Source organism: Alteromonas sp. McT4-15, from assembly GCF_020515205.1.
Taxonomy (GTDB): Bacteria; Pseudomonadota; Gammaproteobacteria; order Enterobacterales; family Alteromonadaceae; genus Alteromonas.
This window is the reverse complement of sequence record NZ_JAJALG010000010.1, coordinates 1-114,770: the sequence shown is the minus strand read 5'-3', so window position 1 is coordinate 114,770 and position 114,770 is coordinate 1. Positions and strand designations below refer to the sequence as shown.

General features: G+C 44.6%; 104 protein-coding genes, 4 tRNA genes and 1 pseudogene. 62 read left to right on the top strand and 47 right to left on the bottom strand.

What is annotated here, in order from left to right:
* Positions 1-1,307, bottom strand: a pseudogene (locus tag LHL20_RS10055) (transcription-repair coupling factor); the annotation flags it as partial.
* Positions 1,308-1,374: 67 nt separating this feature from the next.
* Positions 1,375-1,974: a PilZ domain-containing protein gene (locus tag LHL20_RS10050; RefSeq protein ID WP_159625097.1), complete on the bottom strand. Its 600-nt coding sequence runs from the start codon at positions 1,972-1,974 to the stop codon at positions 1,375-1,377.
* A 136-nt stretch (positions 1,975-2,110) separates the two neighbouring features.
* Between LHL20_RS10050 and LHL20_RS10045 the strand changes: the two genes are divergently transcribed.
* The gene (locus LHL20_RS10045) at positions 2,111-3,373 is read left to right on the top strand and encodes a lipoprotein-releasing ABC transporter permease subunit (protein ID WP_226433210.1); all 1,263 of its coding nucleotides are present in this window, start codon (positions 2,111-2,113) and stop codon (positions 3,371-3,373) included.
* Between the two features lie 77 nt (positions 3,374-3,450).
* Positions 3,451-4,014: a phosphoribosyltransferase gene (locus tag LHL20_RS10040; RefSeq protein ID WP_202265170.1), complete on the top strand. Its 564-nt coding sequence runs from the start codon at positions 3,451-3,453 to the stop codon at positions 4,012-4,014.
* 124 nt (positions 4,015-4,138) lie between these two features.
* Here LHL20_RS10040 and LHL20_RS10035 read toward each other — a convergent pair whose 3' ends face one another.
* From LHL20_RS10035 to LHL20_RS10015, 5 genes are all read right to left on the bottom strand, one after another.
* Positions 4,139-5,539, bottom strand: coding sequence for an ATP-binding protein (locus LHL20_RS10035; protein ID WP_226433209.1), 1,401 nt, complete (start codon positions 5,537-5,539; stop codon positions 4,139-4,141).
* Positions 5,536-6,726 (bottom strand): FIST signal transduction protein, encoded by a 1,191-nt coding sequence (locus LHL20_RS10030; RefSeq protein WP_226433208.1) that lies wholly within the window; start codon positions 6,724-6,726, stop codon positions 5,536-5,538. Before LHL20_RS10030 ends, LHL20_RS10035 begins: the two co-directional genes overlap by 4 nt.
* A gap of 126 nt (positions 6,727-6,852) precedes the next feature.
* Complete coding sequence (locus LHL20_RS10025; protein WP_226433207.1) at positions 6,853-7,494, bottom strand: energy-coupling factor ABC transporter permease; 642 nt, start codon at positions 7,492-7,494, stop codon at positions 6,853-6,855.
* A 28-nt stretch (positions 7,495-7,522) separates the two neighbouring features.
* A complete protein-coding gene (gene xthA / locus LHL20_RS10020) occupies positions 7,523-8,332 on the bottom strand; it encodes an exodeoxyribonuclease III (RefSeq protein WP_226433206.1) in 810 nt (269 codons plus the stop codon).
* 120 nt (positions 8,333-8,452) lie between these two features.
* On the bottom strand, positions 8,453-9,121 hold the full coding sequence (locus LHL20_RS10015) for a biliverdin-producing heme oxygenase (protein ID WP_226433205.1): 669 nt from the start codon (positions 9,119-9,121) through the stop codon (positions 8,453-8,455).
* 157 nt (positions 9,122-9,278) lie between these two features.
* On the opposite strand from LHL20_RS10015, the gene LHL20_RS10010 reads away from it, so the two are divergent.
* Entirely contained in the window at positions 9,279-9,671 is a 393-nt protein-coding gene (locus LHL20_RS10010; protein WP_226433204.1) for a DUF2750 domain-containing protein, read from the top strand.
* Positions 9,672-9,711: 40 nt separating this feature from the next.
* Positions 9,712-10,101, top strand: coding sequence for a SufE family protein (locus LHL20_RS10005; protein ID WP_226433203.1), 390 nt, complete (start codon positions 9,712-9,714; stop codon positions 10,099-10,101).
* 65 nt (positions 10,102-10,166) lie between these two features.
* On the opposite strand, the gene LHL20_RS10000 is transcribed toward LHL20_RS10005, so the two are convergent.
* The 5 genes from LHL20_RS10000 to LHL20_RS09980 all read right to left on the bottom strand — a co-directional run bounded on the left by LHL20_RS10000 (position 10,167) and on the right by LHL20_RS09980 (position 13,009).
* Positions 10,167-10,391, bottom strand: a complete 225-nt coding sequence (locus tag LHL20_RS10000) for a hypothetical protein (protein WP_226433202.1) — start codon at positions 10,389-10,391, stop codon at positions 10,167-10,169.
* 127 nt (positions 10,392-10,518) lie between these two features.
* A complete protein-coding gene (locus LHL20_RS09995; RefSeq protein ID WP_226433201.1) occupies positions 10,519-11,112 on the bottom strand; it encodes a rod shape-determining protein in 594 nt (197 codons plus the stop codon).
* 10 nt (positions 11,113-11,122) lie between these two features.
* On the bottom strand, positions 11,123-11,239 hold the full coding sequence (locus tag LHL20_RS21230) for a zinc ribbon domain-containing protein (RefSeq protein ID WP_413228889.1): 117 nt from the start codon (positions 11,237-11,239) through the stop codon (positions 11,123-11,125).
* 174 nt (positions 11,240-11,413) lie between these two features.
* A complete protein-coding gene (locus tag LHL20_RS09985) occupies positions 11,414-11,737 on the bottom strand; it encodes a hypothetical protein (RefSeq protein WP_226433199.1) in 324 nt (107 codons plus the stop codon).
* 96 nt (positions 11,738-11,833) lie between these two features.
* A complete protein-coding gene (locus tag LHL20_RS09980; RefSeq protein ID WP_413228888.1) occupies positions 11,834-13,009 on the bottom strand; it encodes a glycosyltransferase in 1,176 nt (391 codons plus the stop codon).
* A gap of 415 nt (positions 13,010-13,424) precedes the next feature.
* Between LHL20_RS09980 and LHL20_RS09975 the strand changes: the two genes are divergently transcribed.
* The gene (locus tag LHL20_RS09975) at positions 13,425-14,264 is read left to right on the top strand and encodes an HDOD domain-containing protein (protein ID WP_226433197.1); all 840 of its coding nucleotides are present in this window, start codon (positions 13,425-13,427) and stop codon (positions 14,262-14,264) included.
* Between the two features lie 66 nt (positions 14,265-14,330).
* On the opposite strand, the gene LHL20_RS09970 is transcribed toward LHL20_RS09975, so the two are convergent.
* Entirely contained in the window at positions 14,331-15,146 is an 816-nt protein-coding gene (locus LHL20_RS09970) for an acyl-CoA thioesterase (RefSeq protein WP_226433196.1), read from the bottom strand.
* Between the two features lie 169 nt (positions 15,147-15,315).
* Here LHL20_RS09970 and LHL20_RS09965 point away from each other — a divergent pair, with 169 nt between their 5' ends.
* Together LHL20_RS09965 and LHL20_RS09960 are read left to right on the top strand one after the other, a co-directional pair.
* Positions 15,316-16,641 (top strand): spinster family MFS transporter, encoded by a 1,326-nt coding sequence (locus LHL20_RS09965; RefSeq protein WP_226433195.1) that lies wholly within the window; start codon positions 15,316-15,318, stop codon positions 16,639-16,641.
* Between the two features lie 66 nt (positions 16,642-16,707).
* Positions 16,708-17,517: an alpha/beta fold hydrolase gene (locus LHL20_RS09960; RefSeq protein ID WP_202265199.1), complete on the top strand. Its 810-nt coding sequence runs from the start codon at positions 16,708-16,710 to the stop codon at positions 17,515-17,517.
* Between the two features lie 10 nt (positions 17,518-17,527).
* Here LHL20_RS09960 and glgC read toward each other — a convergent pair whose 3' ends face one another.
* Positions 17,528-18,814 (bottom strand): glucose-1-phosphate adenylyltransferase, encoded by a 1,287-nt coding sequence (glgC, locus tag LHL20_RS09955; protein WP_226433194.1) that lies wholly within the window; start codon positions 18,812-18,814, stop codon positions 17,528-17,530.
* 270 nt (positions 18,815-19,084) lie between these two features.
* On the opposite strand from glgC, the gene LHL20_RS09950 reads away from it, so the two are divergent.
* From LHL20_RS09950 to LHL20_RS09940, 3 genes are all read left to right on the top strand, one after another.
* Positions 19,085-20,062: a nucleoside hydrolase gene (locus LHL20_RS09950; protein WP_226433193.1), complete on the top strand. Its 978-nt coding sequence runs from the start codon at positions 19,085-19,087 to the stop codon at positions 20,060-20,062.
* 43 nt (positions 20,063-20,105) lie between these two features.
* On the top strand, positions 20,106-20,639 hold the full coding sequence (locus tag LHL20_RS09945) for an SRPBCC family protein (RefSeq protein WP_159625059.1): 534 nt from the start codon (positions 20,106-20,108) through the stop codon (positions 20,637-20,639).
* Between the two features lie 75 nt (positions 20,640-20,714).
* Positions 20,715-21,965 (top strand): MFS transporter, encoded by a 1,251-nt coding sequence (locus LHL20_RS09940; RefSeq protein WP_226433192.1) that lies wholly within the window; start codon positions 20,715-20,717, stop codon positions 21,963-21,965.
* 72 nt (positions 21,966-22,037) lie between these two features.
* On the opposite strand, the gene LHL20_RS09935 is transcribed toward LHL20_RS09940, so the two are convergent.
* The 6 genes from LHL20_RS09935 to LHL20_RS09910 all read right to left on the bottom strand — a co-directional run bounded on the left by LHL20_RS09935 (position 22,038) and on the right by LHL20_RS09910 (position 29,078).
* Entirely contained in the window at positions 22,038-22,937 is a 900-nt protein-coding gene (locus LHL20_RS09935; RefSeq protein ID WP_226433191.1) for a hydroxymethylglutaryl-CoA lyase, read from the bottom strand.
* A gap of 5 nt (positions 22,938-22,942) precedes the next feature.
* The gene (locus LHL20_RS09930) at positions 22,943-24,985 is read right to left on the bottom strand and encodes an acetyl/propionyl/methylcrotonyl-CoA carboxylase subunit alpha (RefSeq protein ID WP_226433190.1); all 2,043 of its coding nucleotides are present in this window, start codon (positions 24,983-24,985) and stop codon (positions 22,943-22,945) included.
* Between the two features lie 2 nt (positions 24,986-24,987).
* Positions 24,988-25,806: an enoyl-CoA hydratase/isomerase family protein gene (locus LHL20_RS09925; RefSeq protein WP_226433189.1), complete on the bottom strand. Its 819-nt coding sequence runs from the start codon at positions 25,804-25,806 to the stop codon at positions 24,988-24,990.
* 11 nt (positions 25,807-25,817) lie between these two features.
* Positions 25,818-27,425: a carboxyl transferase domain-containing protein gene (locus LHL20_RS09920; protein ID WP_226433188.1), complete on the bottom strand. Its 1,608-nt coding sequence runs from the start codon at positions 27,423-27,425 to the stop codon at positions 25,818-25,820.
* 79 nt (positions 27,426-27,504) lie between these two features.
* Entirely contained in the window at positions 27,505-28,674 is a 1,170-nt protein-coding gene (locus LHL20_RS09915) for an isovaleryl-CoA dehydrogenase (protein WP_159625048.1), read from the bottom strand.
* Positions 28,671-29,078, bottom strand: coding sequence for a MerR family transcriptional regulator (locus LHL20_RS09910; protein WP_159625046.1), 408 nt, complete (start codon positions 29,076-29,078; stop codon positions 28,671-28,673). The genes LHL20_RS09915 and LHL20_RS09910 overlap by 4 nt, the downstream gene beginning before the upstream one ends.
* A gap of 319 nt (positions 29,079-29,397) precedes the next feature.
* On the opposite strand from LHL20_RS09910, the gene LHL20_RS09905 reads away from it, so the two are divergent.
* From LHL20_RS09905 to LHL20_RS09890, 4 genes are all read left to right on the top strand, one after another.
* Positions 29,398-30,573 (top strand): thiolase family protein, encoded by a 1,176-nt coding sequence (locus LHL20_RS09905; RefSeq protein ID WP_226433187.1) that lies wholly within the window; start codon positions 29,398-29,400, stop codon positions 30,571-30,573.
* A gap of 108 nt (positions 30,574-30,681) precedes the next feature.
* The gene (locus LHL20_RS09900) at positions 30,682-31,677 is read left to right on the top strand and encodes an alpha/beta hydrolase (protein ID WP_226433186.1); all 996 of its coding nucleotides are present in this window, start codon (positions 30,682-30,684) and stop codon (positions 31,675-31,677) included.
* Positions 31,667-32,902 carry a kynureninase gene (kynU, locus tag LHL20_RS09895; RefSeq protein ID WP_226433185.1) on the top strand — a complete coding sequence of 412 codons (1,236 nt, stop codon included), beginning with the start codon at positions 31,667-31,669 and terminating at the stop codon, positions 32,900-32,902. The genes LHL20_RS09900 and kynU overlap by 11 nt, the downstream gene beginning before the upstream one ends.
* Positions 32,903-33,045: 143 nt before the next feature.
* Positions 33,046-34,479, top strand: coding sequence for a diguanylate cyclase (locus tag LHL20_RS09890; protein ID WP_226433184.1), 1,434 nt, complete (start codon positions 33,046-33,048; stop codon positions 34,477-34,479).
* On the opposite strand, the gene LHL20_RS09885 is transcribed toward LHL20_RS09890, so the two are convergent.
* Together LHL20_RS09885 and sbcB are read right to left on the bottom strand one after the other, a co-directional pair.
* Positions 34,476-36,131, bottom strand: coding sequence for a DUF342 domain-containing protein (locus LHL20_RS09885; protein WP_226433212.1), 1,656 nt, complete (start codon positions 36,129-36,131; stop codon positions 34,476-34,478). The genes LHL20_RS09890 and LHL20_RS09885 overlap by 4 nt on opposite strands.
* Before the next feature lie 94 nt (positions 36,132-36,225).
* Positions 36,226-37,656 carry an exodeoxyribonuclease I gene (sbcB, locus tag LHL20_RS09880; RefSeq protein WP_226433183.1) on the bottom strand — a complete coding sequence of 477 codons (1,431 nt, stop codon included), beginning with the start codon at positions 37,654-37,656 and terminating at the stop codon, positions 36,226-36,228.
* A 185-nt stretch (positions 37,657-37,841) separates the two neighbouring features.
* Between sbcB and LHL20_RS09875 the strand changes: the two genes are divergently transcribed.
* From LHL20_RS09875 to LHL20_RS09845, 7 genes are all read left to right on the top strand, one after another.
* On the top strand, positions 37,842-41,432 hold the full coding sequence (locus tag LHL20_RS09875) for an ATP-binding protein (RefSeq protein WP_226433182.1): 3,591 nt from the start codon (positions 37,842-37,844) through the stop codon (positions 41,430-41,432).
* Between the two features lie 243 nt (positions 41,433-41,675).
* A complete protein-coding gene (locus LHL20_RS09870) occupies positions 41,676-42,662 on the top strand; it encodes an isoaspartyl peptidase/L-asparaginase family protein (RefSeq protein WP_226433211.1) in 987 nt (328 codons plus the stop codon).
* A gap of 222 nt (positions 42,663-42,884) precedes the next feature.
* A complete protein-coding gene (locus tag LHL20_RS09865) occupies positions 42,885-43,304 on the top strand; it encodes a CBS domain-containing protein (RefSeq protein ID WP_159625033.1) in 420 nt (139 codons plus the stop codon).
* 224 nt (positions 43,305-43,528) lie between these two features.
* On the top strand, positions 43,529-44,860 hold the full coding sequence (locus tag LHL20_RS09860) for a Na+/H+ antiporter NhaC family protein (RefSeq protein ID WP_226433181.1): 1,332 nt from the start codon (positions 43,529-43,531) through the stop codon (positions 44,858-44,860).
* Positions 44,861-45,125: 265 nt separating this feature from the next.
* Positions 45,126-49,085, top strand: coding sequence for an ATP-dependent RNA helicase HrpA (hrpA, locus tag LHL20_RS09855; RefSeq protein ID WP_226433180.1), 3,960 nt, complete (start codon positions 45,126-45,128; stop codon positions 49,083-49,085).
* 192 nt (positions 49,086-49,277) lie between these two features.
* Complete coding sequence (locus tag LHL20_RS09850) at positions 49,278-49,580, top strand: PilZ domain-containing protein (RefSeq protein ID WP_159625017.1); 303 nt, start codon at positions 49,278-49,280, stop codon at positions 49,578-49,580.
* A 178-nt stretch (positions 49,581-49,758) separates the two neighbouring features.
* The gene (locus tag LHL20_RS09845; protein ID WP_226433179.1) at positions 49,759-49,992 is read left to right on the top strand and encodes a DUF2061 domain-containing protein; all 234 of its coding nucleotides are present in this window, start codon (positions 49,759-49,761) and stop codon (positions 49,990-49,992) included.
* A gap of 59 nt (positions 49,993-50,051) precedes the next feature.
* Here LHL20_RS09845 and LHL20_RS09840 read toward each other — a convergent pair whose 3' ends face one another.
* Entirely contained in the window at positions 50,052-51,245 is a 1,194-nt protein-coding gene (locus LHL20_RS09840) for a class I SAM-dependent rRNA methyltransferase (protein WP_226433178.1), read from the bottom strand.
* 193 nt (positions 51,246-51,438) lie between these two features.
* Between LHL20_RS09840 and LHL20_RS09835 the strand changes: the two genes are divergently transcribed.
* Entirely contained in the window at positions 51,439-52,416 is a 978-nt protein-coding gene (locus tag LHL20_RS09835; RefSeq protein ID WP_226433177.1) for an NAD(P)H-quinone oxidoreductase, read from the top strand.
* Between the two features lie 20 nt (positions 52,417-52,436).
* Here LHL20_RS09835 and rnhA read toward each other — a convergent pair whose 3' ends face one another.
* Positions 52,437-52,904 carry a ribonuclease HI gene (gene rnhA / locus LHL20_RS09830; RefSeq protein WP_226433176.1) on the bottom strand — a complete coding sequence of 156 codons (468 nt, stop codon included), beginning with the start codon at positions 52,902-52,904 and terminating at the stop codon, positions 52,437-52,439.
* Between the two features lie 146 nt (positions 52,905-53,050).
* On the opposite strand from rnhA, the gene dnaQ reads away from it, so the two are divergent.
* The 8 genes from dnaQ (at position 53,051) to LHL20_RS09790 (ending at position 58,154) form a co-directional block, all read left to right on the top strand.
* Entirely contained in the window at positions 53,051-53,770 is a 720-nt protein-coding gene (gene dnaQ, locus LHL20_RS09825) for a DNA polymerase III subunit epsilon (RefSeq protein ID WP_202265233.1), read from the top strand.
* A 106-nt stretch (positions 53,771-53,876) separates the two neighbouring features.
* Positions 53,877-55,361 (top strand): TIGR03503 family protein, encoded by a 1,485-nt coding sequence (locus tag LHL20_RS09820; protein WP_226433175.1) that lies wholly within the window; start codon positions 53,877-53,879, stop codon positions 55,359-55,361.
* 226 nt (positions 55,362-55,587) lie between these two features.
* A tRNA-Asp gene (locus LHL20_RS09815) sits at positions 55,588-55,664 on the top strand.
* Positions 55,665-55,694: 30 nt separating this feature from the next.
* Positions 55,695-55,771: transfer RNA gene (locus LHL20_RS09810), tRNA-Asp, on the top strand.
* Positions 55,772-55,801: 30 nt separating this feature from the next.
* A tRNA-Asp gene (locus LHL20_RS09805) sits at positions 55,802-55,878 on the top strand.
* Between the two features lie 31 nt (positions 55,879-55,909).
* Positions 55,910-55,986 (top strand) — tRNA-Asp (locus LHL20_RS09800).
* A gap of 243 nt (positions 55,987-56,229) precedes the next feature.
* Positions 56,230-56,928 carry a lipoprotein-releasing ABC transporter ATP-binding protein LolD gene (gene lolD / locus LHL20_RS09795; RefSeq protein WP_226433174.1) on the top strand — a complete coding sequence of 233 codons (699 nt, stop codon included), beginning with the start codon at positions 56,230-56,232 and terminating at the stop codon, positions 56,926-56,928.
* Positions 56,928-58,154, top strand: a complete 1,227-nt coding sequence (locus LHL20_RS09790) for a lipoprotein-releasing ABC transporter permease subunit (RefSeq protein ID WP_226433173.1) — start codon at positions 56,928-56,930, stop codon at positions 58,152-58,154. Before lolD ends, LHL20_RS09790 begins: the two co-directional genes overlap by 1 nt.
* A 143-nt stretch (positions 58,155-58,297) precedes the next feature.
* Here LHL20_RS09790 and LHL20_RS09785 read toward each other — a convergent pair whose 3' ends face one another.
* Positions 58,298-59,644: a dicarboxylate/amino acid:cation symporter gene (locus tag LHL20_RS09785; RefSeq protein ID WP_226433172.1), complete on the bottom strand. Its 1,347-nt coding sequence runs from the start codon at positions 59,642-59,644 to the stop codon at positions 58,298-58,300.
* 115 nt (positions 59,645-59,759) lie between these two features.
* On the opposite strand from LHL20_RS09785, the gene LHL20_RS09780 reads away from it, so the two are divergent.
* Positions 59,760-62,306 carry a beta strand repeat-containing protein gene (locus LHL20_RS09780; RefSeq protein ID WP_226433171.1) on the top strand — a complete coding sequence of 849 codons (2,547 nt, stop codon included), beginning with the start codon at positions 59,760-59,762 and terminating at the stop codon, positions 62,304-62,306.
* Positions 62,307-62,392: 86 nt separating this feature from the next.
* Here the strand turns inward: LHL20_RS09780 and astB are convergent, their stop codons facing one another.
* The gene (astB, locus tag LHL20_RS09775; RefSeq protein WP_159624984.1) at positions 62,393-63,733 is read right to left on the bottom strand and encodes an N-succinylarginine dihydrolase; all 1,341 of its coding nucleotides are present in this window, start codon (positions 63,731-63,733) and stop codon (positions 62,393-62,395) included.
* Between the two features lie 395 nt (positions 63,734-64,128).
* Between astB and topA the strand changes: the two genes are divergently transcribed.
* The 4 genes from topA to LHL20_RS09755 all read left to right on the top strand — a co-directional run bounded on the left by topA (position 64,129) and on the right by LHL20_RS09755 (position 68,956).
* Complete coding sequence (gene topA / locus LHL20_RS09770; RefSeq protein ID WP_226433170.1) at positions 64,129-66,789, top strand: type I DNA topoisomerase; 2,661 nt, start codon at positions 64,129-64,131, stop codon at positions 66,787-66,789.
* Between the two features lie 110 nt (positions 66,790-66,899).
* Positions 66,900-67,451 carry a DUF2058 domain-containing protein gene (locus LHL20_RS09765; protein WP_226433169.1) on the top strand — a complete coding sequence of 184 codons (552 nt, stop codon included), beginning with the start codon at positions 66,900-66,902 and terminating at the stop codon, positions 67,449-67,451.
* A gap of 12 nt (positions 67,452-67,463) precedes the next feature.
* Complete coding sequence (locus LHL20_RS09760; protein WP_226433168.1) at positions 67,464-68,027, top strand: GNAT family N-acetyltransferase; 564 nt, start codon at positions 67,464-67,466, stop codon at positions 68,025-68,027.
* 89 nt (positions 68,028-68,116) lie between these two features.
* On the top strand, positions 68,117-68,956 hold the full coding sequence (locus LHL20_RS09755; RefSeq protein WP_226433167.1) for a leishmanolysin-related zinc metalloendopeptidase: 840 nt from the start codon (positions 68,117-68,119) through the stop codon (positions 68,954-68,956).
* Positions 68,957-68,966: 10 nt separating this feature from the next.
* Here LHL20_RS09755 and LHL20_RS09750 read toward each other — a convergent pair whose 3' ends face one another.
* On the bottom strand, positions 68,967-69,953 hold the full coding sequence (locus tag LHL20_RS09750; RefSeq protein WP_226433166.1) for a pyridoxamine 5'-phosphate oxidase family protein: 987 nt from the start codon (positions 69,951-69,953) through the stop codon (positions 68,967-68,969).
* A gap of 3 nt (positions 69,954-69,956) precedes the next feature.
* Positions 69,957-70,607 carry a glutathione S-transferase family protein gene (locus LHL20_RS09745; RefSeq protein WP_226433165.1) on the bottom strand — a complete coding sequence of 217 codons (651 nt, stop codon included), beginning with the start codon at positions 70,605-70,607 and terminating at the stop codon, positions 69,957-69,959.
* Positions 70,608-70,825: 218 nt separating this feature from the next.
* Between LHL20_RS09745 and LHL20_RS09740 the strand changes: the two genes are divergently transcribed.
* The 4 genes from LHL20_RS09740 (at position 70,826) to LHL20_RS09725 (ending at position 74,206) form a co-directional block, all read left to right on the top strand.
* On the top strand, positions 70,826-71,734 hold the full coding sequence (locus LHL20_RS09740) for a LysR family transcriptional regulator (protein WP_226433164.1): 909 nt from the start codon (positions 70,826-70,828) through the stop codon (positions 71,732-71,734).
* A 116-nt stretch (positions 71,735-71,850) separates the two neighbouring features.
* The gene (gene trhP / locus LHL20_RS09735) at positions 71,851-73,293 is read left to right on the top strand and encodes a prephenate-dependent tRNA uridine(34) hydroxylase TrhP (protein WP_226433163.1); all 1,443 of its coding nucleotides are present in this window, start codon (positions 71,851-71,853) and stop codon (positions 73,291-73,293) included.
* A 3-nt stretch (positions 73,294-73,296) separates the two neighbouring features.
* Positions 73,297-73,548 carry a YfhL family 4Fe-4S dicluster ferredoxin gene (locus LHL20_RS09730; protein WP_226433162.1) on the top strand — a complete coding sequence of 84 codons (252 nt, stop codon included), beginning with the start codon at positions 73,297-73,299 and terminating at the stop codon, positions 73,546-73,548.
* A 142-nt stretch (positions 73,549-73,690) separates the two neighbouring features.
* Positions 73,691-74,206, top strand: a complete 516-nt coding sequence (locus LHL20_RS09725; RefSeq protein WP_226433161.1) for a GNAT family N-acetyltransferase — start codon at positions 73,691-73,693, stop codon at positions 74,204-74,206.
* Positions 74,207-74,257: 51 nt separating this feature from the next.
* On the opposite strand, the gene LHL20_RS09720 is transcribed toward LHL20_RS09725, so the two are convergent.
* The 8 genes from LHL20_RS09720 to rne all read right to left on the bottom strand — a co-directional run bounded on the left by LHL20_RS09720 (position 74,258) and on the right by rne (position 85,805).
* Entirely contained in the window at positions 74,258-74,887 is a 630-nt protein-coding gene (locus LHL20_RS09720) for an Isoquinoline 1-oxidoreductase subunit (protein WP_226433160.1), read from the bottom strand.
* Complete coding sequence (locus tag LHL20_RS09715; RefSeq protein WP_226433159.1) at positions 74,884-77,067, bottom strand: xanthine dehydrogenase family protein molybdopterin-binding subunit; 2,184 nt, start codon at positions 77,065-77,067, stop codon at positions 74,884-74,886. The genes LHL20_RS09720 and LHL20_RS09715 overlap by 4 nt, the downstream gene beginning before the upstream one ends.
* 8 nt (positions 77,068-77,075) lie before the next feature.
* A complete protein-coding gene (locus LHL20_RS09710; protein WP_226433158.1) occupies positions 77,076-77,537 on the bottom strand; it encodes a (2Fe-2S)-binding protein in 462 nt (153 codons plus the stop codon).
* Positions 77,538-77,970: 433 nt separating this feature from the next.
* Complete coding sequence (locus LHL20_RS09705) at positions 77,971-78,777, bottom strand: RDD family protein (RefSeq protein ID WP_226433157.1); 807 nt, start codon at positions 78,775-78,777, stop codon at positions 77,971-77,973.
* Between the two features lie 85 nt (positions 78,778-78,862).
* Positions 78,863-79,537 carry a response regulator transcription factor gene (locus tag LHL20_RS09700; protein ID WP_226433156.1) on the bottom strand — a complete coding sequence of 225 codons (675 nt, stop codon included), beginning with the start codon at positions 79,535-79,537 and terminating at the stop codon, positions 78,863-78,865.
* 49 nt (positions 79,538-79,586) lie between these two features.
* Positions 79,587-81,149, bottom strand: coding sequence for a sensor histidine kinase (locus LHL20_RS09695; RefSeq protein ID WP_226433155.1), 1,563 nt, complete (start codon positions 81,147-81,149; stop codon positions 79,587-79,589).
* An 89-nt stretch (positions 81,150-81,238) separates the two neighbouring features.
* Positions 81,239-82,309, bottom strand: a complete 1,071-nt coding sequence (locus LHL20_RS09690) for an ecdysteroid 22-kinase family protein (RefSeq protein WP_226433154.1) — start codon at positions 82,307-82,309, stop codon at positions 81,239-81,241.
* Between the two features lie 109 nt (positions 82,310-82,418).
* Positions 82,419-85,805, bottom strand: a complete 3,387-nt coding sequence (gene rne, locus LHL20_RS09685) for a ribonuclease E (protein WP_226433153.1) — start codon at positions 85,803-85,805, stop codon at positions 82,419-82,421.
* Between the two features lie 786 nt (positions 85,806-86,591).
* Between rne and rluC the strand changes: the two genes are divergently transcribed.
* Both rluC and LHL20_RS09675 read left to right on the top strand, forming a co-directional pair.
* Positions 86,592-87,539 (top strand): 23S rRNA pseudouridine(955/2504/2580) synthase RluC, encoded by a 948-nt coding sequence (gene rluC / locus LHL20_RS09680; RefSeq protein ID WP_226433152.1) that lies wholly within the window; start codon positions 86,592-86,594, stop codon positions 87,537-87,539.
* Entirely contained in the window at positions 87,536-88,228 is a 693-nt protein-coding gene (locus LHL20_RS09675) for an HAD family hydrolase (protein WP_226433151.1), read from the top strand. Before rluC ends, LHL20_RS09675 begins: the two co-directional genes overlap by 4 nt.
* Here LHL20_RS09675 and LHL20_RS09670 read toward each other — a convergent pair.
* Positions 88,225-88,845 carry a Maf family protein gene (locus LHL20_RS09670; protein WP_226433150.1) on the bottom strand — a complete coding sequence of 207 codons (621 nt, stop codon included), beginning with the start codon at positions 88,843-88,845 and terminating at the stop codon, positions 88,225-88,227. The genes LHL20_RS09675 and LHL20_RS09670 overlap by 4 nt on opposite strands.
* 166 nt (positions 88,846-89,011) lie before the next feature.
* On the opposite strand from LHL20_RS09670, the gene yceD reads away from it, so the two are divergent.
* The 14 genes from yceD to LHL20_RS09600 all read left to right on the top strand — a co-directional run bounded on the left by yceD (position 89,012) and on the right by LHL20_RS09600 (position 100,331).
* Positions 89,012-89,545 (top strand): 23S rRNA accumulation protein YceD, encoded by a 534-nt coding sequence (gene yceD / locus LHL20_RS09665; RefSeq protein ID WP_159625001.1) that lies wholly within the window; start codon positions 89,012-89,014, stop codon positions 89,543-89,545.
* Positions 89,546-89,548: 3 nt separating this feature from the next.
* Positions 89,549-89,719 (top strand): 50S ribosomal protein L32, encoded by a 171-nt coding sequence (rpmF, locus tag LHL20_RS09660; protein ID WP_012518206.1) that lies wholly within the window; start codon positions 89,549-89,551, stop codon positions 89,717-89,719.
* A gap of 15 nt (positions 89,720-89,734) precedes the next feature.
* Complete coding sequence (gene plsX / locus LHL20_RS09655; RefSeq protein ID WP_226433149.1) at positions 89,735-90,760, top strand: phosphate acyltransferase PlsX; 1,026 nt, start codon at positions 89,735-89,737, stop codon at positions 90,758-90,760.
* Positions 90,757-91,722: a beta-ketoacyl-ACP synthase III gene (locus LHL20_RS09650; RefSeq protein WP_159624942.1), complete on the top strand. Its 966-nt coding sequence runs from the start codon at positions 90,757-90,759 to the stop codon at positions 91,720-91,722. Before plsX ends, LHL20_RS09650 begins: the two co-directional genes overlap by 4 nt.
* 66 nt (positions 91,723-91,788) lie before the next feature.
* Positions 91,789-92,718 carry an ACP S-malonyltransferase gene (gene fabD / locus LHL20_RS09645; protein WP_226433148.1) on the top strand — a complete coding sequence of 310 codons (930 nt, stop codon included), beginning with the start codon at positions 91,789-91,791 and terminating at the stop codon, positions 92,716-92,718.
* Between the two features lie 9 nt (positions 92,719-92,727).
* Positions 92,728-93,468 (top strand): 3-oxoacyl-ACP reductase FabG, encoded by a 741-nt coding sequence (fabG, locus tag LHL20_RS09640; RefSeq protein ID WP_159624938.1) that lies wholly within the window; start codon positions 92,728-92,730, stop codon positions 93,466-93,468.
* Positions 93,469-93,667: 199 nt separating this feature from the next.
* A complete protein-coding gene (gene acpP, locus LHL20_RS09635; RefSeq protein ID WP_012518211.1) occupies positions 93,668-93,907 on the top strand; it encodes an acyl carrier protein in 240 nt (79 codons plus the stop codon).
* A gap of 84 nt (positions 93,908-93,991) precedes the next feature.
* Positions 93,992-95,230, top strand: a complete 1,239-nt coding sequence (gene fabF / locus LHL20_RS09630) for a beta-ketoacyl-ACP synthase II (protein WP_226433147.1) — start codon at positions 93,992-93,994, stop codon at positions 95,228-95,230.
* A 128-nt stretch (positions 95,231-95,358) separates the two neighbouring features.
* On the top strand, positions 95,359-96,210 hold the full coding sequence (gene pabC, locus LHL20_RS09625) for an aminodeoxychorismate lyase (RefSeq protein WP_226433146.1): 852 nt from the start codon (positions 95,359-95,361) through the stop codon (positions 96,208-96,210).
* Positions 96,211-96,260: 50 nt separating this feature from the next.
* Complete coding sequence (gene mltG, locus LHL20_RS09620; RefSeq protein ID WP_226433145.1) at positions 96,261-97,280, top strand: endolytic transglycosylase MltG; 1,020 nt, start codon at positions 96,261-96,263, stop codon at positions 97,278-97,280.
* 88 nt (positions 97,281-97,368) lie between these two features.
* On the top strand, positions 97,369-98,025 hold the full coding sequence (gene tmk, locus LHL20_RS09615; RefSeq protein ID WP_159624930.1) for a dTMP kinase: 657 nt from the start codon (positions 97,369-97,371) through the stop codon (positions 98,023-98,025).
* Positions 98,025-98,906 (top strand): DNA polymerase III subunit delta', encoded by an 882-nt coding sequence (gene holB, locus LHL20_RS09610; protein WP_226433144.1) that lies wholly within the window; start codon positions 98,025-98,027, stop codon positions 98,904-98,906. Before tmk ends, holB begins: the two co-directional genes overlap by 1 nt.
* Positions 98,907-98,968: 62 nt before the next feature.
* A complete protein-coding gene (locus LHL20_RS09605) occupies positions 98,969-99,748 on the top strand; it encodes a TatD family hydrolase (RefSeq protein WP_226433143.1) in 780 nt (259 codons plus the stop codon).
* A 25-nt stretch (positions 99,749-99,773) separates the two neighbouring features.
* A complete protein-coding gene (locus LHL20_RS09600) occupies positions 99,774-100,331 on the top strand; it encodes a pyridoxamine 5'-phosphate oxidase family protein (RefSeq protein ID WP_226433142.1) in 558 nt (185 codons plus the stop codon).
* A 65-nt stretch (positions 100,332-100,396) separates the two neighbouring features.
* On the opposite strand, the gene LHL20_RS09595 is transcribed toward LHL20_RS09600, so the two are convergent.
* Positions 100,397-101,032, bottom strand: coding sequence for an SDR family oxidoreductase (locus LHL20_RS09595; protein ID WP_226433141.1), 636 nt, complete (start codon positions 101,030-101,032; stop codon positions 100,397-100,399).
* Between the two features lie 202 nt (positions 101,033-101,234).
* Entirely contained in the window at positions 101,235-103,055 is a 1,821-nt protein-coding gene (locus LHL20_RS09590; protein ID WP_226433140.1) for a M2 family metallopeptidase, read from the bottom strand.
* A 249-nt stretch (positions 103,056-103,304) separates the two neighbouring features.
* On the opposite strand from LHL20_RS09590, the gene LHL20_RS09585 reads away from it, so the two are divergent.
* The 4 genes from LHL20_RS09585 (at position 103,305) to LHL20_RS09570 (ending at position 105,048) form a co-directional block, all read left to right on the top strand.
* Complete coding sequence (locus tag LHL20_RS09585) at positions 103,305-103,478, top strand: hypothetical protein (protein WP_226433139.1); 174 nt, start codon at positions 103,305-103,307, stop codon at positions 103,476-103,478.
* Between the two features lie 38 nt (positions 103,479-103,516).
* On the top strand, positions 103,517-103,852 hold the full coding sequence (locus LHL20_RS09580; protein WP_226433138.1) for an iron chaperone: 336 nt from the start codon (positions 103,517-103,519) through the stop codon (positions 103,850-103,852).
* Positions 103,853-104,028: 176 nt separating this feature from the next.
* On the top strand, positions 104,029-104,388 hold the full coding sequence (locus LHL20_RS09575) for a DUF4870 domain-containing protein (RefSeq protein ID WP_201283835.1): 360 nt from the start codon (positions 104,029-104,031) through the stop codon (positions 104,386-104,388).
* A gap of 78 nt (positions 104,389-104,466) precedes the next feature.
* On the top strand, positions 104,467-105,048 hold the full coding sequence (locus tag LHL20_RS09570) for a DJ-1/PfpI family protein (protein WP_226433137.1): 582 nt from the start codon (positions 104,467-104,469) through the stop codon (positions 105,046-105,048).
* On the opposite strand, the gene LHL20_RS09565 is transcribed toward LHL20_RS09570, so the two are convergent.
* From LHL20_RS09565 to LHL20_RS09555, 3 genes are all read right to left on the bottom strand, one after another.
* Complete coding sequence (locus LHL20_RS09565) at positions 105,033-105,794, bottom strand: transporter substrate-binding domain-containing protein (protein ID WP_226433136.1); 762 nt, start codon at positions 105,792-105,794, stop codon at positions 105,033-105,035. The two genes, LHL20_RS09570 and LHL20_RS09565, sit on opposite strands and share 16 nt — an antisense overlap.
* A 224-nt stretch (positions 105,795-106,018) precedes the next feature.
* The gene (locus LHL20_RS09560; protein WP_201283834.1) at positions 106,019-106,423 is read right to left on the bottom strand and encodes a YchJ family protein; all 405 of its coding nucleotides are present in this window, start codon (positions 106,421-106,423) and stop codon (positions 106,019-106,021) included.
* A 239-nt stretch (positions 106,424-106,662) separates the two neighbouring features.
* Entirely contained in the window at positions 106,663-107,061 is a 399-nt protein-coding gene (locus tag LHL20_RS09555) for a deoxyguanosinetriphosphate triphosphohydrolase (protein WP_202265401.1), read from the bottom strand.
* A 224-nt stretch (positions 107,062-107,285) separates the two neighbouring features.
* Here LHL20_RS09555 and LHL20_RS09550 point away from each other — a divergent pair, with 224 nt between their 5' ends.
* Positions 107,286-107,717, top strand: coding sequence for a YqaA family protein (locus LHL20_RS09550; RefSeq protein WP_226433135.1), 432 nt, complete (start codon positions 107,286-107,288; stop codon positions 107,715-107,717).
* Here the strand turns inward: LHL20_RS09550 and LHL20_RS09545 are convergent.
* Both LHL20_RS09545 and msrP read right to left on the bottom strand, forming a co-directional pair.
* Positions 107,709-108,374, bottom strand: a complete 666-nt coding sequence (locus LHL20_RS09545) for a sulfite oxidase heme-binding subunit YedZ (RefSeq protein ID WP_226433134.1) — start codon at positions 108,372-108,374, stop codon at positions 107,709-107,711. The two genes, LHL20_RS09550 and LHL20_RS09545, sit on opposite strands and share 9 nt — an antisense overlap.
* Before the next feature lie 15 nt (positions 108,375-108,389).
* Complete coding sequence (msrP, locus tag LHL20_RS09540) at positions 108,390-109,397, bottom strand: protein-methionine-sulfoxide reductase catalytic subunit MsrP (RefSeq protein ID WP_226433133.1); 1,008 nt, start codon at positions 109,395-109,397, stop codon at positions 108,390-108,392.
* Between the two features lie 267 nt (positions 109,398-109,664).
* Here msrP and LHL20_RS09535 point away from each other — a divergent pair, with 267 nt between their 5' ends.
* A complete protein-coding gene (locus LHL20_RS09535; RefSeq protein ID WP_226433132.1) occupies positions 109,665-110,489 on the top strand; it encodes a hypothetical protein in 825 nt (274 codons plus the stop codon).
* A gap of 29 nt (positions 110,490-110,518) precedes the next feature.
* Here the strand turns inward: LHL20_RS09535 and LHL20_RS09530 are convergent, their stop codons facing one another.
* The 3 genes from LHL20_RS09530 to LHL20_RS09520 are packed head-to-tail and all read right to left on the bottom strand — an operon-like array spanning position 110,519 to position 113,702.
* Positions 110,519-111,862 (bottom strand): anti-phage deoxyguanosine triphosphatase, encoded by a 1,344-nt coding sequence (locus LHL20_RS09530; protein WP_226433131.1) that lies wholly within the window; start codon positions 111,860-111,862, stop codon positions 110,519-110,521.
* Positions 111,863-111,880: 18 nt separating this feature from the next.
* Positions 111,881-112,480: a 5'-deoxynucleotidase gene (yfbR, locus tag LHL20_RS09525; RefSeq protein WP_159624900.1), complete on the bottom strand. Its 600-nt coding sequence runs from the start codon at positions 112,478-112,480 to the stop codon at positions 111,881-111,883.
* Between the two features lies 1 nt (position 112,481).
* Positions 112,482-113,702, bottom strand: coding sequence for a pyridoxal phosphate-dependent aminotransferase (locus LHL20_RS09520; protein ID WP_159624898.1), 1,221 nt, complete (start codon positions 113,700-113,702; stop codon positions 112,482-112,484).
* Positions 113,703-113,967: 265 nt separating this feature from the next.
* Between LHL20_RS09520 and LHL20_RS09515 the strand changes: the two genes are divergently transcribed.
* Positions 113,968-114,762 carry a DUF2189 domain-containing protein gene (locus LHL20_RS09515; RefSeq protein ID WP_226433130.1) on the top strand — a complete coding sequence of 265 codons (795 nt, stop codon included), beginning with the start codon at positions 113,968-113,970 and terminating at the stop codon, positions 114,760-114,762.
* Positions 114,763-114,770 lie beyond the last annotated feature (8 nt).

The following is a 114,770-nucleotide window of genomic DNA, read 5'->3' as shown; positions in this document are numbered from 1 at the left end:
GTATTAAAGTCATCCACGAGCGTAGGTTTAATACCCGCTTTCGCTAACACCGTAAGTAGACCTTCCCGACGGCCTTGGGTTTCAGCGCAAAATAGCACTTTAGCGCCACTTGCGGTGGCGCTTTGTACGGTTGCCATCAAGCGTTCCGCAGGTATTTTTTTCTGTGCGTTGATGGCGATATCGTCAAGCAATTCACATCGAAGGTTAGTGGTGCCGACTTTTTCATCTAATACTCTGCTTGAAAGCGATGCCCGAGGCCATTGCTTAATGGCACCAAATAACTCATTTATTGGTAAAAATAGCTCGTCAGGGGCGAGTAGGGGACGTGCTAAATTATAGCGATACTGCTCGTAACGCTCTTGCACATCGGCCCAAAAAAACTCGCTGGCATCTTGCACGTCACCATGTAGCAATAACAAACTTTTAGGGTGCAAATAGTCAAATAAGGTGGCGGTTTTCTCAAAAAACAGTGGGAGGTAATATTCAATGCCACTTGGCATGGTGCCTTTACTAACTTGAGCAAACACGCTTTCAGACGCGTTGTTAGCATCAAATTTCGCCAGAAAATTTTGTCGAAATAACGTAATAGCGTCTTTGTCTGTGGGAAACTCTCGGGCCGGCAACAAGCGAATTTCATTAACCGCTTCACCTGAACGTTGTGTCTCGGTATCAAAATAGCGAATTGAGTCAATTTCGTCGTCAAATAAATCTATGCGAAACGGTTGGTCGCTCCCCATTGGGAACAAATCAATAATACTGCCACGAACAGAGAATTCGCTATGACTCATTACCTGGCTAACATGCAAATAACCAGCTTGCTCTAAGTTGCGCCTAAATTGATCCCTATCTAGCGTATCTCCTTTATTTAGCATTAGCAGATATTTGGCAAGGTAATCGGTAGGCGCCAAACGCTGCATCAGCGTATTAACCGGCACAATGAAAATACCGTCTACCTGTTGGGTAAATCGAAATAGGGTTTCAAGACGCTGCGAAACAATATCTTGGTGTGGTGAGAATGAATCGTAGGGCAGTGTTTCCCAATCAGGAAACAACGTAATCGGTGTATTAGCCAGTCGCTTGTTATCGCCTACGCCACCTTTTAGGAAAAATGCTATTTCCTTTTCCAGCTTCATGGCAGAAGGCGTATCTGCAGTAATAAGTACAATAGGACCACTATACTGATTTAGCGCCTGGCTGATACACAGCGCGGCGCTACTACCTTGTAGTTGACCCCACTGTTTATGATCTTGTGATGATGCGTCTTTTTTCGGCGCTGGTAAAGGCAGCGATAATAAGCTAGCTGTCATGACTTCCTATTTTTAAAATTCACGTAATACCAATTAATACGGCGATATATACTGCTAAAAGTACCTTTTAGGATCCCGAACGTTTTTCTTGTGCCCGTTTTCTAAGCTGCAATGTTTGAATGTGCAAACTTGCCCGTACAAGTAATTCCTGATCGGGTTCGCGAATAGTCGTAAATATAAACGCAGTATGATAACCCGTGTCAGTTTGCTCGCAACTAATGACTTCGCCATAACAAAAAATTGCGGCAGCTTCGGCATCAAGAAATAATTTAAGTTCAGCGTGCTGTCCTACGTTTAGTGGCGATTGCATGTCAACAATAACGCCACCGCCACCAAACTTGACCGACTTAAAGCGATATTCAGGTTCGTCCTGTTGGTGAAGCACAAACGACATCATAAGGTCGATTTTTCGCGATTGATGATTGAGGTAATCGGCTAAGGTTTCTGCGTGTTCGCTTAAATTCCGCAACGGGCGCAGCGCTTGAGCTTCAATTGCCGCCATTTCGCTGGCAATGCGAAACGCATAGGGCATTGCTTCCTCTATTCCCTCTTCATCGGGTACGGGTTCGCCTTTTTCAAGCGCACGTACATTGACATTAATACCATGCGTGATTGAAAAATATTCGTCGAATTGGGCTTGTTTTTGTTCTAGGCTTTGCTCGCTCACTTCATTCCTCTGCCACTAATTCTTGTGCAGCCAGTAGCTTACACGTAGTATAACCACTTTACTATTTCGGGTTTACTGCTTTGCAACATAAACCTACTCTCGCCAGCTTTTTGCGTCATGGTTAATAGCATAGTGAATGGCGAGGCATATTACCGTATTACTTTCAAAACAAGGCGCTATGTTTTCTTCTTTCTATCCGCTTTCTGCATTTATTGCTTATCGCTACGCTAAATCGAATAAAGCTAGCCAGAACAGCTTTGTCTCATTCATTAACCGTTTCTCAGTAGCAGGCATTGCGCTTGGTCTTATGGCGTTAATCATTGTCGTGTCAGTGATGAATGGGCTCGAAGGCCAATTGAAGCAACGTATTTTGGGCATTGTTCCCCATATTGAGTTAGCCACGCCGTTAAACACGCAGTCCCAAGTAGTGGGTGTAACAGCTTCAATGGCATTTCGCGAAGCAGAAGCCGTGGTGCAAAGCCGTACGGATTTGCGTGGCGTACAGATACACGGTGTTGAACCAAACGCAATGCTGATGCATACCATGGTAGCGAACAAACTGGAGCAAGGAAGATTCGAAGATATTACACCCAACAGCTTTCATGTTGTTATTGGACGAGCACTTGCGGTCAAACTTGATGCCCGGGTAGGAGATCGCATACGCGTAATGGTAGCAGGTGCCAGCGTATATACGCCTTTTGGTCGAATGCCAAGCCAGCGCCTTGTCACGGTGGCGGGTATTTTTGATATGGGGTCTAAAATGGACGATAAAGTCATCTATATGCATCTTGATGATGTAAATAGGTTGCTTCGTGACCCTAAAGGAGAAGGTATTTCACAGCGTCTGTTTTTAGATGATGCATTTAACTACCTCGCTGTGGTTGAACAGCTAACCGAATCATTTCACATAGACGCCGCGCAAATTAAAACGTGGCGAGAGCGTCAAGGGCCATTATTTGATGCCGTGAAAATGGAAAAGAATATGATGATGCTGATGTTGCTGCTAATTATCGCAGTGGCTGCATTTAATATAGTGTCAGCATTGGTAATGGTTGTAACTGAAAAGCAAGGTGACATAGCGGTTTTGCAGACACAGGGCATGCTACCAAGCACCATTATGTGGATTTTCGTTTTAAATGGATTGTTTAACGGCGTAAAAGGTGCTGCGATTGGGCTGTTGTTAGGTGTAGTGGTAACTCTTCAACTAAACAATTTTTTGGCACTTATTGGTTCGCCCCTGGCGTTATCGGCAGATGGCAGTGGTTTGCCAATTGAGATGAATATGGTCCAGATAGTCAGCATAACAGGGCTGTCACTATTACTTTGTGTCAGCGCCAGTATCTATCCGGCAAGAAAAGCGATGAAAATTCAGCCGTCCCAGGCACTGCAAAACGAATAATTCATTGAATTTGCCGTGCAAAATAGGTTGAAATTCACTATACTCGCGGTCTTTTAAATTTTGCCCAGTGAGACGTCATGAACAAGAATTTTATCACCTCGCAATCGCTTTTACAGGATTCCTTTCGCTTAGCGTCAAAGGTGTATGAAGATGGCTTCCGTCCAGACTTTATTATTGGTATCTGGCGTGGTGGTGCTCCAATTGGTATCGCGGTTCAGGAGTTCTTCGAGTTCAAGAACACGTCAACAGACCACATCGCGGTGCGTACATCGTCGTACTATGGTATCAATAAGCAGTCTAAAGAGATCCGTGTTCACGGTTTGCACTATCTGGTAGAGAACGCAAACGCAGATGATAAGTTGCTTATTGTTGATGATGTATTCGACTCAGGTCGCAGTGTAGAAGCACTTATTAAGCAAATTAATAAACTTATGCGTCTTAACATGCCAAAAGACATCCGTATTGCGTGTCCTTGGTATAAGCCGCAAAACAATACCACTGACTTAGTACCAGACTACTACGTGAACGAAAGTGACGAGTGGTTAGTGTTTCCACATGAAATTGCAGGCCTTTCTGAAGAAGAAATTCGCGAAGGTAAAGGCGAACTTGCTGACGTAATGGATATCCTGTTTCAAAAGTAAGCTGCACGCACTCTACCTATAAAATCAAAGCCTCAGACATTCGTTTGGGGCTTTTTTATATCTAACATGTTAGTGGTTTTCGGGCTATTTGTGCCGTCACCCTCACGGTCAATCTACGGTGCTGTTACATTAAGTCAGGTGTTGGAAAGGTGAGGGTGAACGTAGTGCCAACGTTAACTTCGCTGTCCACCGAAATTGTGCCGCCCATGGCTTCGACGATAGAAAAAGAGATATAAAGTCCCAACCCAGTCCCTTTACCTGTTGGTTTTGTGGTGTAGAAGGGTTCAAATAGCTTCTGTAACGCATGTTTTTCTATTCCACATCCAGTATCTGCGACTTGCAAAACCGTTGTATTATTTTGTTTGTCGTGCCAAGAACGAATAGTAAGTGTGCCACCGTCTTCCATTGCTTGTGCTGCGTTTACAAATAGGTTTACCAATATTTGATTTAACTTGCCGGTTTTACCCTTAATCGCTGGTGGTTCATTAAGGTACTGACAAATCTCAATTCTGTGTTTCAGTTCGCTGTTCACCAAGCGCAGTGCGTGTGCTACACAGTCATCGACATTAACTGTTTCATCATCTGCAATATCAGCGTCGTGAGAAAATGATCGCAAACTGGTTATGATTTCGGTTACGCGCATTAGGCCTTCTTCTGACTCTTCACAAATATCTGCAATTTCGTCACTTAACGAGTCGAGCTTATTTTGTTGCGCCCAAGTTGTAGCGCGGTCAGCTAGCTGTGCTCGCTCTTGTTCTGATGAACTTTTGGCTAGCGATACAACAATATCTTGCATTGTCGATAAGCTAGGTAAAGTGTCTTTTAAAAAATGTATATTGCTATTAATAAACGCAATGGGGTTATTTATTTCATGCGCAACACCCGCCGCGAGCAACCCCAGTGACGCCATTTTTTCAGAATCAATAAGGCTTTTTTCAACTTGCGCTTTCTCTTCTTTTAACCGAACCGTTTCAAGCGCCATGAGTTTGGCTTGAACACTCATGGCCATTTGCTCAGTGAACGTACGATAGCGGTTAGCCATTTCTACATATTCCTGTGTGTAATAGCCCAAAGTATTGTGACAAAACACAATAACCGCATGTTGGGAGTGCACTTTAAAAGGACAGTACAACACCGAGGTTACAGAGATATCGAATGTATCAAGGTGCGCCTGCCACGTTGGCTGCATTTTGATATTGAACAGGGCGACGGGGGTGCTCTTTATGGCTTTTGATAATGTTTCATCGATGTCCCACAGTGAGTCTAACAACGGCGAAAAAGTACTGTTAGTGCATCGCATTTTTCCCTTACTATCGTTTTCAAGCACAAAACATACTTCATAGTTATAGAGGCTTTTAAAAATTCCAAACATCTTCTTATAAAGCTCTTGTTCGCTGGTAGCGGTCAGCAAAGCTCGCGTACCCGCTAACAAGGCATCACTTTCTTTCTTATGGGCTTCAGCTTGCTCTTTTAGTCGATAAACGAGGGCAAGATCTTCTAAAACGTTTTCGTAATCTTTATTCATTTTGAAAACACAACAGCTGAAATCATCAAATTGCCATGCCTGTTTTTGCCATCAAGGAATCGTCCTTGTTCGCCAAAAGTGAATGGGCCGCATATGGGCAAACCGTCAAACTTTACTTGCAGGTTTTCAATCATAGGTACAATGGCATCTCCCACCATAAGCCTACAACCTGCGCAGTAAATCATAAGCACACCCACAGGTGTTTTATTTTGCGGAAGAAGCATAATTGCGTTAGTAATCACCCGTTCTGCACGAGATGTGAGGCTATCAATATTGCCTTCCATGAGGGTTAATACGTCACCTTCGTGTACTTCTGAAAAAACGTTGAGGCTACCATCAAGGCAAACTTCATCAGGATGGCAAAGCAAATAATTAAACGCGCCGTTTTCCAGCTCGACGGGTTTACCCAAAGGTGCTGATGACGTGAGCCCTAAAATTTGCCCGCCACTGAGCTCGTTTTCAATGAGGTTGTTGGTAGCACTGTTATAAATCTGACTTGCGGATTGGCCGTTTAATGCTGCTAAATTTCTTCCACGAGCTGATGTTACCGTAAACACTGTTTCAGTAGGTTTGTAACCAGAACTGTAACTTAAACCCAGTGGAGTAGAGGGGTACAACACACAGACCGCTATTGTATTAGCCCCACAAGTATTTGCAGTTGCAGTGCACCAATTGCCCTCCACGGTATTGTCTGCTGTTGAACCACCAAAAATGGGCACCTGTTCTCCTACGACGCTGGCAAAACCTTCCAGAATACGTTCCTCTTCGCCAGGCGGTAACGCACACCATATCAATGCTGGACTTTCATAAGGCCTAGCGGCATTCGCAAGGGCTTGTTCAAGTGCCCGAGCGCCTGCGTTGAAAGGCTCACTTTGATTAGTCATTTCGTTGTACAAAGCGGCACTACCCACGCCGTAAGCACCTTGGCTGTCATCAATACAAAATAAAGAGATGTCGGCATTCGCTTTTGCCGTTTCAGCATTACAATGCAGAGCGCCAAGACATGATGTGGCCAGCATAAAGGAAGTGGTATGAGCACAGAAAACTTGCTGTATTTGCTCTGAATTATGTATGCAGTTGCTATAGGCGATAACTACAGAGTAATTGTGAGTGCTCAACAGCTGGTTTAATTCCATATTGAGCGCTTCTGTTGAATGATGTTTTAAAGAGTGGGTGATTATCTGCATACAGACCTACTAGTATTCCAATGCCCCTAAAAGCATAGAAAATTTCTATCACTTTCTTATTAAACATTAGTTCAAAGTTGCAGTAGTTGCGTTGAAAGATGCAGTTGTTTATTAAAAGATAAGACGTTACTTGTCTAAATAGAATTTATCGTGAAAAGTGTATACCCATGTTGGCTGATAAATGACGAGTAATGTAATCGCCATTCCATTCAAAAGTGCCTCTGGGAATACCAATAGGGGAATCAGCAAAACGTAGTTGTCGAAAATGACGTCCCATGGGTAAGTACCTTCGGTGTAGTAAAACAAACCCAGGGTAAGTGTTTTTAGCGCTATGGAAAGTGCCGCAGGGAAAAACGCACATAAAAAAATATACACGAACAATTGTCTGGTAATACGATGAAACGACAACATGTAAAACAGGTAAGTAACACCTATTGGGAGGATAGTGCCGACTAAGCCGTTTACACCAATATTTTCCCAAGCGTTAAACCCAACGCTTGTTGAACCCAGTAATGTAATAAAAGCAGTAATTATAGCGAGGCGAAACCCTAGCATAAGGGTTACAACAGACAGACCTAGAAAATGAACATCTAAGCCGTCGTAAATGCCAGCCTTGAAAAGCCACAGCACAAACAAACTTGCAGCACTGCCAAATACTAAGTGCTGCTGATGTTTATTTTTAAGGAAGTGAGCCACATCAAGGTGTTTTAGTGCACCAACTAAAAAGCCGCTGTATACCAAAAGGGCAATGGTTTGAAGTGTGCTCACTACAATTCCTGTTAAATTTAAACGTTAGCTAGTCGCTGTACACTGCCCAAATTGGCGCGTGGTCTGAAGGCTTTTCAATGCCTCGAAGTACGTAATCGATACCCGCATCGGTCAACTTAGTGTGCAATGGCTTTGTCGCCAAAATAAGGTCAATACGTAGGCCTCTATTGTCATTGAACCCCTTTGAACGGTAATCAAACCATGAAAACTTATCATCTGTTTTCGGATTCAAGGCACGAAAACTGTCTTCAAAGCCCCAATCGATAACGGTATTTAGCCACTCGCGCTCTTCAGGCAAAAAGCTACACTTACCTGTACGCAACCAGCGTTTACGGTTTTCTTCGCCAATACCAATGTCTAAGTCAGTGTGTGAGATATTAACATCACCCATTACAATGACTTGATCATCTGGCGTATGATTACCATTGAGGTAAGCCATCAAATCTTGATAGAACTTGCGCTTAGCAGGGTACTTAGTTTCGTGCTTTTCATTTTCACCCTGCGGGAAATAGCCATTTAAAATTGTAACTGGCTTGCCGCTGTCATCTGTTGTCTTCAACATGATCATGCGGCGTTGTGCATCTTCATCGTCACTTGGAAAGCCCATGGTTACTGACTCTGGCTCTTTTTTAGCGAGAAAGGCCACGCCGTAATGACTTTTTTGGCCGTGAAAATATACGTGATAACCCATAGCCTCTACGTCTTTCACAGGAAACTGTTCGTTATGCACTTTAATTTCTTGCAAGCCAATAATATCTGGCTGGTGGGCATCAATTAACGCTTGAAGCTGATGTAAGCGAGCGCGGATACCATTAATGTTAAATGAGATTACTTTCATGCGTTCTTTTGTATTAATAAGTTTGGCGCAAGTTTACCAGAAACAACGCAATTACCAATTCGCTATTCATGCAATTGCGTAAGTTTAAAGCAATTTTAGGGAGTCGAAGATTAAGTATATTTATGCTTTTTGAGCTTGCATAGTCAGAGAAGTTGATTGTTTAGCCTCACCCAATGCAATGAGATAGGCGAACCAGCTGTTTGCATCTTCAACAATATGCTGTGTTAATTGTGGGTTTCCTGTCGAAAGTGAAGGGGTGAGGGTTTCAACGTGTTGTTTGAAGGTAACCCATGCACGAGCACACTGACTCATTGCTGCATAATAATGAGTTGGTGGAGCAGGAGATATCGTCGCTAATCGTCTAACGATGATATTCGCGCCCATGGATGATCCTAACCATACATAAAGGGCAGAAATAGTACGACTGCTATCACTATAAAATGAGGGTAAGTCTACAAGACTTGGACTCTCATCACTTAATGTACTTAACGTAACACCGTTGGATACGCTGTTGGCTCTGAGCTGCGCTAAATCGCTGTTAAGGGCATCAAGCACACTATCAATATTAATGTGTGTTAGCAGTGGTAAAAGATCGCTATTTCGCTTTGCGCTCTCCTTCAGTGCACCTGCAACCGCGCTATGAAACCAATACATTACCGAAAGTACCTCTTCATAAACAGTCACATTAAATGAAGATGTTTGGTGGTATAACGAAAAGGGATACGTATTTTCTAATATCGTGTGATTGGCTTGCGTGCCTTGCTTTAGCGCGGAGAAAATGTTGTGCATGATAATTATTCTTGTACGTTTTCTATGGCTGATTATTTAAATAACAAGCCGTAATGCTATCAGGTTTTAATACGTAATACGCATTTTATCGCGAAGTAGATTGCGCCACTCGATAGTGCGGGTATACTTGCCGCAAAATCAAATACAGGTATGAATTGTGTTTCCAGAAACAATATCAGAAAAGTTGAGCGATACCGTTGTAGAGCAAGCAATGAAGCTTTCGGCCGAAGACCGACAAGAGCTAGTGGTAACTTATGTGCTAAAAGCAAAAGAAATTTGGATGGTGCAAGGCGCTGAAGGCTTTGTCATGTTTGAAGACGGTGAAAGTGTACAACTACCCGTTTTCCCACATCGCGATTTAGCCAACGCATTTGTACTTACCAATGGAGTAGATGGTCAATGCGTGAATGTATCACTTGATGAATTTAACCAGACTTGGCTACCGGGCCTAGAGAAAAACGGTGTAGAGTTGGTGATGTTCCCCACAACCAGTGATGTTGAGAACCTTGTAATGACCGCACAAGATTTAAGTGCAGCCCTAAGTGAATAAGGCTTGCCTTATCCGTGATAAGTGATCGATACATTAATAAATGACAGAAAGTAATAACTTTCCCCCCATAGCAAATGAACTTGCAAAAGCGAAAGGGTGGGATGAATTCACCCGCACGCTAATGCTAGCAGGGAAAAAACTTACGCCGCTTGATGAGTCTCTGCGTGATGAGCACTCAGCTGTTCCAGGCTGTGAAAGCCCTGTGTGGCTGTTTAATAAAGATGGCCATTTCGAAGGTTACTCTCCAAGTAAGATAATACGCGGTGTGTTGGCTGTACTGTTGGAGAAAGCGAATAGCCTTGCTCCACAGGAGAGAATACAGTTTGATTTCGAGCAGTATTTGCAAGCTTGTCAACTCGACCGTTACCTAAGCCAGTCTAGGGGTAACGGTATAAAAGCAGTGATCAAACGTCTACAAACCGACGACTAACGGTAGGTTAAGAGTATTGCCTTCGTTTTTAGGTCTGGGTTAGCAGGCCATATTGGCGTTGTATATCAGTTGCTGCTAGAAACTGCCTTTGTATCTACACGGTCTTTTTTAAGCGCCATCACCATAATAAATACGGCGCCGAATGGTGGAACTATGCCACAAAGGAAGCCAGTTATTGCAAGCAGTATAGGGTGATTGGTTTTTCGTTTTCCTAAAAAATAACCAACAAGTGCACACACAATTGCAAACGCAAAGGCTAGTTGGCCAACGAAAGTGGCATTCATATTCATTATTCTATCCTCAATAATGGGCAAAGCCCCGAAAGCGCGATATTGTATTTTTACTGTTTTCTCTCGGTAGCGCCGATCTATACGATACCAAGTTTACTGTGAACGAGCCAACAACATCGATAGATTTCTATTTACTAAAATGCCAAATTGCGAGGGTAATCATTGCGACCCAAATAAAAAGTGCGCCAACGTTGCTGGTTGACTGAGACGGTGATTCACTTTGAGTACTCGTTCTAAGTTCTATTTGTAATTTCTCGAAATCTACGTGCTGTACCTCAAGCGGCTTGCCAACATAAAGTGTAATAGCGCTAGCCCCAGCGCCTAATGCTAGCTCTGTAAATGCACGTTCCTCAATTGCTGTAAGGCCTCCTTCTACTTTTTCCATTGGGTGAATGATCACCTTTGGACGTGGGCGAAGCCAACTAGTATTTAAAATCGTTCTAAATGCGTGTTGCAGCAATTTTTCACCGACATAAAAATCACAAAGAAGTGCTCTGGGATGTGAAAACGGATTTACGACAACTTCATTTTTTTGTACCGTGATTGCGGCATTTTTACCAATGCCTGAAATAACTTTGTGGCCTTTTTCTGTGGTTCGTATTACAACGGTAGGAGAGTCATCAAATACCGTGTGATTGGTCACGTTGGTCACTTTTAATCGATTTTCCCAGATTTGCACATAAAGCGTTGCAGAAAACCGTTCAATAAACTTTGTAAACACGTAATGCTCTCTAAAAGAAAAAATCTAACAAGGTTCCGGTGGTGTTACGTTGTCTCTTATAGAGTTCAGAGAATCCACAATCGAGACAGCTTATTGTCACGAATTTTCCAGTTTTTGTGGCTTTAATCGAGAGTAAGCTACATAAAAGAAGACTGCAGTAAGACCAATTGCTGGCACTGGGCTTCTGCCTTCAGTTGCCGGTAGCGCTTCAATAAAGAGGTTGTATCCTATTCAGCTACCTAAAATTAAGCCCATAACCAAACAGATAACACCAAATATTTTTCCTAACATAGTAAGTCCATTAACGCTTTGTACATATAACTGTGGCAACGGCTTGAATTGTATTAGAGCTATTTCCATGCCAACTTCCTTTTGTTGGTTGCTCTGTAATTCCAGAAAAAGTGATGTCCTCTCCAAGCCCAGTCGCTTTTAGCTTAAATCCAGTATGTTTGCACAATTCAGATGCTTTTTTCAGAATTACTTTTTCTAGAATTGCTTTTCCATCATCGGCTGGACCAGAAGCGGTAATTTTAAATTCATTAGTTGAAACTTCTTCATAAGAGGAATGCGTGTTTGCGCAACCTGTAATTGCCAAAACGACTAGGCAAAAAACGGTATTTTTCATTTTAAATCCTTTTCAGCTACTTGCTAAAATGCGCACTGCCAGTGTGCTTGTGACTAATTCTACCTGCATACAATAGAGTGTTTACCTTGCTATTGGCTATGGTTTTTTATTTTTTGCTTCAATCCATTGGCTCATGTACTTACTCGCCGTCAATGTTTGGTGCCACAATAAACTTTGCAAAAACAAGTCTTGTCGGTGCTGCGCTATGCTTTCAATTACGTTAGTTAAGTAAGGCTCAAGGGGAAGGGCATCTTTTTGTTGAGAAAATAGCGCTACGCATTCAACCGCCTTTTGGCTCGCTGCTGTCCAAATTTCTTCGTTGTTGTAAAGCGCAACAGCGTGTTTAGCGAATTCGTCAATCGTTTTAGCCTGATCTATGTCAGCGCTACAAATGGCTCCAGGCCAGCTGTCATCATCAGCTATACCTTCTGCGCCAATCCATGTGGTAATACTAGGTGTGGCGAAACGCATTGCATCTAAGAACTTACCCTTTACGCCTGCACCAAAGCGCAACGGCGCCAGTAGCACACGTGCATTTTGCATTACGTCGTCAACACTTTTCGCCCAGCCCTTAACGATAAATCCTTGTTTTTCATTATGTAGTTGTGTGGCTTTTTTGGGCGGATAGGCACCATAAATATGAAGCTGTGCGTCTGGCAACGCTTGTCGAATTGCAGGCCAAATGAACTGCTTCAGCTGAAGTACTGCATCCCAATTTGGTGCATGTCGAAAATTGCCGATATGAACAAAGTGTGCGCGCTCAGTAAATGATGGCGATTCAGGCACTGATTTGTCTGTAGGTAGTGGATAGTAGAAGAGCTGGCTGCGTGGTACTTGATAATGCTCGGTAAGTAATTGCATTTCATGCTTTGAAATAACCAAAGTGATATCGCTACGAAGTATTGCCGCTATTTCTCGCTGGGCAAGCTCGGTGTTGAGGTCAGCCAGTTTAGCATCACCGTGCATTTTTACAGCGTTGTGTCTTGCTTGACGCAAGCTATGGAGGTCTTCGGTATTAAGTACGCGCAGCGCATTGGGACAGCTCGCTTTAACTCGCCACGAAAACTGCTCTTCGGTCATGTAGCGGTCAAAAACAACAATATCAGGCGCGAGGTCTTCAATGAGGCTGTCAAAACTACTGCAGTTAAGCGCAATCTCTCGACTATCAACGCCTAAACTTTCTAAGTCGGTTTTGTGTTCACTGTCAGTAGCGGCAGTTAAAAACGTTACTTTGTGACCGGCAGAGCACATACTCTTAATGATAGAAAGCATGTTTTGGCCAGCAGCGGAAGAGTTGGGCTCAGGCCACACGTAGCCAATAATAACAGCGCTAAAGTTCATAATAGATAAGGGTAAAAATAATAAAAAAGTATTACAAAGCGCAATATTAACATAGAAGCAATGAGAGTTATGATGCGCATTTTTAAGAAGCTATCTTAATTGTTAAGTTAGCTTGGTATAATAGTGCGATGTGCTTCAATGGAATGGTTATTTATAAGCGATAAAACACGGATGAAATACTTTTCGTAGTTATGCTTAAGTATATGAATAGTAAGAAAATCATACTTTTTTACTACACATATTTTATTGACCTAATCATTTTTTACGCCTATACATAAAAAGATGCGGGCTAAAGGACGTGCCTTTGTTCTATGTTAATGAAGGTTGCATTGGAGATCGTGCAAGAATGAATTTAGACGAACTTGTTTCAAAAGCAGAAGACCTTTTTGTTTTACCAGACTCTGTTACGCGATTGAAAGCCTGTATGGACGACGAAGCTTCAAGTATTGAAGACATCGGCGACATTATAGCCTTCGACCCGTCATTGGCTACACAGCTTCTGCGTGTGGCCAACTCTGCTCTTTATCGTTTTCCCAATAAAATAGACACTATCACGCGTGCTATCCAAGTTGTTGGGACTCGTTCTACTTACGATTTGGCGCTGGCTTATGGCGTCAGTCAAGCATTTAGCGAAGTAGATGGGCAAATTATTGACCTTGATAAGTTCTGGGAGCAGAGCGTGTCATGTGGTCTACTTGCCAAATACTTTACAGACATGCGAAATATTCGCGAACCTGAACGCGCGTTCGTATCGGGCCTGTTGCATAACATTGGTGAACTGGTTGTTGTTTCATTAATGCCAGAAGCTGCTAAGCGTTGTCAGGCGTTCAATGCGCGTGTCAGTCCATCAGATTTGCAATTTGGTGTGCTTGGATTTACCTATAACACATTGTCGGCAAAACTCATTGAAAAGTGGGGTATTCCTGAAACTATCTATAAACCCATCGAGCGTATTCATGACGACGAAGGTGAATTTCCTGAAGACAGAATACTTCAGCTTTCTTATGTATTGGCGTTAGATAACGTAAATCCTGAGGTTTACCCCAGCTATCATAATTTAAAGCCTGAAATGCATGATGCGTTATCGTTAAATCGCGAAGATTTAGAAGATGCGTTGGATATTACTAATTTACAGTGCATATCGGTAATATCACTGTTTAATCCAAACGCCTTTATGCTTTACTAGTCCTTACGTGAAATACAATTGAGAAAAAACCTGTTTGATAAAAAAACAAACAGGTTTTTTTATTTCTTAGTCAAATATCGCAACGGTTTGACGGCTAATTGCAATCACTTCGTTGTCTTTATCCCAAATAGTGGCTTCAGTGTGCCCATAACCATCAGCTGCTTGGCGTGTATGCGCCTGATAAGCAAACCAGTCTGTTGGCGACACTGGTTTGTGCGGGTGGATAAACTCTAAATTCCAGCTCACCGTGCTTGCTGGTGCAGGCAGTTTCATCATTTGCAGTAGCGTAGGTGGCCATGCGTCAATCATGGTTATGATATGCGCATCAGTAATCTCAGCTGGAGGCTGCTTAAAACGCATAAATCCATGATAATGACTTGTTTTCTTGCGAGTGAACGGCACACCGCCTTCATCAATAGATAGGTCAAAGTATCGCAGAAATTTAGGCGTTACTTTGGGGATTTGAGGTATGAACTTCGCTTTATTTGGCGTGGCCATAGAATGCGTTTCTGTATTCTCAACGCGAATTGCCGACGCTCTTCCTACACCAAAGCACGCTTGTGAAAATACGCAGCTTTTTCCATCTTGTATTGCGTGTGCTGTATATTGAGACACGTTCTTACCTGTGCGCAGCAGGGTTACTTCAATTGAGAAAGGCGCTTCTAAAGATAGCGGGCCTACAAAGTTAGTTGTGAAAGAGCGTAGCACTCTGTCGTCATGTACCTGCTGTTTAACGGCGCTATAAAGCATTCCTGCTGAAATGCCTCCAAAGGCGGTACGCCCTTGTCCCCAAGTTTTAGGAATAACAAGTCCATCGACTTTCCATGTATTGTCAGAAGTCTGCGTTAATGCGGGAATAGTTAACAGTTCGTCTACCGTCATAATTGCCTGTCTGGTCTGATGAGTTGATGAGCACACATCGTACCTCAAGCGCTAGGGAACAGAAAGACTCTCTTAGAAATTTTCGTTATGTTAACAAATAAGTAACAATTAGTTGTGCATTTTTTTGCCTAATGCGTAGACTGGGAAATCGTTATCGAAAAGGATAGTTATGGCTCAGACTCACGTTGAAGGTATTCCTGCAAGCGAAGCTGGAACATCTAGAAGTTACCGCAACTATGTGTTGTTCGTTCTCACCTTAGTGTATGCCTTCAATTTTATAGACAGGCAAATCATCGGCATTCTTTCTCCCTTTATCAAAGCGGATTTGGGTTTAGATGATGCGCAGCTAGGTTGGCTCAAAGGCATTTATTTTGCGCTACTTTATACGGTAATGGGGATCCCCATTGCATGGCTTGCAGACCGCTACAGCCGCGTTAATATCATTGCCATATCACTGACTCTTTGGAGTGGCTTTACTGCGGCGTCTGGATTGGCTGCTAATTATATGCAATTGGCCATTGCTAGAATTGGCGTAGGGATTGGTGAAGCGGGCGGCAGTCCACCATCGCACAGTATAATCTCCGACTTATTCCCCAAGGAAAAGCGTGCAGGTGCTTTAGCGGTTTATTCGTTAGGCATTCCATTTGGGGTTATGTTGGCCTTTTTTGCATCAGCATTTTTTCTTCAAGGCGGATCAGCGGATTGGCGCACAGTAATGTACAGTGTGGGGATTCCCGGTATCTTACTAGCGCTGTTATTAAAGTTTACTGTTAAGGAACCCAAGCGCACTGTTACGGTACTAAGTGACGCAGAGCAAGCCAATAAGCCAAGTGTTAAAGCTTCATTGAAAACATTGCTAAAAGTGCCTACGTGGTGGGGAATGGCGTTAGGTATTTCGTTCGGTTCGTTCGGAAACTATGCTATTTCTACTTGGATCATAGATTATTATGTCCGTGCTTTTGCTGGCCTTGATATTACACAGCTACTGATTGTGTTCGGCATTATCAATGGTACAGCCTATGCGCTAGGGGTGTGGTTAGGCGGTTATATTGCAGATAGGTGGGGAAAACATAATAAGAAAGCCTATGCTTTGTTGCCTGCGATAGCACTTATTATAGGTGTACCTGCGTTTTATGTATCGCTCCAAGTACAAGACCTATGGCTCTCCGTTGGGCTAATGGCGCTTTTACTATTTACCAGTGGATCGTACCTAGGGCCCAGCTTTGCTATGGCACAAACGCTTGCGCCGATAAATGTGCGGGCAATGTCGACTGCGTTATTTTTCTTTGTACTCAATATTATCGCATTGGGTGGTGGCCCAACACTCACCGGTATTATCAGTCAAGCGCTAGTGCCTTCTCTTGGTGAAACCGAAGCACTAAGACAGTCACTTATCTATCTTGTAATACCTTATGCATTGTCTATTGCGGTATTTCTATGGACAAGCACAAAAATCGTAAAAGATTGGGAAATGGCAGAGGCGAGAGGCTTATAGTACTATGTCGGCAAGATTGGAATAAGGGGCCATCGCCCCTTTTCTTTTTTATATTCCGAGGTTTACGTGTCATCTTCAGATTTGAGTTTTCATTTCGCCCATGCCAATGGGTTTCCTGCTGGTTGTTACAATGCCATGTTTTCGGCCATGCCGAGCGAATTTAATCGTCTTCATGTAGAACGCTTTGGGCATGATCCGCAATTGCCAGTGAACGGCAATTGGCGTAATCAAGTTAAAGAACTAATTCGCCATATCGAGAAAGAAAACAAGGATCCGAGAGGCGTGTTTGGTATTGGTCACTCGTTCGGTGCCGTAATTACCTACATGGCAGCCTGCGAGGCCCCTGAGCTTTTTCGGGGGTTAATATTATTCGACCCACCATTGGTAGTTGGCCCATTAAGTCACTTTTTTAAGTTTGCTAAACATACGCCCTTAATTAATAAGCTAACTCCAGCGAAATTGGCGCAAACACGTAATACTAGTTGGCCGCTGCATACCGATATGGAAGCCTATTTTCACGGAAAAGCGCTGTTTAGAGATATGGATAAGCGCTGCGTACGCGATTATGTAAAATCGGTTACCGCACAAAAGGGAGACGCTATATCACTAACATTTCGCGCCGATGTGGAGGCAGAGTTGTTTCGCAATGTTCCGCATAATTTGGGTAAGTACAAAGGCAAACTGCAGTGTCCAGCGGTGTTAGTGACCGGCGACAAAAGCAACGTATGTAAGCCGCAAATGTATGCTCGTTTAATGCAACATAATGAGATTGAGCACAAGGTGATGCGAGGAGGACATATGTTTCCGCTGGAGCATCCTGAAGAGGTAGCAGCATTTGTAACTGCTACCTTGAACAAGTGGAATAGTAAAAGTTAAAAACTGATCGCTATTCAGCTACGGTAGACTTTTTCAGACCACCCACTGGCTGGCCCAACATTTCGCGCGTGACTAGCACCACACCTTTTTCAGATACACGGAAACCACGAGCTCTATCTTGTTCGTGGTCATAGCCAATAGTGGTGCCTTCGGGCACAACGCAGCCACGGTCTATGATAACGCGCTTTAATTTGCAGTGACGCTTAATTTCAACGTCTGGCAGAATAACAGCGTCTTCTATGAGGCCGTACGAATGTACCCGTACATTGGAAAAACAAATAGAGGAGCGCAGCGTTGATCCCGATATAATGCAACCGCCAGATACCACCGAGTTAATGGCTTCACCACGTCTGTCATGGTCTTCCCATACAAATTTGGCGGGAGGGAGTTGCTCTTGATAAGTCCAAATGGGCCACTTTCTGTCATACAGGTTTAACTGTGGTACCGGTGCAACCATTTCCATATTGGCTTCCCAAAATGAATCAATGGTACCTACATCACGCCAATACGCATTGTCGCCGCCACTTTGTTCAAATGGATAGGCGTACACAGGATGATCTTTAATAATTGAAGGAATAATGTCTTTGCCGAAATCTCGCTGAGAGCCCATGTTTTCAGCATCTTTGCGCAATTGCTCGAACAAAAATTCAGTATCAAATACGTAATTTCCCATTGATGCCAAACATTTGCTGCTGTCATTGGGTAGTGGCGTAGGGGAGGCTGGTTTTTCTTCAAAACCGTTTATTCTATAGCTTTCATCTACCGACATAACACCGAACGCGCCAGCGGCCTCTTCAATAGGTACCGACATACACGACACCGTCATTTTCGCCCCGGACTCTTTGTGCTTGGCTAGCATATCACCATAGTCCATGCGATAAATATGATCACCAGATAAAATCATTACGTACTTTGGCAGCTCGTCGCGGATAATATCAATATTCTGGAAAACCGCATCGGCGGTACCTTCATACCAGCTATCTGAAAATCGCTGAGAAGCAGGCAGGATTTCAACTGACTCACCCAATTCTTTTTTAAAGTGCCCCCAGCCTCTGACGAGGTGGCGTATCAGTGAATGTGACTTATATTGGGTGACTACACCAATGCGGCGAATACCTGAATTAACACAATTAGACAGGGGGAAATCAATGATTCTAAATTTTCCACCAAAATAGAGTGCTGGCTTGGCACGCCAGTTAGTGAGTTCGTGTAATCTGGAACCTTTTCCACCTGCGAGTATTAGCGCATAGGTATCGCGTGTAAGGTTACTGATGTAACGAGAACTTTGATCTGCCATTTCCTAAAAACTCCTGTAATAAAGCGACAACGGTGTATCGTTAGAAATATTGAAAGAAAACGAAGGTAAGCGATTAACAGCGCTACACGTGGTGTGTCCTTTGACAGTGATTTGCGAATATTCAGTGTGATAACTATGCAATACAAACATCAACAGTCCCAAGGACTTCGTGATAACCTAACTTCATATTACACAAGAATATTTAGAATGACAGTTTCATTTTTGTGCGATGTTATTTTTTGGTAAATTTTTTTAAAGGATTGTTTCATCATGTCAGCAAAACAGGCAGTAGTATTTGACCATGACGGTGGTATAGATGACTTACTTTCACTGCTTTTATTACTTCGTTTGCCGAATATCGACGTTATTGGCGTAAGTATTACGCCTGCAGATTGTTACCCAGATGACGCTGTATTGAGCACAAAAAAAATTCTCAGCCTAACGGGTAATACTCACATCCCCGTTTGTGTGGGAAATATATCTGGGCCTAACCCATTTCCTCCAGAGTGGCGGGCACAGCCTAAGGTATGTCACGCTATGCCCGTGATGCTGCGTACTAATAGCGATAGCGTAAACGTAAGTAATGCACCTGCTCACGAATGGATGCAAGAAACCATTTCAAAACATCCGTCAAAAGTGACAGTGCTAATGACAGGTCCAGCCACTAATTTAGCTGCCGCGATAACTGACGAGCAAAATGGTACTCGTGTGAAAAGTAATATTGAGCGTGTTGTATGGATGGGTGGTGCAATAGACGTAAAAGGTAATGTTGCCATGCACGACCACAACGGTACTGCAGAGTGGAATGCATATTGGCACCCTAAAGCAACAAGAGATCTCATCGATAGTGGCGTCAATGTTTTACTCGTGCCCCTTGATGCTACGAACTCGCTTCCCGTCAGTTGGTCGTTTTTGGAAAAGCTTGCGACGTCTCAAACCCCCGTATCCGATTTGGCCGGTCAGTTTTGGGCTGCGACCGTTACCGCTATTCCGTCCTACGAGTTTACGTATTTTCTTTGGGATATTTTATCAACGTGCATGTTGGCTTTACCGAGTAAGCATTATCGGGTCGAAACTGGCTGTATTGAGGTAGGAATAACTACACCTAATGCAGGGCAGACCCTTCGTGGTGGCACATCTAAAGGTGAGGTGTCTTGGGTTGCAGAGGTAGATGCTGATGTTGTTAGAAATATGGTCATTCATTATTTGAGTGGTGAATTTAGTCAAGCGCCCAGTGACTTTTGTTAATAAAATGTTATATTTTAAGCTGTAATTCATTTTGGAGGATCAGATGGGTGTATTGAAAAAGTTGTTGGGTATTGTTGGCGTGGTTATCGTCTTATTTGTGGCAACAAGCTTTTTTATCCCAAAGGAATATAGCGTTGAGCGCAGGATCACTATTGATGCGCAGCCTGCTGAAGTATATCCGTATATCGTGGATTTAAGGGAATGGCAAAAGTGGGGCGTGTGGTTTAAGCGTGACCCGCAAATGGAGCTCGACTATTCGGGCCCAGACCGGGCTATTGGTATGCGCTCAGAGTGGAAAAGCGATACTGAAGGCGACGGTGAGATGGAAATTACCCAATTAGAGCACAATAAACGCGTACTCTATCGGTTGTATTTTCCTGAGTTTGATATGGGGTCAACAGGCACAGTTGAAATGAAGGAAGTCGCTGAAGGTACGCAAGTGACTTGGCGTGACGAGGGCGAAGTCGACAATAATCCAGTGAACCGCTTTTTCGTTTTGTTTATCGACGACCTTATTGGACCCGATTTTGAAATGGGCTTGGAGAACTTAAAGACTATCGTTGAGAATAAAGGTTAAAAGTGGGGGATTCAATACTTGCCTAACGCCCAGTGTATGTGATCTTTAGCACTTAATGGTGCGTTTAAAAAGAAAATGAAAACGCACTGGGCATCCACTGTCTTGCTAACTAATAAAAAACATCGACTTATTGCGGGTCTGTCATTGAACAAGCTCGCTGATTTACTAATATCGGCCAAAACCACACTTCCGGCTCTTCTAATATCAATGGGTGCTCCTTCTTGGATGATCGGGTGGCTAGTGCCCATACGAGAATCCGGGGCATTATTGCCTCAAGCGCTATTCAGTTTTTATCTTCGCAATCATAGTGAGCGACATAGTGTGTGGCGCGCGGGTATGGCTGTGCAAGCACTCTCTGTAGCGCTCATTTTAAGCGCCTTTGTCCTGGCGAGTAATAGTGCTATGAGTGGGTGGATGGCTGGAATAGTTGTACTTGGTGCGCTTACATTGCTTAGTTTGGGGCGCTCTGCGTGCTCGCTTACCGTTAAAGATATGGAAGCCGATGTTGCTAAAAAAGGAGAGCGCGGAAACTTAATTGGCACCGCTTCAACGATTTCCGGTATTGCAACGCTGGCGATCGCACTGCCGTTGTTTTTATTCAGCGATACATTGGATGCCTATATGCTCATGGGCATATTAGGTTTTAGTGCTAGTGTATTTGCATTAACGCTAGTGTGCATGTGGCCCATAAAAACCAATGTTGATGTTGAAAATGTTGAGAACGGCGAAAACAGCAACACAAAAAATAACCACACTAGCGACAATAAAGATTCACTTTTTAGTGTTAAATTCGACAGCACTGTCTACAAGTTTATATTCGTAAGGGGGCTCTTTGTTCACTCTGCGCTTGTTGCGCCATATTTTATGTTGCAGAAGGAACAAAACGCAGCCGATCTATTACCTATTTATATAGGCGCAGAAGCGTTAGCGACCCTCTTATCGTCGCTGGTGTGGGGAAAGGTTGCTGATAAAAGCGCGAGGCTTACCCTTCAAATTGCAGGGGCAATGGCGCTTGTTGCGTGTATTGGCTTACTGGTTAGCAATTCAGATTCGCTTGTACTGTCAGCCGCGCTATTCTTTATGTTGTCTATTGCCCACGCAGGCGTTAGAACGGGGCGAAAGACCTACAGTTTAGATGTTAAGGAAGGGCAGGAGCGCACAGAGCTGGTGGGCTTCTCGAATACCTCTATTGGGCTCATTTTGTTAGCGTTTGGTAGCCTGTATGCCGCCCTAGCGCCCGTATTGTCCTTTTCTGTGGTGTACGTGATGGCAGCTATGATTGCCTTGGCAATTGTGACCACCTTGATTTTGCCTAAAGAAAAATAAAGCGCAGTAGGTAAAAACCATACTGCGCTTTAATATCGGGTTTTGGACGGGTATCCGCACTTATTTGCTTGCCTATTTGGCAAGCAGTGCCGTTGCTACCTTAGATACCGGCGGTCTGCCCAGCACGCTTTGCACAAAGCGAGATGTATCGAGCAGTTTGTCCATGTCCACGTTAGAGGTAATACCCATACCATTTAACATGTACACCACATCTTCAGTTGCCACATTGCCACTGGCGCCTTTGGCGTAAGGGCAGCCGCCCAGGCCAGACACGGCTGAATCTATCACTGCTACGCCATATTCCATTGCGGTATACAGGTTAACCAGCGCTTGTCCGTAGGTGTCGTGAAAATGTGCCGCAATCTTAGAGACTGGAATGGCGTTCAACACTTCATCCATCAAGGCTTTCGTTGCGCCGGGTGTACCAGTGCCTATGGTGTCGCCTAGCGATATTTCATAGCAGCCCATATCAAGCAGGGTCTCAGACACATCGGCTACGGCTTTTGGCGCTATTTTGCCCTCGTAAGGGCAGCCCATTACACATGACACATAGCCGCGCACAGGAATATTGAGAGCTTTGGCCTTTTCAATAAGCGGCTCAAAGCGGCTAAGGCTTTCGCTAATTGAACAGTTGATATTTTTTTGCGAGAAAGATTCAGAGGCCGCACCAAACACGGCGACTTCTTCAACACCCGCTTCAAGGGCAGCGTCTAAGCCTTTCATGTTAGGGGTGAGGGCAGAGTACTGCACACCTTGCTTGCGGGTTAATTGTTTGAAAATATCACCCGAATCGGCCATTTGTGGCACCCATTTGGGCGACACAAAACTTCCTGCCTCGATACGCGTTAATCCCGCGTCTCCTAACATGTTAATTAGCGTTAGCTTGTCTGCCGTGGTTACCAGCTGCTTCTCGTTTTGTAGGCCATCGCGAGGGCCTACTTCAACAATACTAACGTGCGATGGGAATGCCATGGCATTTACTCCTCTTCGCCATCGGCGGTAAAGGCCAGTAGCGTTGCGCCACCATCAACCAGTTCACCAGCGTTAAAGTAAAAGCTATCAACCACGCCATCTTTAGGGGCAACAATACTGTGCTCCATTTTCATGGCTTCCATGATCAGAATGGGCTGGCCTTTTTCTACTTTCGTGCCTGGCTCTACCAATAGGGCAACAATAGTGCCGTTCATTGGCGCGTCAAAGTTGGCGTCGTGACCTGCATCGCTGTCATCACCCAGTGAAGGTAGAACAACATCAAAGCTAGCGTGAGTATCGTTGTTAAACAGCGTGAAGTGTCCGTCTTTTTCGCACACGCTATACACTGTTTTGTAACCGTCGATAACGCCGTGAAGTTGAGCGCTGTTTGCATCTAGTGCAGTTAATTCACCTGAAACCACATGCGTTGTACCGTTAATGGTGAGGTTCCATACCAATTCACCTTGGGTAACAGTATGGTTTACGCTGATATCAAGCGTGTCGCCGTTTACCTGTAGCTGCAATACTTCATGATGAGTAAGGTTTGCACGCCACGCTCCCGCTGAACCCCAAACAGAAAGCTGTTTGTTATTGGCGTTGTTGCGCTTGGTTTGCATTGCTTGGCGGTGTGTTAAGGCAAGTAGCGCCATAGCAGGTAACGTTACGCGATTAAACTGGGCGTTTTCTGGTGCAGGGGCAAACAAGTCGTCATTGTGTTTTTCAACAAATGTTGTGGTTAGCTCTGCGTCGATAAACGCTTGGTTGCTGGCAACGCGTTTAAGAAAATCAATGTTCGTTGATACGCCTTCAATATGATAGTTGCCAAGCGCGTGGAGTAGGCGTTTAAGCGCTACTTCGCGTGACTCGCCCCATACCACCAATTTGGCAATCATAGGGTCGTAGTACACGCTAACTTCATCGCCTTGTTCTACACCGGTATCTACGCGCACTACGTCGCTCTCTGTTGGCGGTTGTAGAAGGTGTAACGTACCTGTCGAAGGTAGAAACTCATTGTTTGGATCTTCGGCATAGATACGTGCTTCAAACGCATGGCCGGTAAGCGTAAGCTCTTCTTGCTGCTTAGGAATGGGCTTACCTTCAGCAATTGAAAGCTGCCACTGAACAAGGTCTTCATTCGTGATCATCTCTGTCACAGGGTGCTCTACCTGCAAACGAGTGTTCATTTCCATGAAATAGAATGAGCCGTCTTCATCTAGCAAGAACTCAACCGTACCTGCGCCCACATAGTTAATCGCTTTCGCAGCAAGAATAGCTGCTTCACCCATTTTCTCGCGAATATCTTGCGACATATTTGGGGCAGGGGCTTCTTCAATGATTTTCTGGTGGCGACGCTGTACAGAACAGTCGCGCTCAAACAAGTAAACGCCATTACCTAAGGTGTCACAGAACACTTGAATTTCTACGTGACGCGGTCGTGTAAGGTATTTTTCAACCAACATGTGGTCGTCACCAAAGCTTGCCATCGACTCGCGCTTAGCGGCGCTAAGGGCTTGTGAAAACTCCTTTTCACTCCATACCTGTCGCATACCTTTACCGCCACCACCCGCGGCTGCTTTAAGCAGCACCGGGTAGCCCATCTCATCAGCGGCCGCTTTTAATACGGCTTCATCTTGATCATCGCCGTGATAACCCGGCACAAGCGGTACGCCGGCTTTCTCCATAATATGCTTTGCCGCAGATTTAGAGCCCATGGCTTCGATGGCAGAAGCAGGGGGGCCAACAAAAATGATGTTGTTGCTCGCGCAAAGATTAGCAAAATCGGCATTTTCTGATAAAAAACCGTAGCCAGGGTGAATGGCATCTACGCCTAGCTGCTTTGCTTTTTCAATAATCAGTTCGCCGCGTAAGTAGCTTTCCTTTGATGGTGAAGCACCCAAATACACGGCTTCGTCGGCCATTTTTACATGGCGTGCTTGGGTGTCTGCATCTGAATAAACCGCTACTGTTTTTACGCCTAACAATTTGGCTGTTTTAATAACGCGGCAGGCAATTTCGCCACGGTTAGCAATGAGTAATTTATTAATCATCTTTATTTCTCCAACCCCGCGTTGTCTTGTGCGGCTGGCTTTATCCAAGCAGCGCTACGCTTTTCTAAAAAGGCACCTAAACCTTCTTGGCCTTCTTCAGATGTACGTACTTGAGCAATCAGTTTACTGGTTTCGCCCAGCAGCGCATCGTTAATAGGCTGAGACGCCACCCACTGCACTAACGCTTTTGACTGCGCGACAGCGTGTGGTCCATTTTTAACGATACCGCTGATAATGCCGTCAATCGTGCTATCTAATTCATCTTCGGTTACCGACTCACTTAGCAGGCCTAAGCGTCTTGCACGACGCGCAGAAAATACTTCCGCAGTTTGGAAATAACGGCGACATACGCGAGCGCCCATTGCTTCAACAACATAAGGGCTAATAGTGGCTGGAATAAGTCCAATTTTTACTTCGCTTAGGCAAAACTTGCTTAGCTTGCTGCCAATGGCAATGTCACAGCAGGCAATAAGGCCTACCGCCCCACCAAATGCAGCGCCTTGCACACGTGCAATTGTTGGTTTGGGCAACGTGTACAGTGTTTGCAGCATGGTAGCTAGGCCCATCGCATCACTTTCGTTTTGCGCTTGGGTGTAGCTTGCCATTTTTTTCATCCAGTTAAGGTCTGCGCCTGCACTAAAGCTTTTACCCTTGGCTTGCAGCACAAGAGCACGCACTCTGGTATCTTCACCGGCTTGCTTAAACAAGCGGGTTAATTCGGCAATCATTTCATCGTCAAAAGCATTGTGCTTTTCTGGGCGGTTCAGCGTTACGATAGCGACATCACGCTCATCAACAACGTAGGTTACAGCTTGTTCCATATTCATCGCTCCTACATTCTGAAGATGCCGAATTGAGTGTCTTCAATTGGCTTATTAAGTGCGGCAGATAAAGACAGACCCAATACAAGGCGTGTATCGGCAGGGTCAATCACCCCGTCATCCCACAAGCGCGCTGACGCGTAGTACGGGTGGCCCTGCTTTTCGTAAGTATCGATAACCGGTTGCTTAAACGCTTTTTCTTCTTCGTCGCTCCAGATTTCGCCTGCACGCTCTTTTTGGTCGCGTTTTACTTGTGCCAGTACACCTGCGGCCTGTTCGCCACCCATTACCGAGATACGTGCATTTGGCCACATAAACAGGAAGCGTGGATCGTAAGCACGGCCGCACATGCCGTAGTTGCCAGCGCCAAAGCTACCGCCAATTAATACGGTAAGTTTTGGTACATTGGCACAGGCTACTGCTGTCACCATTTTTGCACCGTGCTTTGCAATACCGCCATGTTCGTACTGTTTACCCACCATAAAGCCGGTAATATTTTGTAAAAACACAAGGGGAATTTTGCGCATGGCACATAGCTCAACAAAGTGAGCGCCTTTCAATGCACTTTCGCCAAACAAAATACCGTTATTGGCAACAATGCCCACCGGGTAGCCGAAGATGCGTGCAAAGCCACACACCAGCGTTGTGCCGTAAAGCGGTTTGAACTCGTCGAAATCAGAGTCATCAACGATACGGGCAATAATTTCACGAACGTCAAAGGTCTGCTTACTATCAGCAGGTACAATGCCGTAAATCTCTTTGCTGTCGTAACGTGGTGGCTTAATGTCGGCAACGTCTACCGTTTCAGGCTTCTTGCGATTTAATCTACCAATGGCATTGCGCGCTAGCGACAGCGCGTGATGATCGTTGTTGGCTAAGTGATCAGCCACGCCTGAAATACGCGTGTGAACATCGCCCCCACCAAGCTCTTCAGCAGTAACCACTTCACCTGTGGCGGCTTTTACCAGAGGAGGACCGCCAAGGAAAATAGTGGCTTGCTCTTTAACAATAATGCTTTCATCTGCCATGGCTGGCACGTAGGCACCACCTGCGGTGCACGAACCCATAACGACCGCTATTTGCGGAATATTTTTGGCTGACATATTGGCTTGGTTAAAGAAAATGCGGCCAAAGTGCTCACGGTCAGGAAATACATCGTCTTGGCGAGGCAGGTTAGCACCGCCTGAGTCTACCAAGTAGATACAAGGTAGATTGTTTTGTTCGGCAATGGTTTGCGCGCGAAGATGTTTTTTAACGGTAAGGGGGTAGTAGGTACCACCTTTAACTGTTGCGTCGTTCGCAACAATCATGCACTCAACGCCATTGACCACACCAATACCGGCTACTACGCCTGCGCAGGGTACATAGTCTTCGTACACTTCCCATGCCGCAAGTTGGCCGATCTCAAGAAATGGCGTGTCTTTATCTATCAGCGCATTAATACGATCGCGAGGTAATAGCTTGCCACGAGAAACATGGCGCTCGGCGGCTTTTTCACCACCACCTTGTGTAATTTGATTTATTTTTTCGAGAAGATCGTCCACTTGCGCCTGCATAGCCTCGCGATTGGCAACAAAGGTTTCAGATTTCATATTAATCGTAGAGCGAAGAACGGGCATGACCCCTCCTTGTGTGACAGCCTCTTAAATTAAGAGGCTGTGTTGTCGTTTGGTACTAAAAGTGAGATTAACGGTTTTATTATTTTGATTCGTTAAATAGCTCTCGGCCGATAAGCATTCTGCGAATTTCAGATGTACCTGCACCAATTTCGTAAAGCTTAGCGTCACGTAATAGGCGACCAGTAGAGTATTCGTTGATGTAGCCGTTACCGCCCAGTAGCTGAATAGCGTCTAATGCCATTTTGGTTGCTAGCTCGGCAGAGTAAAGGATAGCGCCTGCGGCGTCTTTTCGCGTAGTTTCACCGCGATCACATGATTTCGCTACCGCATAAACATAAGCGCGGGCCGCATTCATTTGAGTGTACATGTCTGCAACTTTGCCCTGAACCAGCTGGAATTGGCCAATTGACTGACCAAATTGTTCACGGTCATGAATGTACGGCACAACAACATCCATACAGGCCTGCATAATGCCTAGCGGGCCACCAGAAAGTACAAGACGTTCGTAGTCTAGGCCGCTCATTAATACGCGTACACCTTCGCCTTCGTTGCCGATGACGTTTTCAGCCGGTACTTCACAATCTTCAAATACCAGTTCGCAAGTGTTCGACGAGCGCATACCTAGCTTGTCGAGCTTTTGCGCGCGAGTGAAGCCAGGGAAATCACGTTCTACAATAAACGCAGTAATGCCACGTGGGCCTGCGTTTACGTCAGTCTTTGCATAAATAACAAAGGTATGTGCATCTGGACCATTTGTGATCCACATTTTGTTGCCGTTTAAAATGTATTTATCGCCGCGCTTTTCCGCTCTAAGCTTCATACTAACAACGTCAGAACCGGCGTTTGGCTCACTCATTGCTAACGCACCGATATGCTCGCCCGATACGAGTTTAGGCAAATACTTTTCGCGCTGGGCGTCGTTACCGTTTTTGAAAATTTGGTTTACACAAAGGTTAGAATGCGCGCCGTAGCTCAAACCGATGCCCGCTGAAGCACGGCTGACTTCTTCCATTGCAACGGTATGTGCAAGATAGCCCATGTCTGAACCACCATATTGTTCAGATACGGTGACGCCAAGCAAACCCATGTCGCCCAGCTTGGTCCAGAGCTCGTTTGGAAACTGATTGTCGGCATCTGCTTTTTCAGCCAATGGTGCAATTTCGTTTTGCGCAAACTGATACACCTGATCACGCAACATGTCGATGTCTTCGCCAAGGCCAAAGTTTAGAGTAGGGTAAGCGGTATTCATGCAATTTTTCCTCGTTTGAGTTCTGCGAGTTCTTCGCGGCAACGTGCTTCTACATCATCAAGTTCCGTCATCAGCATTTGGATATCTTCAAGCTGTTGACGCAGCACGGCACGTTTTTGCTCAGTCATTTCCAACATGGCTTCTAACTGAACAGCCGAATTAGGGTTGCTGTCGTACATGTCGAACAAGGTTTTGACTTCAGCCAGCGAAAAACCAAGGCGTTTGCCGCGAAGAATAAGCTTGAGTCTTACTCGGTCTTTATTCAAATAAACGCGGTTTTGTCCGGTTCTCGATGGAGACATTAAGCCTTGCTCTTCGTAAAAACGGATAGAGCGAGGTGTTATGTCGAATTCGCGAGCAAGCTCGCCAATGGCGTAAGTCGTTTCGTCGTCGTACTTGTTCATTACATGTACCTTGTTTTTAAGCGCTTTCTTGCTACCTCACTTTTCTTTTAAAAAGTGGGTTATGTAACTACGTTTATAGCACTAACGTGCTATTCAATTGTGATGCACTAATACGTAGTGTTTTGTTGACACTGTCATAGTACAGGTTTACGTTAACGTTAATTACAATTTACGTTAAGGTAAAGTAACATTTTACTAACGTCAATTTTTCATGGTGTTGACGGTAAGTTGTCACACTTAAGGGTGTTTACTTTTTTATACAAGCGAACATCTTTAGCTAGTTAAGTAATTAATTTTATTGAAATTTAAGGGCAGGGTTATGAGTAACGAATCAGTAGTGATAGTCGCGGCTAAACGCACACCTATGGGTGGTTTTAACGGCAGCTTGTCAGGCGTGTCAGCCACACACCTTGGCGAAGTGGCGATTAAATCAGCGGTTGAAAACCTAGATGTGTCAGCAATTGACGAAGTGATCATGGGCTGTGTGTTACCTGCAGGTCTTGGACAGTCACCTGCACGTCAAGCGTCATTAGGCGCAGGGTTACCACTGAGCGCAGGCGTAACCACTATCAATAAAGTGTGTGGTTCAGGCCTTAAAGCTGTCATGCTGGCGCACGACTTAATTAAAGCGGGCAGTGCAGAAACCATTGTCGCTGGTGGTATGGAGAGCATGAGTAATGCGCCTTATATGTTGCCAAAAGCTCGCACCGGTTACCGTATGGGGCACGGACAAGTGCTAGATCATATGATGCTTGATGGCTTGGAAAATGCCTATGATGGCAAGGCTATGGGGTGTTTTGCTCAAGATACTGCAGATGAAGAAAGCATTACCCGCGGCGAAATGGACGAGTTTGCACTTAGCTCACTGTCTAAAGCACACGAAGCGATTAATAGCGGGACGTTTAATGATGAAATTGTGCCTGTCACTCTGTCTACACGAAAAGGTGATGTGGTTGTTGATACTGATGAGGGCCCAGGCTCTGCACGCCCAGAAAAAATCCCAACGCTGCGACCTGCCTTTAAGAAAGACGGCACAGTAACTGCGGCCAACTCTAGCTCAATTTCTGATGGCGCAGCAGCATTGGTGGTAATGAGTGAGAGTAAAGCAAATGCGCTTGGCCTAGCGCCACTAGCCCGTGTTGTTGCTCATGCCACACACTCTATCGAGCCAGAGAACTTTACTGTTGCTCCTGTTGGCGCAATGGAAAAAGTGCTTGATAAAGCGGGGTGGCAAAAAGAAGACGTAGACTTGTTCGAAATAAACGAAGCGTTTGCCATGGTAACCATGCTGGCGATAAAGAAACTGGGTCTAGACGCTGAAAAAGTGAACGTAAAAGGCGGCGCATGTGCACTTGGTCACCCAATTGGCGCATCAGGCGCGCGTATTCTTGTGACCTTGCTACACGCACTGAAACAGCGTGGTGGTAAAAAAGGTATTGCGTCATTGTGTATTGGCGGTGGTGAAGGTGTAGCACTTGCAGTAGAAATGCTTTAGTGTAAACCTAAATAAGTTTTAATGTTTTCAGTGGCACCAATGAAGGTGCCACTTGTGTTTTAATAACGTTAAAAATAAGAATTAATAAAACGAAAAAGCACATTTAACATGGATAAAACGAAGGTTTCATTGCGCTTACTGCTAGCACTATTCATATTCACGAGTACTTCGTTGCCCGCCAGCGAGGGCGAGTCAGCTGTATCAGCAAGTGGTCAGAATCAAGACTCAAATCAAGTCCAAACTCAAGCGCCTGCACCAATGCGCACACAGGTTGGGTATGGTGAGCTACTTTCACTGGAAACTCGCCCTTCAGATAGCACAATCACCTACGGTGATGACCCGTTACAGCACGTTGAAGTATGGCGCGCAACCGCACCAGTTAAAACAGCACTGGTATTTATTCACGGTGGCTGTTGGCTTAACGCCTACGACTTAAATCATGCCAAAGGGTTTTACCACGCACTTGCTGAAAAAGGTATCACCATATATGCAGTGGAATACCGTCGAACTGGCGATGAAGGTGGTGGTTGGCCAGGCAGCTTGCACGATGTATTGGCGGGTATTACTGCTTCATTAGATGATGTGGCGCGCAGTAATAGTAAACACACTGTTGTACTAGCAGGTCACTCGGCAGGGGGACACCTTGCTTTGTTAGCGGCACAATCGCTAGGTGCTAAATCTCTAGGTGCTAAATCTCTAGGAACTATGTCGCCAGGTGTCATATCGCAAGGAACGATTAATAGTGATAACGCGAATAACACCAACGTACAGATTCAAAGTGTACTTGGCTTAGCTGCAATTACCGATGTGGCAAAATATGCGATGGGCACAAATAGTTGCCAGTCAGCTACAACGGCGTTTATGGGGGGCGAACCTAGTACGGCAGAGTCAGCTTACATTGAAGCCACGCCAGATTCGTCAAAAAGTAATATTCCCTTTCACTTGCTTCACGGTAGTAGCGATAGCATTGTGCCTGTGCACCATGCATCACTGACAGGGGCTGCATCAACCATTGTACCGTCTGGCGGGCACTTCGATTGGTTACACCCTGAATCGACATCATTTCACGCATTATTAGAGGTTATTAATCAGCATGGTTACTAAAGTTTTTTCTGCTGAGCAGTTGGATGATAAAGACCCATTGCGCTTAAAACGTGACGAGTTTGCTCTTCCTAAAGACACTATCTACTTAGACGGTAACTCGCTAGGGCCACTGCCAAAAGCGGCCGAAGTGCGTGCACATGATGTTGTAAAGCGACAGTGGGGTGATGGGTTAATTACTAGTTGGAACCAGCATCAATGGATTTCGATGCCAACACGAGTGGGAGATCGTATTGGTCAACTCATTGGTGCTGCGTCTGGCCAAGTAGTCTGCTGTGATTCAATTTCTATCAACCTGTTTAAAGTGTTGAGCGCTGCATTGAAAATGAATCCGTCACGTAAAATAATCGCTACTAATCGTGACAATTTCCCCACTGATATTTATATGGTTCAGGGGCTGTTAGACCTACTTGGCGACGAATACAGTCTTCGCTACATAGATGAAGGTAACATCTGCAATGAACTTGATGAAGACGTTGCTGTGGTTATGCTTACCCAAGTGAATTTTCGCACGGGCAAAAAGCTCGATATGCAAAAGATGACAGCATTTGCTCAGAGCAAAGGTATCTTGACATTGTGGGACCTTGCGCACAGTGCAGGGGCATTTCCTGTAGACCTTGATGCTTGTAGTGTGGACTTTGCTGTGGGGTGTACATACAAATACCTTAATGGTGGTCCAGGCGCGCCGGCCTTTATATATGTTGCCCAGCGCCATCAAAAAGATTACCAACAACCGCTCTCAGGTTGGATGGGACATAGTGCCCCCTTTGAGTTTTCACCTGACTACACGCCCGACCGAAGTATTAAGCAAAATCTTTGTGGGACACCTGGCGTGATAGGTATGAGCATACTTGAGGCGTCGCTTACCGTATTTGATGGCGTATCACTAAAAGCTATCGATGAGAAATCAAAAAAGCTTCAGGCGTTTTTCATTGCAGAGGCTAAAAGTGCAGGTGTATTGGATGAGTTTACGTTAGTAAGTCCCAATGTTGATAATCGTGGGAGCCAGATTGCGCTTGCACATAGTGATGCCTACGCTATATGTCAGGCGTGGATAGCGAAGGGAGTTATTGCAGACTTTAGGGCGCCCAACATACTACGAATTGGTTTTGCGCCGTTATATTTGTGTTTCAAAGATATTGAAATTGCTGTGCAGAAGCTTTCCGAAATTATCAAGAAGCAAGAATATAAGCATGATATTTTCCGCCAAAAACAAGCCGTTACCTAATATAAGGAAAAACAAGGCACTAAGCTTAAGTTTAAGCAAACATTTGATTTATAGCGTGAAAATATTGCTTTTTAGGTATTAAGCGTTAATACTTCGCGGTTGGTGTCAATAATAGTTGGGTCGTAGAGGTACTGTTGAGCAGGGTGTTTAAGTGTTATTTTTTTCAAGCGTTTTTTTGGGTAACGTTAGTTGTAGCTACTCCGAGCTTCGCATATCTGCAAAACGCGAACAGTAACGACAATTCAGCGCCTGAAGAGGTTACATACTGTATTGACCCAAATTGGGCACCCTATGAAGCTATCCGTAATGGTTCTCATATCGGTATCTCTGCGCAGTACCTAGATATTATTTCAGAACTTTCCGATCTTAAATTTACCCTAGTGCCAACACAAACGTGGCAGCAAAGCCTTGAATACGTACAACAAGGGAAGTGCCGCGTTATTCCCATGTTAAACACGTCTGATTATCGAAGGCAGTTTCTGGATTTTAGCTTGCCATACTTTGAGGCGCCAAATGTACTGGTTGCCAAGTCAGGTACACCTATGCTGCAAGGTTATGGCGGCGTGGGCAACCGTTCAGTAGGCGTTGTACAAGGCTATCGCCAAGTTGAATATATTTCTCGCCATTATCCGAGTTTGCGGCTAAAGCTTATTGCATCTGAGCAAGAAGGCTTGAAACAATTAGCGAATGGCGAATTTGACGTCATGGTGGGGTCCTTGATGAGTGTGAATATGCACATCAACAATCTCAAGCTTAAAGATTTAATCATTGTAGGCTACGCAGAGCCGTTCGATTCGTTAGCATTTGGTGTTAACAAATCTTATGGTTATTTGGTAGATAAGATTAATTACGCCATTGAACGCATCCCTGAGAATCGCAAAGTAGAAATATATAAGCAATGGAATAACGTACAAGTTCGCTACAGTCGCGATTACCTTAAACTGTTCTTGTCAGTTGCTGTAGTGCTTATGGTGTTGCTTCTGATCATAGTGAGAAAGCGTTATCGGGGGCACTTTACACGGATTATTCAACAGAAAAATGAAGAAATAGGTACCTTGCAGGCGGCGTTGCTAGAGAATAACAAAACACTCGCGTTTTTGTCTTCACACGACAACGTCACAGGCTTGTATAACCGTAATCATATGATTCAGAGGGCTGAAGAAGAGATCTCGCGTTTTCAACGCTTTCACACGACGGCGTCACTTATCGTTGTAGAATTAACGAGTATCAATGACGAGAAATTTAACTTTGACACCCAGACCAAAGAAGATGCACTTAAAGTTGTAGCAGCAAGTTGCTTAAGTACAGTACGCGAAGTCGATGTAGTATCGCGCTTTAGTGACGAGCAGTTTATTGTTCTGTGTCCACAAACGACAGTGGAACATGCAAAAAAACTCGCCGACAGGCTTTTAGATTGTATGTTAGGTCATCAACTGCTAAACGACACGTTTAAGATTGCGGTAGGCATGACACAACTTCATGAAGATGAAGAGTTCAACGAGTGGTTTGAACGTACAATAAAGGCGCTGTATCAATCTAAGCGCCTTGGATATGGTAATGTCTCTGTGGCTGATTAAACGATAGGCTCGTAGTGCCATTGATGTGCGTCATAGCGAATTTGAGCCCGGTCGTATTCTCTTTCTGAACGCCAATTTCGATTATTTAGCTTAACTGAAACACCAGGGTATAAACGTTTGTTTGCAACCAGTTTGATATCTTGCTGATATTGCTCTTTGGCCTGTTTAACATCATTGGCCTTATTTTCAATCCACTCTAATAACGCACTTTCGTTGTTGAACAGTTCTAGAGCTTCAGTGACTTTGCGTTGTAATTCTTTGGGCACTTTCTTACTTTGTAGTAACTCTATTTTTTCTTTGTGCTTTAAGTTGTTCTCGCGAATTTGCTTTAGGAGTTCGTCTAACGATTCTTTTCGTTCCAGCAACAGATTAAAACCCGGACTAAAGTCAATTTTAAGGGTACTACCAGATACCGCCCCTAATGTTCCCGCCTCAATTTTATTTTGACTGACAATATCGCAGGCAAAAAGATTACCCATTGGGTTGTCAATCTGGCCTACGGTTACTGAGCCACCACAGCGTAGCTTACTGTATGCTAACTGCCTGCCAATGGTAATGTTGCCGCCGCACTGCACTTCAATTCCTTGACCGTGCTGAACGTGCACGCTACCTGCTGCCACAAGCTTGCAATGAAATTCGCTGTCGCCATCATTCACTTTACCCATTGCACCTTCGGTAACGATAATATCGCCACCAGACTCAATGTATGCTGACTCAACAAAGCCGTTAATCGTAACATCGCCAGCGGCTTTAATTTCCATCTTCTCCGTAACATCGCCGTTAACTAATACAGCACCTTCGTAGTTCACATGACCAGAGCCGACATTGACACCGGTACAAATAAAGGTGTCGTCAACCTGCATGGTTTGGTCGCGATACTTTGGCATCCCTGAAATAGACGACATTAGCAGGTTGGCGTCATGATCTGACACTACAGTTCCGCCGCCCATTTTAAACTCTACCCACTCACCTGCCACTGCTTCAATCTTGTTGCCTTTAATGTCAAAGCCTGTCCGGCCTTGTGTTGGCTGTGTTCTGCGTAGCACGGGTGTATTTACTTTGACGCAAATTACTTCACCCAAGTTGCGCATATCAACGCGTTCGCCCTTGCCGGTTTGCGGTTTTAAAACGCGCTCTAACGCATTAGGCACAAGGGGAATGAACTTCGAATTCTTGCCGTTTCGCGCCGGTAGACCTTTGGCAACGGTTTTTTCAATAACGGTTCCGGGCTCGACGTGTTTTGCTTCTTCAAGCACCGATGCGATTGCCTTAATCCCCAAGCCCCGAACAATTTTGTTTTTCTGTGCTAGTAATTTGATGGCATTAAGTGAAGGCATTTTGCCGCCGTATGGCGTGGTAAGTACAAGGTTCGCTTGCATGGCATCTTCTGGGACTCGAAATTCAACCTCTGCGTTTTTGCGCTCACCAATGCGTTCGTTTACTTCGGTGTCATCACCGGTTTTAAAGTAATGATTGGCGGTATCGCAGGCTGATTTAAGTGATTTCTCTGAGATATAAAGGCGTTTAGTTTCTCCTGATGATAATTCATCGATTATGTCACTCATGCTTACCTCTGAGGCGAACTCAGCAGGCTTTAGTGTTAACTCAATATAGGTTCTTGATTCATCGAAACTAATAACTACGCCATTCATCACTTCTATTTTCCTTGCGCACTTGTAATTTTGTTATCGGCGGCATTAAAAAAATACTTAGTACCCTTTAATTTATGCTCATCCCACACATCCGTCAAAGGTTTTCCGCGTATTGAAAGAGTGCTCTTAATATCGCCTGTTTTTCTGGGTTATCGTGATGTTCATGTGCCAGTTGCTCTAATCGCATCATGTATTGCTCGATTGTTATCGAACCATGAGAGTTAGGATCGGTTAGGCGCGCTTGTCGGTGATGCTGCCATCGCGTTACTTCATCAGCAGTAAGCGTGTTTGGGTAATTGCGAGCACGATACCTAAATAGTAGCTTTTTGAGTCCTTCGTGCTGTGTTTTTTCTGCTAACGTCGCTAGATTTTCCGGTGAAGATGATACAACTTGCTCGCACCAACGCTTATCCTCGTCATTTAAAAAGCCTCCGCTGTATAAAGCATGGTCGATATCGTGTTCGTCTGCACGCTCGTCAATGGTGAAAACCTGAGCGAGCTTTTCTGCTAACTCTGGATGCGCCGCAAGTTTACGGTAGTTATCCAAACATTTTTCTCTGTCTAGCCCCAAACGCACTGCATTTTCTTCCGTCATCGCCTTGGCTGTTGTAATAAAAGGTGAGCGGTTTGCATGAATCAGTTTTAAGCCTGGTCGCTCCAACGGTGAGTCATACTCATCCGCTGAAGCATACAGTGCATTTCTTATCTCTTCGGCTGAATCAGAGATAAGTGACTCCACATCATGAGCCAAATCCACGGTAATAAACGCATTGTTGTTGGTGGGATGTTTAGCCACTGGCATTACCCATGTACAACAACCTTGTTTGGCAGGTAACTTCGAAGATATGTGAAGTAATACCGACGGTTTCGATAAATCGATTTGCTGCATTACGGTGTGCTTACTTCTAAGTGAGAATGCGTAATCGAAAAGTCTTGGCTGTTTATTTTTAATCAGTTTTGCCAGCGCAATCGTTGCATACACGTCACTTAATGCATCGTGGGCATTTTGATGTCCGATATCATTTGCTGCGGTAAGCGCTTCTAACTTAAAGCTCGGTGCGCCATCGTCTCGTGTAGGCCAATTGATGCCCTCGGGGCGCAGTGCATAGCAAGCCCTTGCAAGGTCAATAATGTCCCAGCGACTGTTGCCGTTTCGCCACTCTCTCGAATAAGGGTCGTAAAAGTTACGGTAAAACAGGAAGCGCGACACTTCATCATCAAAGCGTATACTATTAAACCCAACGCTACAGGTATTCGGTGTCGACATCTCTTGAAAGATGCGAGCAGCGAAATCGGCTTCGTTTGAACCGTCGCGCAGCGTTTGCTGCGGCGTAATGCCAGTGACCAAACACGCCTCTGGGTGTGGCAAATAGTCGTTGGCGATTGCGCTCATTATGTTAATTGGCTTACCAATGATATTGAGCGAGAGGTCTGTTCTTACCGCGGCAAATTGGCAGGGCAGATCTTTTTGTGCACTGGTGCCAAAAGTTTCAAAATCGTGCCAAAGAAAAGTAGGTGTGTGCATAATCACCAAAGTGAATTTTATATGTATTTTGAAGGCAGTTTACACTGCGTAATTTTGAATACCAAATGCTGCCCAATATTTAGGCTTTGTAGGGAGGCGTGCAGGCGGTTCACGATGCTTATGTGCTGTTCACTTACTTGCGAAAATGGCTTTTACTGACTAGTTTTTATGTAGTCAGAGCTAATTTGGATCGTCTTCTTTTGTCCGCAAACCTCCATCACTTATCATTGCTAAAAGCAAAGCGTACTTTGCTGTGGGCTTTGGCACTTTCAATTGTCCTTATCGTTGTTACGGTTGTCTTTTTTGAAAACCGCATTCGTCAAAGTGCCGAACAACAGACTTTTGAAGCACTAACAGAAAGCGCTCAGGAAGTTGTGGACGTAGTGGATGCGAATTTACGAAATTATATGGATACAGTGCGGTTTTTGCATAGTTCACCTGCTGTGCAAGGGGTTGTTGACGCAAGTTTGAATGACAATGCAGATACTCAAGAGGGAATGTCAACGGTGCAATGGAAGCGCCAAGTTGAAAGCATGTTTGCAGTGTTTATGGAGAATAATAGGGAAATTGACCAACTGCGAATCATACTTGCCAATGAAAAGGGAAGCGAATTTATTCGGGTCGAGCAAGTTGGCAAAAGTATAGAAATTGTTGCCCAACCTGAGTTACAAGAAAAAGGTAATCGCGATTACTATGTTGAAAGTGTTAGCAAAAATAGAAATGAATTTTATATTTCCAACATTAATCTAAATCGAGAATACGGAAAAATAGAGTTTCCTTATAAGAGTGTGTTGCGTTTGTCACTGCCTTTATTCAGCGAAAATGGCGAGCGTTTTGGCTTCATAATCGCAAATATTAACGCGCAGATCCTTCTAACTAAAATGCAAGACACGCTCTTCGGTGCTCAACAACTCATCGTTACTGATGCCGATGGCTTTTTCATTGTGCATCCAGACCCCAATAAAGTTTTTTCAAAAGACCTTAACAAGGAAGTGCAGTGGTCGAGTGAATACCGTTCTCCTTTATCTCCTGGTTTCGCTACTATTCAGCCGCTGCGAAATTCTGATGAAGCGTTTTATGCGGTAACGCAGTCCTTTAACTTATCGCCTACAAGTTCACTCAAGCCGCTTAATTTGCATGTGTTAACGTATCAACATAGCGTTAATGGCATAATCAGTGACAAGCGCATAGCTGTTTATAGTTTTGTCCTGATAATTCTATCGGTTCTGGCATGTATCTTATGGTTTGTCTACCGAAGTAGTAAAAGCAGTCTAGCGCTAGCTAAGCTCAGACGAGAGTCAGCCGCTATTGTCGCTAGTTCAAAGGATGCCATTTTTAGCGTTGACAGCAAAGGCAAGGTAAAGAGCTGGAATATGGCAGCCGAAACAATGTTTTGTGTACCAAGCCAGTTAGTAATAGGTCATCATTATTCTTCATGTAAACCCCTTGCGTCGTTGGGCTTGGAAATGGCGTTTGCCGAAGCTGAGACACAAACTACCTTTTCAGCACATTTCTCTGATAATTCATGTGATGAAAAATACCTGCAAATTACCGCGTCGAAAATTCTCAATGATGAGGATAATTTAACAGGTGTAGCGGTAGTGATAAGAGATGTTACTGACGAACGCCACGCCAAAGCCGCGGTAGAGAAAATTAATTTGGAGCTTGAAGAGAAAGTGCAGCGCCGAACGATTGACCTAGTTACGGCAACTAAAGAGGCCAAGAAGGCCAGTGAAATAAAAAGTGCATTTATCTCTAATATCAGTCACGAGATGCGTACGCCACTTAACGGAATTGTTGGATCACTGTCGTTACTAAAACGCCATTCGCTTAACGAGAAGTCGATGCAGTTGTTGTCGATGATGGAAGTAAGCTGCAATAGTTTAAGTACACTTATCAATGACGTACTCGATTTGTCAAAAATTGAAGCGGGTAAATTGGATATTAATAACCAGAATTTCAATCCGATATCGCTTATAGAGTCATTGGCAAGAGTATTTGTCGTAAAAGCCGCAGACAAAGGGCTGCATTTACTCGTCGACACAACCGCATTATCAGACGTTACAGTTTACTCTGACCCTCATCGAATAAGTCAAATTCTCAACAACCTGTTAAACAACGCGATAAAATTTACAGAAAGCGGTCATATCCTGTTGAGTGCGGCAATCTGTAGCGGGCAGGGTGAAGAACAAGAGCTTCACTTTAGCGTTATTGATACTGGAATGGGGATAGCAAAGGAAAATCAGTCGAAACTCTTCACGCCGTTTACTCAAGCTGATTCTCACGTCGCCGTGAAATACGGTGGAACTGGGCTAGGGCTTTCTATTTGTAAACAATTATCTCAATTGATGGGGGGCGATATTTCCTTTAGGTCAACGCAAAATGCTGGAAGTGCGTTTTCGTTTTTTGTTACTTATCCCATTTCACACGTAAATCAAGACGCTCACAACAATGTTAAATATAAAACAAATAGTGAATGCCCGCATAAAAAGTGGGCCGTAAGTGCGCCATACAAACCACTGGAAGAAAACCTTTATTCACTGTTGCTTGATGCCGGCGCAATGGTAGACATTATTGATGATAAAGCGGGAATGGACATAACATTGACGTGCTATGACGCCATATTGCTAGACGAATCAAGTGCTTTATTGTATTCACTAGACGAAATATGGAAGCAGGCTGCACTAAACAGTCAAAAGGACAGCATGCCTGAGGTATATATACTTCAACGCATTGACGCGGCTCAGCATAAGTATACAGAAGTCGTGCCGCAATATTTGCACAAGCCTTTGTTCAGTACAACGCTCACATCGCTTTCTAAAACGCACCACGGCGCAACATTGACGCCCATAAATTCAGATATTCACCTGGATGACTTAGGACAACACTCTAATGTAAAAACCTTACAAGGCACTGATTATTCCGCTTCAAAAGAACCCCAGGCTGTTGATAATGCCAACGTTATTGTTGTCGATGATAATCTGATAAATCGTGAAGTTGCAAAAGGGGTTTTAGAGGGGTTACCAATAAATGTCTTTACCTGTAACGATGGTGAAGAGGTCATCTCGTTTTTACAGAAATGTGAAGAAAAGCAACAACAGATCCATGCTATTTTGATGGATTGTCAAATGCCTAATATGGATGGCTATGAAGCAACTCGCGCAATAAGGGATGGTGAAGCTGGAAAAACGTTTATTGACGTCCCCATTATAGCCATGACGGCGAGCGCGATGTTAGGTGAGCGAGAAAAATGTCTTGAAGTGGGCATGGATGACTTCACAACAAAGCCAGTGATGGCCGAAGTACTTATTCCTAAAGTGAAGCGCTGGTTAGCTGAGCGGATGAAAAGGTCGGGTTATCATACCGATAACGTTTCGCCGTTGGTCGACAAACTGATTAATAATATCAATGACGAAGTGCAGGGATTGTCCAGTGCAGTACCTAAGAGTCGCTATTGGGATAAAGATAATGCGATAGCTAGAATAAAAGGCGATAAAGCACTGTTCTCTCGTGTTTGTAATATGTTTGCTAACAGTGCGCCAGATAAAGTGAAGCTGCTAGAAAAAGCCATAGCACATAAAGACGCTGAACAGGTGAAATTACTTACGTTGAAGTTAAAAGGCATGTCTGCTGATATTGGCGCGGTGCAATTGCAAAGCGACTTTGAGTCGCTTTGGGCACTCGCTAAGGCTGAGCGATGGTATGACGCGCTTGAGCAAGTACCTGCGGTGGAAGCGGATTTATCCTTGTTTTTAAAAATAATGGACGTGGCATAGTCATGTTGTTAAAAAGCACGCTTTAGGTAGATTGCGCCTCAATCAACAGCGCATAGAAAACTCGTGAATTTCCATCTAGTATGGTTGCTTGATAAATGCTTCACCTGTACAACAGAAGAATAACAAATGACCAAGGAGAGCGCTTTGCCACTAACCATTTCCACCTCAACAATCCGCGATGCAATTACCCAAATAACCGCGTATTCAAGACGCGCTTCTATTCTACTAATATCTGCGTTGGTGATGCTATTTGCAAGCGTGACAGCGAGCGCAAATGATGAAAAGTCAACAACGCCGAATGTTGCCATTGCCATCCACGGTGGTGCTGGCACTATTTTAAAGTCTTCAATGACACCTGAAAAAGAAGCAGCCTATAGGGCAAAACTTAAAGAGGCTGTGGAGCACGGTTATTCGCTACTTAAGCAAGGTGTGAAAGGCGAAAAAGCGGTTGTTGAAACCATTAAAATCTTGGAGCTTTCCCCACTATTTAATGCAGGTGTTGGAGCGGTATACACGTTTGACGGTGAGCATGAACTAGACGCGTCTATTATGCACGGCGGAACCAAAAACGCAGGCGCAGTTGCAGGCGTTAAAACCATAAAAAGCCCCATTGAGGCGGCATTATTGGTAATGAATGAGTCTCCTCATGTCATGCTTTCGGGCAAGGGCGCTGAAGCTTACGCTGCTGAAAATGGCTTAGAGCAGGTGGATAACAAAATATTTGATACTGAATTTCGCAAGCAAGCATTAGATAAAGCCAAAGCGCGTATGGCCCAAGCATCAACAGGTTATGGAAGCCAGCAAGGCAACGAACGGTTTGGCACCGTAGGGGCGGTTGTACTAGACAGCGAAGGCAACTTAGTGGCTGGCACGTCGACCGGAGGCATGACCGCTAAGCGCTATGGCCGAATTGGCGACTCGCCCGTTATTGGCGCCGGCACTTACGCAGATAATGAAAGTTGTGCAGTATCGGCAACAGGGCATGGCGAATACTTTATTCGCTACCATGTGGCAGCAGATATTTGCGCTCGTATGAAATACCAAAACGTGAGTTTAGACGAAGCCGCAAACACAGTTATTAACGATGTGTTGGTTAAAGCAAAGGGTGACGGTGGTGTAATTGCTATAGACAAGCTGGGTAATATAGCCATGCCATTTAATTCCAAAGGAATGTACCGCGCCAGTATTAGTACTGAAGGTGTGGTAACTGTTGCCATATATAAAGACTAACCCGGTTCGATGGTGTCTTTTACCGTCTTAGTAGACACCGTCAACGAAAAAGCACTTGTTTATTGTAACTTTAATGTTAAAAAGTTGGCTTGCAGAGCTTTCAACGTCTAGTCTTTAGTATGTGGGGGAAAGCTTTCACATGTGTCTAGAATAATTGATGTGCCGTAACGCCAAATAAATGCAGTATCGGTCACCGTAGGCGCCGCGGCTGGAGAAAAGAAAATGGAATCGTTGCAAGTCAGTGATTATATGAATACCCATCCGGTTAAGCTAAATGTTGACATGCCTGTGGCGCAGGCGGTTGAGGCATTACTTTCGAGCGGACAAAGTGGTGGGCCTGTACTTGACATTAAAGGACGGGTGGTAGGTTTTTTATCAGAGCAAGACTGTATAGCGCAAATGATTGCTTCTAGTTATTACCGTGAACAAATTTGCCGCGTCGGCGAAATTATGAAAACACCAGTGATAACAATAAAGCCTTATATGTCGGTCATAGAGTTAGCGCAGTTGCTATTAAAAGACAAACCGAGAGTGTACCCAGTAGTGGATGATGACGGCGTACTGTTAGGGTGTATAAACCGTACACAAGTATTGCGGGCTATTGATGTTCAACTTAATGATGGTTATCAGCGCGCGGGCTAGGTAGCCAGTTTTGCCAATATTACGATAGGGAACTGAGTCAGCGTGGTAATACCAATGATGATGTTCCCACATTCCCTTTTTCTATCTACTCACTCCATTTATCATCGCTAATTCCCTTTGCAATACAAGCAAAACCTTTTATTCTTCACTGTCTTATTTTTCTATTGCATCAACACAATGTTGCTTTAGCTAAGTTAACGCAAAATTTCATCAGAGAGTTTTAAGTGCATCAAAATAGTTCAGTAGCGCCAAACCCACTAGGTCTTACTCCCATATTGCTGTTTGTAGTCCTTGTCGTTGTAACCGGTATTACTACCAATGACATAACAGCTATGCCTATTCTTGTGGCGTTTTTTATCAGTGCAGGCTACGGACTATGTCTTAATCCTAAAGGAGAAAAGGTTAGCTTTTCACAGAAAGTACAAACCTTTTGCAAAGGCGGTGGTGATAAGAACATTATCTTACTGGTGCTAATTTTTCTATTGGCAGGTGCGTTTTATGCAGTAACGATTGATATTGGTGCACGTGATGCCACCGTGAATATGGCACTTCAATTTGTACCTTCGGCGCTAATTTTGCCTGGTTTATTCCTTATTTGTTGCTTTATATCATTCGCGATGGGCACGTCGATGGGGACGATAACGGCGCTGTCTCCCATTGGTGCAGGCCTTGCGACAAACCTTGGGCTTCCGGTGGAAATGGCACTCGGCATTGTAGTTGGTGGCGCCATGTTTGGCGATAATCTATCGTTCGTTTCAGATACGACCATTGCTGCAACACGTACGCAAGGTGTACAGCTTAAAGACAAATTTCGAGCGAACCTGATGGTAGCAGTTCCTGCTTGTATTGTGACTATGGCGCTTCTACTGATGGTTGACGTTGACACGTCGGGAATTGTGGAAGGTAAAGACTACGACTTTTGGCGAATTGTTCCTTACCTTTGTATTATCGCCTTCGCACTTACTGGTTTTAACGTTATAAGTGTACTTGCTGTAGGCATAGCCAGCGCATGCGTTGTCGGGTTGGTTCAAGGCAGTTTTACACCGCTTTCAATGATGCAAAGCATTCAAAAGGGCATGGGGTGGATGCAGGACTTAGCGATGATAGCGATCACCATTGGTGGCATTGTCGCACTCATGCACGCCAACGGCGGTATAACGTGGCTAATTGAGCGTTTAACGCGTAAAGTAACCTCGAAAAAAGGGGCAGAATTTAGTATCGCAAGCCTTGTAAGTTTTTTAGATATTACGACTGCAAATAACACTATCGCTATTGTTACAGCCGGTCCAATAGCGAAAGACTTGAACGAAAAATATGGCGTAGACCCTCGTCGTACAGCGTCATTACTCGATATATTTTCGTGTAGCTTTCAGGGGCTTGTTCCCTATGGAGCGCAATTACTTAGTGCTGCTGCAGTTGTGGGTATTTCGCCATTGGCGATAACGCCATACTGCTGGTATCCCATGCTCATTTTTGTTTTTGGTGTCGCTGCCATTTGGTTTGGTTTTCCACGTTTTAAAGAAGTGCAAGACGACGAATTAACCCAAAGTGCTTGAAAATACGTAGTATCAACTGCTTGATGTACGGTGCTGTGTGGTGTTTCGCAGCCTTGTACTGGCTTTTTATGGCGGTATCTTCTAGGATCATCGCCCATTATCATTCAGGTCCAACGACAAATGTAAAACAATAGGCTCAGAATAACTATCTGAAGCCTGGCGCACGCTGTTCAGTGATGGCGACGCTAGCTTGAATCGAGCCGATAAAATGGTGCGAGAGCGGACCTAACGACTGTTGTTTTTAGAAATTCTGTAGGATGCAATTTTGTCTTCACCCATTGCCATAAAACCTTTGTACCTCAAACTCGACGAATGCTTAAGTGCTGATAAGTTTCGACTGAAACGTCGTATCACGCAGCTTTCACAGAAACTCAATGATAGAGAAAACAAAGATCTAAGCAAAAATAGCGCTAGCAATAATAAAGGCGACAAGACACCTACTAATGAAGGCAACGTGCAAGCGCAGTACGACAAGCTTGTAAAAGACATTGATGCGTCAATTGCGAAGCGAACGTGGCGTCAAGATAATTTACCTAATGTTGAATATCCACCTCTACCCGTTAGCGACAAGAAAGAAGATATAAAGGCCGCTATTGCTAATCATCAGGTAGTGATTGTTGCGGGTGAAACAGGCTCGGGTAAAACGACGCAGCTCCCCAAGATATGTTTAGAGTTGGGGCGTGGCGTTAACGGTATGATTGCCCATACACAGCCTCGACGTCTTGCAGCACGTAGTGTGGCAACGCGTATAGCAGATGAATTGAATACACCCTTAGGTGAGAAGGTCGGTTTCAAAATTCGCTTTAGCGATCAGGTGAGCGAGCGCAGCTACGTTAAACTGATGACTGACGGTATGTTGCTTGCTGAAATGCAGCAAGATAGGTTTTTAAATCAGTACGACACCATAATTATCGATGAAGCCCATGAGCGTAGTCTGAACATCGATTTCTTGTTGGGCTATCTGCGTCAGTTGCTCGATAAGCGCCCAGATTTAAAACTTATCATTACCTCGGCTACTATCGATCCTGAGCGTTTCTCTAAGCATTTTAATGATGCGCCCATTATTGAAGTGAGCGGCAGAACGTACCCTGTAGAAATTCGCTACCACGCACCTGAAGACGCGGGTGATGATATTGACCAAAGCGACGCTATTGTGAATGCAGTAGATGAACTTATGCGTGAAGCGCCGGGTGACATTCTGGTGTTCCTAAGTGGTGAGCGTGAAATACGTGACACTCAAGATGCGCTAAGCAAGCAACATTATCGCAATACAGAGATTGTGCCTTTGTATGCAAGGTTGTCAGCTGCTGAGCAGAATCGCATTTTTCAATCGCATAGTGGCAGGCGTATCGTGCTTGCGACCAACGTGGCCGAAACGTCGCTTACCGTACCTGGTATCAAATATGTTATCGATCCCGGCTTTGCGCGTATTTCTCGCTATAGTGCGCGCAGCAAAGTACAACGTTTACCCATCGAGCCAATCTCACAAGCCTCTGCTAATCAGCGTTCTGGGCGATGCGGGCGAGTTTCCGACGGTATTTGTATTCGACTATACAGTGAAGAGGATTATTTGGGGCGCCCAGAGTTCACTGACCCAGAAATACTTCGTACCAACTTAGCTTCTGTAATTTTGCAAATGCTGGCGTTGGGGCTTGGCGATATAGCGGCATTTCCATTTGTTCAGCCACCAGATAATCGCAACATTAATGACGGTTTTAGGCTGCTTGAGGAAATTCAGGCCATTGTTAAGCGAAAAGGCAAGATGCAGCTGACACCGCTCGGTCGACAAGTGGCGAAGTTACCCATTGACCCACGCTACGCACGGATGGTGATTGAGGCTGAAAAAACCAATGCTGTGAATGAAGTCATGGTTATTGCTGCGGGTTTATCTATTCAAGACCCACGAGAGCGGCCGCAAGAAAAGCGACAACAAGCGGATGAAAAGCACAGTGAATATCACGATAAAGATTCTGACTTTATAAGCCTATACAACCTATGGACAGCGTTTAGAACTCAGCAAAATGCACTAAGCCAAAATCAACTTCGCAAATGGTGTAAGCAGAATTTCATCAATTATTTACGAATGCGAGAATGGCAAGATATCGTAAGTCAGCTCAAGAAGTCGATAGCAGAGTTAGGCTTGGGCATTACCAAGCACGACGCTGACTATCAGGCCATTCATCAGGCGATTGCAAGCGGCTTGTTATCCCACTTGGGTTTTAAAGATAAAGAACGTGAATACATGGGCTCACGCAACACACGGTTTATGATTTTTCCCGGCTCCGGCTTGGCCAAATCTCAGCCCAAATGGGTAATGGCCGCCGAGTTAGTTGAAACATCTAAGTTGTTTGCCCGCATGGTTGCCAAAATTGATCCTGCCTGGATTGAACCACTTGCTGAGCATGTGGTTCAGCGCAGTTATTCTGAGCCACATTGGTCGAAAAAGCGTGGCGCAGTCATCGCTTATGAAAAAGTAACGCTTTTCGGGCTACCGATTGTGATGAAGCGGGCGAAAGTCTATAGCCTTATAGACCCACCAATTTGTCACGAACTCTTTATTCGTGAAGCATTGGTGGAAGGTAACACCAAGCTAAACTTCAGCTTCTTACAAGAAAATCAGGCATTACTAGAACAAGCTGATGAGTTTGAACAGAAAACGAGACGTCGCGATCTTATCGTTGATGATGAAGAGTTGGTGAACTTTTATGCTAAACGCATACCGGTAGAAGCTAATAACGATGCCGCGTTTAAAAAGTGGTTCAAACAACATGGCAGCAACGACGCGCTTACATTCAAAGAAGAAGATGTATATCGCCAGCAGCCGGGTCAGTCGGTTGCCAACGCGTTTCCTGACGTATGGCGTCAAGGCAACATAACCTTACCGCTTAGATACAATTTTGAACCAAACGCTGAAGATGATGGTGTAACCGTAGTGATACCTTTGCCTGTGTTAAATCAAGTTGAAAACGTAGGATTTGATTGGTTAGTGCCTGGCTTACGTCACGATTTGATTGTAGGCATGATAAAGACATTGCCAAAGCGACTACGTCGGAACTTTGTACCAGCGCCCAACTTTGCACAAGCGTGTTTGGCAGATATTAGCGAAACAGACAAAAACAACCGCCCGGTGCCTATTGTTGAGGCCATAAGCGATAAGCTACGCAAAATGACAGGGGTTGTGATTGAAGGTGAGGAGTGGAACTTTGAGCAGCTTGATAAGCACTTAAAAATGCACTTTGCCGTGGTAAGTGACAGCGGTGATGATATTGCCAAGGGAGATGATTTACATGCGCTCAAGCAACAGTGTGCAGGGCAGGTGAAGCAAACCTTTGAAAAAGCCGCCACACCAGAGCTAGAAAGAAGTGATATCTCGCAATGGGACTTTGAAAGCCTCCCTGAAACCTTTGTGCAAAAAGTGGGAGGATTTGAAGTACAGGCATTTCCTGCACTCGTACAAAAAGGCGATACAGTGGATATCGCACTTATCGATGAAGCACAAAAAGCACAGGCCATGCACAAGCAAGGCGTGAATGTACTTATCAAAAATGCGATGCCCTCTCCACTTAATTACCTGCAAAATAAGCTACCGAATAAAGCGAAACTGGGTCTGTACTTCAACCCATTTGGTCAAGTTAAGGCGCTTATTGATGATTGTATTTTTGCCGGTATAGACGCCATCGTAAGCGATTATTGTCAGTCCAATAACACTGATATTCGAAACAAAGCCGATTTTGAAGCGTGCCTAGAAATAGCGCGCGCAGATATAAATGACCGTGTATTAGAAATTGCTAAACAGGTTGAGCAGGGGCTAACACTTGCACATCAGTGCCAGAAACAAATGAAAGGCAACGTGCCGTTAACGATGATAAATGCACTTGGTGACTGCAAAGCACACCTTGCATCGCTGGTGTTCCCGGGTTTTGTTTCTCAGATAGGTGAAGCGCGTCTTGACGATTGGAACCGTTATATTAAGGGGCTTGCTCGTCGCCTTGAAAAACTGCCGATCGACTCGAACAAGGACAGAATGCATCAGGCAACCGTCGAAAAGTCGATAAAGGAATGGGAGAAAGTGTGTGCTAAATACCCTAAGGGTAAAGTGCCACAAGACCTTAAAGACGCGAAGTGGATGATTGAGGAATTGCGCGTTTCACTGTTTGCTCAGCAGCTTGGTACGGCCTATCCCATTTCCGCAAAACGCATCACGCTTTATTTGAATGAATTCTAGCGTGCAAAGTGACATGATTTCATTTAAAGACTATAGTTAAATTCGACACTGGTGGCAGTGACGTAATAAATACGCTGGGTCTGTGTGAATATTTGAATAATAATTAAACAGTCTGATTGACAACTGATCATCAGCACCCTATAACAACAAATGAAGTCGTAAGCGTTACGCTAATTTTCGGGAGAAGTAGACATGTTGGGATACGACGATAAGCGAAATTTTTTCAGGATGATGGTAAATTCGCCTTGTCAGTTGCAGATCACTGACGATGAGTCGAGCCGCACCATGCAGGCAATGTGTAAAGATATCAGCGCAACAGGTATGTCGCTTGAAGTAGATGAGCCATCTATAGAAGTGGGTACCCAAGTAAGCGTAGCGATTGAGTCATCGAGCTCGCAAATACCGTCTTTGGCAGCACTTGCCACGGTAGTACGTTGTGAGCCTGAGTCTGAATCGAGCTGCGTAATCGGCGTTGAAATCTCTCAAATGAAATAAGCACCGAAACGGCAGTCTAGCCGTTTCACCTTCAAGGCGAGTTGTGTTGCTCGTCTTATGTGCCAATCTAAAAACTTGAATATCCTGTTCGAGTAAATCCATTTTCTTCTTTTTTCGTATTTAATAATAATTCTCATTAACGATTTGGTCCGTTATGGTGGACAAGAGGGTTATTTTGATGAAAAAGACAGTAACATTCGCAATTTTGCACTTCAGTGTCGCATTCACAGTGGCGTATTTGCTGACGGGCAGCGCAGTAGTGGGGGGCGCGGTTGCGCTGATTGAGCCGGCAATTAACACTATAGCCTTTTACTTTCACGAGTTGGTTTGGAAAAAGTTTGAGCAGCGAGGGCACGTGCATCAACAAAGCAAACGTGCCTCTATTCGACCTCGCACTCAGTTCACACTATAGAAAGCTATTGCTGTAAAACAGTGGTTAGCCCACTATCTAAAGCGTTACCGGTAGGAGAACTAATTGTCGGTGACTTCGCAAACCAAGCCTTTAAGGTAGTATCCTTCAGGGTAGCTTCCAATAATTGGGTGGTCAGATGCTTGATTGAGTCGTGCAATAATTTTTATTGTGCGCCCTGCATCAAGTGCGGCGTCTGCGACCACTTTTTGGAAAAGATCTTGGGGCATTAGCCCTGAACAGCTAAAGGTTAATAGCAAGCCGCCTGATTTTACTGCATGGATGCCATAAAGGTTGATGTCTTTATACCCTCGCGCAGCGCGATTGAGTGACGCTTTGTTATCAACGAATTTGGGCGGATCTAAAATCACCATATCGAATTGTGTGTTGCTGTCATGATATTCACGAAGTGCTTTAAATACATCTTGATTCACATAACTGGCTTTGTTTTCATCAAATCCGTTAATTGCTACATGGTGTTTGGCAAGGTCAAGTGCGGGCTGTGATACATCAACGTTAGTTACCGACTTCGCGCCACCGGCTAGGGCGTAGCATGAGAAAGTACCTGTATAGCTAAAACAGTTTAAGACATCCGCATCTTGAGCGTAATGCGCGGCGGCAGCGCGGCTGTCTCTTTGGTCGAGGTAAAAGCCTGTCTTATGGCCGTTCTCTATATCAACCACAATATTGATACCGTTTTCTTTTACCGTCACCTGCATAGGTGGTTCGCCATGAAGAACGCCGGTGACTGGCTCAAGTCCTTCTTTTTTACGTACGTCAACATCGCTTCTTTCATATACATGAACGTCGGGCATCAGTTTCGTAATGGCCCAGACAATTTTGTCTCTGTGTTTTTCAGCACCAGCACTTAACAATTGTACTACCGCTACATTGTCGTATACGTCGATAGTAATGCCGGGCAGACCGTCACTTTCAGACGCTATCCAACGAAATGCATTCGTCTTTGCAGGGTCAAAAAGACGCCTACGCAGTTGTAATGCCGTTTCTAAGCGGCGTAGAAAAAAGCCGTTATCAATGCTTTCTTCTTTTTTGAATGTCCACATGCGCACACGAATTTTAGAGTTTGGAGAAAACGCGCCACGCCCTAACCAGTCACCTTCAGCATCAAATACGTCGACGGTGTCGCCCATACGCGCGCGTCCTTTTACTTCGGCAACGGCACTTTCAAAAACCCATGGATGCTTGCGACGAAGTGATTTGTCTCGGGATGGCTGCAAAATGACGTGTGCTGACATGTAGTTTCTCGTGTGTAATCGTGTTTCTGTTGTGAGGGCGCGATTATACGCAAATCCCAAAAGACTTAAATCGTTAAATGGTTGTTGGTGGATGCCAATAAACATTGCATTGTTATGAGTCAACGCGCACAGTATTGTTTGAGTATAGACACAGATGTCGAGGGTGTTACAAAAAAACGAAACGGAGATTGTAATGCAGTTTGTCGATTATGAAAAAGGGTGTGGACCTGACAAGTTAACCGTTAAATCACAAAAAGGGTTAACAACACCTTTGGACAAAGTGAAAGTTGAGGTTCGCGCGTTTGGTATTAATCGCGCCGACACGCTTCAGCGTCAGGGGCATTATCCTGCGCCACCTGGAGAAAGTACCATACTGGGACTTGAGGTTTCTGGTGTTATTAGTGAAGTCGGCGATAACGTCAGTAAATTTAACGTGGGTGAGGCCGTTTTTGGGCTTGTCGCTGGAGGAGGCTATGCCAGTGAAGTCATTGTAAACCCGGCGCACTTAATGCGTATCCCGAAAGCGATGGCTTTTTATGAAGCCGCAGGTTTGGCTGAAGTATTTCTAACTGCGTTCCAATGTCTGCGAACTATTGCACATATTAAACCGGCCGAATATGCGCTTATTCATGGTGGAGCCAGCGGCGTTGGTCTAGCGGCTACGCAACTATGTCAGTACTGGGGTGTGCATTGCGCAGTAACGGCATCTAGCAGCGATAAACTTGCATTGTGCGGTCAAAATGGTGCTGAGCAGCTTATTAATTATAAAACGCAGGCGTTTGATGAGGTATTAAGAGAAACATGGCCGCAAGGCGTCAATATGGTGCTTGATATGGTTGGAGGCGACTACCTCAATCGAAACCTAAAAGTACTCAAGCAAGACGGTTTGGTGGTGTATCTTGCAATGCTGGCAGGTCGCTATGCTGACAATCTTGATTTGGCGTTGCTATTAGGTAAAAGAGCCTCCATTGTCGGCACGACATTGCGCAATCGAAGTGATGAGTATAAAGCAGATTTAATTCACGATTTTTCAAGTGTGTGCTTAGACGCTTTTAGTACCGGTGATTTGCAAGTAAACATTGATACTCATTATGAGATAAAAGACATTGATAAGCCTCACGTACGGTTAGAGAACAACGATACGCAAGGCAAAATTGTGGTGTCGTGGTAGAGCTTAAAAGCCGTACTTAATTAGCCAGTGAAGCCTACATCTACCTGGGTAGGCTTGGCTTCTGCCGCATTGCGGGCCAGTTCATCACATCGCTCGTTTTCTGGATGCCCAGAATGGCCTTTCACCCAATGCCAGTTAACATTGTGTTTTTTTACTGCTTCGTCAAGGCGCTGCCACAAGTCAGCATTTTTGACCGGCTTTTTATCTGCAGTACGCCAACCGTTCTTGCGCCAATTGTGGATCCATTGATTAATACCGTTTTTAACGTACTGGCTGTCAGTGGTCATCTCTACATTACACGGCTCAGTTAAACTGTTTAGTGCTTCAATAGGCGCTAACAATTCCATACGGTTATTCGTGGTATGAGCAAACCCGTCACTTAGCTCTTTGCGGTGTTGCTTATAGATAAGTACAGCACCATACCCTCCAGGACCAGGGTTTCCCAAACATGAGCCGTCGGTATAGATGTGTAAGGTTTTTAGCGTCATTAGGTTCCTTTTTACTGCTGTAATAACTATTACAGACAGTGCTACTTTTTTATCTGTCTTGATATAATCGGTGCATTTCCCTTAGCGTCTTGCAAAGGGGTTGATATACTATCAAAAAATGAAAGCGTAATAATAGTAGAGGTTCCATGCGCCAAATTGTTTTAGATACTGAGACCACAGGTATTGAGCCAAAAGAAGGCCACCGTATCATCGAGATTGGGTGTGTTGAAGTTGTGAACCGTCGTCTTACGGGCAACCACTTTCATGTTTATATCAATCCAGGTCGCCATATTGAACAAGAGGCCATTGAAGTTCACGGTATTACTAATGAATTTCTGGCGGATAAGCCCACATTTTCTCAAGTCGCTCAAGAATTCGTGAGCTTCATTAAAGGTGCCCAACTCGTTATTCACAACGCGCCGTTTGACGTTGGCTTTATGGATCATGAGTTTAATATGGAGCCTGCCACGAAAGGGCTTATTACTAGCAATATCTGCGACGTACTCGATACCCTGGTATTGGCGCGTCAAATGCACCCTGGTCAGAAAAACAACCTAGATGCGTTGTGTAAGCGCTACGGGATAGATAATAGTCACCGAACGTTGCACGGCGCTTTGCTCGATGCTGAAATTTTGGCAGACGTATATCTGTTAATGACCGGTGGGCAAACCAAGCTGAAACTAGCCTCAACGGGAAGCAGTGATGCAGATTCAACTGCTATTCGACGTATTCAACGCAACGCAAATAAATTAAAGGTTATTAAGGCTAGCGCCGATGAATTAACACAGCATGAGGCACGTTTAGACATTGTGCAAAATGCAGGAGGCAAATGCTTGTGGCGTCCCGAGCCTGAAGACGTGTCTTAAATTCGCCAGTAGGGCAGTGTTACCTATCAACAATTCAAAAAAATGAATGCAGGAGCAGCTAAGCGTGAAAGTGTGGTTTTATAGTGTACTTTTTTTATTAACCTTTATGCACACACACGTCGCTGCGCAATCACAAGCTGCACAGCAAGATGAGGCGCGCCAACGGCTCGACGGTGCTGTGCAAGCTACACCAGCGCAAAATCCTTCTTCACAAAACTCACAGAACCAAAATACAGACTCACAGGAAGAGCAAACTAATTTATCACCGTTGAGTGATTTAGGTGATGAGTACACTAACTCTATTGAGCTGTTACGTAATCGTTTCAGGGTGGACTACAACGTAGAAGAAGTCACCATGGTGTTTTTTAGAGAGTATGGTTCAGCGCCTGTGGTACTAGTGCGACCTGATGGCTCCAAGTTGTTTCAAAGCCGAGTAGATGAAGAGAAAGTAGAGTGGTACGACGCCGATACTTTCGACATGATCAAAATAAAGAACCCAGTCCCTGGCCCATGGCAAGCTGTTGGTCAAGTGTTGAAGGGCAGTAAAGTGATGGTGTTATCCGATGTGCAATTGCATGCGGATCCATTACCTACGCTCTTATTCGCTGGCGAAATATTAAAGTCTACTGCCTATTTAACTAACGGCGGCAAGCTTATCGAGAACAAGCAGTTTAGGAATGTTGTCGATTTAGATATTGAGTTCATAAGTACAAACAATCCCAATTACGATAATTTTGGCGCAGACGATCAAAACATAGCAACCTTTCAAGACAATGGTCGGGGCATGGATGAGCGTCCGGGTGATGGCATTTTTACAGGTCAGTTCAACTTAAAAGTGGCTCCTGGTGAATGGAAACCTATTTTTCGGGTGAAAACACCGATGTACACCAGAGAGCAAGAAGGCCCAATGGTTATCTTGCACAGAAACCCAGTTTCAATTGACGTTGAGCTTGATGGAGGCGGTGCGGGTTATCACAAGATTATTATCGACGTGAACCGAGAGCTGGTTGATATCGAGTCGCTGTTAGTTGACGGCAAAATACGTTTTCCAAATTCAGATATGCAAAATTTCTCGCTTACCGAAGGCGGTAGCGAGCCCAGAGAACATCTTATCGTTGCTTATGAAGAAGGTATTTTTCGCGTAAAGTTAACGGCCTACGGTACGACGACGGATGGACGGGATTTTATATTAGATGTACCGGAGTACACCTTCTTAGCTGAAGGCCCAGCAGAACCCGAAGTCGAAGACCCCCTTATTGATGGTAACGATCCTATCGTTGATGGGAGCGAACCTCTTGTTGCTGACATGCAAAACGCTGACAGTGAAAAGATGCCAGAAAAAGATGAAATGGATCCAACTACGTTAACGTTGCTGCTTGTGGCAGTAAACGGCTCCATTTTATTACTGGGTATTGTGGTTGCTGTGGTTATTGTACTGAAGCGTAAAAAAGGTAATAAAGCTAAAGCAGCACCCGTGAACAAGGAGAAAAGTCCCACCACTGATGCTGATCTTACTATGGAAGGCCAACCTAAAGGACTGATGAAGCTTTTTGGCATATTTAAGAAAAAGCCAAAAGAGAGTGCGAAATAGGAATAGGTTGGTTCTGCTAACTATTGTTTAGAATTTGGTGGCGTTAATTTATTCACTTTGAATTATATTTCGTCACAATGTCTAAATTACAGGCAAACAAACCGCAGATGACAATTTTATTAATAAAAAGCGTTGACTCCACATGGGGGAATACGTATTATCTGCGCCGCAGTCAGGGGACAGGGCAACAACAGCCAAGTCAAATGACTGATAACATTGAAGATGTGGAGCGGTAGTTCAGTTGGTTAGAATACCGGCCTGTCACGCCGGGGGTCGCGGGTTCGAGTCCCGTCCGCTCCGCCACTCTTTCAATGGTATAACTAAAAGGTCTTCGGAGCGGTAGTTCAGTTGGTTAGAATACCGGCCTGTCACGCCGGGGGTCGCGGGTTCGAGTCCCGTCCGCTCCGCCATTTAGTTATACAGCGCATTCTCGATTATGTGGAGCGGTAGTTCAGTTGGTTAGAATACCGGCCTGTCACGCCGGGGGTCGCGGGTTCGAGTCCCGTCCGCTCCGCCATTAATCGAAATAAGCGCGCTTCCCATTATGCGGAGCGGTAGTTCAGTTGGTTAGAATACCGGCCTGTCACGCCGGGGGTCGCGGGTTCGAGTCCCGTCCGCTCCGCCATTTATCTTTAGGTTTCATTCATCCAGAAATTAAAGATAAATGGCAATTTCCCCTTTCAAAATAATTCCTTTTAGATATCTCGTACAAGTACGTCTTTTTCAGATATAAATCTGTTTATACTTATTTTTAGTCTGTCTTTTGCGCAATCACACCAAAATGCTATGCATGCTTTTATTTTTCCATTGGTGTTGATAGGGTTTAGCGATACCATTTACTTTTGAAAAGAACGAGAAGATTTACCCCATGCAGGATGTGCTACTTTGCCGCAATATACATAAGACTTATAACGAAGGAAGTACAGCCACACCAGTGCTTCACGATGTATCGTTATCTATTAAGGCCGGTGAGCACGTAGCCATACTGGGCAGCTCTGGGTCGGGTAAAAGTACACTTTTGCATATACTTGGCGGTCTCGATCAGCCCTCCAGCGGTGAAGTAGAGTTTAAAGGGCATAAACTGCATACCTTGTCGCCTAATGCATTGGCTAAATTACGCAATGATGAAATGGGGTTTATTTATCAGTTTCATCACTTACTTGGTGAATTTAGCGCACTAGAAAATGTAGCAATGCCTCTTCGGATCCGCGGGCTTTCTGCTAAAGCAGCGCAAGAGAAAGCACAAGTATTGTTAAACGAAGTCGGGTTATCTCACCGTCAAGCGCATTTACCATCGGCAATGTCTGGCGGAGAACGCCAGCGTGTAGCCATTGCTAGAGCACTGGTTACTGAACCTTCTGTTGTATTGGCCGATGAACCAACCGGCAACCTAGACGATTCAACGGGCGAACAAATCTATCAGCTACTTACCTCACTAAGTGAAAAAAAGAAAACCGCATTTGTCGTAGTAACACATGACATAGCGCTGGCAAGTAAAATGGATCGCGTATTAAAAATAAAAGATGGTCAACTTGTGAGTAACCAACCCGCTCAGGAGCCAGTGTAATGCTGGCATTGGAATTGGCCAACCGCTTTAGAAAAACGCGTGCACAACAACGATTTATTTCCTTTATCTCAATGTCATCAACCGTTGGTATTGCTCTTGGTTGCTTTGTACTTATTGTGCTGCTAAGTGTCATGAATGGCTTTGAAAAAGAGCTTACTAACCGAATTTTGAAAGTCATACCTCACGGCGAATTGTTTAGTGTAGATAGCCGAGGAATTGAACATTTAGATGCTCAACTCTATCGTTTTCAGCAAGACCCTCAGATTGCAAAAGTGACGCCTTACACAACACTCACTGGCATGTTGCAATACAAGGGCGAGTTAAAGGCGATTGGCATAACGGGTGTGCCAATCACTAAAGGTGAAAACCCCTATGAAGACCAAGTTTCCAAGGCGCATTGGCAGCAATTTGTCGCCACACCTTCTGGTTTGTTGTTAGGGCAGGGGATTGCAAGTACGTTGGGCGTAAAGCCAGGAGATTCGTTGCAGGTTCTAATTCCACAGGCCACATCAGACTTAACGTTTAAAGCGCCAAAAAGTGTCAAATTAGTGGTGAGTGGCGTGTTATCTATTGGTGGGGAACTCGATAATCAAATAGGACTCATGCACCTTCAAGCTGCTTCTGAAGCAGCGGGTATTGTTGCTGAAGCGCAAGGCATTCGATTTACTTTTAATGACCCTTTTATCGCATACCAAAAAATGCGCGATATAGGCTATAGCTTCCCACAAGCGGTGTACATGTCTGACTGGACACGAACACAAGGACACCTTTACAACGATATCCAATTAGTTAAGGTTGTCGTTTATATAGCACTAACACTCGTTATTGCTGTGGCCTGCTTTAATATTGTGTCGTCGCTGGTAATGGCCGTACGAGAAAAACAATCTGCAATTGCGATTTTGAAAACCATGGGAGCGACAGATGGTTTGATCCGCAATGCGTTCATATATCAAGGGCTGATTAATGGCGCGATTGGTATAACAGCTGGTGTATTGGCAGCGTTATTAGTTGCACCAAATTTGTCCAGTATTGTTAAATCTATTGAAAATGCCTTGGGCGTAGAAGTGCTGTCTGGCGACATTTACTTCATTGATTTTCTGCCGTCGAGTTTGCATTGGCAAGATGTGGTTATTACAGCTGTTGTGGCGATGATACTTAGCGTGGTTGCAACACTGTACCCAGCGCACAAAGCAGCCAAAGTAAACCCATCTTCTGCATTGCATTAATACAAAGCCGCATAGAAACCGGTTAGAAACCGCATAGGAGCTTACTTACTCTGAGCGGGTAGGCTTTCTGCGGGTTACCATGACCTAATCAGACACGCACAAAAAAGGCAGCGTTTACGCTGCCTTTTTGCCTGTGTACATGTCTAGGTGTTTTTCTCGAAGTGTTCAAAATCAACATCTTCTTCTTTAAGCCCTGCTTTCGGGTCGTTAAACACCTTTTCGTCAAGATCACCTTCACTTTTTGCAACAATACACGACACCATACAATCGCCGGTAATGTTAACTGCCGTGCGCGTCATGTCTAGCAAGCGGTCTACACCAATGATTAAGGCAATGCCTTCCACCGGCAAGTTCACTTGTTGGAGCACCATGGCAAGCATAATCAACCCTACACCTGGTACACCGGCTGTGCCGATAGACGCAAGCGTTGCGGTAAGGATAACCATGAGGTAGTCACTCATGGAGAGATCGACGGCATAAACCTGTGCAATAAATACCGTAGCAACCCCTTGCATTATGGCTGTACCGTCCATGTTGATAGTCGCACCCAACGGCAAGGTGAAAGATGAGACAGAGTTACCGACACCTAACTTATTTTTGGCGGTTTCCATGGTTACCGGTAAGGTAGCGCTGCTACTTGAAGTACTAAACGCAAACAGCGCGGCGTCACGCATTTTTCTAAACAACATAATTGGGCTTAAGCCGGATAGAAGCTTAAGCAAAATTGAGTAGGTTGCGAGTCCGTGAATAATTAACACTATAAATACGAGGCCGAAATATTTAACTAAATCATAAATGGTCTCGGCACTTACGGTTGCAAACAACTTAGCCATTAACACAAATACACCGTATGGCGCCAAGTTCATAATAATGGTTACTAAGCGCATAATTACCGTGTTGATATCTTCAAAAACCGCCGTAAGACGCTTTCCTGCATCGCCAGTCATAGCCATTGCTATGCCAAATAACACAGCAAATACAATGATTTGAAGCATGTTGCCCTGTGCCATTGAATTGATGGGGTTACTAGGGAACATGTTCACAATAACATCAGACAAACTCGGGGCTTCTTTGGCCTGATACACGACGTCAGTACTCAGATTTCCACTCTCACCTGGAGGGAATAGCAATGCCATACTCATAGCCAGTGTTATCGCAATGGCTGTTGTGACAATATACAAACCAACAGATTTTGCCCCCAGACGACCCAGCTTACTGGGGTCTGACAGCGTGCTAGTACCGCATATTAGAGAAACGAACACCAAGGGGACAACCAGCATTTTCAAACTGGCGATAAATATTTGTCCTAAGGTAGAAAATATACCTTCGACAAGAATGTTATACGTTGAGAACTCGAAACCGAATACCGAAAACGCAAAATCTCCGCTATCATCAAACAGTAATTGAAGTAAGACACCAATCAAGATACCGGCAGCCATGCCGATAAAGATGCGAGCGGTTAAACTGTATTTGTGTGCAGATGAAGACATTAATGTTTCCTGTACATTTTTTATATTTTTAATCACCCGTAGTGTGCCAGATTCAGTTGATTTTTAAACATAAAAAACGACGCAATTGTCAATAAAAGAGGTTCAGGAACGAATTATGTCGACATTCGCGAAGACGCTAAGCGTATTTAGCGCAATATTTATGCTAACAGCATGTGGTGGAGGCGGTTCGTCAGTCTCTCGAGATGATACCGACACGGGTAACGGTGGCGGCGGTGGTACGACCACACCTACTTATACAATTTCTCTTGCTCTGGAAAATGCGTCCGGCGATAGCGACAATAATTTATCTGAAGACAATAGCTTAACCGTTGTTGCAACGGTAAGAGATCAAGACGGAAATGCGCACTCAGATGCACTATTAAGTTTTTCATTGAGCAATGCCGCGCTAGCTGAGTTCGCCAACGACACGGGTACGGCTCGTACTAACGACAGTGGCGTGGCGCGCATTGGGCTAAATGCCAGCACCGCGTCAGGTGATGGTGAGATAACGGCGAGTTTGAGCACGGGGGAAACCGGAAGTACAACGTTCTCGGCTACCGCAATATCGACTACACCAACCGAACTTACTGTAACCCTTACATTGCAGAATGCCGCAGGTGAAGAAGATAACAATTTAACCTCAAACAACGAGTTGGTAGCCGTTGCCACAGTGACCGATGCCTCGGGGGCGCCACAAAACGATTTGCTGTTAACCTTTTCACTTAGCAACGACGACTTAGCCGAGTTTTCCAATGACACCGCGACCGCACTTACCAGTGATGAAGGGGTTGCTACTATAGGTATGTCAGTTGGCACTGCATCGGGTGATGGGCAAGTCACGGTTACAACGGCATCTGGCGAGACAGCTTCTACTACATTTAGCTCGACAGGTAGCACAGTGGTTAGTGAAGAGCCGGCTACGCTAGAACTTTACGCAAACAGTATTCAATTGGCGTCTAGCGGCAGCGACGAAGTCGAGTTAATTGCGCTAGTCAAAAATGACCAAAGTGTATTGATGGAAGGTGTGGATGTGAGTTTCTCTGCTCAGTCAGGGGCAGGTGTAGAGTTGCAATTAACTCAACCGCAAACTGAAGCTGATGGCACTGCACGCGCTATTTTAACCTCACAAAACGATGCGTCTAATCGCACCATCACTATTACTGCTTCTGCGGGTTCACTAACACAAACCGTTGATATCACCATTACCGGCACTGAAGTAACAATTAACGGTGCATCATCGGTAATTCTGAACGACAGTGTTGACTATACTATTCGCGTACAGGATTCAGACGGAACATCTATTTTGAACCAAGATGTGGTGTTAACTGCAACGAATGGGTCACTTAGCGCTACCACCGTGAATACTGGTGCAAATGGTCAAGCAACTGTGACATACACGGCATCTACGTCGGGTGAAGATACGATAACTGCGAGCGCACTAAATGCAGATGCAACCTTTACCGTTCAAGTACAACAAGACGAGTTTAACTTTATAAACTTGCCTACAGAGGAAGTGCCTGTAGGACAATCGCAAACAATTACGGTCCAGTGGCGACAAAACAATACACCTGTAGTTGGTGAAAACATTACCTTTAGTGCATCGCGCGGTGTAATCTCAGGTGGCCCTACTGTCGTTACCGATTCCAACGGTCAGGCGACTATTGACATTAGCTCAACAAATGCCGGAATCTCCTCAATTACGGCAACAGCTAATGATGGAAGTGGTAACGTATTGGTATCTGCGCTTACCCAAATTGAGTTTATTGCGACCACACCACACACAATTCTTGCAGACGCGTCATTAGATATACTTGGTCCTGATGGGCAGACAAGTACTATTAGCGCAGTGGTGCGAGACGAAGCAGGCAATTTGGTCAAAAATAGCGTGGTTAACTTTACTGTTTCAGATGTGTCGACAGGTTTTGTGTCTCCATCACAAGCTACAACCGACAGCAAAGGGATTGCAACAACTGTATTCACCTCTGGTTCTGTATCATCTCAAGAAGCTGTGGTAATTACTGCTTTTGTTGCAGATGACCCAGCTATTGAAGATGACGTTGTGCTTACCGTTGGTGCACGAGCGTTTGATATCTCTATTGGTATAAGTAATGAAATAGAAAAGCCAAACTCAACATCTTACACGAAACGATTTGGTGTATTTGTATCAGATTCAGTAGGTCGTCCAGTGAGTGGTGTGAATCTTACTGCATCAGTAAGTCCAGTTAAATTTGTGAACGACGGCGAATATCGCACTGGAAGCTGGTTCTTCGATGAAGATGACTCTATCTGGGTTGCAGTCACTAACCAGAACTGTAGATCGGAAGATATCAATGATAATGGTATTTTAGATACCACACCGAGTGATGAAGACACTAACGGCGATATGCAATTGACCCCAGGTTTGGTAGGTACAATTTCGTTTGCAGGTGATGCAATTACTGACGAAAACGGTTATGCAGAGCTTGAGTATATTTATCCGAGAAGCTATGCAGTATGGTACGACGCTACCATTACGGTATTTGGTCAGTCGACGGGCAGTGAAGCTAGAGCAACGATGCAATATACGTTAGGCATTTCTGGCGATGATGTTACCGACGAAGGTGCTCCGCCACCGCCCAATCCGTTTGGAGTCGAAGATCAATGTACCGAAGTAACGCCATAGGGTCTTTAAGGCATATGCGGTAAATTAGAAAATAAAAAGCCGGCTTTAAAGCCGGCTTTTACGTTTGGTTTATCTTTTCCCTTATTTTACCCTTGCTGGAAGGGGTAAACAGAGCCGAGTTTCAATAGCTGTGTTAGCTCATCAAGTGCGGTACGTGACTCAATAAGTAACTGCGGATCGCGCAAGTCATCTTCACTAAGCTGATCGCGATAGTGTTTGTCTACCCACGCATTTAATCGTGCAAATTGTGCGTCGTTTATTAAAGTATTTTGATTAACCGCTGCTAACTCTTGGTCATTCATCGCAACACGCAAGCGCAAACAAGCGGGGCCACCACCATTACGCATACTTTGTTTAACATCGAAATAATTTACCGACGTAATTGGTGTGCCTAATGTGACAAGCTTGTCTAAATAACGCTTAACCGCGTCATTTTCTTCACACTCAGTCGGCGCAATAATAGTCATTTCGCCACTTGGTAGCGTAATTATTTGTGTGTTAAATAAATACGTTTTAACGGCGTCTAATACCGACACTTCATCGGTGGGGACTTCAATGAAATGCAGTGGCTCATCACCAAATTTCGCCTGCAGCTCTTTTAGGCCCGCTTCTTTTTGATAGAACGCTTGCTCGTGGAAAAACAATACGTTTTGGTTACCCACCGCAATAACGTCATTGTGGAAAACACCTTGGTCGATAACATCAGGGTTTTGCTGCATGTAAACAACGCCATCATCATCTAGACCATGCAAGCGCGCAACGGCTTGGCAAGCTTCGAGTGTTTGACGGGCTGGGAATTTTTTAGGTGCAGGCTTGCTGGTGTCAAATGCGTGACGGCCATATACAAATAGCTCAACACCTGCTTGGCCGTAGTTGCTGCACAAACGCGTATGGTTAGCGGCACCTTCATCACCGAAATGTTCATTGTCAGGTAAGTGCTGGTGATGCGCAAAATGCTTTTCGTTCGCAAAGGTCCCGCGCAGAATATTACCCGTGACTTGTGGTTCTAATGAACGGTGAAACTTATTGGTCAAGTTTGCAGGCGTAAAGTGAACGCGACCATCTGCAGTATCGGCACTAGGAGACACCGTGGCGGCATTTGCCGTCCACATACTACTAGCAGAGCAACATGCTAAGAAAATCTCGCGAGACTGCTTCGCAGCGCTTTCTAGCACTCGTGCATCAGAGCCTGTAAAGCCTAATCTGCGCAATGCGGCAATATCTGGGCGTTCTTGCGGCGCTAAAACCCCTTGAACCATTCCCATATCTGCTAGCGCTTTCGCTTTAGCAAGTCCTTGCTTGGCGGCTTGCTTCGGGCTACTTACAGCATTTGCATTGTTCAAAGAAGCAACATTACCAAATGATAAGCCAGCGTAGTTATGGGTAGGGCCAACAAGGCCATCAAAATTGACTTCAAACTGCTTCATACATTCCCTCATTTTTGGTGTTTTCTCATTTGGCTTCTATGCTGCTAAGGCGATAGGAAAGACAAATGATGCACTTTTATTGCCCAGTAGGCTTAGGTTAGATGTGTCAAACTTCAATGCAAAAGCGCACGGTTGGGTTGACGCATGCTAGGTTGTAATGGCTGGCATTATACGGCTTTTAAAGGCAATGCCAATCGAGGTGGTTAAATTTTGAACGGTTTTTGTGCGCGTTTAAAGCAGTAGAAAGAATAAGTATGAAGAAGATCTTGTTTTCCATTCACTTTGTAGATATATGTTAAAAAAGAGCGAGTACCCTATATATAGTGCAAGGTTGCTCCAATTTTCAGTATTTGACGTAATAAGTCATTTAAAATCAATAGGTTTAGTTCAATTATATGGCAAAATCACTGGTCATAGTCGAGTCACCAGCCAAAGCGAAAACGATAAATAAATATCTTGGCAAAAATTTTATCGTAAAAAGTTCGGTTGGCCACGTGCGAGATCTTCCAACGAAGGCTTTAGGCAAAGTAGAGCCTAAAAAACCAGCAAAAGAACTCAAAACTTTAAGCGAAGACGAGAGACAAGAATACCTTCGCCGACACGAATATTTAAAACTTGTAGACAGAATGGGTGTCGATCCAGAGAAAGACTGGAAAGCACACTATCAGGTGCTACAAGGCAAAGAAAAAGTCGTTAATGAGCTTAAAAAGCTGGCTAAAGATGCTGACACTATCTATCTCGCAACCGATTTGGATCGCGAGGGAGAGGCGATTGCATGGCACTTGCAAGAGTTGCTAGGTAAAAAAGATAAGACCTATCAGCGTGTGGTATTCAACGAAATCACTAAGAATGCCATTCAAGATGCGTTTTCAGACCCAGGTGAGCTCAACATTTCTCGGGTTAACGCCCAACAAGCTCGTCGATTCTTAGACCGCGTTGTCGGCTTTATGGTGTCTCCGCTGCTGTGGAAAAAAATCGCGCGCGGCCTTTCTGCTGGACGCGTTCAGTCGGTTGCTGTTCGCTTAGTAGTTGAGCGCGAGCGCGAGATTAAAGCCTTTGTTCCTGAAGAGTTCTGGGATGTACATGCCGACTTAACAAGTAAGGAAAAAGCGGCCCTTCGCATGCTGGTTGCCAAGCATCAAGGGAATGCGTTTAAGCCTAAAAATAAGGCCGAAACTGATAAGGCACTGGCCGCCTTAGAGGGGGCGAACTATACCGTTGAAAGCCGTGAGTCGAAGCCTACACAGAGCCGTCCTTCTGCACCGTTTATTACCTCGACATTGCAACAAGCCGCAAGCACGCGTTTAGGCTTTGGTGTTAAGAAAACCATGATGATGGCGCAGCGACTTTATGAAGCTGGCTACATCACGTATATGCGTACCGATTCGACTAATTTGAGCCAAGAAGCACTGGATAGTGCACGTGCTTATATCTCAGATAATTTTGGCAACAAATATTTACCTGACTCACCTATTCGCTATGGCAGCAAAGAGGGTGCTCAGGAAGCGCACGAAGCTATTCGTCCATCTAATGTAAGTATTAGCGCTGCAAGCTTAGGTGACATGGAACGCGATGCACAGCGATTATACGAACTGATTTGGCGTCAATTTGTGGCGTGTCAAATGACACCAGCTAAGTACGATGCAACAACCATTAAGGTTGCTGCAGGTGACTATGAATTAACTGCAAAAGGCCGTGTGCTTAAGTTTGATGGTTGGACGCGTGTTCAGCCGCAGCTTCGCAAGAAAGGCGATGAAGAATTAATGTTGCCTGATGTGCAAAAAGGTGACGTGCTTAACTTGAAAGCACTTGATCCTAAACAGCATTTTACCAAGCCAGTAGCACGCTTTAACGAAGCGTCGTTGGTTAAAGAGTTGGAAAAGCGTGGTATCGGGCGTCCTTCTACTTACGCTAGCATTATTTCAACTATTCAAGATCGCGGTTACGTTCGTTTAGAAAATAAACGTTTCTACGCAGAGAAAATGGGTGAAATCGTTAACGATCGTCTAATGGAAAACTTCGACGATTTGATGAGCTATGACTTTACTGCAAACATGGAGCAACAGCTTGATGATATTGCAGAAGGCAATAAAGATTGGAAAGACGTACTGAACGACTTCTACAGCGGTTTTTATGGCAAGTTGCTGAACGCCGAAAAAGACCCTGAAGAAGGCGGTATGCGCTTAAATCAAGCTGTACCTGCGGGTATAGAGTGTGACAAGTGTGGCCGAGAAATGAATGTGCGTACAGCTTCAACAGGAGTATTCCTGGGCTGTTCTGGCTACAATCTGCCGCCGAAGGAGCGTTGTACTAATACGATGAACCTCACACCAGGTGATGAAGTGGTGAAGGTTGATGATGAAGAAGAGCTGGAAACAGAAGCACTTCGTTCTAAAAAGCGTTGCCCTAAGTGCGGTACGGCGATGGACAGCTACCTTGTTGATGAAACGCGTAAGCTTCATGTCTGTGGTAACACGCCAACGTGTGATGGCACATTAGTTGAAACCGGCACCTTTAAAATAAAAGGGTATGACGGGCCCATTATCGAGTGTGATAAATGCGGCAGCGATATGGAGCTTAAAAACGGTCGATTCGGTAAGTATTTCGGATGTACTAACGAAGAATGTAAGAACACGCGTAAATTGCTGCGCAACGGCGAAGCCGCGCCACCTAAAGAAGATCCCGTTGATTTGCCGGAATTGCCGTGTGAAAAGTCAGACGCACACTTTATGTTGCGAGACGGCGCTTCGGGTATTTTCCTAGCTGCACACAACTTCCCTAAATCGCGTGAGACACGCGCGCCAAAAGTGGAAGAGTTAGCACGCTTTAGAGATAGAATTTCACCGAAGTTCTATTATCTGGCCGATGCGCCAAAAACCGACCCTGACGGCAATGCTGCTATCGTGCGTTATAGCAGAAAAACCAAACAACAGTATGTTATGTCTGAAAACGAAAATGGCAAAGCAACAGGTTGGTCAGCGTGGTACGACGATGGTAAGTGGCAGGAGCAAGCGGCCAAAAAGCCAGTTGCAAAACCCAAGGCAAAGAAAAAATAAGCATTTAGCTTGTTAACACGCTCTTACAAAGCCCGAGTTTTTCTCGGGCTTTTTGCGAGTAACCAAAACGTTGTACAATACCAAAAACGTTTACGTAGTAGAGAAAAAGCATGGCCTCATTACAAGACCAATTGCTCAAAGCTGGTTTAGCAGATAAAGCGACAGCAAAGCAAGCACGCGCAGACAAACGCAAAAAGCAGAAACAAAAGAACAAACAAAAGCAGCCCGTGGTAGATGAAGCCACTATCGCGGCCCAACAAGCAGCTGAAGAAAAGAAAGCGCGTTCGCGCGAATTAAACCAGCTTCAGCAGCAAGAGCGTGAAAAACGCTCTATAGCGGCACAAGTTCGCCAACTAATTACCGTTAATAAGCAAGACCGTAAAGGCGACACTGTGTTGAACTTCACTCATGACAACGTGGTAAAGCGTATGTACGTGAGTGAAGAAATGCATAAACAAGTGACAAAAGGGCGTTTAACCGTAGTGTTACTTGATGATGCCTATGAACTTGTACCTACGCCGGTGGCTGACAAAATTGCCCAGCGCGATGAAAGTTCTGTAATTTACCGCGCTGACCTTGATAAGAGTGGTAACGATGGTAAAGATGAAGACGAGGACGATTGGTACGCAGACTATGAAATTCCTGACGATCTTACGTGGTAATTGATTGAGTCTATGAGCGTGTCTGAATTCTTAAAACAGTCGTGTACTGATGGCGTGACGTATCAATTGGTTACGCCGTCAGCGCGCTTTGAACCTAGCTATCGTGATTACATTGCTGAGTTAGGCGATGAAGAGCGCTATCCGTTTGTGTTAGATCTCGATGCGTCAGATTTCAACCATTATCTTGACCGTTTAGAAGCCTTTCGATTAGGTGTTGATCTCCCTAAAGGGTATGTAGACAGTGCTACATTCTGGTTAGTGCGTGGCAACACCTTGCTAGGTGTGTCTAATCTTAGACAGCGTCTGAATGCCGAAATAGCCCATGTGGGCGGTCATATCGGCTTAGGAATAAGACCAAGTGCCCGTGGCAAAGGTTTGAGCACACTGCTGCTAAGATGGACATGTGAAATAGCAAAATCACGCCATATTGGCCACGCCAATAACAGTCAATTACATGTTCATTGTTACTTTGATAATCACGCATCGCAAAACATGATCAAATCAGTGGGTGGAGTGCTTGATTCAACCATAGAGGTAGGCGATATCAAAGTGGCGCGATTCATCATCGAGATATAACGTTAATCGGTATCGACTTTAGTTCGAATCTAACTACGTGTAGTTTCGCAATCCAACAATCTTGTCTATAACTAGATAAGCAATTCGCCGTGAATTTCCTGAGGCTGGCCAGTATGCGCTTTTGTATGTCGAGTATCCGCTCTTTCTTTTTTGCCATGCTGTTTGTTAGCACGCAGAGCATGGCGGGTTTCTTTAACATTACAGTGAACAATGTGGGAGGCTTATCGTCCTCTCAAGCCGACATTTTCGATGATGCTGTGAACTTTTGGGAATTCGTACTGCCAGGTGTCCAAAGCGCGCTCAACCTCAATTTAGTTATTTCTGCCAGTGGCGAAAACATCGATGGGGTTGGAAATGTGCTGGGCTCAGCGGGGCCAAGCTCAATCGCACAGGCGCTTGACGTTGGCATCATTTACACCACTCGCGGTACTATGCGCTTCGATACAGCCGATCTTGATGCGCTTGAGCGGGCAAATTTACTATTTGATGTTGTTGTACATGAAATGGCGCATGTCATTGGCTTTGGTACGTTGTGGGATGCGGGACGGTATTTTCCTGGCACGCAGAATGTCTACGTACAGGGTTCAGGTCGTTACACTGGCGAATATGCCCTTGATATCTATCGACAAGAATTTGACTCAGGTGCTGATTTTGTTCCTGTGGAATTAGATGGCGGACCCGGTACCGCAAACGGCCATTGGGATGAAGGTTGGCCTGGTGGCGCGTCTGATCTCATGACAGGCTATTTAGGGCCAGTTCCTACCACGATAAGTAACACAACAATCGCTTCATTTGCTGACATTGGCTACCTTACAATCGTAACTCACGCGGTGAGTTCGCCATCAACCCTTGGGCTTTTTGCACTTGCACTTTGCTTTTGTTTTGCCAATCGCAAAAAAGACATCACGCTAAGCCGTTCTGCAATATGATAACTACGCTTCACCACACGCCAGTGCTATCGACGGCAGGTGAGCGTCTGATGACCTCGTGTCGGAAAGGGTAGAGGTTGTCTATGCTTATTGCGTTTTCAACAGTGATGTGAATAAAGCGTTCAGCGCCTTCAAAGTCAGGCAGCGTGGCCGTCTCCCAAATGACAGTGGCATTACCTTGTATAAAGTGAAGCGTACCCGTCGTGTTTTCAAAAAAGCATAATCCCACACGTCCATCTAGTACAATATTGCCAATAGTGTTAAAAAACTTGTTTCCACTAAAATCAGGTATGAGCAATGAATTAGCCTCAACGTTAATAAAACCTGATTTTCCACCGCGATGAGACACGTCTATACCTTCATTTGAATTATGCCCAAGCGTGGCGTGACGCGATGCAATATAAAAGGTTTCAGCCGTTGACACCACCTGTTGCAGATGAGTAGTGAGGCTCTTGTACCGTTGAACATTTTTGTGAGTTACTTTCTCCAAAGCGCCTGAGTTACTGACTTTTTGCGTGTCTCTGGTATGAATATACTGTGGGCAGTTACCAAAACTCTGCTCAACAGATACATGAATATCACTCCCCTTTAAGTGGCTTATTACGCCATTGAGCCTATTACGTCTTCGGGTCGCGAGCTCTAATCCAAGTATGCCTATTTTACTGCCAGTGTTAACATCAAGACCCAGTAGCGTATCGATTAACGCAAAGGCGCTCTGAGACAAGCCAAGTTGCAAGCGCGTTTCAGAAGGTGAGCGAACGAACCCCTCATCTCCCCAGACAGGTAACGCGACAGGGTGACCAGATTGGTCGAGTAGTCCTACCATCATTAATGGCCCGGATTCAAAAAATGCTCTGTGCTGGGCTGGCATAAAGGGGCGAATAAAGCCTTGTGTTCGTTGCGCTATCGTTTTGGAGATCCCTAACGTATCTTGCGCAAACACTTCGCCCTCGTGAAACACGGGTACTAAACTGTCTGAAGAATGAGGCGTTTTCATAATTTATACTCGAGCTTCTGCAATTTCTGAACTCGGCATAGCAACAAAGCCAGGTAACGCTTGAATGTTGCCAATCCACGCATTGATATTGGGGTAGTTAACTAATGAAACGCCACCTTCTGGAGCGTGAGCAATATAACTGTACATCGCGATATCTGCTGCAGTTAGTCGATTACTTACCAAGTACTTTTCGTTTTGCTCGGCCAGATGGCGCTCCATAGTCGTCAACAATGAAACCGAAGTCGCGAGTACACGTTCAACATCAATAGTTGCACCAAATACATACTCTAGTCGTGCTGCGGCTGGCCCGCGTGCGAGTTCACCTGCAGAGACTGAAAACCAACGCTGAATGGCTGCGATTTCTTGTGGAGTTTCCCCTAACCACTTTGAAGGCGCTGAAGTATATGCGCTTGCTAAGTAATTAAGAATGGCGTTGGAGTCTGATAGCGTAACGCCACCATCTTGAATAACAGGGACCTGACCAAATGGATTCATTGCTAAAAATGCATCACCTTTGTGTTCGCCGCTGCCCATATCGGGCTCTACGGTAGTAAAAGGCACATCGATGAGGTGCATAAATAAGGACACCTTATGGCAGTGTCCAGATTTGATATTTTGATAAAGGGTGATAGGTGAAACTGTATTAGTAGACATAAGTTCGTCCTCGTTTACGGGTTAAAGTTCAAGTTCAGATAGGCTTACAAAGTCATGTGGGCGCGTAGCACCTTCCCAGATTAGACGGCGTATATTGTTAGGTGCATGTGATAAGGATATTGCTAATTCATTGGAAAATAATTGTGTATTTATGAAAGTTATTATTTCATTATCTGTAATAATTGGGGGTGAGTGACGAAACGTGACGGGAGAGAACGATGGACAAGCTATTTGCAATGAGAGTGTTTGTTACTGTCGAAGCACACAATAGTTTCGTGTTAGCGGCTGAAGCCCTGACTATTTCTGCGCCAGCGGTAACTCGAGCTGTGTCTTGGCTTGAACAATCGCTGAATACGAAGCTGTTTCATCGAACGACACGGCGAATTCGTTTAACCGAAGCGGGAGCGCAGTATCTCACTCACGCAAAGCGGCTCCTTGAAGACATCGATCAGATAGAAGCACAAGTGGCGGGTATTCAAATAAAACCCAGTGGCGTATTGAACGTTACTGCGCCTATATTATTTGGCGAGCGCTATGTAACGCCCATAATTGCCTCGTTTTTACAGGATTTTCCCGATGTGTCTGTTAATGGATTTATGTATGACAATATTGTGGATTTGATAGAGCATAATATCGATGTGGCCATTCGCATCGGTAAGCCTAAAGATTCGTCATTATTTGCAACAACAGTGGGTTTTGTTGGCCGAGTGACCTGCGCTTCGCCTCACTATTTGCAAAAGAATAGCCCTATAATCACGCCTGAAGATCTAAAACAGCATACTATTGTGTATCCCACGCGCTTTAATGAGCCCGCCGTGTGGACCTACCACAAGAAAGAAAAACCGATAACCGTAAAGCTAAACCCTCGGTATCAGTGTAATCAAAATAGAAGCGCAATTAACGCGGTTAAGCGCGGATTTGGCGTAACGCGATGCATGTCGTATCAAGTGGCAGAGGAGCTCGCAAGTGGGGAGTTGGTAAAAGTACTGGATACCTATGAAGACACGGTATTGCCTATTCAAGCCGTTAGTCTTGAGGGACGTCACAATCAAGAAAAAGTAAAACTTTTTATTACCTATATAAAAAATGCACTGGCAGAAAACACCTACCTAAACGCAAAAAACTAGTTGCGCGACTATTTTATTGATCTCCATCAAATCCGTCTTATCTTGCGATTGCTGAATGTGCTAGCGCTCAATAGAATCCGCCGCTTTTACTTAAAGCGTCTAGTAGCGGTTTACTTATGTCAAATGAAACACCTAATGTTAATTCACCTTCATCAGAATTTTCACCTGTAGCTGCCCCCGAATTGTTGGCCCCAGCAGGCAGCTTGCGCAATATGCGTTATGCGTTTGCCTATGGTGCAGATGCTGTCTATGCAGGTCAGCCTCGCTATTCGTTGCGTGTAAGGAACAACGAATTTAGCTTAGAAAATTTGGCAGTTGGTATAAAAGAGGCCCACGCGAAGGGCAAAAAGTTTTACGTGGTCAGTAATATTGCGCCTCATAACAGTAAAATTAACACCTACCTTAAAGATATCGCTCCTGTTATTGCGATGAAACCAGATGCGTTAATTATGTCGGACCCTGGGCTTATTATGTTGGTGCGTGAAGCATATCCTGAAATGCCCATACATTTGAGCGTTCAAGCAAATGCCGTGAACTATGCAACGGTAAAATTTTGGCAAATACAAGGTATCGAGCGCGTGATCTTGTCGCGCGAATTGTCTCTTGAAGAAATTGAAGTAATTCGAGAACAAGTCCCTAACATGGAGCTTGAAGTCTTTGTACATGGTGCGCTTTGTATGGCTTACTCAGGTCGCTGTCTTCTATCGGGATACATGAATAAAAGGGATCCCAATCAGGGGACTTGCACAAATGCGTGCCGATGGTCGTACGACGTAAAAGGAGCACAAGAGAATGAAACGGGAGAGATTGTTCAAGCAGGGGTTACTCAAGTAGAGCCAAACGCTGTCATTCCTACGCTTGGCGACGGTGAGCCGAGCACTAACGTGTTCATGCTTGAGGAAAAAGAAAAGCCCGGTGAACTCATGCCTGCATTTGAAGATGAGCATGGCACCTACATCATGAATTCAAAAGATCTGCGCGCAGTTCAGCATGTTGAGCGACTTACTCAAATGGGAGTACACAGTTTAAAAATAGAAGGTCGAACTAAATCACATTATTACTGCGCTAGAACGGCACAGGTGTATCGCAAGGCTATTGACGATGCGGTGGCGGGAAAGCCGTTTGATATAAACTTAATGGCCAGTTTAGAAACCCTCGCGCATCGTGGATACACCGAAGGATTTCTTCGCCGTCATGCTCATCACGCGTACCAGAACTACGAATACGGCCATTCGGTAAGTGACAAGCAGCAGTTTGTGGGCGAAGTGGTATCGCGATGCGAAACCACCGGCTTTGCCATTGTTGAAGTAAAAAATAAGTTTTGTGTGGGGCATTCACTTGAGTTGATGACACCGCAAGGTAATTTGCATTTCATACTGGACAGCATGCTAGACAAAAATGGCCATGCCATTGACGATGCCAAAGGCTCAGGTCATCAAGTAAAAATACCCGTGCCATCTGAAGTCGACCTGTCATACGCATTATTGTTAAGGAACTTAAGCGAAGGCGTTGATACACGCAATCCGTTTAAACAAGACAAGCAGTATGCAAAGGGGTAACAGGTGGCGCTTAAAATTTTAGAGACTTGTATAAATTGTGACATGTGCGAGCCGGAATGTCCGAATCAAGCCATTAGTATGGGGGAAAAAGTGTTTGAAATTGACCCTGTTCGCTGTACCGAGTGTGTAGGTCATTATGATGCGCCAACCTGTGTGGCAGTCTGTCCAATAGATGTCGTAAAACCTGATCCATTATACAAAGAAACCCTTGATGCATTAGCTGATAAGTTTATTGCGCTTAATAGTGAGCTTTAAGTGCTAAAGCAGACGCATTACGTTGAAAATAGACTTAGCGCGTTTGCTTTTCACATATGGAAAATGTGTCTTGAATATTTAAGTGGGTAAGGCATCATCAAGGTATGAAAGATTACTAAAATACGCGTGAGGTCATACGGTTATGAGGACAGTAGATCCTGGGGTAAAAGCTACGGAGACAGAAGCTACGGATAAAACAGTTACATGGAAAGCACTTACTTTTGACGAACTGAGCAATAATCAATTATTCGAGTTACTCAAGTTACGCGTAGACGTGTTTGTTGTGGAGCAAAATTGCCCTTATCCGGAACTAGATGAAAAAGACCGCCACAGCGAAACTCACCACTTAATGGGCTTTAAAGACGAAGAGTTAGTGGCATGTGCACGACTTTTACCAGCCGGATTAAGTTATCCGTCTATAAGCATTGGGCGTGTGGCTACGCGCCAATCATTTAGAGGGAAGGGCGCAGGTAAACTGCTAATGCAAAGTGCTATAGCGCATTGTGAAAACTTATGGCCAGGTCAAGATATTGAAATAGGTGCGCAAGAATACTTGAAAGGCTTTTACGAGAGCTTTGGTTTTGTGGCGACGTCTGACATGTACCTCGAGGATGATATACCGCATATCGACATGATAAGGTCAGCTCACAACGGTTAAACCATAGTAAGCTGACCTAAAGTTTCATGTTATATCGCTAAACTACATGCTTTAAGATGGGCAATGCGCACCTGATTTCACCCAGGCCTTTGCTAATGCGCCAGCTTCTTCCTGCGTTCCTGGCGCTTTCTCTCGGCCTTTACCGGGGTGAAACCCCCAGCCCACTAGCCCATCTTCGGCTATGTGCTTTACCACTGCATCAAGCGACTTTCCGCCATTGCGTTTAGGATCTTTTAATTGTGCACAAATCTCGCTGAGCGATTTGCCCAGCCATTTTTGCTTGATGGGTGCGGCTTTCCAAGGTGCATGACCGGGCATTGACCAGCCTTCTTTCACATCCACATTGTGAGCGCCATGACATGTACTGCACATCATACCGGGTACGCCAATATCCGCTACGCCCCGCTCGACAGGTGGCATGTGTGGTTTTTGGTCGTCACCTTGCAATAGTACATCTTCAACATGGCAGTTAATACATCTTGGATGCTGAATAACTTTGCCCAGTTCCTTGAATACGGCTTTGGAATAAGCTTCCTCTGAAGATAAATGCTTAAAATCCTCAGGTGCTTTTAATGAACTGGCATCATCTGCACTATGGTTGTGAGCGTGTACTCGGTCAAGCAAAGTCGCTCCCAACAGCGTAATTGTGATAAATAGCAGCGCTACTTTAATAGGGTTCATGATACCTCCTGTGCGCGTCGGATCGCTTTGTTCATCGGGAGGTTAGTGATCATTTGACCCGTTAGCGAACGCCATGCGTTGGCCACAGCAGGACCAATCGGTGGTACGCCTGGTTCTCCGACACCTGTGGGAGATTCCCCTGATGGAACGATAACTACCTCGACTTCTGGCATAGATGGCATGCGCAATGGGTGATAGGAGTCATAGTTACTTTGCTCAACCATACCACCTTTGCCTAGCGTAATTTCTTCTTCGAGAATGGCGCCTAACCCAAACCCTATGCCACCTTCCATTTGAGCCCGCACAATGTCGGGGTTTACTGCCAGTCCACAGTCTACTGCACACCAAACACGCGTTACTTTCGGTAAGCCGTTATCAGTCTTGGTGACTTCAGCAATTTGCGCAACATAAGTGCCAAACGATTTATGCACGGCAATGCCGCGGGCATGGCCCACAGGCGTTTTTCCGGCACTATCAGCAAGTTTAACCACTGCATTTAATACGCCTAAATCTCGCGGCGAATCTTTTAGCAGTGCACGGCGTCCTTCAATAGGGTCGGTTTCTGTTCTAGAAAGGGCGTGGTCAAGGGCTGTTTCGACCACGAATGCCGTGTGAGTATGCCCCACCGAACGCCACCACAGCACAGGGATAGGGTTACTCATGGTATGCAATGAAACATCTCGGTTTGCGATGGTGTAGGGGAAATCACTTGCGCCTTCCACTGATGTTGGGTCAATACCATCCTTTATCATTTGCTCAAACGGCGAGCCCGCTACAATAGACTGAGTGGCAATAACATGCTGCCATGCGCTGATATTGCCTTTGTTGTCGGTTCCTGTAACCACGCGATGAACGGTGAGTGGTCTATAGCGCCCCCCTTGCACGTCATTTTCTCTGGTCCACATTAGTTTCACTGGGGTACCTTTAGGTTGCGTTTTCGCTATTTCAGCAGCTTCTTTTGCAAAACCACTGGTAGGTTGGGCGCGTCGACCAAATGTACCACCCCCCAATTGCGTGTTTATTGAAACATGTTCAGGCTTCACGCCAAATACAGATGCTACCGTTCCTTGGTCAACAGTTTGCATTTGGCTACCCATCCAAACCTCAACCGTTCCATCTTTATTCGCTCTTACTACCGCATCCAGCGTTTCCATAGGGGTATGGGCAAGGTAAGGAAAGGTGTAAACGGCTTCAAACGTGCTTTGTGCGTTTTTAAGTGCAGATGTTGCATCTCCGTGACTTGCCGCTTTTATTCCTGTGGTTGTGGTTTTATCCACATACTCTTGCGTAATATCATCAGTAGAACGCGTTTCCGCTTTCGTTGTATCCCAGGTGAGTTTAAGCGCGTCTCTACCTTTTATTGCCGCATAAGTGGAAGTCGCAACTACCGCAACACCGCTACTGATTTTATGCACGCCTAGAACACCGGCAACCTTCTTAGCTTTCGAGTCATCGACCTCTTTGAGCGTTGCGCCAAAATGACTAGGATGAGCAACGGCCGCATAGCGCATATCAGGCAGTTGAACATCCTGAGTAAATTGCGCTGTGCCGTTGGTTTTAACGGTAGTGTCAATTTTTGGCACCGACTTACCAATGTAAATAAATGATTCAGGAGGCTTTAGAGCGGGGTTTTGGTTGGGTTCAATTTTTGATGCGGCTTCTGCTAACTCACCAAAAACAGCACTTTTGCCCGAGGTTTTGTGATGTATAACGCCTTTTGTTACCTCAATACTGTCAGGGCTCACATTCCATTTATCTGCAGCGGCTCTTACCAGACTATCGCGCATCATGGCACCTGCTTTGCGCATCTGCATGTAACTGTTTGCAAGCCCTGTTGAACCACCAACACCTTGAATGCCAAATGCCAAGTTTTTATACAATTCAGCATTCGCGGGTGCGTGTTGGGCTTTCATTTGTGACCAATCTGCATCCATTTCATCAGCAATTAATGTAGCCATGCCGGTAAACGCACCTTGCCCGATTTCAATGTGTTTTACCAAAACCGTAATGGTGTTGTCGGGTTTCAGGTGAATATATGCATTGGGTTGCATGGGCGTATCTTGACTGGCAACGGCTCGATTACGAAGAGGAAGGTACAAGCCTACTATCAGACCTGTGGCAATACCAACACTTGCCTTTAAGAACTGGCGGCGGTTAAAAGCGTTTTTTTCCTGTGGCATATGCATTCTTAGGCCTCCAATTCAGCTGCAGCATTTTTAATGGCTTGACGTATGCGCACATAAGTGGCGCATCTGCAAAGGTTGCCTGCCATACCCGCGTCAATATCTTCATCTGTTGGATTTGGCTTTTTCGTTAGTAAGTCTACAGCACTCATTACTTGCCCAGATTGACAAAAACCGCATTGCGGGACGTCCAAAGATTCCCATGCTTTCATTACGGCAGCAGCTGTTTTGTTATCTATACCTTCAATAGTGGTGACAGAACTGTTGTTAACGGCACTGATTGGCGTGACACAAGAGCGAACAGTATTGCCATTTAGATGAACAGTACAGGCTCCGCATTGTGCTTTCCCACAACCATATTTTGTGCCTGTCATGTTAAGTTCATCGCGTAAAACCCAAAGCAGCGGCGTTTGTCCGTCTACTTCAAGTTCGCGCTCGTTGTTATTTACGTGCATTGAAATCTTCATAATGTCTCCGGGCTTTTTTGTCAGACTGCGACAAACATTGCTTTGTTTGTGATTAGTGGACGGCTGCTAATCGAGGTATTAAAAAAGCACACAATAAAGAACAGTGCGCTTTAGATGGCATTTACGTAATGCAAAGTATAGTTAATAGAATGCTTACGTGTACCGAACATTTAGGTTCAATTCAACGTGACATTACAGTGGTGACATAAGCGGGATTTGTGCGACACAGAATCGGTTAATGCGCTATTAATCTTCTATTAATGTTGCGCCAACGATAACGAAAGGAGGCTGCGGTACTATAAAGATGTGGATGCGAAAGTATTCATCAGTGTGTTCTCCTTGACCTCAATCATGTGGTCACCTAGCGCCCTTAATAGGTACTCCCAAACCTTCAGGGTAGCACTTAGCCCAGTAGTGTGTACTGGGCTATTTTTTATTTTGATGCGCTTATAACTAAGGTCTCAGATATTTTATCCTGAATGGCTTGTCGATTAGGGTCCCAATATATTTGCATAAAGCCTAGTAAGCCAGTTGCTAATCCAGCACCATAGCCGCCGTAGCGTCCGAAGCTTTCCCATAATGAGAGCCCGCTACCATCAAGCTTAAGCACACGAATGTTCATCATGCGTTTGCCGGGCGTTTTTCCATTAAACCATGCAGTAAACACGCTGTAATACAGTGCTGCCCAGCCGAAACCCAGTCCAAGGTCTGATATGAACCCCTTTATCCATTCAATGATACTGTAGGTTGAAGTCGCCGAGGGTGTACTTTCAACAATGGCCTCCTCATTTTCAATTTCCATTGAATCTGCAGTGTTATCGTCGTAGCGTGAATACTCATTGTCTACTTGATAAGCAGGCTCCTCAAATGCGAAATCAAGTGCAAGTAGCACTGTCCATAACAACATAATAGCGCCACCAACTCTTAGTAACGCTCGTGTGGTTGCGCGCTTTGGATTACGCGCCAAGTTATTACTGGCTTTATAAAATGTGGCTGTAGCGATAATCGCTAGAAAAAATGCATTAAGAGAGCTCAGTACCACAACTAAAAACAAGTCGATACCTTGTGCTACACCACGTTGAAAAGGGGTAGCTAATCGAGTACCCAGTAGTGAATCAGACACGCCAAAGGCATATGGCGTAACAATATCTTTTGTTTCTACATGTTGCTTTGGTTCACTTTCTAAGGTGTCGTCAGTAGCCGAGGATGGTGTACTTAGTTGGTGAAGGCGTTCTGGCATAATACATCCGTGTTGATCTTCGAAACCTTCACTTTACACACAAGTGTGCCGCTTTTTAACTACTTTGTTAGTACAAAAAGGTAGGCTATTGTTTTTGCGATAGTCGGTATCCGTTGCCTCTTAATGTTTCAATGTGAAGGGATTCACATTGGGCTAGCTTTTGGCGAAGGCGACTTATGTAGACATCTACAACGTTGGTAAGCGGGTCGCTATGGCTTCGCCACACGCGGCTTAAAATACGTTCTCTGGAAAGCACCTTGCCGGCATTTTCAACAAAGTAATAAAGGGTGTCGTATTCTAACTTAGTAAGGGTCAATTCTTTACCCTCTAACGTGGCAATTCTGGACTCTTCATCAATAATGAGCGGGCCGATTCCGCGACGTTTTCTGTCCTGCGGGGCTGACGCCCTGCGGCTAAGTGCAGTTATTCTGGCTAACAGTTCATCAAAATCAAACGGTTTACATAGATAGTCGTCTGCACCAAGTTTTAGCCCATTTACCCGTTCTTTAACGTCATCAACGGCTGTGAGTAGTAACACCATAGGCGCATTGGGCATTGCTTTAATGGTACTGAGTAACTCCACGCTATCTTCATCGCCAAACATTCTGTCTAAAACAGCGATAGCCGGCGATTCTTGTCGAATGCGAGTAACAAGATTGTGTAACGTGCTTTCCTCTACACATTCGTAGCCCTCGGCCGTTAAGCCGCGAGATAAAAAGCGTAACAACGGTGCTTCATCATCCGCAATTAAAATTTTCATTTCACATTACTCTCTCGTTGTCCCAATTCCTTGTTGCTAAAGACAATGCTCACGAATCACCACTGTAATCGGCCGGTAACATTAAAGTAAACGTCGAGCCTTCACCCAATGTCGATTTGGCTTCTAACTGCCCGCCATGTGCTTCGGCAATTGCTTTTGCAATAGAAAGTCCTAAGCCCATACCGTCACCTTTTCTCTTTAAGCGAACAAAGCGCTCAAAAATATGATCTAGATCGCTTGACGATATACCGTCACCTATATCGACAACATGGATACAAACCATGCTTTCACAAGCGCTGACGTTTATCGTAATAGGTTCTTTTTCACGGGAATATTTATGGGCGTTTTCAACCAATATGGTGAGAGCTTGAATTATTCGTCCCTCGTCAATTAAGACATCAACGGGTTGAGACAGTGTCCAGTTTAAGATGAATTCACGGGACTTGGTGACTTTCTGCCAAAGTCTAACTTGTTGTTCAAGCAATGCGTGCAAATCGTGTTTCGAAAAGTCGAGTGTAAACTCATGCATTTCAGCACGGGCAAGTAGCAAGAGATCATCTACAAGTTTACTTAAGTTAACCGCTTGCTCTAGTATGGTTTGCAGAGTTTCCTTGTAAACATCATTGTCAGCACTGTGCTGGCGCAGAGTGACTTGTGCTTCGCCTCGAATAATCGTGAGTGGTGTTCGTAGTTCGTGGCTAACATCGGCCATAAACTGACGACGTTTAGCATCGATTTGTGTAAGTTTACTGTTCGCTTCTTTCAAGGCGCGGGTGCGAGTTTCTACTTCAAACTCCAATTGCTTGCGATACGCTGCGGCTTTATCTTCATGTTCCGATAATCTGGCAATCATAGAGTTTAATGCTTTCACTAAATCGGTAAACTCATCGTCGAGAGTCTCTGGTAGTCGATACTGGTAATTTCCCGACGCGATAGCGTCAGTGCCCGTGCGTATGATAGTGAGCGGTTGGTATAGCGCGTTGAAGAGCCAATAGCACCCCAGAAGTATGAAAGGGCAGGTAATAAGCCCCAAACTAATAGTGAACCATACAATGCTTGAATTAAGAGTTTCAATGCGTGCATTTATGTCTGAAACTACACGTGTTTGACGTATTACCGCAGAGTTAATCGCCTCGCGAAATTGATTATCAATGGTTATCTCAAGCAGGTTTTGCAAACGTTGCTGTTGATATAATGGTGCACTGTCGTTACTTAGTGAAATTGCCCTAAATTCATCGACAATGCTTTGAATGAGTTGTTCCAGTGCATCTGTGTCTTCAACGCTGCCTTGGGTAATAGCTTCGCCTAGTGCTTCACGTTGCTCTAGTTCCAGCTGCTTTATGCGTAATATTGACTGATTAATAAGTTGTTGTTTATTGCGAACTTTGGCTTGGTTGGCATCTTTACCAAAAATAAGTTCATCGGTAAGTTGTTTAAATAATCGGTAAGAGATGCTTGAAAGTTGCTGATGTTCAGACAACAACGCCTGAGCGAGCTGACTTTGAGCTAAGTTTGTACGCGTTAGATGTGCTGAAACAGCGGCACTTGCTAGCGCAATAAGAAGAATAAAGGTAGAGAGCAGCCCAAATAAATATAGCTTGCGTTTGTACATGGTAACGACTTGTCATTATTGTTTATGTGACTTCATCGTTTTATACGTTTACAAGCTCAAGATGGAACACGTTCCGCTACAATAAAACGTCAACAGGTCCTAAACATGTGCAACGCTTTTTCCGTCTGAGAGGCTAATTCATCATCTATCTTCCAATGACTTGGGCTCCACCCTGCAAGAAAGCGATGAAAATCGGCGCACGCGACGCAATATAAAGCGCGCCACTGTTCAATCACGTCGTCAATATCGATAGCGTGTGATAATGGTAACAGGCAACTCTCTGTTGATTTCATATTACAACGGTTAATATACGCATTTCTTAATGCATCAAAATAAACATCAAGGCAACGGGAGCGGAACTGGTGCTGATCACGCGTAGAGAGCGCACTACCCAGAAAATAAGCCACATCTTTCACTCCCACACCGAAACCGGCGTACTGAAAATCTACTGCTGCGCACTTATCAAAATGTTTGGTAAAGCAAAAGTTTGCGACTTTGGCGTCACCGTGAATCAGTGTTTGGTAGGATGCATTTGAAAGTGTATCTGCGATAGCATGGGCATGGGTTTTCAGTGGTCCCTCTGCCATTGCATCGTATTCATCTTTTCGTGTGCCAAGATGCCAATAGCTACCTTCATCCCAAACCAAAATTCCTTTGTTTTTGATGGTGTCTCTTACACCGAGGAATTGAGCGTGAAAAGCGCCTAGCCAAGACAAAACTGTTTCTGCTTGGGATACGCTTAGGGTATCTGCGGTTTCAGTGAACCCCAAAGCGCGTAAATCTTCCATAACCAGAAATGTTCGGTTACCTGTCTGGTTAGTTGCAATGCACGACGGAACCTTACACTGTGCGTTGGTATAGGGTTGAAGGTGTTGATAGAAGCTATTTTCCACAGCAAACGACGCCAACTTCCTATCGTGGCTAGGTTTACCGTTCCATCCTCTAGGATGGTTTAACGTAGCGGGTGGCGCTGTACACTTGGCAACAATGGGAGCCGTTTTGCTTTGACTATCTGTGCAGGCATGACGATAGTGAAGATTAGCACGAAAACATGCGCCATAACCGCTCCATAGCGACTGGATAAGCTTTACGTCGCTTAAGCGAGCATTGCAGGTTGATTCGATAAACTGAATGAACGCGTTGTCTATTGATGCTGTCATAAATTCGAGTGAAGTTTGCCGCTAAAATTACGAGTACATAGCTTACATTAAGAACAAAAAAGCCGCTAAAAAGCGGCTTTTTCAACTGCGGAGTCAATCGCACAAGATATTAAACGCCTTGTGCCTGACTATCATCAACTGCATCAGCTTCACTTTCAACAACGGCAGAGGCCGATGCTGCGTCATCAACGCTCTGTGGGAGTGTTGTAGGCGCAGACGCTCTTGCTGAAACATGTGTCATTGCTGCTGCCTTGCCCGAAACGGCAAGGGCAGGGCGTGAGTCGTCTGCTTTTGCTGTTAATGCAACGTCAGTAAATACGTCGTTAACTGCAATTGGCAGCGCCATAGGATGCGAAGCACCGCGCTTGCCTTTACCACTTGCGGCTAAACTATTGTTAACCGCTCTAACTGGCGCTGTTTCAGCGATTGGCGCTTGCTCAGTACTCACTTCAGAAGTCGACGCTTCGGCAAGATTAATCTCAACTTGCTTAGGCGTTTGTGCTTCTTCAATCACTGGTGCAGTGGCAGCCGTGTCTTTTGCAGGCGCTTCCTCTGCGTTGTCAGTAGCTGTGTCAGACGCGTGCGTATCTTCGTTGTCTGAAGATGGCTGTTCAGGCGCTGAAGGCTGTTCAGGCGCTGAAGGCTCTGTACCCGCTGAAGGCTCTGCATCCGCTGAAGGCTCTGCATCCGCTGAAGGCTCTGTAACTGATGGCTCATAGGCTAAAGGCGCTTCAAATTGAAGTTCGTCTTGAACAGCTTCAACCTTCGTTTTGGCCTCTTCGCGTTTTGCGTCTTCAGTGACAGGTTGTGCATCTGCAGGTTCAAACTTACCAGGCTCTTGTGCTTGAGTTTCTTCAACTGTCACCGCTTGAGCTTCATTCTGCTCGTCAGCTACGCTCGTTGCTTCAACAGAGGCAGGTGCTTGCGATTCAAGCTTTCCAGGCTGCTTTGCTTGCGTTTCAGCTTCATCAACCGAAGGCGTGCTGCCAACTGAACCTTCCTCAGTCTGCTGTGCTTCTTTTTTGCGACGTTGGCCAGCTGCACGAACATGACGAGGAGAGCGTCTTGAACGTCCACGTCCTTCACGCTTTTGCGCTGTGTCTTCACCCGCTACGTCTTTCGACTCGGCATTATCTACAGCTTGCTTTTCTTCAACAGTGTCAACTGGCGTATTAGCAACATCAGCTTTTTGTGCTGCTTCAACCGGTTTTTCAGTAACGTCTTCGTTACTTTGCTGGTTATTTTGCTGACTGTGCGTATCTGCAGGCTTTTCAGCTTTAGCTGGTCTGTCTTGCTTTGGCTTAGACTGCTTTGGTTTGCTTTCAGCTGGTGCAACTTGTTGTGTCGATTCTTCTGCTACTGCTTGTTGCGTGGCTAGATTTTCGTTGGCATTTTGGCCATTCTCATCTTTTTTCACGCGCACGCTGCGGCGTTTGTCACGACGTTTTCTGCGCTCGGCCACCTCACGCTTCTTCTGCGCTTGGTTTTCTTGCTGCTCACCGTCTGGCTTGTCCTGTTTAGGCTTTTGCTGGTCGTCTCTTTGTTGCTGCGGTTTACGCTGCTGCTTACGGCCTTTGTTGTTACGCTTGTCGTCTTGCTCTGAACGCTGTTCATTGCGCGACTTGCGATTGTCTTGTTGCTCACCATCTTTACTTTGTTGAGATTGGTTGTTGCGACGATTGTTCTTATTGCGCGGCTTACGGCGGCGGTCGTCACTGTTGCGGTTTCGCGATTGCTTAGCTTTGTTTCCAGACTGTTGCTTTTTATCTTTATTCGATTCTTGCTCTTCTTCGCTGCCAAACAGATCGCTTATCCATTTGCCAATGCGTGCAAATAGTGATGGCACGTCGTCTGACTTAGCGGCAACAGGAGTTTCTTTAGGTGCAACAACTGGCGCTGCTGTTGGCGCAACCAAACCTTTAAGTGCTGGTTCTTCGCGTTTTACAGGTGCCGATGTCGTGGTTTCTGTTTCTGCTTCAACCGCAGGCATTAATTCCACTTCATAGCTGGCATCAGATACCACGTCATCTGGGCGACGGCGCAACACTTGATAGTGTGGGGTTTCTAGGTTTGCATTAGGGATAAGCAACAGATTAACACCGTGGCGTTTTTCTAGTAGCTGTATCGATTTACGCTTTTCATTAAGCAGATAAGTCGCAACAGGTACAGGCAACTGTGCTTCAATCTGTCCTGTATTTTCTTTAATGCTTTCTTCTTCAAGAATACGCAATATTGACAGTGCCAATGACTCTGTACCGCGAATAGTGCCGTGGCCAGAACAGCGTGGACATACGTGATGTGCTGATTCACCAAGCGACGGACGCAAACGCTGACGTGACATTTCAAGAAGACCAAAGCGAGAAATTCGACCTAATTGCACTCGTGCTCGGTCACTGCGCACAGCGTCTTTCATGCGATTTTCTACTTCGCGCTGGTGGCGAACAGGGGTCATGTCGATGAAATCAATAACAACGAGGCCGCCTAAGTCGCGTAAACGCAATTGACGCGCAATTTCGTCTGCTGCTTCTAAGTTGGTATTAAGCGCCGTTTCTTCAATATCGCCGCCTTTTGTTGCTCGTGCAGAGTTGATATCGATAGACGTTAATGCTTCTGTCGGGTCGATAACAATTGAGCCACCTGAAGGCAAGCGAACTTCGCGTTGGAACGCTGACTCAATTTGGCTTTCAATTTGATAATGACTAAACAGAGGTACTTCGCCACGGTACAATTTTACGCGGTTGGCAAAATCAGGGCGTACTAATTGAATGTGCTGAAGAGCCTGTTCGTAAATGCTCGTTTTATCAATAAGGATCTCGCCGATATCGCGACGCAGATAATCACGGATAGCACGAACAATAACATTACTTTCTTGGTGAATTAGAAACGGCGCTTCGCGTTCTTGGGCAACTTCTGAGATGGCTTCCCAGTGCTTTAATAGTACTTTTAAATCCCACTCTAATTCTTCGTAAGACTTACCTACACCCGCAGTTCGAACAATGAGTCCCATTCCGTCAGGCAGGTCAAGTTTGCTTAGTGATTCCTTAAGTTCAGTACGCTCATCACCCTCAATTCGACGTGAAATGCCACCAGCACGAGGATTGTTTGGCATCAATACTAGGTAGCTGCCTGCTAGTGACAGAAACGTTGTTAGCGCTGCGCCTTTTTGACCGCGCTCTTCTTTGTCGATCTGAATGATAACTTCCTGGCCTTCTTTAATCACATCTTTGATGTTTGGGCGGCCTTCGAATTTGTAACCTTTAGGGAAGTAAGTACGGGCTATTTCTTTGAGGGGTAGGAAACCGTGACGCTCAGCGCCGTAGTCAACGAAAGCAGATTCTAGGCTGGGCTCTACGCGGGTAATTTTACCTTTATAGATGTTTGCTTTCTTTTGTTCGTGTCCTGGACTTTCTATATCTAAATCGTACAACCGTTGCCCATCTACGAGGGCAACACGCAACTCTTCTTGCTGAGTTGCATTGATCAACATTCTTTTCATTGTATCTAACTCTGTTTTTAGTACAGCCGTTAAGACACAAAATTAAAGTGACATGTGCAAACCCTCACCGCGCAACCTCACGGCTGGACGGGGACCTTGTTGTAACGTCGCATTATCCCTGGTGGGTGACTTAACGTTGTCTAATAACGCTTTTAAAAAACCTTCGCAAAGAGGTGCAAGCCTAATGCATGCACGTAACCGAGGTGTAGTCACACTGCTTTAAGGATGTCGGGAGCGACTGGCCCTTATTACTCAATTCTTTGTTACAAGCGAAGTTAATGCATTCGCTTGTTTGTCATTTAATTCTGTTAGCTAAACGGCAAACTTATTTTATGTTCGCAAGCAATGGCTCCGCTTTATCTACGGCAGTGTAGTCGTTGCCTCTCTAGCTGGGTCGGTATGAAAGTTATTTTTCATTGCTGATGCCACCGACACGCAAACCATGCTTTTTCGTTTACAAGTTAAAACAACACACAGTATTTTCGAGTGTTGTTGCTTCGGTCTTGTTAGTGTTTTTTAACGTAGGGTTTCACACATTGGGCTATTTGGTTTTGTACCTTTTCTCAGCCGTTGTCATTATGCGAAGTTATCCATGTAAAAAACGTCGATGATTATCGCACCAAAATGCCGTTTTTAGCAAGGATAGCATGTGAATAAATCGAGGTTATTTGGTTTTATTTACAACAAAATACATCGCTTGCTTAAAAAAGAGGCGATAAAAACAAATTTAAGCAAAATCAAACTTTCCAGTATGTCGACGGTTGCGCATTGGGGTATAATGTCGCCATGAAAGATGAAGCACCTCAAAAAGTTCGTTTTGTAACGATAGAAGCCGACCTCGCCGGTCAACGTATTGACAACTTCTTGCGCACGCAACTAAAAGGCGTCCCAAAGAGCATGATTTATAGAATCTTGCGAAAGGGAGAAGTGCGCGTGAATAAAGGGCGAGTAAAGCCAGAATATAAGTTGCAGGCTGATGATGTAATCAGAATTCCGCCAGTTAGGGTATCGGAAGGTGCGCCCGCACCGTCTCCAAAGCTTGATAAAATAGCCTCTCTTGAGTCGCACATATTATTTGAAGATGACCGTATTTTGGTTATCAATAAGCCTTCTGGTATGGCAGTTCATGGTGGCAGTGGATTAAGCTTTGGTCTAATTGAAGGATTGCGTGCACTGCGTCCAGATGCCAAATTCATGGAGTTAGTCCATCGACTTGACCGCGATACATCAGGTTGCATTTTAATTGCTAAAAAACGATCTGCACTTCGTCATATGCACGAGCAATTGCGCACAGGTAAAATGGATAAACGCTACAATGCTTTAGTTGCAGGGCAGTGGCCTAGCAATCGATTTAAAGTTAAAGCACCGCTTCGCAAAAATATATTACAGTCGGGCGAACGTATGGTTAGCGTGAGTGACGATGGTAAACCGTCTGAAACCCGCTATCGCATATTGGAAGAATATGCCGGAGCAACGCTTGTTGAAGCGTCGCCTATTACCGGGCGCACTCACCAAATACGCGTCCACTGTTTACACGCCGGACATCCTATTGCGTGTGATCCAAAATACGGTGATAACGAGTTCGATGCGGCTATGCGACAAAAAGGGCTCAACAGACTTTTCCTACACGCACGCAGTATTTCACTACTTCATCCTGCAACTGAGGAGCGAGTAACGTTTTCTGCACCCCTTGATAACGTCCTTAGCGCTACATTAAAAACGCTAGAAGCATGAAGACAGACAAAATAAATAAAACAAGGGCCGAGCAGCGCATCCCGCGTTATAAGTTGGTTATCTTTGATTGGGATGGCACCTTGATGGACTCGGCAGATAAAATTGTCAACTGTATGCAGTTTGCAGCCAAGCAGTGTGACATGCCCATTCCAACATATGAAGAGGTAGGGCATATCATCGGAATTAGTTTAAAACCTGCAATTATGCAGCTTTTTGCTATTAGTGATGAAGCCTTAGCTGAGCGATTGGTTCAGGCGTACAAAGATGCGTTTGTTGCACAAGACACTACACCTTGCCCTTTGTTTGAAGGTGTAATTCCCATGCTAGAGCGCCTTAAAGCTGCAGGCTGCACGCTTGCTGTTGCTACAGGTAAAGCAAGACGAGGGCTCGATAGGGCATGGGCTCAAACTGAAACCGGTGTGTTTTTCAGCGGCTCTCGCACTGCAGATGATGCCGCATCTAAGCCATCCCCCGATATGCTGTTACAGTTATTAGATGAGTTGGGTTTTTCGTCTGATGAAGCGGTGATGATTGGAGACACTACCTACGACATGCAAATGGCTAAAGCCATTGGTATGGACAGAATAGGGGTGTCTTACGGGGTTCACGCGCAAGTTCACTTAGAAGCCCTTGCGCCGGTTGCGTTAGTGCATTCGGTAAAAGAGTTGGAACACGCGCTGCTAGGTTAACGCGCTGCCATTGCCAATAGGTCTACGTCAAAATGAGTCGCTAATAAATCATTAAGCAACATGACTGGTAAACCTATAAGACTGTTGGGATCACGGCTTTCAATCCGCTCAAAGAGTAAAACGCCCATACCTTCGCTTTTAAAGCTTCCTGCACAATCCAGCGGTCTTTCTTTTTCTACATAGGCTCGCAGCGCATCTTCAGTGTTGTGTCTGAACACAACTTTTGTTTTTTCAACCTCGGTAACGGTTGTATTGGTCGCTGCACGGTGTAAACAAATAGCGGTGTGAAAAATTACGGTTTTACCTCTGCAAAGAAGAAGCTGGTCTACAGCGTTTTCGATAGAGAGGGGTTTACCAAGTAACCTTGGGCCCGAGGGTGATTCAACTAAGGCAACTTGGTCACTACCGATAATAATGCTCTCATTAAATGTGCCACTATGCAGTTGCGCCACTTTTTCTGCTTTCTGTTGTGCTAAACGTAAGCTTAGTGCTGTGGCTGTCTCGTTAGGAAGCGGTGATTCATCGATTTCAGGAGAGCAGGTGTCTACCTGTATACCGATATTGGCGAGTAGCATTTTGCGATACTGTGACGATGAAGCGAGAACAAGGTGAGTCACTGAATTTCCTTTATGTGGTAACATCTTGATGTAGCGGAATCTTGTACATGGTTTACGAAGTTATAATGTTACTTTATAACGGTAGTTGATTTATAGTGGTTTATTCCTCGTTAATTCACAATTTTGCTTTGACACAAAGGGGTTGACCCTATATCATGCGCGCCCTATGCAGAAAGTGAAACTCCCTCATTCGGTTGAACCGATTAAAAGTGCCATGAAACGTTCCGATTATCGGGGCGTGATTGCGTCTAAAGATATGGAACGATTGAGCGAGGCAGTTGTCCGATGCAATGACTATGTGGACGCAGAAGTACAGTTCGAAAAAGACGCGCAGGGTCTTACTGTCTTTCACGGTCACTTAGCTACGCAGGTAACACTTATCTGTCAAAGGTGTAATGGTGAACTCGATTATCCCGTGGAAGCGGAATTCTGTTTTACTCCAGTGCAGGGAGACGAACAGGAAGACGATGACATCATTCCCGAGGCTTACGAGCCGGTAGAGGTCAACGACCATGGAGAAGTTAATCTGCTTCAAATTTTTGAAGACGAGCTATTATTATCATTGCCAATTGTGCCCCTTCATGCAGAGTCGGAGTGTACAGTGAAGCAAGACGATATGTCGTTTGGAAAGATTGAACCGGAACAAGAGCGACAAAACCCTTTCGCGGTTTTGAAAGAACTTAAGCGAGACCAGGAGTAAGTTATGGCAGTACAACAAAATCGTAAAACGCGTTCTAAGCGCGGTATGCGTCGCTCACACGATGCATTGACAGGCGCGACTTTGTCTGTCGATTCAACGTCGGGCGAAACTCACCGTCGTCACCACGTGACCGCTGACGGTTATTACAAAGGCAAGAAAGTAATCGGCGCGTAATACGGCGACTACATTTTGTCTACACTAACCATCGCGTTAGATATCATGGGGGGCGATCATGGTCCCCCTGTTATCCTTCCCGCAGCCGTAAAGGCTATTCAACTTCATCCCAACGTAAATTTTACGTTATGTGGCGATGAAAACATTATTCATGCTGGCATTCAAAGTTTAACCGACGCTGAGCGTAGTCGCGTTACCGTCAAGCATTGTTCTCAAGTTGTTGAAATGGGCGAGGCGCCAACCTCAGCATTAAGACACAAAAAAGATTCCTCCATGCGTCGTGTTATCGAGCTTGTCGAAAGCGGCGAAGCTGATGCATGTGTAAGCGCAGGAAATACAGGTGCGTTATTAACCCTTTCCTTTTATTTGCTCAAAACCCTATCGGGTATAGATAGGCCAGCGCTTATCAATATGATGCCAACGACTGGGCACCACAATGTTTTTTTACTCGACCTTGGTGCCAACGTTAACTGTACACCCGAAATTTTGTTTCAGTATGGCGTTATGGGTTCTGTGTTGGCGCAAGAAGTGGCTGGAATAGCATCTCCCCGCGTAGCATTACTCAACGTCGGCGAAGAGGATATAAAAGGTAACGCACAAGTAAAATCCGCCGACCAACTATTTAAAGATGCCCCAGGAATTAACTACATTGGTTATGTTGAAGGTGACGACATTTTCACCGATCACGCTGATGTAGTGGTGACTGATGGCTTCACGGGCAACGTAGCGCTTAAGTCGAGTGAAGGCTTAGCTAAGCTTGTGATAAATGAAGTGAAACGCCAATCACAGAAGAATTTCTATACGCGTTTGCTTGCAAAAATTGCTTTCCCATTACTGAAATCTATCTATAGCAGTGTGAACCCCGACCAGTATAACGGTGCGAGTCTGATAGGATTGCGCGGCATTGTTATCAAGAGTCATGGAAATGCACAAAAAGACGCCTTTTATTATGCCATTGTACAAGCAATGAAAGAGGCCAAGATGCATTTACCTGAAAAGATAAAAACAAAGATAGAAACGGTATTGTTGGAGCAGCTTTGAGCAAATATTCACGCTTTATAGGAACAGGTAGCTATTATCCCAGCGAAGTGCGTACAAACGCAGATTTAGAATTAATGGTAGACACCAGTGACGAATGGATCACTGATCGCACGGGCATAAAAGAGCGACGTATTATTGGAGCAGATGAAACCGCTGCTACCATGGGAGCAGAGGCCAGTAAAAAAGCCATTGAAATGGCTGGCATCGACCCTAAATCTATCGACATGATTGTGTGCGCGACCACTAGCGGTCGATATGCGCTTCCCAGCACAGCATGTGAGATTCAACGAATTCTCGATATAGACGGCATTCCCGCCTTCGACGTAGCAGCTGCGTGTGCGGGATATTGCTATGCATTGAGCGTTGCCGACCAGTATATTAAATCGGGAATGGCTAAACGCATTCTTGTAGTGGGCACTGATTGCTTGAGTCGCCTTATAAATCCTGAAGACAGAACCATGGTTATTTTATTTGGTGACGCGGCAGGTGCGACCATTATTGAAGCCAGTGACGAGCCAGGTATTTTATCCACCCACATTAACGCATCGGGATCTCATGGTGATTTGCTGTATGTGGGTAACCCAACGCGTGGTGACGAGCAATCTGTGCACGAAAACTGGGGAGTTATGCGTGGCAATGAAGTATTCAAAGTTGCCGTGACTAAGCTTTCAGAAGTGGTGGAACAGACACTGGCCGCAAACGGTATGGAAAAATCTGATCTTGACTGGTTAGTACCACACCAAGCAAACTTTAGAATTATTAAAGCTACAGCGAAAAAGCTGAATATGTCGCTTGACCAAGTAGTGCTTACCTTAGAGCAATACGGTAATACGTCAGCGGCCACCGTGCCTACTGCATTAGATACGGCTATTCGCGATGGACGCATCCAGCGCGGGCAGCATTTATTACTAGAAGCATTTGGTGGTGGTTTTGCTTGGGCTTCAGCGCTTGTTCGCTATTAAGTCCTGCTAATATCGCACTTTTTTAGTGTTTTCTCGTTTCTAGTAAAAAAATAATAAGGAATCGACATGACAAAAACAGCCTGTGTATTTCCCGGGCAGGGCTCGCAAAGTGTGGGCATGCTAAAAGAATTGGCAGAAACTTCACCAATTGTAGAAGCGACGTTCAAAGAGGCGTCAGACGCATTGGGCTATGACCTGTGGGATTTGGTCCAAAACGACGCAGATGGCAAGTTAAATGAAACGCACGTTACACAACCGGCATTGTTAACAGCCAGTGTTGCGATTTGGCGTGTTATCCGCGAACAAGGCTTGGCTGTAGATTATCTTGCTGGACATAGTTTGGGCGAGTACTCAGCATTAGTTTGTGGCGGCGCGATGGATTTTGCTGACGCTGTTAAACTAGTAGAAGCGCGTGGTAAGTATATGCAGGAAGCGGTGCCAGCAGGCGCGGGAGCTATGTACGCCATCATTGGCCTTGAAGACGCTGCCATTGCGGATATTTGTCAGCAAACGGCTATCGCAACAGGCGACGTTGTTGCGCCAGTGAATTTTAACTCTCCTGGCCAAGTGGTTATAGCGGGTGAGAAAAACGCGGCAGAGCAAGCGGCCAACGCATGTAAAGAAGCCGGTGCGAAGCGCGCATTGCCGCTAGCGGTGAGCGTACCTTCGCATTGTGAACTTATGCGCCCTGCTGCCGATAAGTTAGAAGATGCGCTATCTTCTTTAAACGTTCACGAACCTGCAATCAACATCGTGAATAATGTTGATGTAACGATTGAGACGCAAGGCGATGCAATTAAAAATGCACTTGTTCGTCAATTGTACTGCCCAGTTCAATGGACACGCACAGTAGAATATCTGGCAGCAGCAGGGGTAGAGCGCATTATTGAAGTCGGTCCGGGTAAAGTACTTACAGGCCTCAATAAACGTATCAATAAGAGCCTTGATTCTCTTTCAGTTAATACACCTGAGGGTGTGGAAGCATTAAAACAATAAGGAATTGCAATGAGTCAATTAGACGGAAAAATTGCTCTTGTCACAGGTGCTAGCCGTGGTATCGGTAAAGCGATTGCGACGCAACTTGCGCAGCAAGGTGCAACGGTGATTGGAACGGCAACTAGCGACAGTGGTGCTGACGCTATTTCTGGCTACCTTGGTGAATTCGGCGGTAAGGGGCTTGCACTCAACGTGACTGATAAAGACAGTGTTGATGCGGCTATCAAAGCGATAAGTGAAGCTCACGGTGGTATCGACATTTTAGTCAATAATGCCGGTATCACGCGCGATAATCTGTTAATGCGTATGAAAGATGCAGAATGGCAAGACATTATTGATACCAATTTGACCTCAATATTTACCCTGTCAAAAGCAGTGCTACGCGGTATGATGAAAAAACGCTTTGGGCGAATTGTTAACATCGGTTCGGTAGTAGGTAGTGCAGGTAATGCGGGTCAAGCTAACTATGCTGCAGCGAAAGCTGGCGTTATTGGTTTTTCAAAATCTATGGCGCGTGAGGTGGCTTCTCGTGGTATTACTATCAATGTAGTAGCACCTGGTTTTATCGACACAGACATGACAAAAGCATTGAGTGACGACCAAAAAGAAGCCATTTTTAAAGATATTCCGGCGAACCGTTTAGGTGAACCTGATGAAATTGCCGCCACTGTTGCTTTTTTAGTGAGCGACGGTGCTGCCTATATTACAGGCGAAACTATCCATGTAAATGGTGGAATGTATATGGGGTAAATTCGCAAAAATTGCGAATTTTCCTTAGTTTGGGGTGGTATTTACCCGAACTTGGATGTAAAAATAGTATTTTACGAATTTGGAATGTCGCTGGTTTGACCAGAAAATTAGTTTAATCTGGTGCTTGCAAGGGCTGACCTTGCAAAATAAACTAGCGGCAACTTTATTATCTAGTGACGTTTAAGGGAAACCTAGAATTATGAGTAACATTGAAGAACGCGTTAAGAAAATCATCGTTGAACAACTTGGCGTGAAAGAAGAAGAAGTAAAAGCAGAAGCTTCATTCGTTGACGATTTAGGCGCTGATTCACTTGACACAGTTGAACTGGTAATGGCTTTAGAAGAAGAATTCGATACAGAAATTCCTGATGAAGAAGCTGAGAAAATCACTACCGTTCAATCAGCTATTGATTACATCAACGCGAACAAAGACGCTTAAGTCTTAAGTAGCGAAAAAGCGGCTCTACTCTAGAGCCGTTTTTGTATCTCCTACCTTTTTTTAGTTCCAAAGCGAGGACTTTTTGTGACAAAACGTCGCGTAGTGGTTACTGGTCTTGGAATGCTTTCACCATTAGGTCTGAATAGCGAAGACTCATGGCGCAAATTGCTAGCAGGCGAGAGCGGCATCGGTGAAATCACCCATTTTGATTGCAGTAATTATTCAACCCGTTTTGCAGGTCAGATCAACGATTTTGACCCGCAGGAATATATTGAAAAGAAAGAAACGAAAAAGATGGACCGTTTTATCCAACTTGGCATTGCCGCGGGTAAACAGGCTCTTGTCGATTCTGGCTTATCTATTTCAGCAGACAATGCGCATCGCGTAGGTGTGGCGATCGGTTCAGGAATCGGTGGTTTAGAACAAATCGAACAAAACCACATCAAGTTGCTAAATAGCGGCCCAAAGCGTGTTTCTCCTTTCTTTGTACCTTCAACTATCACGAACATGATTTCAGGGTTCTTGTCTATCATGGAAGGGTTGAAAGGACCGAATATAAACGTTGTGACTGCTTGTACAACAGGTGTTCATAATATTGGTATTGCCGCAAGAACAATTGCTTACGGCGATGCAGACGCCATGCTGGCAGGCGGTGCAGAAGCGTCAATTACGCCGCTTGGTATGGCTGGCTTTGCCGCAGCACGCGCATTGTCGTCACGTAATGACAACCCGCAAGCAGCAAGCCGTCCGTGGGACAAAGACCGTGACGGTTTTGTGATGGGCGAGGGCGCTGGTGTCGTAATGCTTGAAGAGTACGAATCAGCGAAAGCGCGTGGTGCTACCATTTACGCTGAACTTGTTGGTTTCGGGATGAGTGGTGATGCATACCACATGACGTCTCCGCCAGAAGATGGTGAAGGCGCGGCGGCTTCCATGCAAAACGCGATTAACGATGCTAACGTAAACGCCAATGAAATTGGTTACGTTAATGCCCATGGTACTTCAACACCTGCCGGTGATATTGCTGAAGTAGCAGCGGTGAAGCGCGTGTTTAACGACCACGCCTATAATCTGTTAGTCAGCTCTACTAAATCGATGACAGGTCACTTGCTTGGTGCTGCAGGTTCAGTTGAAGCTATTTTCACTATTTTGGCACTGCGTGACAAAATGGCACCGCCGACCATCAATTTAGATGAGCCGGGTGAAGGTTGTGACTTAGACTTTGTTGCCAATAAGGCAAAAGCGTTTACGTCGGACTACGCGCTGTGTAATTCATTTGGATTTGGCGGGACAAACGGCTCACTGATATTCAAACGAATTTAACTAACAAACATGTGATTTAGTTAAAAATCGATTAGAAAGGCAGCAATATAGCTGCCTTTCTTGTTTGACTACAACAACTTGGTATACTCATCATATATTATATGCCCATGAGTCATACTGAGTACGCAGTGCAAATTATCACCGACGATACACCCATACAGCCTAGCGACAGGGCTTTTAATTATGGCGATGGGGTATTCACTACCTTATGTATTGAAAACAGCCGGCCGCAATTACTCTCTTTTCATATCAATCGGCTTATCTACGATGCGAGTGCTATTGGTATAACACTCGATGAAACAGCGCTTGAACAGGCGATAGTTGATTTTGCAACAAAGCAAGTACCCAACAATGTATCGACACAATCTAAGTGCACCAAGCTAGTGCTCAAAGTGCATGTTTCGGCAGGTATCGGTGGGCGAGGCTACGCGAGAGATGATGAAAGTGTGCCGCAAGTGCGCTTTTCTATCCATCCGTACCCTGTCCATTATGCAGCGTTAGCAGAACAAGGAATGGCTCTTATTTGTGCAGAGACCGCGCTAGCCATACAACCCTTATTGGCCGGTGTGAAGCATATGAATAGACTAGAACAAGTCTTAATAAAGCGAGAAATTAAAGCATCGGGTGCCGATGATGCCATTGTGTGTGATACACAAGATCACGTTGTTGAAAGCAGTATCGGTAACGTTTTCTTTTACGCGAACAGTACTTGGTATACGCCATCGCTCAAAGGAAGTGGTGTAAATGGTGTAGTAAGGCAGTGCTTAATTCAGGCATTACTCAACGACAATCAAGCGTTAAATGTGGGTGAATATGAGCTGAGCGATCTAGCGAAAGCCGAGTGTGTCGTAGTGACAAACGCATTAATGGGGGTTATGCCCGTTAATGCTATTACCTTTCCCAACGCGAGCATTGTGCGGTATCAGGTTGATAGCGAGCCTCAACAGGAGCTTGCTCGACACCTACGTAAGCATTTATAGGTGAAACCCGTGTCAGCACTTTTACTATCTAACACTAGGAATGTTAAAGCATGAAGCGAGTGGTAATTATCTGTCTTACAATAGCCTTGTTGGCCGCTGTTTGCTTGTCTGCAAGCGTGCTTTATATTTCGGGTAAGGTAAATGCGCCACTGACAATTGGTCAAGATACGTTGTTCACCCTTGAAAAGGGGAGCAATGCCTATCGCACTTTGAAGCAACTTAGAAATCAGGGTGCAACAGACGTAACGCCACTGGTAGGTAAAGTGTGGCTTAAGTTTTTTGCTAGCGACACGTCGGTAAAGTCTGGAACCTATATGATAAGTCCAGGGCAGTCTTTAGTTGATGTATTCAATATTTTCACGCGGGGTGACGAATTTCTGTTTGCAGTAAGCCTAGTAGAAGGACTCACGCTGTCTCAATGGGTAGAAACATTAAGTGGGCACGCAGAATTAATTTTCGATATTGATGACACCACCTTGGCAGCTACAGTAAACCAAACCAAGACCCAATGGTGTTGTAATGACGTTGAACATAACGAAGGGTTGTATCTTGCAGATACTTATTTTTTTACACAAGGCACAAAAGCGAGTGAAATTCTTAGCCGAGCACATCGCGCCCTTATTGATTATATCGATAAGGCCTGGCAAACGAGAGCCCTAGATTTACCGTTGGAAGATCCTTATCAAGCGCTTATTTTGGCCAGTATTATTGAAAAGGAAACCGCAGTGCCCGAAGAGCGAGATCTTATAGCAGGCGTTTTTGTTAATCGGCTTAATAGCAATATGCGTTTACAAACTGATCCAACGGTTATCTACGGAATCGGCCCTACTTTCGATGGCAACATTACACGCAAACATTTGCGCACACCAACACCTTATAACACTTACGTAATCAAAGGCCTACCACCAACTCCTATAGCAATGGCAGGTAAAGCGGCGATACACGCAGCACTTCAGCCTAAACCGACTGATGCGCTATATTTTGTCGCAAAAGGCGATGGCAGCCATCAATTTTCGACAACACTGGAAGCACATAACGCTGCTGTGCGAAAATACCAGCTTAAACGCTAATAGGTGATGCCCTTTTAAGCAATTCGGGCAATAGCATGTAGGGCAATAGCCACTTCATGTCCCGTAACAAGAGATAAAGAAAGACGATATGCGCGGAAAATTTATAGTAGTAGAAGGCCTTGAAGGTGCGGGTAAAAGTTCGGTTATTGGCCTTATAGTAAACGCGCTTAACGCTCATGGTGTAGTTGTTGAGCAAACCAGAGAGCCTGGTGGAACGCCAATGGCTGAAGCCATTAGAGAGTGTGTAAAGCATGATTGGGAAGAAAATGTTGCCGAAGAAACTGAACTACTATTAATGTATGCGGCACGTGTACAACTATTAACGAATAAAATTTTACCTGCTTTAGAGAAAGGCAGTTGGGTAGTGGGCGATCGCCACGACTTATCTTCTCAAGCTTATCAAGGCGGAGGTAGGGGCGTAAGTGAGAATACGATGAGTGCGATAAGTGCTATTGCACTGAATGGATTCAAACCCGACTTGACCATTTATCTGGATGTAGAACCTAGTGAAGGTTTAGCTCGTGCTCGTGGACGCGGTGAACTAGATCGTATCGAGCAGGCTGGCCTTGCATTTTTCGAGCGCACCCGTGAACGCTACCTAGCATTGGCAGAACAAGATAATGCAATACATGTCGTTAGCGCTATGCAGCCTATGAATGACGTTCATCGAGATGTTTTAGATGTGGTTGAGCACTATATCCAAGAGCAATCTCACAGTAAATCTTCAACGCCGTGTAACAACTAATGCTCAACTGGTTTTCTGATTTATACACATCCCTTATCTCGCGTTATCTTGCGAGAAAGCTCCATCATGGATTACTGTTTACTGGTGCAAAAGGTATTGGAAAATACCACTTGGCTGAACAATTGAGTTTTACACTTTTATGTAAGCAACCCTCAATAGCTGGCCCTTGTGGAACATGTCAAAGCTGTCACTTGCGCTCAGCTGGCAATCACCCTGATTTCCATATTCTTGAGAGCGAAAAACAGCTTGGTGTTGATAAGATAAGAGAAGGGATCGCAAAGTTATCGGGAACGGCGCAGATGGGCGGGAATAAAGTACTCCTTATACCGCAAGCCGATACCATGACTGAAGCAGCGGCCAATGCACTGTTGAAAACGCTCGAAGAGCCCACAAATAACACATACTTGGTGCTGATAACGCACAGTGTGAATAAGCTTATGCCTACGATTTTAAGTCGTTGTGAAAAGCATGTATTGCCATTGCCTACGGTTCAGCAAAGTTTGACCTACTTGAATGAGCAGGGCGTACAAAATGTGGATGAAGCGCTGCTTGCGGCATATGGAAATGCACCTTTGCGTCTAGAAGCGGCTTTGGGCACAGAGGATGATTTTAATTATCGCGTATACACCGATGGCATGCAGGCATTGTTAGCTGGCGACCCCAAAATGCAGCCACAAATACTTGCCAATAAATGGCAAGATCATGCAATTCAGGTTGCACACTGGTGTCAATTGCAGGCGCATCAGTCATACGTGAAACATCAGCATCCCCAAAACTATGCGCGCTATAGCGCGTGTGTAGAAGCGGTAAGAACGCTTCAGCATCCAGGGGTGAACAAGTCGATGGTGTTATTTGGTTTATTAAAACAATTTCAACGGTAATGCTCATACTTTGCGTGTGCAAAAATTATGTAGCGTTACTTATTAATTTATAAAGGTGTAGTTTGTTTGTAGATTCTCACTGTCACTTAGACAGATTGAAGCAAGGTCCAGAAGCGTTAGCTGAAACCCTCAACTTTGCACGAACCAGAGGTGTGGAGCACTTTTTATGCGTTTGTGTATCGGTTAATGATTATGAAACCATGCTTGATACCGTAAAAGCGTTTGACGATGTATCGGTATCTTGTGGCGTTCACCCACTGCATCAGGATGATGCCTGTAGTTACGAAGTTCTACTTGAAAAGGCGCAGCGCGATGAGGTGGTAGCGATAGGCGAGACGGGCTTAGACTATTTTTATAGCCCCGAAAGCAAATCGGTCCAGCTTACGTCTTTTGTTGATCATATCAAAGTGGCGAATGAAACGAATAAGCCGCTGATTATCCATACCCGAGATGCGCGAGAAGACACGATTAATTTGCTTCGCGAACATAAAGCACCGCACACCAAAGGGGTTTTGCATTGCTTTACTGAATCACTAGAAATGGCACAAGCTGCAATAGAGCTTGGGTTTTATATTTCGATATCAGGCATTGTGACGTTTAATTCTGCTGATGAATTACGTGACGTTGTAAAGGCTATTCCACTTGATCGCTTACTGATTGAAACTGATTCACCTTGGCTTGCACCGGTACCTCATAGAGGTAAGCAAAATCAACCAGGTTATGTGGTTGAAGTTGCAGAATTTATTGCTGATCTTAAAGGAATAACGGTCAAAGAGTTAGCAACGATTACGACGCAAAATTTTTATGAATTGTTCTCTTTGGCACGTAAGCAATCAGCTTAACGTTTGAAGGTAAGGAGAGAAGCGTATGCCACGATGGCGACAGGGACTGACAAAGAGTCTGCATCAATCGCGCAGCATGCCTGAAAGTCGTTATTTTCAGCTTGCTTCTGTAGATGAAGCGGGAATGCCATTTTGCCGCACAGTTGTGTATCGTGGATTAACTGATAACAACCAATTGATGGTAATTTCGGATACCCGCTCAGAAAAATATCAGCAACTCAGTGATAACCCTAAAGCACAAGTGTGCTGGTATTTTTCTAAGACACGTGAGCAATACAGGTTCTCAACGCTATCAAAAGTGATTACGCTTGAAGATGACACAACGCTTGTCACTGTGCAGTGGCATAAACTGTCTGATGCTGGAAAGAAACAATTCCTATGGGGCGAGCCGGGTAGTGTTCGCAATGATGAGCGTGCACTTACGATAAATGGACACTTTGAAGATGTACCAACGCACTTTTGCGTAATTTTATTGGCTATTTACGAGGTGGACTATTTAAATTTAAGGGGCAACCCTCAGTATCGTGAACGACATCACCTTGATGAAAACGGTAATTGGTCTAGCCAGTCGCTTATCCCTTAAAAAAGCCCCTATATTGGGGCTTTCGTAATTCTAATTGCAAGATTTTGATTACAAGCAACAATCCATCACTCTAGTACTTGTGCAATCGGCGTATCGCCTTTAAATAGGTGTGTGATAAGATTTTCGTTGCTCGCACGAGAAACACTTTCAACAATAGCTGTCGCTACGTCTTCTCTTGCTATTACCGCATCACTTTTATTCGTTGGCATGTCTGTGCGAACTAAGTGTGTACCCGGTTCATTGAGCAAGGTTCCCGGACGCAGAATAACATGCGACAAACCACTATTGATAAGATGTTCATCAGCCATATGCTTAGCCACGAGATAGGGCTTGATAGCAGAATCAACAGCATCGGGATCACCTGCACCAATGGAGCTCACCATGACAAATTTCGATACGTTAGCTGCTTTCGCATAGTTTACTGCATTACGAGCAGCCCATAGGTCAATCATTAAGGTTTTGTCAGCGCCAGTGTTTCCACCAGAGCCTGCTGTAAATACAACAACGTCGACGCCCTCAAAATGCGCTGAAAAGTCTTTTTCTAAATCTTGTTCAACAATGGTTAAGCTATCGCTTTGAATGTCCGATAGTTTGTCAGGACTGCGCACTGGCGCAATAACGCGATGTCCTGCTTCAAGCAACTTTCCGGTTGCTTGTTTACCAATTTGGCCTGATGCGCCAATCACGAGAACGGTAGCCATAAAATAAACCTCCTTGCATGTCGCGTTTAATAAACTCAATGGTTTATAGTCAGCATAGAGATATGCGATCACTTGTTGCGCTGAAATACATAGTGGGTCGTTAGAAAGCAATTTACGAAAATAGTGTAAAGACAGCACCAATAAAAAAGCCTCGCAGGTGCGAGGCTTTGACATAAGTTATCAACAATTTAGCAAATAACGCTTACCAACCACATTGGCGCGTAGCGTTTTGCTCATCTAGCCACGTTTTCAATGGGGCGAAGTATGCTGCAATAGTGCTCGCATCCATCTCTGGCGAGCCCGTCAGCGTCTCTAGGGCATTCTGCCAAGGCTGACTCATACCCATTTCAAGCATCTTATTCAATGCTTGTCCTGCTTCTTCGCTACCGTAAATTGAACAGCGGTTAAGCGGGCCTTCATCGCCAGCAATATCACATAACGCTTTGTGGAATTGGAACTGCAGAATGTGCGCTAAGAAATAACGTGTGTAGGGGACGTTCGCCGGAACGTGGTACTTTGCACCAGGGTCGAACGCATCTTCGCCGCGTGCGACTGGGGCCATTACACCCTGGTACTTCTCACGAAGTTCCCACCACAAGTCATTATATTGCTCGGGCGCTACTTCGCCTGACATTACTTTCCAACGCCACTGATCTACCATTAGACCAAATGGAATGAAGGCAATCTTGTCTAACGCAACTTGCATCAACATGCCGATATCATTAGATGCATCAGGAATTTCATCAATTAAGCCAATTTGCTTTAGATACTTCGGCGTAATTGAAAGGGCAATAGTGTCACCAATCGCTTCATGGAAGCCGTCATTTGCTGAACCGCGATATAAAAGCGGCTGGTTTTTATAGGCACGTTGATAATAGTTGTGACCCAATTCGTGATGAATGACGTTAAACTCTTCGCCTGTTTTTTGGATGCACATTTTGATACGCAGATCATCTTTGTCATCCAAATCCCATGCAGAAGCGTGACATTGAACGTCTCTACCTTCTGGCTTTTGGAACATTGAGCGTTCCCAGAAGGTTTCTGGCAACTCTTCAAAGCCTAACGACGAGAAAAACGACTCTGCTTGCTTGACCATGCTAAGCTCATCGTAACCTTGTGCATTTAGTGCCGCAGTGACGTCTGGTACCGTCATTTCCTGCTGCGGTTTAACGATATCGTATACGTTACCCCATGTTTGCGCCCACATGTTGCCGAGTAAGTGCGCAGGTATAGGTTTATCCTGAGGTACAACGTCTTCACCATAATGCTCGCCAAGTTTTGCACGTACGTGACAGTGAAGCGACTCGTAGAATGGTTCAACCTGAGACCAGAGGCGATCAAGTTCCTTTGGAAAATCATCCGCTGGCATGTCGTATTTGCCACGCCACAGTTCACTGACATTAGCAAACCCCAGTTCAGCAGCCCCTTCGTTGGCAATTTTAACTTGCTCTGCATAAAGCGGCGCCATGGGCTTAGACACATCGCGCCAGCCTTTCCAATATTCTAACAGCAGATCTGCATCGCGAACGCTAGCCATTTCACCGCTCATTTCCACGAGACTTTTGCAAACACCTTCTTCGTTGCAATATTCGCCAGAGCCATACATTGCGCTAAGTTCTGAACCAATTTTCGCCAAGCGCTCAGCTTTTTGTGGATCTGAAGGCGGTGGCATGGTTAAACCATTTTTTAGCAGGTCCAACTGACGGCGGGTGTCAGCATCAACGTCGACATTATTAAACTTGGCGGCTTCTTTAGCTAATGTTGCCACTTTTGTTGAAAGAACTTCGTTGAAATAGGCGCTAACAGCAGCGGTATCATAGTTAATGTTGGTCGCATAACTCCACTCTGCGTGTGCAGCGGGAACCTGCATTTTTTCGATATCGCTTTGTGCTTGAGCTAGGAATGCTTTTGCGTCTGCGGCGCTTAAGCTTGGCGTTGTGGTTGTTTGTGTTGTGCTCTCGCCACAACCAAACAATGACACGCTAACTAAAGCGGCCAGCAACGTGCGTTTATGCTTGATCATTGTCTGTCCTTAATTATTGTGATTTTGATGTGATTTACAAAGACATGCCAAACCATTGTGAAACGCCACCGATGATTTGTAAAACAAAATTAGCATACGCACTGTGTATTTGGTGTATTGCTGTACAAAAACTTACAAAATTAAGCGGTATCAGTGCCTTGGTTTTAGACCTAAACGCCATAGTTGTGACTATAATAACGTAGTTTAACGCGCTATAGGTTTGCGCGTGATGATAAATAAGGAAGTCGTATGAAAGCGCTTGGTCGTCTTGCACTTATATTGGTTTTGTTGTTTGCTGCATTATTCTTCTACAGCATGGGGATGAAGTCGGGTGCGTTTCTGTTCATTTTGCTTGGTTTCTTGTGCGAAGCTGGGTTTTGGTTGGGAATATTTCCACTTAAGCGAATCAAAACGAGTTCATAGCAAAGTACCTTTCCCAATTTCACAATGTGGGATGATATATGACAGTGAATGAGTATATGCAGGGCCTTGTGGAAGGCCGTCGTCAAAAGGTTCAGTTTCTGTCTGACCTTATTCTCTCGCTCTATCCCAATGCAGAAGTTTCAATGAAGTACAAAATGCCTACGTTCTCTATAGACGCTGGCTGGGTGGCGATTGCCAATCAAAAAAATTACGTATCGCTCTATACTTGCTCTGCGCAGCACCTAGAACAGTTTAAGCAATGTTACCCTACGATCAAAACAGGCACAGGTTGCATCAACTTCAAAGATAAGGATGATTTACCGACGGACGCGTTAAAGCAGGTCATAACAAGTGCAATGGATTTCGGCCATTAACGGTGTATGCTAATCAACTTAAACGCGCTACAGATCTTTGAGGTGATGATAAGACAAATACAAATATCGATGTGGTGATTAGTTCCGAAGTCGATTAAAGTATAAATAATACGCACTAAACAAGACCATGTAGATGCGTCAGGTTTATAAAATTCATAAAAAAGGAAGCGATATCAATGGAAGAAAAAATGTATTGGGGAATGACGAGTCGTACTTACTGCACGGTAATTCACCTTAGTCAGCTAACGAGCTTTATTATTCCGGGGCTTGGGCTCATCTTACCTATTGTCCTGTGGATTGCGAATAAAGATCAGGATGAGGCAATAAATCAACACGGCAGAGTTACCGCAAATTGGCTTTTGAGTTTACTTGTTTACTCTGTGATTTGTATGGTACTTGCTTTTATTCTTATCGGCTTTATCGGCTTTGCTATTTTAGGTTTACTCAACCTTATTTTTGCTATTGTTGCAGCGATGAAAGCGAACAACGGTGAATTGTGGCCATACCCTTTAAGCATTCAGTTTTTCAAGGGCTGATAGAAATAACAACAGTAAGATGCCTGAGGTGTTAAATCAGGCATCGGTCTATGTACTTGGAAACGGTTTGGGTATAACGTGAATATCGGTATTTTTATCTATGATAAGGCTGAAGTGCTAGATATTGGTGGACCGTTTGAAGTATTCAGCGTTGCTAAGCGGTTGGTTGAAGAAACGTGGAATATCTTTACCATATCAGATGCTAAACATACGATTTATGCGCGTGGAAACCTGCCGATCGTGCCACATTATTCTATATCCAATCACCCACCACTCGACATCTTGTGCGTAGTGGGAGGCGAACATTTTGCGATGTTAGATAATGAACGTGTTCTCAGGTGGCTTAGGCATTGCAACGATACAACCTCAATCACCTGCAGTGTCTGTACCGGCGCGTTTATACTCGCTGCTGCCGATGTTTATAAAGCTATGCCGGTCACCACACATTGGGAAGATCAAGAGTCGCTACAGACCATGTTCCCACAGCTTGATGTTGTAAGAAACAAGCGCTGGGTACATCACGGTAAATATATTTCTTCAGGTGGCATTTCGGCGGGGATAGATATGAGTCTTTATGTGGTCTCAACGTTGAGTGGTCTTGATGCTGCTAGAGCCGTGGCTCGACAAATGGAATATGACTGGCATTACTTAGGTGAGTAACGTGTATTATTGATATGCCGTTTAAGAGATTCCTCGTACAAGTCCTGCGCTAAAAACTCCCTTATGTAGTTATTGAGCACATTTCTCGCTTCAACCTGAGACGGATGCATTATTAATCTTGCCGCCACAACACTTGTTGGACTCTCAGAGCGGTGAAAGGGTATCCCTTTAAACATATCTTGTTGCTGCAATGCCCGCATATTTTTCACATTTAGCTCGGCAGCGTCACATCTTCCAAGTAACACCATTTTAAGCATGGTCTCATGGTTAGACGAATCGATTCGCACAAGGTTGCCTTCATTAAACCAGGGTTGAAGACCAGGGTAGTGAAACCCTCGTCTTGTGCAAATTCGCGCGCGGGTGTGAGCGTTTGCCCCAAAACCTGTTGGCAAAGGTTTGTGGGAATAAAGGTAGCTTTTATGTAAAAAAATGGGGTCAGTCGCAATAAAACGCTCGGGTTCATCTAACCATTCAAGGCTTGAATAAAACATATCTAGCTGACCTTCAGCAACAAACGTTTCACTTCTACTTCTGTGAGAGTCAACATAAGTCACTTCTATCGCATTGTCATTTTCTGCGGTGGTCAAAATGTCGGGAATAACACCTACGTAGTGCTTTTGGGCAGCGTCGAAATACAAATGTGGGGGAGTACCTGGCGAATTAATGGCAAGTGTAAGTTTGATGGGGGTAGCGTATGCTTTAACGCTCGCTAAATAAACTGCGATGATTAATAAGAAGCGAATCATACTTAAAACCTCTACTAGCAGTACTTCACCTTATTTTAGAGAGCGACAAAGCCACTACCTCAAATGGCGAAGAAATGAGCCAGAGTACAACACATTTATCATATCTCCTGATATTAGCTCAACAGTGTACTTTAAAATGACTTCGCTGGCATGGCTTGCGTTATTAGCAATTAGGATGAATTTGTATTTAGTAATAACGCAACACAATGTCATCAAAATATTGCTTATCGAGCTTTAGATGCACAACACTGCTTGAATTTTTTGTTGCTGCCGCATGGGCAAGGTAAGTTTCGCCCCAACTTTACTTTGCCACAGTCATCATGCAATAGGCCATCATGATAGCGCCACAGTCCGTCTTCTTTGACAAAGTTGGATGTTTCATGCAGCTGATATACGTGTTTATTCTCAAAATAATAGGCAGTGAATTCCACTGTGTCTCGCGTCAGCGTCAAACGTTCAGACTCTACCTGCAATTGTGATGATTTATTGATTACAAGGGCAAACCATGTAGCACCCGTTGCACTATCCGCCAGTTCATTAACGCTAAGATTGTTTCGTTTTTCTTCGGTGTAGGTATTTAATACATAGTCGAACTTATTGAGCGCGTAAGCGGTGAAACGTGAGCGCATTAGTTGTTCTGCAAAAGCGGGCGTTACAGAGCCGGATAAAAAAGGTTCGCAACAATTCTTAAAAGAATTAGAAGAGCAGCAAAAGCAGCGCATAGAAAAGGCCGTTAAAATCTTAAATTAGCGAGCCATTGTATATCCGATACGTAGCCGTTTCAGTAATTTTCCTTAGCAACAAGACCAAATAGGCACAAAACCACCACCATATCTACAATGAACTAGTTGCTTAGTAAATGATGAGACTACCAAGGTCCTACGGCCAGGTTTTGTTGCTCGTTAGAACTGTCTACACGCACGTTAACCAAACTCACAGAGTAAAGCTCACACAGTTTCCTAATCATTTCACTGTCGGTGGGTTGTAAATCAAGATCGATGTTTTCTACATACAGTGTTTTACATTGACCACCTGTTATTAGCTTGCTTATCCATTCAGGCATTTTTTCTCTATCTGGTTTTTGAATGCGAATTGCATGATCAACATCCTTTGAAAATGAGACTGAACTAGCAAGCAAGTAATTCCAACCCTTTGGATTGTTACTTCTGCCTTCTCCAGGAAAACCTTCGAAGGGAAGAGGAAGTTGTACAACATTTGAAACAGAAGTACGCAACATGTTGAAACGAGAAACTGATGAAATATTCATAACTCTTCCTAATAAAGTCTAGTTAACTGTTTAGCTATACAGTGTGTATGTGTATACAGTAGTTTTAATTAGTATGGTTTGCAAGTGTTAAGTTGTATTTTTTTTGCTCAAACCGAACGTTTGTTCATAAGTGTTTATAATTTATGGATATTTACTGTGACTAGAAACGGTATGTTTGGTATAACTCGCACAATAATGTTAGTGCTAGGTACTGGGGAGGACTGGTGGCTGGTTTATCAAGCTTAGGGTATGTGGGACTATTTTTGTCTGCGTTTTTAGCGGCAACAATATTACCGTTAAGCTCAGAAGTAGTACTTGGTACGCTCTATTCTTCCGGGCTATCAGCGCTTAATTTACTTATAGTTGCGTCGCTGGGCAATGTGCTTGGCTCTTTGGTTAATTATGTGTTGGGGCTAAAATACGGAAAGGTAATAGCCATTAAATGGTTACGGATAAAAGAAAGTACTTTTGAGCGCGCGAGCGATATCTATATGAAGTGGGGTAAATGGAGCCTGTTATTAGCGTGGGTCCCAGTTATCGGAGATCCAATCACTTTGGTTGCAGGCACACTACGCACGCATTTTGTATTTTTTCTTTTTTGCGTTGCCTTTTGTAAGACCGCGCGTTATGCCGTATTGCTATATATTTTAAGCTAACGTTGTTCGCTTTTTCCTAACTTGCTTCTGCTTCTGCTTCTGCTTGTGCTGATTAATCCATTTCTTAAAACGCGGCGTTAACACGCCAATACCTATTAGCCAATACCAAACTGGCTCTTGCCAGAAGGTCTTTTGAGACCAACTGAAGTGAAGCAGTGTCAGCGGTAAAATGAGATAAACCGTGTTGTGAAGCTTTTGCCAGCGCTTTCCCATTTTGCGTTGAACGCGTTTAAAAGACGTTGCCGTTAGGGCCAAAAGTAAAAGTAATGCAGTCATACCAACGACGATGTAAGGTCTGCTCACTATTTCACTTGCGACTAACGCCATATCTAATTGGATTTCAAAAAACACATAGGTAAACAGGTGAGCAAATGCATAAACGAAGCTGTAAACACCGATCATACGCCTAAATTGCAATGGTTCAGGGCTCGGTAGCCACTGCGCCAACGGGCTTAATAGTAAGGTTGTTAAGAGCAAATGTATAGCCCAAATACCCGTTTCGTTAATAAGCGTATTAACGGGATCTGGGCCTAAATTATCATTTACTCCTGCATAAAAGAGCCAAAACAAGTAACCAAGCAACGTAATATGCAATGACGCTTTTATTAAACGGCGCTGAAGTAGGCTGAGGCGTAGTGGCTTTTTTCTCAATGGCATAATATCCAGCAACGCCTAGTAATAACGAGATAGGTTCATATCATTGTACATAGGTGCGACCTCTGTATAACCGTTGAATAGTTGCGTATCTATTCGGTTTCTTGTTAGTAGTCCGCCTGTTGTAATACGTCTTTCGCTGGCCTGACTCCAACGCGGGTGAGCCACATTAGGATTTACGTTTGCATAGAATCCATATTCATTTGCAGCAAGCCTATTCCAGGTTGTTGGTGGCTCTTTATCAGTTAATCGTATCCGAACGATAGATTTAATACTTTTAAAACCGTATTTCCATGGCACTACTAGTCGTATTGGCGCACCGTTTTGCGGTGGCAGCGTTTTTCCATACAAACCAACCGCCATCATGGTGAGAGGGTGCATGGCCTCGTCTAGGCGTAGGCCTTCAACATACGGATAGTCGATACCGCCCCCCATAAAGCGACTACGTTGCCCGGGCATTTGGTCTGGGTCATAAAGTGTTTCGAATGCCACATATTTTGCTGACATTAACGGGTCAGCCTGTTTTATAAGTGCGGCTAACTCAAAGCCAACCCAAGGTATGACCATCGACCAAGCTTCTACACAGCGCAAGCGATATATCCGCTCTTCAAGCGGAAATCGAGTAGTTAACGCATTGTAGTCTAACGTAATCGGTTTCTTTACCAGTCCGTCAATTGTCAGTGTCCAAGGGTTTGTTTGAAACTCGGTTGCATTTTTCGCAGGCGCGTCTTTTGCTGTACCAAACTCATAAAAATTGTTGTATGAAATGACCTTGTTTTCAGGCGTTCTGGTTTCTGATATCTGAAATTTAGGTGGTTGGCTAAACTCTAAGGGTTCTGATTTAAAAGGGACCTTTTCTTCATCATCTTCCCAAAACCACCCAGCAGCACTTGCTGACTTTGCCAACAGTGTTGATGCACCAATGAACCCCATGGATTTAAGTAATGAACGTCGATTCATATAAACCCTTTCATCGGTAACGTCATTTTCTTTAAGTTGTACTGATGGTTTAAATGGTTTGGGCATTACTTCACCTTTATTTTGTTAACAGAGTCGGCTTCTTACGAATCTGACTGCCTAAATACCGTTTGTGCGTATGGAATAGTTTGTTTTTTATTTATCCATTAGTACGAGAACGACACGATTTGGTTTCAAACACACGCTAACTAAGACCCAAGTCATGCCCGTTTTATTTCAAAAATTAATTAACGCTTTTGACTTAGTAGACGCCAAGCAGTAGTGTAAATCTACGTTTCATAGGATGTGTCGTGCGTTTTAAGGAAGAAATACACTGTGAGAATAATTATTTTGCTTTGCTTAGCCTTGACTCTTGATGTGTCAGAGGCCCGCGGTGACGATATAACAAGTCGCTATGCATTTCCGTTTATTGATCGCGCTTCTGCTACAAGTTTGTCTTTGTATCATTCTTTAATTTCGGGTAGCGCCAACGATGATGAAGACGTAACATTAGCCACTATTGAAGGCGTTTTATCTGCACCCCAGGTACAATTAGCCGATATGGTAGTTGCTACTCTGGCTTTACAATATTTGACTGAAAACTCACATCGCCGTGCATCTGAAAAGATGCTAGATGCAATAACGAAACTTTACGATAAAACTAAAAATCGCTACTCCCAAGACAAAATAAAGCGACGTGAATTTTTAAGTTGTACGTTATTCGGTAAGCAAAAACTTGAGGTAACATTAAAAGCCATTGATTCCTTAATAGGTGCTGAAAACGACTTTTTTAAGCAAATCCATGAAACGCGATTTAGCAAAACGGATAAGGCTACATTGAATCTCTCTGCCAAAATGTATGGCCTTGTGTCACGAGAAACAGTGTTGATGACGCAGATATATCGCTCGATTGCCGACTTTCATAAGCGTTCACCAGAGGGCGTACTGGATGAGCGAATCGATATCGCTTTACTTCTTCGCAACCTAGCCGTGGCGTATAATCAGACAAGTGCTTATACACGTGAACGCGCTACGAAAAAAGTAATGAAACAGTTAGAGAAAGACGGCATTATTCCAGCGGCATCACTTAAAGACCGGGTGTATAGCTACATTGAAGTAGAATACATTCCTTGGCTAGAAAGTGCTCATGAGGGAGCCTGAGCTAGTTCTTCATCTGAAATGACTAAGCACTACATATGAAAACTGTCTTGAATACCGCCTTGCTTGGGAGAAAATATACTGCCATACAGGCGCGAAGCAAATTCATCTGTCATGCCAGAAATATAATCTGAAAGTACGCGCATGCCATTGCCTGCTTCTTGCTCTTTGCGCCAGCGAACTTGCGTGTTTTCTGGGAGAAGGCGCGTGGGATCAGACGCAAATGCTTCAAAGAGCTCCATAACGACCAATTGCCCCTTGTACTCGAGCAGTTGTACATCTGGGCGACGTATTACTTTTCTAAATACAAAGCGCTTAAACAGTTCTAGCGCCTCGGCAAAGACGTGAGGCATAGTGGCGTTAAACGCCAATAAGGGATGTGTGAAGCCCTCAACACCTTGTATTTCAATTGCAGTAATGAAACTGTTAACCAAGGCACCAATGGCATTCTTTCTTTCGTGGTGCTGTGCACTAAAAAGCTTGTGGGTTAGTGTCTCAATGTTGTTAGAAAGCCAAGGTACGTCTAAGGCTATTAAGGGAAGGGTCACATCCTCAATAAAGTGGTGCTTGTGCACCATATCCATCACAATGGCATCTTCGAGGTCATGAATGCCATAAGCAATATCATCAGATAATTCCATTATCGAGCAGTCAAATGACTTAAATTGCGTTTTGCTGTGACCGTTTTCTCTTGTTGAAAACTGCATCAAATGGTCTTTGTCAGTTTGGCTAAAAGGGTCTAACAGCCAATCAAATAAAGGTTCATCACAGCGAAATAGTCCTTTTGGTGGATGCCAGTCTTCAGCTTTAACTCTGCGCAACGATGTGGGACGTTCAGGCAAGGTACTCTGACTGTGAAGCGTGTCAATAAAATTGGGGTATTTCACTAACCCTAAAACGCTTCGGCGGCATAAATTCATCCCGTGCTCAGCAGTATAAGGTTCGAGTTTGGAGATAATACGAAATGTCTGGCCATTTCCTTCAAAACCGCCGTGCTCGTGCATCATATAATTAAGCGCTATTTCGCCACCGTGTCCAAAGGGCGGGTGGCCAATGTCGTGCGCTAAACACAAGGTTTCAATAAGCGTTGCATCAAGAGCGAGCGTGTCAGCGATATCGGGAAATTTTCCACATAGTTGCGCTGTTATACCGGTTCCAATTTGTGCCGCTTCAAGTGAATGGGTAAGACGAGTGCGATAGAAGTCACTTAAGCCAACTCCAAGCACTTGGGTTTTGGCTTGCAAACGCCTAAATGCTGCACTGTGAAGCACACGGGCTTTGTCGCGTTGATACGGATTGCGATGATCGCCATCGCGACTCACACTTCTGGGTAGGCGTCGTTCGTGTAATGCTTGTTCCCAATTTACTCCTGCCACAACACTGTCCCTCGGTAGCTACATTTCGTCTTGCGTGATCTCATCTAAACTCAATGAGAAGCTCGGTACATATCGCGTTAAAAAGTAGTCCACTTCTTCAGAGTGATACTCTTTGAGTATCTTATCTAATCGCTTCTTGGCGAGTTTAAATTCTTGGTTGCCCGCAGCAAGTTCTTCCAGCGTTTTGAGGTAGGCGCACAACACATCGGCTGCTTTTACGATAAAGGCTTCTTCTTCACTGTGATGGTGGTGATCGATAAGTGCAGCATAATCTTCACGAAACGCCTCGGGGGCCATTTCGATTAGCTTATTTTCAGCAATTTTTTCTATTTTTTTATATTCTTCTTTAATTGCTGGATTAAAGTACTTTACCGGCGTGGGTAAATCGCCGGTTAAAACCTCGGAAACATCATGAAACATTGCAACAGTGGCAATGCGGTCAGGGTTTAGAGTGCCACCAAAGAACTTGTTTTTTATGAGGGCTAGCGCATGCGCCACCATAGCAACTTGCAAACTATGCTCTTGAACATTTTCTGTTCGCACATTGTGCATTAACGGCCAGCGATTAATCAGCTTTAAACGCGCCAGATGAGCAAAAAAGTGGCTTTTATCAGACACATCAGGCCCCTTGTTTATAAGTTCTAAAGAAGTTGCCAATACGATGCAGGGCTGGCACTAGAACATCGCTATGCGGTAAAAACACGAGTCTGAAATACACGCCTTCATTTAGATTGAAAGCACGGCCGTGTACTAAAAGTATTTTTTCTGAACTCAATAAGTCCAATACCATTTGTTCGTCGTTTTTGATGTTGAATTTCTTTTCATCAACGCGAGCAAAACAGTACATGGCGCCTTTAGGTTTAACGCAATGAATGCCGTCAATGCCATTTAGCATGTCAGTAGTTACATCTCGTTGAATACGTAAACGGCCATTCTCTTTTACTAAATCATCAATGCTCTGGTATCCACCTAGTGCCGTTTGTATCGCACTTTGACAGGGCACATTGGCACACATTCGCATAGACGATAAGATATTGAGCCCCTCAATATAGTCAGTCGCAAGACGCTTGTTTCCGCTCACCACTAGCCATCCCGAACGAAAGCCAGCCACGCGATAGTTCTTACTTAGCCCGCCAAAAGTTACAAAGAACACATCATCAGCAAGCGAGGCAATGCTGGTATGCTTTGCGTCATCATAAAGAATTTTGTCATAAATTTCGTCGCTGAAAACGACAAGTCCATGCTGTCTTGCAATTTCAACTACTTCTTGCAGAAGTGCTTCATCATAAACTGCGCCAGTGGGGTTGTTAGGGTTGATTAGCACGATAGCGCGAGTTTTGCTTGTGATCTTGCTTTTAATATCATCTAAGTCTGGAAACCAACCTGCTTGCTCGTCACAACGATAATGCACAGGTGAGCCAGACGATAAGCTTACCGCAGCGGTCCACAATGGATAGTCGGGACTTGGAATAAGTACTTCATCGCCATGGTTAAGCAATGCTTGCATTGCCATCATAATTAGCTCGGACACACCATTACCGATATAGACATCATCAACACGAATGTCTTTGATATTGCGCTGTTGGTAGTACTGCATTACGGCTACGCGGGCAGCATAAATTCCTGTTGAGTCTGAATATCCTTGAGACGTAGGCAGGTTGTGGATCACGTCTTTTACGATATCGTCAGGGGCTTCGAAACCAAATGGGGCAGGGTTGCCGATATTAAGTTTAAGAATGCGGTGGCCTTCATCTTCCATTTTTCTTGCTTGTGCGGCAATAGGGCCTCTGATGTCGTAACAAACGTTATCTAATTTATGTGAGCGAGATACAGTTTTCATGGTCTATCTGGTTGATTTACAAACCCTGAGATTATCGCAAACTTACTAACTATGCGACGGTATTCTCACCTATAGTTACTATAAATAGTGTGTTTATTGATTGAAAGGCTATTTATTGCACAGATAGTAGGATAAACATCTCGGTTGTAATTTATTAATAAATTTATTGTTAATAGCTTGTGAACTTTTTAATCTGAGCCTATCGTAGTAATAAGGCGTGTAAAAATACGCCAGTACTAGGTTCACAACTAGAGGTGATAAATATATGTCGCATCATTTTAAAGAGACCCCAGAGAACGCCATTACACAAAGTGGTATTGCTCGCGTTATTCCTTGTAAGGAATTAGACGTTGGCGATCCTATTAAGTGGTTATCTCTTGGATTGCGGGATGCCATGCGCGCGCCAGGATTAACCTTTTTCTATGGCGTGCTTTTCGCCATAATTCCATGGAGTATTATGTACCTTGTACAAATGACAGGGTGGCATTTAGTTATTCTGCCCGCCATTGTATGTTTTATGCTGATTGGACCATTCTTAGCTGCAGGCCTTTATGATGTGAGTTGGGAGATGGAGAAAGGGCATAAACCTACACTTCGTCATTCACTTCGCGCTATGCGTCGAAACGCTTTCAATGAATGGGGATTTGCCATTTTACTTATGGTAATGATGATCTTTTGGTTGCGCGTTGCATCGCTTATTCATGCACTTTATCCACCATACATTGAGAATGACCTCGAGAGTTTGTTGCCGTTTTTGATGTTGGGCACAATTGTGGGTGCGGTCTTTACGCTTGCAATGCTATTTATTACTGCTTTCACTCAGCCAATTTTGATGGAGCGAAAAGTGGATTTAGGCACAGCAGTGTTAACCAGTGTCAATGCGGTATGGTTAAATAAAGTACCAATGCTAATATGGGGTGCCATTATATTCAGCGCTGTTGCTATTGGATTCGTAACCGGCTTTGTTGGGTTTATTATCTTAATGCCATTGATTGGTTATGCATCTTGGCACGCATACATTGATGCAATTGAAACCAAACGCGAGCGAAAATACGAATAATAAAGTAA

Excerpts from the sequence above, each read along its gene's own strand:
- LHL20_RS10045 (WP_226433210.1), top strand. The coding sequence starts at position 2,111 with ATGGCGAGGCATATTACCGTATTACTTTCAAAACAAGGCGCTATGTTT.
- LHL20_RS10040 (WP_202265170.1), top strand. The coding sequence starts at position 3,451 with ATGAACAAGAATTTTATCACCTCGCAATCGCTTTTACAGGATTCCTTT.
- LHL20_RS10035 (WP_226433209.1), bottom strand. The coding sequence starts at position 5,539 with ATGAATAAAGATTACGAAAACGTTTTAGAAGATCTTGCCCTCGTTTAT.
- LHL20_RS10030 (WP_226433208.1), bottom strand. The coding sequence starts at position 6,726 with ATGCAGATAATCACCCACTCTTTAAAACATCATTCAACAGAAGCGCTC.
- xthA (WP_226433206.1), bottom strand. The coding sequence starts at position 8,332 with ATGAAAGTAATCTCATTTAACATTAATGGTATCCGCGCTCGCTTACAT.
- LHL20_RS10015 (WP_226433205.1), bottom strand. The coding sequence starts at position 9,121 with ATGCACAACATTTTCTCCGCGCTAAAGCAAGGCACGCAAGCCAATCAC.
- LHL20_RS10005 (WP_226433203.1), top strand. The coding sequence starts at position 9,712 with ATGACAGAAAGTAATAACTTTCCCCCCATAGCAAATGAACTTGCAAAA.
- LHL20_RS10000 (WP_226433202.1), bottom strand. The coding sequence starts at position 10,391 with ATGAATATGAATGCCACTTTCGTTGGCCAACTAGCCTTTGCGTTTGCA.
- LHL20_RS09985 (WP_226433199.1), bottom strand. The coding sequence starts at position 11,737 with ATGAAAAATACCGTTTTTTGCCTAGTCGTTTTGGCAATTACAGGTTGC.
- LHL20_RS09980 (WP_413228888.1), bottom strand. The coding sequence starts at position 13,009 with ATGCTTTCTATCATTAAGAGTATGTGCTCTGCCGGTCACAAAGTAACG.
- LHL20_RS09975 (WP_226433197.1), top strand. The coding sequence starts at position 13,425 with ATGAATTTAGACGAACTTGTTTCAAAAGCAGAAGACCTTTTTGTTTTA.
- LHL20_RS09970 (WP_226433196.1), bottom strand. The coding sequence starts at position 15,146 with ATGACGGTAGACGAACTGTTAACTATTCCCGCATTAACGCAGACTTCT.
- LHL20_RS09965 (WP_226433195.1), top strand. The coding sequence starts at position 15,316 with ATGGCTCAGACTCACGTTGAAGGTATTCCTGCAAGCGAAGCTGGAACA.
- glgC (WP_226433194.1), bottom strand. The coding sequence starts at position 18,814 with ATGGCAGATCAAAGTTCTCGTTACATCAGTAACCTTACACGCGATACC.
- LHL20_RS09950 (WP_226433193.1), top strand. The coding sequence starts at position 19,085 with ATGTCAGCAAAACAGGCAGTAGTATTTGACCATGACGGTGGTATAGAT.
- LHL20_RS09945 (WP_159625059.1), top strand. The coding sequence starts at position 20,106 with ATGGGTGTATTGAAAAAGTTGTTGGGTATTGTTGGCGTGGTTATCGTC.
- LHL20_RS09940 (WP_226433192.1), top strand. The coding sequence starts at position 20,715 with ATGAAAACGCACTGGGCATCCACTGTCTTGCTAACTAATAAAAAACAT.
- LHL20_RS09935 (WP_226433191.1), bottom strand. The coding sequence starts at position 22,937 with ATGGCATTCCCATCGCACGTTAGTATTGTTGAAGTAGGCCCTCGCGAT.
- LHL20_RS09930 (WP_226433190.1), bottom strand. The coding sequence starts at position 24,985 with ATGATTAATAAATTACTCATTGCTAACCGTGGCGAAATTGCCTGCCGC.
- LHL20_RS09925 (WP_226433189.1), bottom strand. The coding sequence starts at position 25,806 with ATGGAACAAGCTGTAACCTACGTTGTTGATGAGCGTGATGTCGCTATC.
- LHL20_RS09920 (WP_226433188.1), bottom strand. The coding sequence starts at position 27,425 with ATGCCCGTTCTTCGCTCTACGATTAATATGAAATCTGAAACCTTTGTT.
- LHL20_RS09915 (WP_159625048.1), bottom strand. The coding sequence starts at position 28,674 with ATGAATACCGCTTACCCTACTCTAAACTTTGGCCTTGGCGAAGACATC.
- LHL20_RS09910 (WP_159625046.1), bottom strand. The coding sequence starts at position 29,078 with ATGAACAAGTACGACGACGAAACGACTTACGCCATTGGCGAGCTTGCT.
- LHL20_RS09905 (WP_226433187.1), top strand. The coding sequence starts at position 29,398 with ATGAGTAACGAATCAGTAGTGATAGTCGCGGCTAAACGCACACCTATG.
- LHL20_RS09900 (WP_226433186.1), top strand. The coding sequence starts at position 30,682 with ATGGATAAAACGAAGGTTTCATTGCGCTTACTGCTAGCACTATTCATA.
- kynU (WP_226433185.1), top strand. The coding sequence starts at position 31,667 with ATGGTTACTAAAGTTTTTTCTGCTGAGCAGTTGGATGATAAAGACCCA.
- LHL20_RS09885 (WP_226433212.1), bottom strand. The coding sequence starts at position 36,131 with ATGAATGGCGTAGTTATTAGTTTCGATGAATCAAGAACCTATATTGAG.
- sbcB (WP_226433183.1), bottom strand. The coding sequence starts at position 37,656 with ATGCACACACCTACTTTTCTTTGGCACGATTTTGAAACTTTTGGCACC.
- LHL20_RS09870 (WP_226433211.1), top strand. The coding sequence starts at position 41,676 with ATGCTATTTGCAAGCGTGACAGCGAGCGCAAATGATGAAAAGTCAACA.
- LHL20_RS09865 (WP_159625033.1), top strand. The coding sequence starts at position 42,885 with ATGGAATCGTTGCAAGTCAGTGATTATATGAATACCCATCCGGTTAAG.
- LHL20_RS09850 (WP_159625017.1), top strand. The coding sequence starts at position 49,278 with ATGTTGGGATACGACGATAAGCGAAATTTTTTCAGGATGATGGTAAAT.
- LHL20_RS09845 (WP_226433179.1), top strand. The coding sequence starts at position 49,759 with ATGAAAAAGACAGTAACATTCGCAATTTTGCACTTCAGTGTCGCATTC.
- LHL20_RS09840 (WP_226433178.1), bottom strand. The coding sequence starts at position 51,245 with ATGTCAGCACACGTCATTTTGCAGCCATCCCGAGACAAATCACTTCGT.
- LHL20_RS09835 (WP_226433177.1), top strand. The coding sequence starts at position 51,439 with ATGCAGTTTGTCGATTATGAAAAAGGGTGTGGACCTGACAAGTTAACC.
- rnhA (WP_226433176.1), bottom strand. The coding sequence starts at position 52,904 with ATGACGCTAAAAACCTTACACATCTATACCGACGGCTCATGTTTGGGA.
- dnaQ (WP_202265233.1), top strand. The coding sequence starts at position 53,051 with ATGCGCCAAATTGTTTTAGATACTGAGACCACAGGTATTGAGCCAAAA.
- LHL20_RS09820 (WP_226433175.1), top strand. The coding sequence starts at position 53,877 with ATGCACACACACGTCGCTGCGCAATCACAAGCTGCACAGCAAGATGAG.
- lolD (WP_226433174.1), top strand. The coding sequence starts at position 56,230 with ATGCAGGATGTGCTACTTTGCCGCAATATACATAAGACTTATAACGAA.
- LHL20_RS09790 (WP_226433173.1), top strand. The coding sequence starts at position 56,928 with ATGCTGGCATTGGAATTGGCCAACCGCTTTAGAAAAACGCGTGCACAA.
- LHL20_RS09785 (WP_226433172.1), bottom strand. The coding sequence starts at position 59,644 with ATGTCTTCATCTGCACACAAATACAGTTTAACCGCTCGCATCTTTATC.
- LHL20_RS09780 (WP_226433171.1), top strand. The coding sequence starts at position 59,760 with ATGTCGACATTCGCGAAGACGCTAAGCGTATTTAGCGCAATATTTATG.
- astB (WP_159624984.1), bottom strand. The coding sequence starts at position 63,733 with ATGAAGCAGTTTGAAGTCAATTTTGATGGCCTTGTTGGCCCTACCCAT.
- topA (WP_226433170.1), top strand. The coding sequence starts at position 64,129 with ATGGCAAAATCACTGGTCATAGTCGAGTCACCAGCCAAAGCGAAAACG.
- LHL20_RS09765 (WP_226433169.1), top strand. The coding sequence starts at position 66,900 with ATGGCCTCATTACAAGACCAATTGCTCAAAGCTGGTTTAGCAGATAAA.
- LHL20_RS09760 (WP_226433168.1), top strand. The coding sequence starts at position 67,464 with ATGAGCGTGTCTGAATTCTTAAAACAGTCGTGTACTGATGGCGTGACG.
- LHL20_RS09750 (WP_226433166.1), bottom strand. The coding sequence starts at position 69,953 with ATGAAAACGCCTCATTCTTCAGACAGTTTAGTACCCGTGTTTCACGAG.
- LHL20_RS09745 (WP_226433165.1), bottom strand. The coding sequence starts at position 70,607 with ATGTCTACTAATACAGTTTCACCTATCACCCTTTATCAAAATATCAAA.
- LHL20_RS09740 (WP_226433164.1), top strand. The coding sequence starts at position 70,826 with ATGGACAAGCTATTTGCAATGAGAGTGTTTGTTACTGTCGAAGCACAC.
- trhP (WP_226433163.1), top strand. The coding sequence starts at position 71,851 with ATGTCAAATGAAACACCTAATGTTAATTCACCTTCATCAGAATTTTCA.
- LHL20_RS09725 (WP_226433161.1), top strand. The coding sequence starts at position 73,691 with ATGAGGACAGTAGATCCTGGGGTAAAAGCTACGGAGACAGAAGCTACG.
- LHL20_RS09720 (WP_226433160.1), bottom strand. The coding sequence starts at position 74,887 with ATGAACCCTATTAAAGTAGCGCTGCTATTTATCACAATTACGCTGTTG.
- LHL20_RS09715 (WP_226433159.1), bottom strand. The coding sequence starts at position 77,067 with ATGCCACAGGAAAAAAACGCTTTTAACCGCCGCCAGTTCTTAAAGGCA.
- LHL20_RS09710 (WP_226433158.1), bottom strand. The coding sequence starts at position 77,537 with ATGAAGATTTCAATGCACGTAAATAACAACGAGCGCGAACTTGAAGTA.
- LHL20_RS09705 (WP_226433157.1), bottom strand. The coding sequence starts at position 78,777 with ATGCCAGAACGCCTTCACCAACTAAGTACACCATCCTCGGCTACTGAC.
- LHL20_RS09700 (WP_226433156.1), bottom strand. The coding sequence starts at position 79,537 with ATGAAAATTTTAATTGCGGATGATGAAGCACCGTTGTTACGCTTTTTA.
- LHL20_RS09695 (WP_226433155.1), bottom strand. The coding sequence starts at position 81,149 with ATGTACAAACGCAAGCTATATTTATTTGGGCTGCTCTCTACCTTTATT.
- LHL20_RS09690 (WP_226433154.1), bottom strand. The coding sequence starts at position 82,309 with ATGACAGCATCAATAGACAACGCGTTCATTCAGTTTATCGAATCAACC.
- rne (WP_226433153.1), bottom strand. The coding sequence starts at position 85,805 with ATGAAAAGAATGTTGATCAATGCAACTCAGCAAGAAGAGTTGCGTGTT.
- rluC (WP_226433152.1), top strand. The coding sequence starts at position 86,592 with ATGAAAGATGAAGCACCTCAAAAAGTTCGTTTTGTAACGATAGAAGCC.
- LHL20_RS09675 (WP_226433151.1), top strand. The coding sequence starts at position 87,536 with ATGAAGACAGACAAAATAAATAAAACAAGGGCCGAGCAGCGCATCCCG.
- yceD (WP_159625001.1), top strand. The coding sequence starts at position 89,012 with ATGCAGAAAGTGAAACTCCCTCATTCGGTTGAACCGATTAAAAGTGCC.
- rpmF (WP_012518206.1), top strand. The coding sequence starts at position 89,549 with ATGGCAGTACAACAAAATCGTAAAACGCGTTCTAAGCGCGGTATGCGT.
- fabD (WP_226433148.1), top strand. The coding sequence starts at position 91,789 with ATGACAAAAACAGCCTGTGTATTTCCCGGGCAGGGCTCGCAAAGTGTG.
- fabG (WP_159624938.1), top strand. The coding sequence starts at position 92,728 with ATGAGTCAATTAGACGGAAAAATTGCTCTTGTCACAGGTGCTAGCCGT.
- acpP (WP_012518211.1), top strand. The coding sequence starts at position 93,668 with ATGAGTAACATTGAAGAACGCGTTAAGAAAATCATCGTTGAACAACTT.
- mltG (WP_226433145.1), top strand. The coding sequence starts at position 96,261 with ATGAAGCGAGTGGTAATTATCTGTCTTACAATAGCCTTGTTGGCCGCT.
- tmk (WP_159624930.1), top strand. The coding sequence starts at position 97,369 with ATGCGCGGAAAATTTATAGTAGTAGAAGGCCTTGAAGGTGCGGGTAAA.
- holB (WP_226433144.1), top strand. The coding sequence starts at position 98,025 with ATGCTCAACTGGTTTTCTGATTTATACACATCCCTTATCTCGCGTTAT.
- LHL20_RS09600 (WP_226433142.1), top strand. The coding sequence starts at position 99,774 with ATGCCACGATGGCGACAGGGACTGACAAAGAGTCTGCATCAATCGCGC.
- LHL20_RS09595 (WP_226433141.1), bottom strand. The coding sequence starts at position 101,032 with ATGGCTACCGTTCTCGTGATTGGCGCATCAGGCCAAATTGGTAAACAA.
- LHL20_RS09590 (WP_226433140.1), bottom strand. The coding sequence starts at position 103,055 with ATGATCAAGCATAAACGCACGTTGCTGGCCGCTTTAGTTAGCGTGTCA.
- LHL20_RS09585 (WP_226433139.1), top strand. The coding sequence starts at position 103,305 with ATGAAAGCGCTTGGTCGTCTTGCACTTATATTGGTTTTGTTGTTTGCT.
- LHL20_RS09580 (WP_226433138.1), top strand. The coding sequence starts at position 103,517 with ATGACAGTGAATGAGTATATGCAGGGCCTTGTGGAAGGCCGTCGTCAA.
- LHL20_RS09575 (WP_201283835.1), top strand. The coding sequence starts at position 104,029 with ATGGAAGAAAAAATGTATTGGGGAATGACGAGTCGTACTTACTGCACG.
- LHL20_RS09565 (WP_226433136.1), bottom strand. The coding sequence starts at position 105,794 with ATGATTCGCTTCTTATTAATCATCGCAGTTTATTTAGCGAGCGTTAAA.
- LHL20_RS09560 (WP_201283834.1), bottom strand. The coding sequence starts at position 106,423 with ATGCGCTCACGTTTCACCGCTTACGCGCTCAATAAGTTCGACTATGTA.
- LHL20_RS09555 (WP_202265401.1), bottom strand. The coding sequence starts at position 107,061 with ATGAATATTTCATCAGTTTCTCGTTTCAACATGTTGCGTACTTCTGTT.
- LHL20_RS09545 (WP_226433134.1), bottom strand. The coding sequence starts at position 108,374 with ATGCCATTGAGAAAAAAGCCACTACGCCTCAGCCTACTTCAGCGCCGT.
- msrP (WP_226433133.1), bottom strand. The coding sequence starts at position 109,397 with ATGCCCAAACCATTTAAACCATCAGTACAACTTAAAGAAAATGACGTT.
- LHL20_RS09520 (WP_159624898.1), bottom strand. The coding sequence starts at position 113,702 with ATGAAAACTGTATCTCGCTCACATAAATTAGATAACGTTTGTTACGAC.
- LHL20_RS09515 (WP_226433130.1), top strand. The coding sequence starts at position 113,968 with ATGTCGCATCATTTTAAAGAGACCCCAGAGAACGCCATTACACAAAGT.